The 115,343-nt window shown below is 44.8% G+C and carries 120 protein-coding genes, 1 tRNA gene and 2 pseudogenes (2 of these 123 cut by a window edge); 42 read left to right on the top strand and 81 right to left on the bottom strand.

The annotated features are described in order from the left end of the window. The 5 genes from CKQ84_RS18325 to CKQ84_RS18300 form a co-directional block, all read right to left on the bottom strand. Positions 1 to 559, bottom strand: the 5' portion of a protein-coding gene (locus tag CKQ84_RS18325) for an FAD:protein FMN transferase (protein ID WP_105252296.1). The gene continues 440 nt to the left of window position 1, outside the view; 559 of the gene's 999 nt are visible here — the first part of the coding sequence; its start codon is at positions 557 to 559; its stop codon lies beyond the left edge, outside the window. Positions 560 to 611: 52 nt separating this feature from the next. After that, a complete protein-coding gene (locus CKQ84_RS18320) occupies positions 612 to 2,093 on the bottom strand; it encodes a TrkH family potassium uptake protein (RefSeq protein WP_105252295.1) in 1,482 nt (493 codons plus the stop codon). A 659-nt stretch (positions 2,094 to 2,752) separates the two neighbouring features. Beyond that, entirely contained in the window at positions 2,753 to 3,913 is a 1,161-nt protein-coding gene (locus tag CKQ84_RS18310) for a PLP-dependent aspartate aminotransferase family protein (RefSeq protein ID WP_105252293.1), read from the bottom strand. An 18-nt stretch (positions 3,914 to 3,931) separates the two neighbouring features. Next, entirely contained in the window at positions 3,932 to 4,936 is a 1,005-nt protein-coding gene (locus CKQ84_RS18305; RefSeq protein ID WP_028760159.1) for an isopenicillin N synthase family oxygenase, read from the bottom strand. A gap of 386 nt (positions 4,937 to 5,322) precedes the next feature. Then, the gene (locus CKQ84_RS18300) at positions 5,323 to 6,354 is read right to left on the bottom strand and encodes an isoaspartyl peptidase/L-asparaginase family protein (RefSeq protein WP_105252292.1); all 1,032 of its coding nucleotides are present in this window, start codon (positions 6,352 to 6,354) and stop codon (positions 5,323 to 5,325) included. A gap of 120 nt (positions 6,355 to 6,474) precedes the next feature. Here CKQ84_RS18300 and CKQ84_RS18295 point away from each other — a divergent pair, with 120 nt between their 5' ends. Continuing rightward, complete coding sequence (locus tag CKQ84_RS18295; protein ID WP_105253111.1) at positions 6,475 to 8,325, top strand: autotransporter assembly complex family protein; 1,851 nt, start codon at positions 6,475 to 6,477, stop codon at positions 8,323 to 8,325. Further along, positions 8,322 to 12,302 (top strand): translocation/assembly module TamB domain-containing protein, encoded by a 3,981-nt coding sequence (locus CKQ84_RS18290; RefSeq protein ID WP_105252291.1) that lies wholly within the window; start codon positions 8,322 to 8,324, stop codon positions 12,300 to 12,302. The genes CKQ84_RS18295 and CKQ84_RS18290 overlap by 4 nt, the downstream gene beginning before the upstream one ends. 191 nt (positions 12,303 to 12,493) lie before the next feature. Here the strand turns inward: CKQ84_RS18290 and rplY are convergent, their stop codons facing one another. After that, complete coding sequence (rplY, locus tag CKQ84_RS18285; RefSeq protein ID WP_028760163.1) at positions 12,494 to 12,781, bottom strand: 50S ribosomal protein L25; 288 nt, start codon at positions 12,779 to 12,781, stop codon at positions 12,494 to 12,496. A 303-nt stretch (positions 12,782 to 13,084) separates the two neighbouring features. Here rplY and CKQ84_RS18275 point away from each other — a divergent pair, with 303 nt between their 5' ends. After that, a complete protein-coding gene (locus tag CKQ84_RS18275) occupies positions 13,085 to 13,516 on the top strand; it encodes a hypothetical protein (protein ID WP_028760164.1) in 432 nt (143 codons plus the stop codon). Here CKQ84_RS18275 and CKQ84_RS18270 read toward each other — a convergent pair. From CKQ84_RS18270 to CKQ84_RS18220, 10 genes are all read right to left on the bottom strand, one after another. After that, positions 13,467 to 14,015 carry a DUF882 domain-containing protein gene (locus CKQ84_RS18270; RefSeq protein ID WP_105252290.1) on the bottom strand — a complete coding sequence of 183 codons (549 nt, stop codon included), beginning with the start codon at positions 14,013 to 14,015 and terminating at the stop codon, positions 13,467 to 13,469. The two genes, CKQ84_RS18275 and CKQ84_RS18270, sit on opposite strands and share 50 nt — an antisense overlap. Positions 14,016 to 14,169: 154 nt before the next feature. Then, positions 14,170 to 15,774 (bottom strand): murein L,D-transpeptidase, encoded by a 1,605-nt coding sequence (locus CKQ84_RS18265; protein ID WP_254053123.1) that lies wholly within the window; start codon positions 15,772 to 15,774, stop codon positions 14,170 to 14,172. Between the two features lie 198 nt (positions 15,775 to 15,972). Next, positions 15,973 to 18,156, bottom strand: coding sequence for a glucans biosynthesis glucosyltransferase MdoH (gene mdoH / locus CKQ84_RS18260; RefSeq protein ID WP_105252289.1), 2,184 nt, complete (start codon positions 18,154 to 18,156; stop codon positions 15,973 to 15,975). A 23-nt stretch (positions 18,157 to 18,179) separates the two neighbouring features. After that, positions 18,180 to 19,808 carry a glucan biosynthesis protein G gene (locus CKQ84_RS18255; RefSeq protein ID WP_049821716.1) on the bottom strand — a complete coding sequence of 543 codons (1,629 nt, stop codon included), beginning with the start codon at positions 19,806 to 19,808 and terminating at the stop codon, positions 18,180 to 18,182. A gap of 490 nt (positions 19,809 to 20,298) precedes the next feature. Next, on the bottom strand, positions 20,299 to 21,696 hold the full coding sequence (locus tag CKQ84_RS18245; protein WP_105252288.1) for an ATP-binding protein: 1,398 nt from the start codon (positions 21,694 to 21,696) through the stop codon (positions 20,299 to 20,301). 84 nt (positions 21,697 to 21,780) lie between these two features. After that, positions 21,781 to 22,440 carry a response regulator transcription factor gene (locus CKQ84_RS18240; RefSeq protein WP_028760171.1) on the bottom strand — a complete coding sequence of 220 codons (660 nt, stop codon included), beginning with the start codon at positions 22,438 to 22,440 and terminating at the stop codon, positions 21,781 to 21,783. A 20-nt stretch (positions 22,441 to 22,460) separates the two neighbouring features. Beyond that, entirely contained in the window at positions 22,461 to 23,369 is a 909-nt protein-coding gene (locus CKQ84_RS18235) for an FAD:protein FMN transferase (RefSeq protein ID WP_105252287.1), read from the bottom strand. A 130-nt stretch (positions 23,370 to 23,499) separates the two neighbouring features. Then, entirely contained in the window at positions 23,500 to 24,819 is a 1,320-nt protein-coding gene (locus CKQ84_RS18230) for a DUF3570 domain-containing protein (RefSeq protein ID WP_105252286.1), read from the bottom strand. 164 nt (positions 24,820 to 24,983) lie between these two features. Then, on the bottom strand, positions 24,984 to 25,202 hold the full coding sequence (locus CKQ84_RS18225) for a DUF4266 domain-containing protein (protein ID WP_105252285.1): 219 nt from the start codon (positions 25,200 to 25,202) through the stop codon (positions 24,984 to 24,986). Between the two features lie 3 nt (positions 25,203 to 25,205). Next, positions 25,206 to 25,673, bottom strand: coding sequence for a TlpA disulfide reductase family protein (locus CKQ84_RS18220; RefSeq protein ID WP_105252284.1), 468 nt, complete (start codon positions 25,671 to 25,673; stop codon positions 25,206 to 25,208). 384 nt (positions 25,674 to 26,057) lie between these two features. Here CKQ84_RS18220 and hyaA point away from each other — a divergent pair, with 384 nt between their 5' ends. The 11 genes from hyaA (at position 26,058) to hypA (ending at position 38,386) form a co-directional block, all read left to right on the top strand. Further along, positions 26,058 to 27,194, top strand: coding sequence for a nickel-dependent hydrogenase small subunit (hyaA, locus tag CKQ84_RS18215; RefSeq protein WP_105252283.1), 1,137 nt, complete (start codon positions 26,058 to 26,060; stop codon positions 27,192 to 27,194). A gap of 3 nt (positions 27,195 to 27,197) precedes the next feature. Beyond that, on the top strand, positions 27,198 to 28,901 hold the full coding sequence (gene hyaB / locus CKQ84_RS18210; protein ID WP_105252282.1) for a nickel-dependent hydrogenase large subunit: 1,704 nt from the start codon (positions 27,198 to 27,200) through the stop codon (positions 28,899 to 28,901). Between the two features lie 19 nt (positions 28,902 to 28,920). Then, positions 28,921 to 29,595, top strand: a complete 675-nt coding sequence (gene cybH, locus CKQ84_RS18205) for a Ni/Fe-hydrogenase, b-type cytochrome subunit (RefSeq protein WP_028760178.1) — start codon at positions 28,921 to 28,923, stop codon at positions 29,593 to 29,595. Between the two features lie 7 nt (positions 29,596 to 29,602). Next, on the top strand, positions 29,603 to 30,160 hold the full coding sequence (locus CKQ84_RS18200) for a HyaD/HybD family hydrogenase maturation endopeptidase (protein ID WP_105252281.1): 558 nt from the start codon (positions 29,603 to 29,605) through the stop codon (positions 30,158 to 30,160). A gap of 3 nt (positions 30,161 to 30,163) precedes the next feature. Then, the gene (locus CKQ84_RS18195; RefSeq protein WP_105252280.1) at positions 30,164 to 32,080 is read left to right on the top strand and encodes a NiFe hydrogenase; all 1,917 of its coding nucleotides are present in this window, start codon (positions 30,164 to 30,166) and stop codon (positions 32,078 to 32,080) included. Positions 32,081 to 32,174: 94 nt separating this feature from the next. Further along, a complete protein-coding gene (gene hypF, locus CKQ84_RS18190; RefSeq protein ID WP_105252279.1) occupies positions 32,175 to 34,592 on the top strand; it encodes a carbamoyltransferase HypF in 2,418 nt (805 codons plus the stop codon). Positions 34,593 to 34,779: 187 nt separating this feature from the next. Then, the gene (gene hypB / locus CKQ84_RS18185; protein WP_105252278.1) at positions 34,780 to 35,577 is read left to right on the top strand and encodes a hydrogenase nickel incorporation protein HypB; all 798 of its coding nucleotides are present in this window, start codon (positions 34,780 to 34,782) and stop codon (positions 35,575 to 35,577) included. Then, positions 35,577 to 35,822, top strand: coding sequence for a HypC/HybG/HupF family hydrogenase formation chaperone (locus tag CKQ84_RS18180; protein ID WP_028760183.1), 246 nt, complete (start codon positions 35,577 to 35,579; stop codon positions 35,820 to 35,822). The genes hypB and CKQ84_RS18180 overlap by 1 nt, the downstream gene beginning before the upstream one ends. A 62-nt stretch (positions 35,823 to 35,884) precedes the next feature. Continuing rightward, the gene (gene hypD, locus CKQ84_RS18175; RefSeq protein ID WP_028760184.1) at positions 35,885 to 37,024 is read left to right on the top strand and encodes a hydrogenase formation protein HypD; all 1,140 of its coding nucleotides are present in this window, start codon (positions 35,885 to 35,887) and stop codon (positions 37,022 to 37,024) included. Further along, positions 37,017 to 38,033 carry a hydrogenase expression/formation protein HypE gene (gene hypE, locus CKQ84_RS18170; RefSeq protein ID WP_028760185.1) on the top strand — a complete coding sequence of 339 codons (1,017 nt, stop codon included), beginning with the start codon at positions 37,017 to 37,019 and terminating at the stop codon, positions 38,031 to 38,033. Before hypD ends, hypE begins: the two co-directional genes overlap by 8 nt. After that, positions 38,033 to 38,386, top strand: coding sequence for a hydrogenase maturation nickel metallochaperone HypA (gene hypA / locus CKQ84_RS18165; RefSeq protein ID WP_105252277.1), 354 nt, complete (start codon positions 38,033 to 38,035; stop codon positions 38,384 to 38,386). Before hypE ends, hypA begins: the two co-directional genes overlap by 1 nt. 155 nt (positions 38,387 to 38,541) lie before the next feature. Here the strand turns inward: hypA and lpxM are convergent, their stop codons facing one another. The 4 genes from lpxM to pheS all read right to left on the bottom strand — a co-directional run bounded on the left by lpxM (position 38,542) and on the right by pheS (position 43,271). After that, positions 38,542 to 39,480, bottom strand: a complete 939-nt coding sequence (gene lpxM, locus CKQ84_RS18160) for a lauroyl-Kdo(2)-lipid IV(A) myristoyltransferase (RefSeq protein ID WP_105253109.1) — start codon at positions 39,478 to 39,480, stop codon at positions 38,542 to 38,544. Between the two features lie 104 nt (positions 39,481 to 39,584). Next, positions 39,585 to 39,881: an integration host factor subunit alpha gene (ihfA, locus tag CKQ84_RS18155; RefSeq protein ID WP_006081370.1), complete on the bottom strand. Its 297-nt coding sequence runs from the start codon at positions 39,879 to 39,881 to the stop codon at positions 39,585 to 39,587. 3 nt (positions 39,882 to 39,884) lie between these two features. After that, positions 39,885 to 42,272 (bottom strand): phenylalanine--tRNA ligase subunit beta, encoded by a 2,388-nt coding sequence (gene pheT / locus CKQ84_RS18150; protein ID WP_105252276.1) that lies wholly within the window; start codon positions 42,270 to 42,272, stop codon positions 39,885 to 39,887. 15 nt (positions 42,273 to 42,287) lie between these two features. After that, entirely contained in the window at positions 42,288 to 43,271 is a 984-nt protein-coding gene (gene pheS / locus CKQ84_RS18145) for a phenylalanine--tRNA ligase subunit alpha (RefSeq protein WP_006081368.1), read from the bottom strand. A 469-nt stretch (positions 43,272 to 43,740) separates the two neighbouring features. On the opposite strand from pheS, the gene CKQ84_RS18140 reads away from it, so the two are divergent. Beyond that, entirely contained in the window at positions 43,741 to 45,261 is a 1,521-nt protein-coding gene (locus CKQ84_RS18140) for a methyl-accepting chemotaxis protein (protein ID WP_105253108.1), read from the top strand. A gap of 174 nt (positions 45,262 to 45,435) precedes the next feature. On the opposite strand, the gene CKQ84_RS18135 is transcribed toward CKQ84_RS18140, so the two are convergent. Then, entirely contained in the window at positions 45,436 to 45,876 is a 441-nt protein-coding gene (locus CKQ84_RS18135) for a YcgN family cysteine cluster protein (protein WP_105252275.1), read from the bottom strand. A gap of 143 nt (positions 45,877 to 46,019) precedes the next feature. Continuing rightward, complete coding sequence (locus tag CKQ84_RS18130) at positions 46,020 to 46,298, bottom strand: YcgL domain-containing protein (protein ID WP_028760191.1); 279 nt, start codon at positions 46,296 to 46,298, stop codon at positions 46,020 to 46,022. Positions 46,299 to 46,420: 122 nt separating this feature from the next. On the opposite strand from CKQ84_RS18130, the gene minC reads away from it, so the two are divergent. The 3 genes from minC to minE are packed head-to-tail and all read left to right on the top strand — an operon-like array spanning position 46,421 to position 48,183. Continuing rightward, positions 46,421 to 47,086 carry a septum site-determining protein MinC gene (minC, locus tag CKQ84_RS18125; RefSeq protein ID WP_006086392.1) on the top strand — a complete coding sequence of 222 codons (666 nt, stop codon included), beginning with the start codon at positions 46,421 to 46,423 and terminating at the stop codon, positions 47,084 to 47,086. A gap of 27 nt (positions 47,087 to 47,113) precedes the next feature. Further along, entirely contained in the window at positions 47,114 to 47,923 is an 810-nt protein-coding gene (gene minD, locus CKQ84_RS18120; protein WP_006086391.1) for a septum site-determining protein MinD, read from the top strand. Between the two features lie 2 nt (positions 47,924 to 47,925). Further along, positions 47,926 to 48,183 (top strand): cell division topological specificity factor MinE, encoded by a 258-nt coding sequence (gene minE / locus CKQ84_RS18115; RefSeq protein ID WP_028760193.1) that lies wholly within the window; start codon positions 47,926 to 47,928, stop codon positions 48,181 to 48,183. A 92-nt stretch (positions 48,184 to 48,275) separates the two neighbouring features. Here the strand turns inward: minE and rnd are convergent, their stop codons facing one another. From rnd to tsaB, 7 genes are all read right to left on the bottom strand, one after another. Further along, entirely contained in the window at positions 48,276 to 49,385 is a 1,110-nt protein-coding gene (gene rnd / locus CKQ84_RS18110) for a ribonuclease D (protein WP_028760194.1), read from the bottom strand. Between the two features lie 70 nt (positions 49,386 to 49,455). Continuing rightward, positions 49,456 to 51,129: a long-chain-fatty-acid--CoA ligase FadD gene (fadD, locus tag CKQ84_RS18105; protein WP_105252274.1), complete on the bottom strand. Its 1,674-nt coding sequence runs from the start codon at positions 51,127 to 51,129 to the stop codon at positions 49,456 to 49,458. A gap of 204 nt (positions 51,130 to 51,333) precedes the next feature. After that, positions 51,334 to 52,197 carry an alpha/beta fold hydrolase gene (locus tag CKQ84_RS18100; RefSeq protein WP_105252273.1) on the bottom strand — a complete coding sequence of 288 codons (864 nt, stop codon included), beginning with the start codon at positions 52,195 to 52,197 and terminating at the stop codon, positions 51,334 to 51,336. A gap of 21 nt (positions 52,198 to 52,218) precedes the next feature. After that, complete coding sequence (locus tag CKQ84_RS18095) at positions 52,219 to 53,031, bottom strand: class I SAM-dependent methyltransferase (RefSeq protein ID WP_105252272.1); 813 nt, start codon at positions 53,029 to 53,031, stop codon at positions 52,219 to 52,221. Positions 53,032 to 53,241: 210 nt separating this feature from the next. Beyond that, positions 53,242 to 53,970: a M50 family metallopeptidase gene (locus CKQ84_RS18090; protein ID WP_028760198.1), complete on the bottom strand. Its 729-nt coding sequence runs from the start codon at positions 53,968 to 53,970 to the stop codon at positions 53,242 to 53,244. After that, positions 53,963 to 54,277: a hypothetical protein gene (locus CKQ84_RS18085; protein ID WP_105252271.1), complete on the bottom strand. Its 315-nt coding sequence runs from the start codon at positions 54,275 to 54,277 to the stop codon at positions 53,963 to 53,965. The genes CKQ84_RS18090 and CKQ84_RS18085 overlap by 8 nt, the downstream gene beginning before the upstream one ends. A 106-nt stretch (positions 54,278 to 54,383) precedes the next feature. Continuing rightward, positions 54,384 to 55,097, bottom strand: a complete 714-nt coding sequence (tsaB, locus tag CKQ84_RS18080) for a tRNA (adenosine(37)-N6)-threonylcarbamoyltransferase complex dimerization subunit type 1 TsaB (protein ID WP_105252270.1) — start codon at positions 55,095 to 55,097, stop codon at positions 54,384 to 54,386. A gap of 351 nt (positions 55,098 to 55,448) precedes the next feature. Here tsaB and hemB point away from each other — a divergent pair, with 351 nt between their 5' ends. Beyond that, complete coding sequence (gene hemB, locus CKQ84_RS18075) at positions 55,449 to 56,432, top strand: porphobilinogen synthase (protein WP_105252269.1); 984 nt, start codon at positions 55,449 to 55,451, stop codon at positions 56,430 to 56,432. 154 nt (positions 56,433 to 56,586) lie between these two features. Here hemB and CKQ84_RS18070 read toward each other — a convergent pair whose 3' ends face one another. Further along, the gene (locus tag CKQ84_RS18070) at positions 56,587 to 57,492 is read right to left on the bottom strand and encodes a bifunctional methionine sulfoxide reductase B/A protein (RefSeq protein ID WP_105252268.1); all 906 of its coding nucleotides are present in this window, start codon (positions 57,490 to 57,492) and stop codon (positions 56,587 to 56,589) included. 359 nt (positions 57,493 to 57,851) lie between these two features. On the opposite strand from CKQ84_RS18070, the gene CKQ84_RS18065 reads away from it, so the two are divergent. Then, positions 57,852 to 58,691 (top strand): isopenicillin N synthase family oxygenase, encoded by an 840-nt coding sequence (locus CKQ84_RS18065; protein WP_105252267.1) that lies wholly within the window; start codon positions 57,852 to 57,854, stop codon positions 58,689 to 58,691. Positions 58,692 to 58,841: 150 nt separating this feature from the next. Beyond that, positions 58,842 to 59,783 (top strand): ribosome biogenesis GTPase YlqF, encoded by a 942-nt coding sequence (gene ylqF / locus CKQ84_RS18060; RefSeq protein ID WP_011919190.1) that lies wholly within the window; start codon positions 58,842 to 58,844, stop codon positions 59,781 to 59,783. 301 nt (positions 59,784 to 60,084) lie between these two features. Here ylqF and CKQ84_RS18055 read toward each other — a convergent pair whose 3' ends face one another. The 16 genes and pseudogenes from CKQ84_RS18055 to CKQ84_RS17980 all read right to left on the bottom strand — a co-directional run. Next, positions 60,085 to 60,462, bottom strand: coding sequence for an SH3 domain-containing protein (locus tag CKQ84_RS18055; RefSeq protein WP_105253107.1), 378 nt, complete (start codon positions 60,460 to 60,462; stop codon positions 60,085 to 60,087). A gap of 320 nt (positions 60,463 to 60,782) precedes the next feature. After that, positions 60,783 to 61,355, bottom strand: a complete 573-nt coding sequence (locus CKQ84_RS24055; RefSeq protein ID WP_254053122.1) for a GMC oxidoreductase — start codon at positions 61,353 to 61,355, stop codon at positions 60,783 to 60,785. An 86-nt stretch (positions 61,356 to 61,441) separates the two neighbouring features. Further along, positions 61,442 to 62,770: a GMC family oxidoreductase N-terminal domain-containing protein gene (locus CKQ84_RS18050; protein WP_254053121.1), complete on the bottom strand. Its 1,329-nt coding sequence runs from the start codon at positions 62,768 to 62,770 to the stop codon at positions 61,442 to 61,444. Continuing rightward, positions 62,767 to 63,297 carry a hypothetical protein gene (locus CKQ84_RS18045; protein ID WP_105252266.1) on the bottom strand — a complete coding sequence of 177 codons (531 nt, stop codon included), beginning with the start codon at positions 63,295 to 63,297 and terminating at the stop codon, positions 62,767 to 62,769. The genes CKQ84_RS18050 and CKQ84_RS18045 overlap by 4 nt, the downstream gene beginning before the upstream one ends. Before the next feature lie 19 nt (positions 63,298 to 63,316). Beyond that, positions 63,317 to 64,633, bottom strand: a complete 1,317-nt coding sequence (locus CKQ84_RS18040) for a hypothetical protein (protein WP_105252265.1) — start codon at positions 64,631 to 64,633, stop codon at positions 63,317 to 63,319. Between the two features lie 991 nt (positions 64,634 to 65,624). Further along, a complete protein-coding gene (locus CKQ84_RS18035; protein ID WP_028760209.1) occupies positions 65,625 to 66,092 on the bottom strand; it encodes a GNAT family N-acetyltransferase in 468 nt (155 codons plus the stop codon). A 299-nt stretch (positions 66,093 to 66,391) separates the two neighbouring features. After that, positions 66,392 to 66,688, bottom strand: coding sequence for a hypothetical protein (locus tag CKQ84_RS18030; RefSeq protein ID WP_028760210.1), 297 nt, complete (start codon positions 66,686 to 66,688; stop codon positions 66,392 to 66,394). Positions 66,689 to 66,757: 69 nt separating this feature from the next. Then, positions 66,758 to 67,198, bottom strand: a complete 441-nt coding sequence (locus CKQ84_RS18025; protein WP_105252264.1) for a low molecular weight protein-tyrosine-phosphatase — start codon at positions 67,196 to 67,198, stop codon at positions 66,758 to 66,760. A gap of 450 nt (positions 67,199 to 67,648) precedes the next feature. Beyond that, positions 67,649 to 68,584 carry a nucleotidyl transferase AbiEii/AbiGii toxin family protein gene (locus CKQ84_RS18020; protein ID WP_028760212.1) on the bottom strand — a complete coding sequence of 312 codons (936 nt, stop codon included), beginning with the start codon at positions 68,582 to 68,584 and terminating at the stop codon, positions 67,649 to 67,651. Further along, positions 68,577 to 69,365 (bottom strand): type IV toxin-antitoxin system AbiEi family antitoxin, encoded by a 789-nt coding sequence (locus tag CKQ84_RS18015; protein WP_028760213.1) that lies wholly within the window; start codon positions 69,363 to 69,365, stop codon positions 68,577 to 68,579. Before CKQ84_RS18015 ends, CKQ84_RS18020 begins: the two co-directional genes overlap by 8 nt. Before the next feature lie 663 nt (positions 69,366 to 70,028). After that, the gene (locus CKQ84_RS18010; protein WP_028760214.1) at positions 70,029 to 70,541 is read right to left on the bottom strand and encodes a hypothetical protein; all 513 of its coding nucleotides are present in this window, start codon (positions 70,539 to 70,541) and stop codon (positions 70,029 to 70,031) included. Positions 70,542 to 70,587: 46 nt separating this feature from the next. Beyond that, positions 70,588 to 71,028, bottom strand: coding sequence for a hypothetical protein (locus CKQ84_RS18005; RefSeq protein ID WP_028760215.1), 441 nt, complete (start codon positions 71,026 to 71,028; stop codon positions 70,588 to 70,590). 100 nt (positions 71,029 to 71,128) lie between these two features. Continuing rightward, entirely contained in the window at positions 71,129 to 71,551 is a 423-nt protein-coding gene (locus tag CKQ84_RS18000; RefSeq protein ID WP_028760216.1) for a hypothetical protein, read from the bottom strand. A 107-nt stretch (positions 71,552 to 71,658) separates the two neighbouring features. Further along, a complete protein-coding gene (locus tag CKQ84_RS17995) occupies positions 71,659 to 71,970 on the bottom strand; it encodes an SMI1/KNR4 family protein (RefSeq protein WP_231466234.1) in 312 nt (103 codons plus the stop codon). A gap of 52 nt (positions 71,971 to 72,022) precedes the next feature. Continuing rightward, positions 72,023 to 72,595, bottom strand: a complete 573-nt coding sequence (locus CKQ84_RS17990) for a hypothetical protein (protein WP_028760218.1) — start codon at positions 72,593 to 72,595, stop codon at positions 72,023 to 72,025. Positions 72,596 to 73,300: 705 nt separating this feature from the next. Then, a pseudogene (locus CKQ84_RS17980) lies at positions 73,301 to 73,487 on the bottom strand (IS91 family transposase); the annotation flags it as partial. 1,567 nt (positions 73,488 to 75,054) lie between these two features. Between CKQ84_RS17980 and CKQ84_RS23790 the strand changes: the two are divergent. The 3 genes from CKQ84_RS23790 (at position 75,055) to CKQ84_RS17970 (ending at position 77,434) form a co-directional block, all read left to right on the top strand. Continuing rightward, positions 75,055 to 75,261 carry a hypothetical protein gene (locus CKQ84_RS23790; protein WP_158683071.1) on the top strand — a complete coding sequence of 69 codons (207 nt, stop codon included), beginning with the start codon at positions 75,055 to 75,057 and terminating at the stop codon, positions 75,259 to 75,261. Positions 75,262 to 75,740: 479 nt separating this feature from the next. Continuing rightward, entirely contained in the window at positions 75,741 to 76,697 is a 957-nt protein-coding gene (locus CKQ84_RS17975) for a hypothetical protein (RefSeq protein WP_105252262.1), read from the top strand. Between the two features lie 596 nt (positions 76,698 to 77,293). Then, the gene (locus CKQ84_RS17970; RefSeq protein WP_254053120.1) at positions 77,294 to 77,434 is read left to right on the top strand and encodes a hypothetical protein; all 141 of its coding nucleotides are present in this window, start codon (positions 77,294 to 77,296) and stop codon (positions 77,432 to 77,434) included. Here CKQ84_RS17970 and CKQ84_RS17965 read toward each other — a convergent pair. The 14 genes and pseudogenes from CKQ84_RS17965 to CKQ84_RS17900 form a co-directional block, all read right to left on the bottom strand. Further along, positions 77,424 to 77,939, bottom strand: coding sequence for a hypothetical protein (locus CKQ84_RS17965; RefSeq protein ID WP_105252261.1), 516 nt, complete (start codon positions 77,937 to 77,939; stop codon positions 77,424 to 77,426). The genes CKQ84_RS17970 and CKQ84_RS17965 overlap by 11 nt on opposite strands. A 119-nt stretch (positions 77,940 to 78,058) precedes the next feature. Next, the gene (locus CKQ84_RS17960) at positions 78,059 to 79,192 is read right to left on the bottom strand and encodes a hypothetical protein (RefSeq protein WP_105252260.1); all 1,134 of its coding nucleotides are present in this window, start codon (positions 79,190 to 79,192) and stop codon (positions 78,059 to 78,061) included. Between the two features lie 735 nt (positions 79,193 to 79,927). Further along, positions 79,928 to 80,215, bottom strand: coding sequence for a hypothetical protein (locus CKQ84_RS23785; protein WP_158683069.1), 288 nt, complete (start codon positions 80,213 to 80,215; stop codon positions 79,928 to 79,930). Between the two features lie 347 nt (positions 80,216 to 80,562). Beyond that, positions 80,563 to 81,681, bottom strand: a complete 1,119-nt coding sequence (locus CKQ84_RS17950; RefSeq protein ID WP_105252258.1) for an IS91 family transposase — start codon at positions 81,679 to 81,681, stop codon at positions 80,563 to 80,565. After that, positions 81,675 to 82,522: pseudogene (locus CKQ84_RS24205) on the bottom strand (tyrosine-type recombinase/integrase). The gene CKQ84_RS17950 and the pseudogene CKQ84_RS24205 overlap by 7 nt, the downstream one beginning before the upstream one ends. Positions 82,523 to 82,683: 161 nt before the next feature. Beyond that, positions 82,684 to 83,547 (bottom strand): hypothetical protein, encoded by an 864-nt coding sequence (locus CKQ84_RS17940; protein ID WP_105252257.1) that lies wholly within the window; start codon positions 83,545 to 83,547, stop codon positions 82,684 to 82,686. A gap of 137 nt (positions 83,548 to 83,684) precedes the next feature. After that, a complete protein-coding gene (locus tag CKQ84_RS17935) occupies positions 83,685 to 84,302 on the bottom strand; it encodes a hypothetical protein (protein WP_105252256.1) in 618 nt (205 codons plus the stop codon). Positions 84,303 to 84,416: 114 nt separating this feature from the next. Next, positions 84,417 to 84,692: a hypothetical protein gene (locus CKQ84_RS17930; RefSeq protein WP_105252255.1), complete on the bottom strand. Its 276-nt coding sequence runs from the start codon at positions 84,690 to 84,692 to the stop codon at positions 84,417 to 84,419. 73 nt (positions 84,693 to 84,765) lie between these two features. Then, a complete protein-coding gene (locus tag CKQ84_RS17925) occupies positions 84,766 to 85,161 on the bottom strand; it encodes a hypothetical protein (protein ID WP_105252254.1) in 396 nt (131 codons plus the stop codon). Between the two features lie 87 nt (positions 85,162 to 85,248). Next, on the bottom strand, positions 85,249 to 85,866 hold the full coding sequence (locus CKQ84_RS17920; RefSeq protein ID WP_158683067.1) for a DUF4272 domain-containing protein: 618 nt from the start codon (positions 85,864 to 85,866) through the stop codon (positions 85,249 to 85,251). 92 nt (positions 85,867 to 85,958) lie between these two features. Further along, on the bottom strand, positions 85,959 to 86,390 hold the full coding sequence (locus CKQ84_RS17915; protein ID WP_105252252.1) for a hypothetical protein: 432 nt from the start codon (positions 86,388 to 86,390) through the stop codon (positions 85,959 to 85,961). 85 nt (positions 86,391 to 86,475) lie between these two features. Then, complete coding sequence (locus CKQ84_RS17910; protein ID WP_105252251.1) at positions 86,476 to 86,868, bottom strand: VOC family protein; 393 nt, start codon at positions 86,866 to 86,868, stop codon at positions 86,476 to 86,478. A 166-nt stretch (positions 86,869 to 87,034) separates the two neighbouring features. After that, positions 87,035 to 87,469 (bottom strand): hypothetical protein, encoded by a 435-nt coding sequence (locus tag CKQ84_RS17905; RefSeq protein ID WP_105252250.1) that lies wholly within the window; start codon positions 87,467 to 87,469, stop codon positions 87,035 to 87,037. A gap of 32 nt (positions 87,470 to 87,501) precedes the next feature. After that, a complete protein-coding gene (locus CKQ84_RS17900) occupies positions 87,502 to 88,416 on the bottom strand; it encodes a DUF2971 domain-containing protein (RefSeq protein ID WP_105252249.1) in 915 nt (304 codons plus the stop codon). A gap of 326 nt (positions 88,417 to 88,742) precedes the next feature. On the opposite strand from CKQ84_RS17900, the gene CKQ84_RS17895 reads away from it, so the two are divergent. Beyond that, complete coding sequence (locus tag CKQ84_RS17895) at positions 88,743 to 89,702, top strand: integron integrase (protein ID WP_105252248.1); 960 nt, start codon at positions 88,743 to 88,745, stop codon at positions 89,700 to 89,702. A gap of 368 nt (positions 89,703 to 90,070) precedes the next feature. Here CKQ84_RS17895 and CKQ84_RS17890 read toward each other — a convergent pair whose 3' ends face one another. The 10 genes from CKQ84_RS17890 to CKQ84_RS17845 all read right to left on the bottom strand — a co-directional run bounded on the left by CKQ84_RS17890 (position 90,071) and on the right by CKQ84_RS17845 (position 95,956). Continuing rightward, the gene (locus tag CKQ84_RS17890) at positions 90,071 to 90,430 is read right to left on the bottom strand and encodes a hypothetical protein (RefSeq protein WP_006082022.1); all 360 of its coding nucleotides are present in this window, start codon (positions 90,428 to 90,430) and stop codon (positions 90,071 to 90,073) included. After that, a complete protein-coding gene (locus CKQ84_RS17885) occupies positions 90,420 to 90,635 on the bottom strand; it encodes a helix-turn-helix transcriptional regulator (protein WP_006082023.1) in 216 nt (71 codons plus the stop codon). Before CKQ84_RS17885 ends, CKQ84_RS17890 begins: the two co-directional genes overlap by 11 nt. Before the next feature lie 60 nt (positions 90,636 to 90,695). Beyond that, positions 90,696 to 91,964, bottom strand: coding sequence for a tyrosine-type recombinase/integrase (locus CKQ84_RS17880; RefSeq protein ID WP_105252247.1), 1,269 nt, complete (start codon positions 91,962 to 91,964; stop codon positions 90,696 to 90,698). Beyond that, on the bottom strand, positions 91,965 to 92,189 hold the full coding sequence (locus CKQ84_RS17875; protein ID WP_006082025.1) for a hypothetical protein: 225 nt from the start codon (positions 92,187 to 92,189) through the stop codon (positions 91,965 to 91,967). Continuing rightward, on the bottom strand, positions 92,179 to 92,862 hold the full coding sequence (locus CKQ84_RS17870) for a replication protein P (protein WP_105252246.1): 684 nt from the start codon (positions 92,860 to 92,862) through the stop codon (positions 92,179 to 92,181). Before CKQ84_RS17870 ends, CKQ84_RS17875 begins: the two co-directional genes overlap by 11 nt. Beyond that, positions 92,859 to 93,716 (bottom strand): helix-turn-helix domain-containing protein, encoded by an 858-nt coding sequence (locus tag CKQ84_RS17865; protein WP_105252245.1) that lies wholly within the window; start codon positions 93,714 to 93,716, stop codon positions 92,859 to 92,861. Before CKQ84_RS17865 ends, CKQ84_RS17870 begins: the two co-directional genes overlap by 4 nt. Before the next feature lie 143 nt (positions 93,717 to 93,859). After that, complete coding sequence (locus tag CKQ84_RS17860) at positions 93,860 to 94,597, bottom strand: hypothetical protein (RefSeq protein WP_105252244.1); 738 nt, start codon at positions 94,595 to 94,597, stop codon at positions 93,860 to 93,862. A 165-nt stretch (positions 94,598 to 94,762) separates the two neighbouring features. Next, positions 94,763 to 95,089 (bottom strand): hypothetical protein, encoded by a 327-nt coding sequence (locus CKQ84_RS17855; protein WP_105253106.1) that lies wholly within the window; start codon positions 95,087 to 95,089, stop codon positions 94,763 to 94,765. 5 nt (positions 95,090 to 95,094) lie between these two features. After that, positions 95,095 to 95,718 (bottom strand): hypothetical protein, encoded by a 624-nt coding sequence (locus tag CKQ84_RS17850; RefSeq protein WP_105252243.1) that lies wholly within the window; start codon positions 95,716 to 95,718, stop codon positions 95,095 to 95,097. 43 nt (positions 95,719 to 95,761) lie between these two features. Further along, positions 95,762 to 95,956 carry a Cro/CI family transcriptional regulator gene (locus CKQ84_RS17845; RefSeq protein ID WP_105252242.1) on the bottom strand — a complete coding sequence of 65 codons (195 nt, stop codon included), beginning with the start codon at positions 95,954 to 95,956 and terminating at the stop codon, positions 95,762 to 95,764. Between the two features lie 105 nt (positions 95,957 to 96,061). On the opposite strand from CKQ84_RS17845, the gene CKQ84_RS17840 reads away from it, so the two are divergent. Beyond that, positions 96,062 to 96,751 carry a S24 family peptidase gene (locus CKQ84_RS17840; RefSeq protein WP_105252241.1) on the top strand — a complete coding sequence of 230 codons (690 nt, stop codon included), beginning with the start codon at positions 96,062 to 96,064 and terminating at the stop codon, positions 96,749 to 96,751. Positions 96,752 to 96,891: 140 nt separating this feature from the next. Here CKQ84_RS17840 and CKQ84_RS17835 read toward each other — a convergent pair whose 3' ends face one another. From CKQ84_RS17835 to CKQ84_RS17820, 4 genes are all read right to left on the bottom strand, one after another. Beyond that, a complete protein-coding gene (locus CKQ84_RS17835; RefSeq protein WP_105252240.1) occupies positions 96,892 to 97,962 on the bottom strand; it encodes a DUF3732 domain-containing protein in 1,071 nt (356 codons plus the stop codon). Between the two features lie 107 nt (positions 97,963 to 98,069). Then, complete coding sequence (locus CKQ84_RS17830) at positions 98,070 to 98,729, bottom strand: ATP-binding protein (RefSeq protein WP_105252239.1); 660 nt, start codon at positions 98,727 to 98,729, stop codon at positions 98,070 to 98,072. Next, positions 98,726 to 99,166 (bottom strand): three component ABC system middle component, encoded by a 441-nt coding sequence (locus CKQ84_RS17825; protein ID WP_105252238.1) that lies wholly within the window; start codon positions 99,164 to 99,166, stop codon positions 98,726 to 98,728. The genes CKQ84_RS17830 and CKQ84_RS17825 overlap by 4 nt, the downstream gene beginning before the upstream one ends. Beyond that, the gene (locus CKQ84_RS17820) at positions 99,163 to 100,380 is read right to left on the bottom strand and encodes a hypothetical protein (RefSeq protein WP_105252237.1); all 1,218 of its coding nucleotides are present in this window, start codon (positions 100,378 to 100,380) and stop codon (positions 99,163 to 99,165) included. The genes CKQ84_RS17825 and CKQ84_RS17820 overlap by 4 nt, the downstream gene beginning before the upstream one ends. Positions 100,381 to 101,225: 845 nt before the next feature. On the opposite strand from CKQ84_RS17820, the gene CKQ84_RS17815 reads away from it, so the two are divergent. The 15 genes from CKQ84_RS17815 to CKQ84_RS17740 all read left to right on the top strand — a co-directional run bounded on the left by CKQ84_RS17815 (position 101,226) and on the right by CKQ84_RS17740 (position 107,444). Further along, complete coding sequence (locus CKQ84_RS17815; protein WP_105252236.1) at positions 101,226 to 101,588, top strand: hypothetical protein; 363 nt, start codon at positions 101,226 to 101,228, stop codon at positions 101,586 to 101,588. 117 nt (positions 101,589 to 101,705) lie between these two features. Then, positions 101,706 to 102,053, top strand: a complete 348-nt coding sequence (locus tag CKQ84_RS17810) for a hypothetical protein (RefSeq protein ID WP_105252235.1) — start codon at positions 101,706 to 101,708, stop codon at positions 102,051 to 102,053. A 36-nt stretch (positions 102,054 to 102,089) separates the two neighbouring features. After that, the gene (locus CKQ84_RS17805) at positions 102,090 to 102,254 is read left to right on the top strand and encodes a hypothetical protein (RefSeq protein WP_012197007.1); all 165 of its coding nucleotides are present in this window, start codon (positions 102,090 to 102,092) and stop codon (positions 102,252 to 102,254) included. 10 nt (positions 102,255 to 102,264) lie between these two features. Then, positions 102,265 to 102,594 (top strand): hypothetical protein, encoded by a 330-nt coding sequence (locus tag CKQ84_RS17800; RefSeq protein ID WP_105252234.1) that lies wholly within the window; start codon positions 102,265 to 102,267, stop codon positions 102,592 to 102,594. Continuing rightward, on the top strand, positions 102,591 to 103,292 hold the full coding sequence (locus CKQ84_RS17795; protein WP_105252233.1) for a hypothetical protein: 702 nt from the start codon (positions 102,591 to 102,593) through the stop codon (positions 103,290 to 103,292). Before CKQ84_RS17800 ends, CKQ84_RS17795 begins: the two co-directional genes overlap by 4 nt. After that, a complete protein-coding gene (locus tag CKQ84_RS17790) occupies positions 103,289 to 103,582 on the top strand; it encodes a hypothetical protein (protein WP_105252232.1) in 294 nt (97 codons plus the stop codon). Before CKQ84_RS17795 ends, CKQ84_RS17790 begins: the two co-directional genes overlap by 4 nt. Then, on the top strand, positions 103,583 to 103,861 hold the full coding sequence (locus CKQ84_RS17785) for a hypothetical protein (RefSeq protein ID WP_105252231.1): 279 nt from the start codon (positions 103,583 to 103,585) through the stop codon (positions 103,859 to 103,861). It abuts the gene before it with no gap. Further along, positions 103,858 to 104,088, top strand: a complete 231-nt coding sequence (locus tag CKQ84_RS17780) for a hypothetical protein (RefSeq protein ID WP_105251426.1) — start codon at positions 103,858 to 103,860, stop codon at positions 104,086 to 104,088. Before CKQ84_RS17785 ends, CKQ84_RS17780 begins: the two co-directional genes overlap by 4 nt. Beyond that, positions 104,085 to 104,699, top strand: a complete 615-nt coding sequence (locus CKQ84_RS17775) for a hypothetical protein (protein ID WP_105252230.1) — start codon at positions 104,085 to 104,087, stop codon at positions 104,697 to 104,699. The genes CKQ84_RS17780 and CKQ84_RS17775 overlap by 4 nt, the downstream gene beginning before the upstream one ends. Continuing rightward, complete coding sequence (locus tag CKQ84_RS17770) at positions 104,696 to 105,016, top strand: hypothetical protein (RefSeq protein ID WP_105252229.1); 321 nt, start codon at positions 104,696 to 104,698, stop codon at positions 105,014 to 105,016. The genes CKQ84_RS17775 and CKQ84_RS17770 overlap by 4 nt, the downstream gene beginning before the upstream one ends. Further along, a complete protein-coding gene (locus tag CKQ84_RS17765) occupies positions 105,013 to 105,327 on the top strand; it encodes a hypothetical protein (RefSeq protein WP_105252228.1) in 315 nt (104 codons plus the stop codon). The genes CKQ84_RS17770 and CKQ84_RS17765 overlap by 4 nt, the downstream gene beginning before the upstream one ends. 178 nt (positions 105,328 to 105,505) lie before the next feature. Beyond that, positions 105,506 to 105,814 carry a hypothetical protein gene (locus CKQ84_RS17755; RefSeq protein WP_105252226.1) on the top strand — a complete coding sequence of 103 codons (309 nt, stop codon included), beginning with the start codon at positions 105,506 to 105,508 and terminating at the stop codon, positions 105,812 to 105,814. 2 nt (positions 105,815 to 105,816) lie between these two features. Continuing rightward, positions 105,817 to 106,014, top strand: a complete 198-nt coding sequence (locus CKQ84_RS17750) for a hypothetical protein (protein ID WP_173913197.1) — start codon at positions 105,817 to 105,819, stop codon at positions 106,012 to 106,014. Positions 106,015 to 106,026: 12 nt separating this feature from the next. Beyond that, positions 106,027 to 106,254, top strand: a complete 228-nt coding sequence (locus CKQ84_RS17745; RefSeq protein ID WP_105252224.1) for a hypothetical protein — start codon at positions 106,027 to 106,029, stop codon at positions 106,252 to 106,254. A 5-nt stretch (positions 106,255 to 106,259) separates the two neighbouring features. Next, positions 106,260 to 107,444: a recombinase gene (locus tag CKQ84_RS17740; RefSeq protein WP_105252223.1), complete on the top strand. Its 1,185-nt coding sequence runs from the start codon at positions 106,260 to 106,262 to the stop codon at positions 107,442 to 107,444. Between the two features lie 160 nt (positions 107,445 to 107,604). On the opposite strand, the gene CKQ84_RS17735 is transcribed toward CKQ84_RS17740, so the two are convergent. Continuing rightward, positions 107,605 to 107,681, bottom strand: a tRNA-Pro gene (locus CKQ84_RS17735). A gap of 311 nt (positions 107,682 to 107,992) precedes the next feature. Then, positions 107,993 to 109,522 (bottom strand): carboxylesterase, encoded by a 1,530-nt coding sequence (locus CKQ84_RS17730; protein WP_105252222.1) that lies wholly within the window; start codon positions 109,520 to 109,522, stop codon positions 107,993 to 107,995. A gap of 221 nt (positions 109,523 to 109,743) precedes the next feature. Between CKQ84_RS17730 and CKQ84_RS17725 the strand changes: the two genes are divergently transcribed. Continuing rightward, positions 109,744 to 110,244, top strand: a complete 501-nt coding sequence (locus tag CKQ84_RS17725; protein ID WP_105252221.1) for a hypothetical protein — start codon at positions 109,744 to 109,746, stop codon at positions 110,242 to 110,244. Between the two features lie 117 nt (positions 110,245 to 110,361). Here the strand turns inward: CKQ84_RS17725 and nadE are convergent, their stop codons facing one another. From nadE to CKQ84_RS17695, 5 genes are all read right to left on the bottom strand, one after another. Further along, complete coding sequence (nadE, locus tag CKQ84_RS17720) at positions 110,362 to 111,192, bottom strand: ammonia-dependent NAD(+) synthetase (RefSeq protein ID WP_105252220.1); 831 nt, start codon at positions 111,190 to 111,192, stop codon at positions 110,362 to 110,364. A gap of 201 nt (positions 111,193 to 111,393) precedes the next feature. After that, complete coding sequence (locus tag CKQ84_RS17715) at positions 111,394 to 112,698, bottom strand: inosine/guanosine kinase (protein ID WP_028759658.1); 1,305 nt, start codon at positions 112,696 to 112,698, stop codon at positions 111,394 to 111,396. A gap of 425 nt (positions 112,699 to 113,123) precedes the next feature. After that, positions 113,124 to 114,143 carry a ferrochelatase gene (gene hemH / locus CKQ84_RS17705; RefSeq protein ID WP_028759656.1) on the bottom strand — a complete coding sequence of 340 codons (1,020 nt, stop codon included), beginning with the start codon at positions 114,141 to 114,143 and terminating at the stop codon, positions 113,124 to 113,126. Positions 114,144 to 114,255: 112 nt separating this feature from the next. Next, complete coding sequence (gene adk / locus CKQ84_RS17700) at positions 114,256 to 114,900, bottom strand: adenylate kinase (protein WP_028759655.1); 645 nt, start codon at positions 114,898 to 114,900, stop codon at positions 114,256 to 114,258. Positions 114,901 to 115,040: 140 nt separating this feature from the next. Continuing rightward, positions 115,041 to 115,343 carry the end of a tetratricopeptide repeat protein gene (locus tag CKQ84_RS17695; protein WP_028759654.1) on the bottom strand. The gene runs 561 nt beyond the window's last position, so 303 of the gene's 864 nt are visible here — the last part of the coding sequence; its start codon lies beyond the right edge, outside the window — the gene reads right to left on this strand; it ends in the stop codon at positions 115,041 to 115,043.

Below are 115,343 nucleotides of genomic sequence, written 5' to 3'. Positions count from 1 at the left end.
AATTATCGATATTGTATCGCTTTAGCACATCTGCAACTTTGCCTACGCTATATCCCTGTCCAATCGAAGATAAATCAAGATGTACCTCTGGCAAATCTTTAGTTAACATTTGATTATCAATACTTAAATGATGCAAGCCTACATAGGTTAATGTCTGTTGAAGTGCACTTTCTGTAGGAATGGTTAATTGGTTATGGGTAAATCCCCACAAATCGAATAATGGTTTAATGGTCAAATCATAACAACCCTCCGTTTTTGAAGTGACCTCCTTGGCTATCCCTATGAGCCCTAAAATATCATCCCCGACCGCCATAGCAGAGTGCATACTGTTAAAACGAGAAATCACTGAATCTGAACGATAACTAGACATATGAAGATCTATTTCTGCCAATTGCCGCTCAATCTCGCGGTTTATCTCTGTACTATTTATCTTGTCTTTACTCCAAAATGTCACATGCCAACTCGTTCCCTGCGCAAGGCCTTCTAACTTGGTATAAACTGGCGATTTCTGACACCCTACTAGCATAATGAGTAATATACATGTTAATAACCATTTCATTTAATGACCCTCCCAGTCAATTCGGCAAATCAACCATAAAATACACTTAAAATTAAAATCGCCAGAATGCCCGTGAGAAAATAATGAGTACAGGAAATATTTCTAATCGCCCAAAAAGCATAGCGACACACATCAGCCATTTAGCCGCATCTTTTAACGTGCCAAATCCAAGTGCAGTGTCACCATAACCAATCCCCATATTATTAATGCACGCGGCGACGGTTCCAAAGGCGGTGGTAAAATCATGTCCAATGGCAACCAATCCCCATACAAAAACGCAAGTAAAAAATATGTACAGGAAAAATAATCCCCATACTGAACGAATGACTCTGTCTGAAACGACTTGGCCACTAATCTTTGTCGTTAGAATGGCATTAGGATGAACCAATTGATGAATTTCTCGTATCCCTTGACGGTACAAAAGTAAAAATCTGACAGCTTTAATACCGCCACAAGTAGAACCAAAGCATCCACCAAAAAAGCTCGCGCCTAATAATAAAAGCACAATATGACTGGGCCAATTAGGATAACCTGCAGAGGCTAATCCATTGTCAGTCATAACTGAAACCGTTTGAAAAAATCCATGTACTAATGAATCTTTAATATCAAAAGTTTGAGTACGATTAAGCTCTAAACAAGCGATCCCAACAACGATAGATAATATGAGAATAAAAAATCGAACCTCCGCATTATACCAAATAGGCTTGAAGCTTCGTCGAACTAACACTATGTAGTATAAGGCGAAATTGATTGCTGCCAGTATTGAAAATACACCACCCACAAGCTCAATTGCAGCACTGTTGTAATATCCTAAGCTGTCGCTATGTGTGGAAAATCCACCCAATGAAACGGTAGATAGGCTATGACATATGGCATTAAACCAATTCATTCCTGCAAGTTTATAAGCAACTGCACAACCTAAGGCAAGTACGCTATAAAGCCCCCATAAATTTCGAGCCGTATCCGCAAGGCGAGGCGTCATCTTTTCCTCTTTCATGGGACCTGGCATCTCAGATTGATATAATTTTGCGCCACCGATACCAAGAAATGGCATAATTGCAACGGCCAAAACAATTATCCCTAACCCACCGAGGAAATTAAGCTGTGCTCGATAAAATAAAATCGATTTGGGTAGTTCATCAATATCTGAAAAAATCGAGGCTCCAGTCGTCGTAATGCCAGACACACCTTCAAACATGGCATCGGTTAAACTCAAGTCCAATCGTCTATCAAGAAGAAAAGGTAATGCACTCATTAAGGAAAATATCAGCCAAAATAAACAAGCGACCATGAAGCCATCACGTTTTTGCAGATTTTTATTTTCCTCACTTGTCATCTTCCAACCGACCACACCAATAAAAAGGGAGAGGAGGAATGTGATTAAAAATGGAGTGATATATCCATCTTTATAAAATAATGCAACAGTGATAGGCATCAACATGGTGAAGCTATATATGACAATCAAAAAGCTACATAAATGAATTATGGTATGAAATCGAGAGCTAGATTTCTGTATTCCACTGACTGCAATCATTCCAACTCACCTTTAGATATTTATCGTGAAAGACTTAATGAATAATTTATTAGGTATCATAAAATACAAGCGCTCACGTCCTGTTCTAAAATTATATGCAATCGATAACAGAGTTAGGTTAGGAAATAGATCGTCCCCTAATACTCTTTGTTGTCGTCTAAGGTGGATTGCAAGTTGACTTATCGTCGCGACAATGGCTATGACAATAAAAGTGATTAGATTGATAAAAACAGCCACATCTATCATTGGGAGAGAATAACAAGGAACATTAAATAAAAAATAAACACGAATAGCTTCAACAAATACAGCCATATACGTATATTGAAAACAACATTGAAGTGTAATCATAACGACAACGAGTTGGAGTACAATAATAATGCTTTAGATGACACCCTCCAAGAGGGTAAATACAAGCAAATAGCGAGTAGGCACTCAGAAATAAAGCTCAACCTAACAGAGAGTTTAAAAAAACTTAGTTTGTCCATCAAAATGTAAGTCGTTATGTCATACAGATTTTCACTTTAACAGACGAAAACAATTCTGACGCGTAAAAAAAACGTAAAAAAATACGGAAATTAACTTTAGATAGACGAAATTAATAACATTATACTTTTGAAATCCCCAATCAATTTAACTGGGGATGGCTAGTATCAATATGCTTAAATGGCTAAGGCTTGCTCAAGATCGGCAATCAAATCTTGAGGATCTTCGACGCCAATGCTCAATCTAATCAGGTTGTCATTCACCCCTGAAGCTAGCCGACTCGCAGCATCCATAGCGGCATGGGTAGTGCTAGCGGGGTGACAGGCAAGACTCTCTAAGTCGCCTAAACTGACCGCTTGGGTAAACAAATTCAAATGATCTAAAAACTGCGCCGCTCGATTAAAACCCCCTTCGAGCTCAATACTCACCATACAGCCAAAGGCGTTGATGGTTTCACTCAAAACTTGATGACCTTGATCCTCTGCTAGCCCTGGGTAATAAACTTTTGCAACGCTCGGATGGGTTGCAAGAAAAGCGGCGACCTTAGCCGCGCCCGCAAGATGAGCATCCATTCTAAGTGCTAATGTACGTAAGCCTCGCTGTAATAAATAGGCTTCCTGTGGCCCAATCGCGGCGCCGATATGTTTAAGCGCTATAGTGCGAATAGGTTGCATTAATGCCTTAGGTCCAGCGACAACACCTGCAATTAAATCGCCATGGCCACTTAAATACTTAGTGGCACTGTGCATCACAATATCAATGCCATGTTCCAGCGGTTTGAATAAATACGGCGTTAAAAACGTATTATCACAAATGGTTATAGCGCCCACTTTTTCGGCGGCAAGCTTAACCTTACGGTAGTCACTGACTTTTAAGGTCGGATTGGTGATGGGCTCAAATAAAATAATTTTTGTTTCGGCGGTAATCTCTGCCAATAAATGATCATCGTCTTGATAACGGCGCACAGTAATACCCGCGCGGGTTAACGTTTGGATTAAAAATGCCGCAGTGCCACCGTATACGGGGTCGATAAATGCGATTTCATCACCTTGACTCGCTAAGGCATAGAAAATACTGCTGATTGCCGCCATCCCACTCGCAACAACGAGTGCTTCATCAGCCCCTTCCAGTTGTGCTAATTGATATTCAAGCGCCTGCACTGTCGGATTCGCCATGCGACTGTAGATAAAGCCCGGTTGCTCACCTGCAAAACGGGCTCGACCATCCTCGGCACTACCGTAGGCGAAGGTGCTACTTTGATAGATAGGAGTTGTAAGAGCGCCCGTCGAGTTATCAGCGGCATAATGGGTGTGAAGTAATTTAGTTTTAAATTGCATAATAGATCCTAATAACCATTAAATGGCATGAGCGAATGAGGCGTAATGTGCTTGAGCAACGTCGGGATGAGAGCGCAAACGCCCTTTTAATACGTTCTGGCCCACTTGGTGGAAAAGAGGATTTAATGGATCGCTTGCCGGTCCTTGAGCTTGGTTCGCCAAATGCTTTGGCAAAGGTAACAAAGGAACTGTCGCATTCAACTGCGCCGCCATAAAAAAGGCACACGAGTAGCGCTCGACCCCAGCAGGCGGGCTAGTAACCCTATGGTTGGTTGCCTTTAAATACCCATTAGAAGCCAACTCAAGTAATTCACCTATATTCACCACAAAGGCGTCTTCTAATGGCGGTATGCTTAACCAACCGTTGTCAGTCTGAACCTCTAAACCGGATTGCTTATCTTGCAGCACTAAGGTCAAATAGCCAGGATCTTTGTGTGCCCCTACGCCTTGGCCTGAAGTCTGTCCATCCGCGCTGGGATAGCGAATAAGCTTCATATGCTGATAAGGACCCGCTTCGATCGTGGCATCAAAGGCGCTTTCTGGCTGCTCTAGCGCAACAGCTAAAGCCCTCAATAGTGTGACACTGGTATCGGCTAAATCCTGTTGCCATGCCAATAAAGTCGATTTCATCTGTGGTAATTGTGACGGCCATTGATTAGGCCCCTGTAGCTGCCACCATATAGGCATATCAGACTGCTGAGGGTTAGCCACTTCTTCTTGCATGATATCAAACTGTTCCCGCAAGTCCGGTTTCCCTAAGGTCAATTCACCTTGCAAACGGGTATAACCGCGAAAATGCGGTGTATTAGCCATTTTCACCGCAAGTTTATCTACGACGGGCAGCGCAAAGAAATCTGCCGCTAACTGAAGTACTTGCTGCTGTCTAGCAAGCTCAATGCCGTGGCCTGTGAGATAGAAAAACCCTATTCTTCTGGCAGCATCGGCAAGCTTAGTAATAAAAGCGTTACGACGTTGTCCACCGGCATGCCAATCACTTAAATTCAATATCGGTAATTGTTCCATCAATGACTCCCATTTAATGCATTATCTGAGCCGGATTCTATGCCTTTATGGGTCGATGGATAATGAATTAATAACTATTTGATATATTAAGCAGTAATAATAGATCATTTAGATATATGGACATCTAGGCTTCTATACTGCTAGATTTGAATTTTAAAGGTTAAACAGCGGTAATTATTAGGCCAACTCAAACCGCACCACTCAGATAAACATCATAAGCCATACTGCTTAATGATATTTATCTGGTTACTTTTCAAGATATTAGTAAAATTAAGATATAAAAATAAAAGCGAGCCCACTTTTGCGGCACTCGCTTTTTAAGGTTTCGAAGTTTTAACGTTTCTAAGTCATGTCAGTTATAAACCTAGATGCTTCTACAAATGACATTATTGATCATGCCAAATCAGCACTTGGGCTGGCTCACCATTACTACGGGTGGCGCGGTACATACCTTCGGTATTAAATGGCGTAGCAATATTGCCACGCTGATCGACTGCAATCACACCACCTGAACCGCCAGCAGTGATAAGACGTTGATTAATAACTTCATCTGCAGCCTGAATGATGGATTTTTGCTGATATTTCACCTTGGCACAAATATCCCCCGCGACGAGGTAACGGATAAAGAATTCACCATGACCCGTTGCCGATACGGCACAAACACCGTTTTCAGCATAAGTGCCAGCACCGATGACAGGAGAGTCACCGATACGACCAAAGCGTTTTGCCGTCATACCACCGGTCGATGTACCTGCAGCTAAGTTACCCTTTTTATCTAAGGCGACAGCACCAACGGTACCAAATTTGTAATCGAGGTCCTTCATCTCAACATTAGCAACTTGTTCAGATTTAGCCGCAGCTTGCAGTTTTTGCCGTGCATCGAGTAATTGCTGATAACGCTCGTCAGTATCAAAATGATGATTTGGCACTAAAGTAAAGCCTTGAGTCAGTGCAAATTCTTCCGCTCCTGCGCCCGAGAGCATCACGTGCTCAGATTTATTCATCACGGCCAAGGCTAAGTCAATTGGATTGGCAATATGACGCACTCCAGCAACAGCACCGGCATTCATGGTTTTGCCATCCATAATGGAGGCATCTAATTCATGTCCGCCGTCATAGGTGAAAACCGCGCCTATACCTGCATTAAACAGAGCGCTATTTTCAAGGATATTAATTGCGGTTTGTACTGCCACTAAGCTGTCACCGCCCTCCTCTAAGACTTTTGAGCCTTTATCGACCGCTTCCTTTAACTTATCTTTGTAGGCTTGGCGTTGTTCAGGGGTGAGATTAGCTTTAGAAATCGTCCCCGCACCGCCATGGATCGCAATGGCGAACGGTTTATCATTGGCAAAGGTGTTATGCGACATAAAAAGTAGGCCCGAAATAATTAAACTAAAGGTGGCTAATTTTGTTTTCATTCTTTACATCCCCTTAAAAAGTAGCGTCCTTTGTAACCATTTCATCGTGTAATTTCAATCATCTCCTTGCCTGTTGGTTTTATTCTGGCGACAATGATGCCAAATCACAGGGACTATAAAGTGCAGCCATTTTTGCAAATCACCTCACATTACATTCGTCTTTGCTTGTTTCTGAGTCTGATTTCAGTCACATCAGTCGCGGCAGCAGATGATTTTATCAAATTATCTGTTACAGGCGTGAATGAAGCGCTTCGAAGCAACATAGTTGCTCACTTAGGCGCTTTACCTGAATCTGAGGTGCAGCGCCGTGCCTTTTTGTTTAATGTCGATGACAATATCAGCACCGCCTTAGAATCCATGGGGTACTATCACGGTGAAGTAGAAGAAAAGCTGATTGAGCATGACAAGGGACCGTGGGAATTAAAACTTGAAATCAGCCCCGGTGAGCCAACCATTGTTCAGTGGGTCGATATTAATTTTAGTGGTGAAATGCTTGATGACCGAGCCTTCGATCAATGGCTCGCAAAGGTCAACATTAAACCCGGCGATGTGTTAAATCACGGTGTTTACAGCGACGTAAAATCGCAACTGGTCACCTTAGCCTTGGCACGAGGTTACTTCGATGGTGAATTTACTGAATCACAAATTAAAGTTAACCGCGATATTAATACCGCACAGGTCAGTTTGCATTTTGATTCAGGCAAACGTTACCGATTTGGCCAAGTCAGTTTCGATGGCCATAGCTTAGAACCCGATATATTAGAGGATCTTATCCCCTTTAAAGAAGGTGCTTCATACTCAACTCGCCGTGTAAGCGCCTTAAATCGTCAGTTATTAGATACTGGTTATTTCGCCAATATCAAAGTGATCCCGCAAATCGATAACGTCGAAAATAACCATATTCCAATGCGAGTCGAATTAACGCCTAAGGCAAGTCACGCAATTGAACTCGGTTTTGGTGGTGATATTGGCAAAACAGATCAAGCCTTTGATCCGAGGGTGCGCGTGACTTGGCGTACACCACAAATCAATAAATACGGGCATTCCCAAGAAACCAGTCTCGAATGGTCGCCCGATAGACCAAAGTTATTAACCACTTATACGATTCCGCTCACACATCCCTTAGACGATCAATTGAAGATCCGCCTCGGTTTGCTGCGGGACAAATACGGTGTGACTCAAGTATATGACGCCGAGAATCGTGATTTTAGTAACACAGGCCAGCTCGAGTCGACTAAGTACCTTCTGGGACTATTACGTCAGCAAAGACTAGAAAATCAATGGCTAATGAGTTATTCGTTGGAGGCTATACGCGAAGAATATACTCAGTCTGACGTCGATTATATGCCGTCGTTTTATCTGGCAGGAATTAACTTTTCTCGGACTAGCCGGGGGGATAACTCACTGGATCCTAAATCCGGGTTTAGACAAATTTACAGCCTAGACTATGCCGATCCCTATTTAGGATCAGAAACCCGCCTAGCCCGCTTGCAAGCTAAATTTAAATGGATTGATACCTTCTTCGATAACCACAGAATCGTCGCTCGTATTGATTTAGCCGCCAACTTAGCTAACGAGAATGATCTTGCCTCTATCCCACCATCACTACGCTATTTTGCCGGTGGCGATCAGAGTGTCCGAGGTTATGGTTATCAAGAACTCGGCCCCTATTTAGACTATGTTGCTGACGATGGAAAAACCAATCGCGAGGTTATCGGTGGCCGCTATTTAATGGTTGGTAGTTTGGAATATCAATATTATGTGACCCCCACTTGGCGGGTCGGCACATTTATCGATGCGGGTAACGCCTTCGATAATAATCAATTTGAACCTGTCGTATCTGTCGGTGGCGGTATCCATTGGATCTCCCCGATTGGTCCAATCAAATTAGATTTAGGGGTCGGATTGAAAGAAACTGAGACCATTGAAAGATCATGGCGAATTCACCTAACCATGGGGACAGATCTATGAGCCAGCCCCCAGAGCATAATAAGCCAAACGAACAAGATATCGTTGATAATCCCATCACTGAAGCCGAAGCCACTGAAACCGTAGTGACCTCTGTCACCCCATCGGTGTCATTCATTCAAAGACTGTGGCGGCAGTTCAAACTCTGGACTCGGATTATTATCTATGTGCCATTAGGGCTTTTAGTGTTAATCGCCCTATTACTCGGCACTGAATTTGGCTCGCGCATTAGCGTGGGTTTAGCCGATCAATTTGTACCCGATCTTGAACTGACTTATACCTCTGGTTCCATTAACAAAGACTTAGCCCTATCTCACGCGGCTTGGTCTATGGCCGGAATGAACGTGCAACTTGAGGATCTGCATTTACTGTGGCAGCCCGCCTGTTTACTGCAAAAACGCTTATGCGTGAATAGCTTATCTGCGGCTAAAGTCGATGTCACTATTAATACCCTAGCGCTTTCTGCAGACTCAAACGAAGCGCCAGTCGCGCCACTTGATGAAGAACCCAGCGAGCTCCTATTACCCTTTGATATTGTTTTAGATTCTGCTGAACTCAATGGTGTTAATATCCAAGTGGATGATATGCAATTTACCGCTAATCGTCTTAACGCAGAAGCACAATGGTTTGCCGAAGGTTTGTCGGTTAAACAGCTATCCAGCGAAGGATTATTCATACTGATCCCTGCATCAACCGATGTAGCAACACAAACTAGCACGGCAGCGGTAACGAATGCAGCAGATCCCAGCACAGCCACGGGAACAACACAGACACCATCGGCCAGTCCGTCGCTACCAAAAGAGGCTGAATGGGCTTTAGCACAATTGCCACAGGTATTTATGCCTTTCCCTGTGACGGTCAATGCCCTAACGCTAGACAACACCACACTGCAAATCGGCGATCGTAAAGATGTTTTTAGCCATGCAGAACTACAAGGCCATTTCCGTGAATACCAATTGACCTTAGACCATCTCGCCATTAGCCACACCGATGGCAGCGCCGATATCACAGGCAGCCTAACGCTTGATAAAGATTATCCACTCGATTTAGAGGCAAATCTCACCCTTAACCAACTAGTCGAATTGCCAGATCTCACTCATCAAGTATTAACGTTAAAGCTGAGCCAAAGTTTAGGGCAACTTCAGGTGAATGCCGTCGCCAAGGGCGATGCCGACTTTGCTCTAGATGGCCAAATAACACTGCAAGACCCTAACCTGCCCTACAAGGTGAAACTTGAACAAACACGGCTTCAGTGGCCACTGAAGACCCCTCAATACTCGGTAAGCGATGCCACACTCGATAGCCAAGGCGACCTCAATCGGCAAGAGGCGAGTCTTACTGGCCAACTGATCACACCATTTCACAAAGTGCTCGACATAGACACTGACATCCAACATCAAGATGCTAAGTTAACCATCAATAATCTTGATGTAATGGGCGCGATTGGTAAGGTCAAACTCACAGGCGAACTCGATTATCAAAAAGCCATTAGCTGGAACGCCAATCTCTGGATCAATGACGTCAAATTACAAGAAATACAGCAGCCACAAACGGATACAGCGCAAAGTACAACGGGTTTACCGGACAGTTTGATTTCAGGAAAATTACGCACTAAAGGCTCATTTGCAGACCCCCGTTGGCAAGTATCCCTGAGCGATACTGAGCTCACTGGCACTTTACAAGGTTATCCCTTCGATATTACAGGGGATATCAGTGTGAATGATTCCCTGTATGTCAGTGCTAAAGGGCTGAACGCCAAAGTATTAGGTTCAACTCTGGCACTCAAAGGCGAAGCCAATGCCAACTGGGATCTCCAAGGTGAATTACAAGTGCCCGACTTTGGCCTGTGGTTACCTAAGGCCAGCGGCCAACTACAGGCGCAGATCAATGTCACTGGTGACGAGAAACACCCTCAGGTCGAGCTTACTGCGCAGCTGGCAGAACTTTACTATCAAAACATTAAACTGCAGGAATCTAATTTAAAGGCCTATTACAAGCCGCTAGATCAACATGAGTTTGCTATCTCGCTAAAATCAAAAACCTTACAGATTGCAGAACAAAATTTAGATACAGTGACACTCGGGGCGAAAGGTACCATTAACGCTCAAAAACTCACTCTCAACGCCACGGGCGATCTTGGGCTCGATGCAACGATGAGCAGCCAATACGATGTGAAGAAGTCACGACTACAGCTCGATGTTGATCGTTTAAATCTCAACACGCCCGTAGGCCTATGGCAGCTCGATAACACCATTAATCTGGCTTGGGACCAAATCAAGAATCAAGGCAGCATTACGCCCTTTTGCCTCATGAATCCCAATAGCCGTATCTGCCTAAACAGTAATACACCAATAGGTAAAAAAGGCAGCGCACAGGTGAGCTACTCAGGTAATCCAGGGCAATTACTTGTCCCAATATTACCAACGAATATGCGTTGGAACGGCCCTGCATCGCTATTAGCCAATGTTGCATGGGCTGCTGGCCGTAAGCCTACTGCCGATGTGAACTTTGATTTTGCTCCCGGCAGCATTATGCTCAAACGGGATAAAAATCGTGAAGTCACCATTAATTACCAAAACCTGTCATTAAAAGCGACCTTAGATGCAAAACGGCTGGCAACGGTTTTAGATTTTGAATCAGAAGGCGTGGCCAGTTGGCAGAGTGAGATTAACGTCAATGTCACACCTGATCGCACCCTGTCAGGTTATGCCAACATCAAGCAAATCAACTTGCAGCCACTTGGAGAGTTTTTCCCTCAATTAAATACAGTGCAAGGTTTACTGACGAGTCAACTTAACTTTGCGGGTAGTCTAGATGCGCCCGAAGTATCGGGGAGCATGGCCTTAACTGAGGGCGCCTTAGCCCTAACAGCAAACCCAACATTAATCGACAAAATTGACATGTCGATGTCATTTGCGGGTCAACAAGCGCAGCTTAAGGGACGCTGGATGATGGGCAATGGTTTAGGCAGAGTGAATGGTCAACTGCAATGGCCCCAAGGTCAATTTAGTGGCGAGTTAGCCCTCGAAGGCGATAAGCTCGCCGTGATCCAGCCGCCACTGGCTATTCTCGATGTCTCCCCCGAGATCAACTTAACCTTCAACAGTAAGCAACTGGCAGTAAAAGGAAAAATAGCAGTACCTTCTGGCAACATTAAAATTGTGCCATTAGCGGAAGGCGGTGTCGCAGCCTCCGAAGACGTGGTATTTGACGACTCCATTGCCGCCACTCAGCCTAAAACTAGCCCCTACGCCATAGTTGCAGATCTGAATATCAGTGTGGGGAACGAACTCAGAATTGATGGTATGGGCCTCAAAGGTAAACTCCAAGGGACCTTAAAGCTACAGCAGCAAGCTTTCCGTCCTCCTTTGCTCTTCGGTAATATCAAAGTCAATCAAGGTAGCTACAAGTTTATGGGCCAAACCCTAAAAATCCGTACTGGTGAAGTGCAATTTGTAGGGCCAACGTCATTACCAAACCTGAATATTGAAGCGATACGGGAAATTAAGACTGAAGACTTAGTGGCAGGTGTACGCGTCACAGGCACGCCATCACGCCCAGTGGTGACCTTATTCTCCAATCCAGCCAAAGAGCAAGCCGAAATCTTGTCTTACATTATCAAAGGCAGTGGCTTTAACAGCGCCAACAATGAGCAAAATAACTCGCTGATGATGGGCGCGGCACTCGGTTTAGGCTCACAGGTGGGCGGCGGCGCAATTAACAACCTAGGGAATACTGCGACAGGACTCATTGAAGAATTTGGTTTCTCTAACGTGCAACTCGACACTAATGATGAAGGGCGTGTGGCGATCAGTGGCTTTATCGGCGATAACTTAATGGTGAAATACGGAGTAGGTGTATTTAACCCTGGTTACGAAATGACAGTCAGGTATTACTTGCTCTCACAACTCTATCTAGAAACCGTGTCAGGCACTTTAGGCCAATCACTTGATATCTATTACAACTTCAATATCAAGTAACCATATGAATACCAAGATATTGATACTAAGAAATTAGCATCCAATCACTCTAGCCAAACAATCTCAAAATACGCGTTACAGTATGTTGAGGTTGTTTGGGTAAAGCCTAAGTGTCTACCCATAAATACAAACAACTAAAAATCAGCCACAAAAAAAGCGCCCTTAGGCGCTTTTTGCTTCAGTTACGACAATTAAGCGTAAACGAAGTCAACATGTTCAATGATTGGCTTGAACACGTGGCGTTGCATAGCTTGTGCACGAACACCCACTTCTTTGCCATCAACAACGATAGTCAGAGTAGAAGTGTAGAAGTCAGCATTAGCTTGAATGTTAATGATATCTTTGTGATCAAAAACAATAGAAACTGGCTCTTTGCCTTGGCCATAAATAACAGCAGGTACTTTACCAGCATGGCGTAGGCGGCGGCTCGAACCTTTCCCTATTTCAGTGCGGGTTTGTGCTTGGATAGTGTAAGACATGTGTTTCTCACTTAAATTTAGAGTAAAAAGTTGCCGGCATTTTCGACCAATGACGGCTCATATAAAGCGCGCGAATACTAACATAGATACCCAAGGCGCACAAGAATACCGCAAGCCCTCTATTTATCGGCGTCAGCGTTAGCAAAACAGACCGCTATTTATCAAATTGAGGAACTTGTATCTTGGCTGTTACGGCAGAGAAAAGGCTTTGATCTCAAACAAAAAACACGAGATCTAGATCACACTGGGAAATTGAGAAGCCTGTTAAGCTCGGGCAAATTTCGATAACTGCTGTGTCAAAAAATGCGTCATGCGCTATACCAGTTACAACAAGAAAATAGACTTTCATGCCAACTGGCCCGTGAACTCGTCTCTCTTATCGAAACCGTTCCTTATCAGCAAAATACCCTCGAATTAAAATTCTTAGAATTGCTTGCCTGCACCCAACAAAAAAACCGCAGCTTGATCTTACTTATGCAAATTATTGAGTCCGTCGATATTGAGTCGCAGAGGCAAAGACAATATCAATTTTCACAACGTCTCAGCCTATTGATCTGTGATTGGCAACAACATAGAGAAATGAACAAACTCAATCAACAATTTATCCCGCTGCTCAGACATTACTTGATCGAATCGCAAGCTTTGGAACAAGATTTTTATCAGCAGATCCAACAACAGATCATTGCTACCAGTGCCTTACCGGACCACAATCGACGTGCACAAAACCAGAATTAGGATAATAACCCACACCACCGAGTTTCAGGGATAAAGCCGCTTCTCTGAGGGTTTTTAGTTTAACGCTAGGGATCGCTATGTCCATCGCCATGCCGCGCATGTGATAACTCTTCTTAGCAACTCCGCCACTGTGGCTCACGAGCATGGCATTGGTTTTTGGTGAACGGTAACCGGAAATCACATGGATTTCATCGTTGGTATTCAAGGTTGTTTTGAGCGAGTGGAGTAAATCAAATAAGCGCTTATCCATAGGTGCTGCCACATTCTGACGATGATCCCGCAGCAAATGATTAAAATTGTCTAACACCTTGCTCTGATAATGACCATCTACCCAGTAACTACCATCATCGCGCTCGCCAGTATGACGATTAAACAAACTTAACTCGCGGATCCCTTTGGTTGAACGGCTGGCAACTGCTTTTGAGGGAATAAAGGAACATAATGCCACACCACTAAGGCATAACAATAACTGCCTACGGGCAGGACATATTAAAGTCACATGATCACCTTTTGTATGCTTTTTGGTCACTAGTAAGGCAAATTATACTGAATAAGCCCTAAGATCAAGTTTTGCCAACCCCATTCTGAGTAGGATTTCAAAATGCCAAGCGAGTTCAGATGCTTATCTTGCTCAACTTTACAGCACAAAAACGTTAATGTTGTTCCAAAACCGTGGCAGGCACAGCATTCGTCAGCTCAGGTTCCAAATCATAAATGTCGCGACGGTATTGATCCTGCCCACTATCGTCTAACCATGCAGTCCAGTAAACCAGATGCACTGGCAACTTTTCGGAAAGTGAAAACCACTGAGGTTCAGTAATACCAGGGGCTAACTTGTCCCATAAACGTTTGTCTTTTACTAAATGCTCTTTAAACCACTGGGCTAATTCAGTGGCTTTTTCAATACGAATACACCCAGATGATAGTGCCCTATCGTCCTTTTTAAAGAGACTTGGCTCAGAAGTTCCATGTAAATAGACACTGAAACTGTTATCAAAGTGAAACTTATATTTACCTAATGCATTCTTCGCCCCAGGGCGTTGTACAAGCTGATAGGGAAACGAAGCGCTGGCTAAGGCCTGCCATTCCTCTGGCATGCGTTGCACCTGTTGACCGTTATAATCGTATACATCAAATTGACGTTCATTAAGATAATGACCATTTCGCTGAATTTGCGGCAGAATGTCCCGCCGTAAAATGCTGCTAGGCACTCGCCAACTAGGGTTAAGCACCACGCTAGAAATCTGACTGTCCAAAATCGGTGTTTGCCGAGAAGATTTACCCACAATAACCTTGGAACTTAACACTGGCGTACCATTATCGACCAACGTCATCTCAAAAGCGGGCACATTAATCAGCAAATAACTCGGCTCTAATTTACGTTCAAACACTCTTTGTCGAATAGTGTTTTTAGCTAATAGTACCGCCCTAGCCCTTGGCGATTGGTTCAGCCAAAATAAGGTCTGCTTACCTATCACCCCGTCCTGTTTTAACCCATGCTTTTGCTGAAAGCGCTTAATGCCAATCATAAGTTCTTCGGTATAAACTTGATTCACTCTAGGCTCAGTGGCTAAGTCTCCCAATATCCACACACGCTTTGCTATGGTATCAACGATCTGATGACTCATTCCTAAGGTTAGCTTTTCATCTAGCACTAAAGTTTCCCATGGTTCAATTGTGTCCAATTGCACTAAATGGGCGATTTGCTTAAGCACCTTTTGATATTGGGGATCCTCTGGAATAACGGATGAAACCGTCTCTGGGGAGACAGCGTTGTTACATTCTGCGGATGTCATCACATAATGCCAGTAACCAGTAACATCAGCTTGGATTCGTACTAAATCAGCAGTAGATAAGGTATTAGGAGAAAGTGTTAAGTCACGATAATGCTGGCCAAATACTAGATTAACGCCTGCGAGATCCAATAGCAACACCTGTGGCACTAAGGCCGCAAGCGGCAGCACAGCAGTAAGATCTTCAGCTTTACCCTCAAGATTTGGCTGCGCAGCAATACTCGAATTTGATGTTAAGGATTGAGCGCCATCAGCTGCACCTACCTTTGGCACTAAAATTATTGGAATACAGAAAAAAAGGCTGAGTAATAGTTGCGCTAGATTACGCCTCGTCGGCATCGGGTTAATCTGCAATGCTTTCAAGTTCGCGATGTGGAACTCCTGCTCTATCAATTTGAGTTCTCTCACGTTTAGCGTTACACGCATGGATGGGGGCAAATAGCGAATGATCTTTTTCAATATCATAAATACTCCCTTAGCTATTTTTAAGGTCACCTGAGAGCCAGCGGTTATATCAGTTAACAACACTGTTATATGACTATTCCATGGAGATCAATTAATTACTAGAGGTTAACTCCAGATAATGAAAAGAAAAATGCCACTGAGGTCGTCAGTGGCATTGATATCAAACAAACTCGCATAAATATGCTGAGCAAGTGCTCGTTAGCAAAAAGACACGAGATCTTCTTCGACAAATTGCTCTGGTAATTTCTGTAGGCTACGTAACATCAAAGGATTTGCCAACACCATCGCCATTTCTTGACGATTGAGTAAAGCTAATGCGCTCTGTTGACAACGAGCTTCATGCACCTTCACATGCACTATGGCTTCCATCGCTTCAATTGGTGTACCCGCAGCACGCAAAGGCTGTTTATCCACCATGGCTAAATGCAATTCCATCAACGCAGGGTCTTTAAGTACCTGTGCTAACGTCCAAGGCTCAGCAATGTGTCTTTGGTAAGCGGCGCGCGCTTCTTGCGCTTGCAGACAAATTTGCGCAGGGTTACGTTCTTCTGGTGTTGCAAGAATACCGGCACGCTTGAACACTTCGCCAATTTTGACTGAACCTGTCCATGCCGAAATAGGCACAGCAATCCACAGACCGATCAACGCCGGACTCATCCAAGCTAACAAAGTCAAAGAATCCAAAATAGCCGCATAACCTAACATCACACCTGCCAGCATATGCCAACGGTGACGATAAATTAACGTCATCCAAGGCATACTGCCGTCATCACGACGTTGCGGCGACCAACCACTGTCCCGCCCCATCAGAATTGACATCACAGCACCACAATGGATAAACATCATGATAGGTGCAATCAGCGCAGAAAGTATGACCTCAAAGATCACACTGAATATCGCTTTAATTCGACCACCAACACTGCGAGCAAACTCACCGTCTTTAAGCAGCAACAAGACACCAAATACTTTAGGGCCAAACAAAACCCCCATAGTAATGTAGAACAATCTTAATGCCCTATCCGAGTCCATGATGGGCCAAGTCGGGAACAGTGAAAATTGATCGGTGAAATATTCAGGTCGAATAAAGTGTGCCTGCAAAGCCAACATCAAACCGGTCAAAATCAACATCAGCCAGAAAGGAGATGACAAATAAGCCATGATACCCGTCAGTAAGTGTAAACGGCTTACCCAGTGCAAACCTTTAGTCGGCAAAATACGCGAATGCTGCAAGTTACCTTGGCACCAGCGACGATCACGCACGGCTAAGTCGATAATCGACGGTGGACATTCTTCGTATGAACCCGGTAAGTCATAGGCAATGACCACACTCCAGCCCGCACGGCGGATCAGCGCAGCTTCAACAAAGTCATGGCTCATGATATGACCACCAAAAGGTGGCTTACCCTTAAGGTTGGGTAATCCGGCCGCGGTCATAAAGGCTTCGGTGCGGATTATGGCGTTGTGGCCCCAGAAGTTACCTTCTTTTTGTACCCACCAGCCTAACCCGGTACCAATTACCGGACCATAAATACGCGCCGCAAATTGCTGTAAACGGGCCATTAAAGTGGTGCCATTGATCAACGACGGAATCGTTTGGATCAAACCCGCATCAGGATCGGCCTGCATGCGCTGAGCTAAGCCAGTGATGGTTGAAGACTCCATCAAACTGTCGGCATCAAGCACTAACAAGTGATCATAACGCGACCCCCAACGACGGCAAAAATCGGCTACGTTACCCGCTTTACGGGCGACGTTTTTACGACGGCGACGGTAATACACCCGCGAATGCTTATGGGTTTCTTGACGTAACACCAGAAACGCCTGCTCTTCGAGCAAAGCAATATCGGGATCGGTAGTATCACTTAAGATAAACCAATCAAAAGCATGACCATGACCCGTTTGCGACAAGGTTTCAGCCATCACTGAAACCGCCGAGAATACCCTATCAGGAGATTCGTTATAGGTCGGCATCAAAATCGCGGTTCGCGTATGCAGTTCAGTCACTTGCAAATCTTTTGCCCGCGGTTTTCGCAGTAAAATTAAAAAACCTGCAATACCGCTACAAAACGCCAAAGCAATCCAGCAGAAGTTAACCGCAAACAGCACTAGCACTAAATATTCCAGAGGAGTAATTCCGCCAATGCTAAATACCGCCCCCATTTCATAGATAGCAAACAAAGATAATAATAAAGCCCCACCCACCACAAACACACGACGGTAGGTACGCGAGCGTACCCCATCAGCCACAGTGCTACGGCGAGGGAATCCCTCTGGCATCTTACTTAAATTTTGGGGTTCCATAGCGCCAGGCCGTTCATTTGGCATAGCACTACCACCCACGAGGACTTCCGTCTCGAGTACCGAGTTATCGGATACAGTCATATCATGTTGCTCCGTCATGAACCTTACAGCGTCCAGCGATAGAGCCAGGTTTCAACCTGACGAGGAGTTGGGAACTTAAGTTCAGCGCGCAGTTCGATAAGATCTTTATCTTCTGGCTCTAATTCAAAAGCTAAGCGATAGCCATTTTTAGCGGCATTACGGGCAATCACCACATTCGTGACCACACCACCAGAAGCTTCAACTTTAGCGACTGGCATTTCATCTGTCATCGGACCTTCAACTTGATAGTCGACCACAAATAAACGTCTTGGAGTCGCCTTAGCAATATCGGCACGACCACTGGCAGAGCGAGAAATATGTACGGCACCGACTTTCGCAGCAGGTTCTTCACCCCAACTCATGCGATAGGCAAAATGAAATTCACCGCCAGCAGGAATAGGCTGACGTGGTTTCCAATAACTAACAATGTTGTCATGAATTTCAGACTCTGTCGGAATTTCAGTCAACACCACTGAACCTTGCCCCCAATTACCCACAGGCTCAATCCATAGGCTTGGGCGACGTTCGTAATGGGCTTCTAAATCTTGATATGACGCATAGTCACGCTCACGTTGGATCAGACCAAATCCCTGAGGCGAGTTGTCAGAAAACGCACTGACTTGTAACTGACGTGGATTAGCCAATGGGCGCCATAAATGCTCACCACGACCATTTAACATCAATAAACCATCAGAATCATGTACTTCAGGTCTAAAATCATCGGTGTCGTGACGACCATTGAGTGAATGTAAGAACATGCTAGTGCTTGGTGCTAAACCGACTTTGCTCAGCTCAACACGAGGAAACAGTGTCGCTTCAACGTCAATCAAGGTGTTATCACCGGGACGGACAGAGAAAGTATAGGCACCTGCTACGCTTGGGCTATCTAACAAGGCATGCACGACAATCAAGTTGCTGTCATTGTGTGGACGCTCAACCCAGAAGGCGCGAAATATCGGGAATTCTTCCCCTTCAGCATCAGCCGTTTTTAACGCCAAACCACGGGAAGATAAGCCATAGGCGTTACCTTTACCTAAAGCGCGGAAATAACTCGCACCTTGGAATACCATAAGCTCGTCAAATACACCGTTCGTATTCAGTTGGTTATGAATACGGAATCCTGAGTAGCCAATGTCATCATTTGGTAACGCTTGAGTAATCACTTCACCCGCGGTGAAATATTTAGGCTCATAGGCTAAGTGCGTTGCATTCTGACCTTCTACAATCGCAATCTCGATCAGATCTTGAAAATAGAAACCACGGTGGAACATTTGCATTTGAAATGGCACGCCCTGATCACGCCAAATAGACGCAGTCGGGTTAAAACGAATATCTCTGTACTCATCGTATGACAGTTTAGCAAGGCCAGCTGGCAAAGGATCTTTGAGGGTCACATAAGGTTTCGCTGCCAAACGTTTTGCAATCTTCACGACAGTTTCGCTATCAAAAGCGCCTGTCTTAGTGAATCTGATTTGATTTTTTGTACTGGGCTGAGAAATCACTTTCGGTGGAGTAACCACAGGAACTGCCTCGGCGGGTTTTGTCTCTTCAGCGTACGCGACACCAGACAGGGCGACTACAGCGCCTAGCGTCAGTGAACATATGAGTGACGAATAAGGTTTGGACGATGGGCAACGCAACAAGCTAACCATAGATAGGTAACCTAAAAAATAAACTAAGAAATCAATGTTTTTTATGTATACAGTGAATTTTTTTCACTCTGATTTAGGGATGAAAAAAAACAGTTGCTTACATATCGCGAAAGATATCAGAAGGAGAAAAAAACTCATAAATAAAGATGCAGTTAACCCCTTCTACACAATACTATTTGAGAATAAGCTTATACCAAAAATGAATATTAAAATAACATTATCATGCTTATTTCTGTTTTCAAAGTTACAAAAACAAATTAAGTGATCCAAATGCTACATTATTGAAAGTAAAATGAGCCTTTTTACACCTCAACTAAGTGTTGATGATCATAGATGAAATATCACAATAAGCGAATCAATCCGTTGGTAAGCCTAAGGATTAACACTAAGACAGCAGGAAAATTCAAAATTTTACCCGCTTAAATGTATCAAAACAACTGAGCTGATGTCACTGAAACTGCGGATCTATTTTAACATTTCATTGCCTGAACTATTTTGGCAGAAAAAGTGTCACAGATAATCCACCTTGATCCCTAGGCGCAATCACTAAACGACCTTGGTGCAATTCTATGATGTGATAACAGATAGACAAACCTAATCCCGCTCCTATGCCTTCATTTTCATTCACACGATAAAAACGTTCTGTCGCATTGGCAATCTGCGGCTCTGTCATGCCTTGGCCTCGATCCGCGACACAAATACTGATTTCATCATCCAAAGCATGGGCCGACACTGAAATCTCCGATTCCTGTGGGCTGTATTTACAGGCATTTTCGATAATATTCTTCAGTACAAGTAACAAATAAAAACGATCACAGGTCACCGTTAGATTGGATCCGATATCGATATTCCATTCATAATCTGTGATTTGTGGCATTAATTGATTAAGCGCATCTTCGACCATAGGCAAAATGGCGTGGGATGACACATTAAGCTCATTAATCGAGTCCACCCTTGCTAATACGAGTAATTGTTCAACGGTATGACTCATGTGCACTACGCCAGCATCTATCGCAGCTAAATGGAATTTCTGCTGCGGATCATCATCAATCAGACTCTCTAAGCCATGTTGATGTAATTTAATCACAGATAATGGCGTTTTAAGCTCATGGGCCGCATCGGCGCTAAAACGACGCTCACGGGCGATAAATCGCGCGATACTATTGATATATAAGTTCAATGCGCGCCGAACAGGGACTAATTCTTTAGGCAATGACATAGTCAACGGGGTCAAATCGTTGGGCGCACGTCCAATTAATTCTCTTTCAAAGGTTTTTAATGGCCGAAACAAGAGATAAAACAAGAAGCTAACAATAATTAATGTTAAAGGCACTACCATTAAAGGCACGATCACGGCGTTATGCATGATTTGCGATACGAGCTCTTGGCGTACTTCATCCTGTTGAGCAGTGACAATCCAAACATGATTTTTAACCGAAAAAAAACTGAACACATGCCAGAGTTCTCCTTCGAACACTTTCTTATGATAGCCCTGTACGAATCGACTGATAGGTTGATGACCAATATTATCCGATAAAACTAAGGCTTCCCCCGCCTCACTCCAGATTTGAAACGCCAATTTATGCTCATAGGCCAGTTTCAGCGCATCGGCCTTTTCGGCAAAGGAACTGATCTGGCTATCGGGAACGTGGAGCACTTGGGGTATGACGAGATCCTGAGCTGTTGCATTGGGCTCAGTATGATAGAACAACTCCAACATTTTAGCGGTTTGGAGCATTTGCGCATCGAAGAGTTCTTCGATTTGATGCTTAGAATCCCGAGTACTCAACCAGCTAGATACAGCGACGGATACTGAAATACCTGACAAAATTAATAATGTCAGTACCAAACGCAGTGAATACACATCTAGCCCCTTTAATCGAATCACTTCTTTTTCCTAACGACTATGCTTCAAGTCATCACTGCATTATCAGTACCCACAAACGTGGAGCTTGTCACTTAACTCTTCAAATTAATTTATTTCAATCAAGGTATAGCCAATTCCACGCACGGTTTTGATTAATTCATTGGCAAGTTTTTTGCGCAGATGGTGGATATGCACTTCTATTGAATTACTGCCGACCTCATCCCAGCCATAGGTTAACTGTTCTAACTGGCTGCGGGTCAATACACGCCCTGCCGACTGAGCGAGTTCGAGCAGTAATTGAAATTCACGCCGTGAAAGCAGCACATTTTGATCGCGAAAGGTCACTTCACGGGTATTTAAATCGATACACAAAGCACCAATAATCAAACTGTTGTGATCGAGCCCATACTGACGCCTGACGATAGCACGAATACGCGCGGCTAATTCACGCACATCAAAAGGTTTACCGAGATAATCATCGGCGCCCATGTCTAAACATTCGAGCTTAGTGTCAAAATCCGTATTCGCGGTCAGGACTATTGTGGGAATTGACACGCCCTGCTGACGCCAAGCTTTAAGCAACTCTTTACCATTACCGTCAGGCAATCCCAGATCGAGCACTATGGCACTGAAGCTTTCATTTTTAACCCCCAGCAAGGCTTGCTGATAACTATTAAGGTGATCAACTTGCATGCCCAGCTTTGCCAAACTCAAGCAAATCCCTTGGGCTAATAACTCATTGTCTTCAACCAACATAATACGCATTCAATGTCCTTAACTGAGCCCTAACGGAAAATACTGAACTTAACACCTTGTTGCTGTAAAAAATCTTCCGCGTCTCGCCCCTGCAGCATAGCCATAGTGGCGAGCATACCTGCAGTCACGCAGTTTGGCCCTAACACAGTCACAGAGCGCGGCGCATGGATAACGGGATAGCCAGTGCGTGGGTCAACAATATGGCCGTAACGCTTTCCATCGACTTCAAAAAAGCGCCGCGTATCGCCACTGGTCGCTAATGCACCCTGACTAATCGCCAGTACACTCGCAGCGTGGTCAAGGTGTCGTGGATCTTCAACTCCCACTTGCCATGGCGTCACTTTGGACACGGGACAAGCGATATCACCGCCAAAATTCACTAACACTGGAATGTCTGGATAACATTCAGCTAACTCATAGGCGACTCTGTCGACCGCATATTCTTTTGCGATACCACCAAAATCCAATTTCATACCTGTTGGCATCTCAATATGGCGCGAATCAAACTCGATGCGCTCAAACCCCACTAAGGCTTTCGCGGCAAGTATGCGGCCATGTTCGGGCAATTGGGCTTTAGGATCAAAGCACCACAGTTCCATTAACGGCCCAGCAGAAATATCAAAGAGTCCATCACTGAGCTGAAAACATTGTTTAGCAAAAGCCAATAACTGCCAGGTTTCTTCATCGATAAGCTGCTTATGACCATTGGCATGGTTTAATTGCCACAGACAATTCTGCGCGATAAAGCGACTGTACTTATGTTCGATACGCAGTGCTTCAGTGACCGCCATATCCAGCATATCGTCGGCAATATCGAGTTGATCGCATGCGATGAGTATTTCACAGGGACTAGCCATGGCCCTAAATTCGCCCACATAACCCCAATCACGGCGCTGCAACGAATAAGGTGCGGTCTTTAGGGATGATGTCGACATCATAAATCACCTCTTCACATGGCATCCCACTGGGATTCCGATTGAATAAGTTCAGGGGTAAATTGAGTATGGGTAGCTAAGCTACCCATACAGTTTAACGCCTTGCTATCTGAGCCAGTAGCATTATTTCGTATTAAAAAGAATAACTAAACTGTGCTGTAATTGCCTTCTGAGTCGGAAATAGATCGAAGTTTTGCAGCTCTCCAGGAATCGTAGCGCCGTTATTTTTCGGATCCTGTTGGTAATACTCTAAGCGATACGACATTTCATGACCGCCCGATAATCGATGGCCAAATTTAACCCCAATCGTATATGCCGACATATCACCGATACGATAATCGGCACTAGCAAACTCAGGCAGTGGCGTATCAGCCATCAAGAAAGGTTGATAGAAGTTAGCCGCAGTTTGTTGGTAATAGCGCAGATGTAATTGACCATAGAAGTTGCCGGTAAAGTAATACCGATAATGGGTTTCTAAGGTATGTGATGTGAGGTCCCAGTCATCGGTATTATAACGATAGGAAAAATCCACCACACCCGCATCTAATGCGCCTTTGGTCATCACGTAAAAACTGTGCTTCAAGCGCGAATCGGGGCGGCTCTCATACAATAAATCCTGAGTAATGCCGTTGTTATCCACCACACTGATCACCTTGTAGGGATCCGTTAAATAGCCATTCACACTCGACAAGCCGTAATTGGCCTGCAACAACCAGCGCTGACTAAGCACTTGGGTGATACCTAACATCACATCCGCGGTCTGCTTATCATCACTGCCACCTTGACGAGTCGCATCGAATGCGCTGCGATAAGCTTCCTCACTGGTGAAGTTATCGCGAATGACCATCGAAGATAAATCCACCGGACGACCGCCAACGGGGTCAACCACATCGAAACTATAAGCCGTACCTAAAAATAAAGTGGTGTTGTCTTTATTAAACCCTCGCTCAATTCCGGCATTGATGCCCATTGACATATAATCAAACTCTTTCGAGCCATATGCGCCAACACTGAGTTTCCAATCTGGTGTTAGCACTTCACTCCAACCGACATTGGCTTGTACGCGAGTATCGTGAAAGGTGTCATCTAACGGCGTTTCCCCCGCTGAAACATGATATTGCCCATTACCTGATGGTCGAGTAAACGTTTGGCTGGTACTTTGGGCCACAGCGCCCGATGCTGAAGGCCCCGTTAGACTGTCAACCACGAGTTTGAGATCCAGCACACTGTCATCGCCAAAGACTTTTTGCGCTGTGCCTATAGCTTCGATGGCTTGTACTCTATCTTGCTCACCGTAATACATTAACGCAGCATCGATCTTCCAGTCGTCAGCTTTTTTAGATAATTCAGTCGCATGGCCACTTGTTGCAAACAGTCCACAACTGGCTAATGCGAGAGCACCCGCTATCTGCTTCGATTGTCTTGTATTTATTGGGTTCTTTTTTTGAGTCATAGCTGACAACACCTGTAGGTCACTTCAATCTATTCAATACCGCGGGATTTCGCCCCAGATTTTAGAACATCTGCTCGTCACATTTGTTTTAGTACGTCTGTTCATTACATCTGTGCGTTACATTTATTCGTAACATCTAAAGGCAAATAACACCAACGGAGAGTTTAGTTACAGCCACATCCGCCACCGGCAAATGCACGACCGCCGCTACTGCCTTCTTTACTAAAATAAATATGATCATCGAGTGCTAGATCGAGCTTTTCACTGTCGACCGCCATATCGCTGCGGGCCAACTGGCCTTTCTCCCACGGCTGCACTCCTAAACTTGAACATCCACTCAAACCTATGATGAGCGTTACTGCGACTAATGCGGGTTTAAGCATAAATTACTCCTTCAGTAAATTGACGAGCTCTTGCTCGTATTCAGCGGTTTTATCGGCATAAAAGCCAACATGATGCAGTACTAACTGACCTTGTCGATTGAACATAAAACTGCTCGGCATGCCCAGCAAATCGAAACTGCGCGCGACATCACCTTCTGGATTGAAACGCACTGAAAAATTGGCAGGGACTTGTTTTAAGAATTCTTGGGCTAACTCGTTATCTGTATCTAGATTGATTGCCACGACGGCCAAACCTTGATCTTGATACTTTTTTTGGATCTCATTCATCCAAGGAAACGATTTACGGCAAGGGCCACACCAGGATGCCCAAAAATCGACATAGACGACTTTGCCTTTAAACTCACTCAGGGAAACAGCTTGGTTTTGCGCGTTAAACACTTGATAGTCCAGCGATGGCGCGGCTTGTACGCCTGCGGCCAATAAACTGAGTAACAATAATATTTTCTTCATAGCATATTCCGCATTAACGATTACGTTCGAATCTATTAACTGAATCTTAAGGTTTTCTTAAACAAGCTTACATAAGTTTAATTAACCTGCTCGCCCAGACTCACCACGCGAATGAACCATAGTCATCTGCATCGCCTTAAGCACATGAGCGCTGATTAAGTGACCGATTTCATCCAAAATGGCAAATGTGAGACATTTTGTCCCATTAGAAAAAGTGAAATTAGATCTGTGTCATGTTAATTAAATGTCAAAATCAGTTCGGTCACATCTCTTAAAAATTCTTGATATACATCAATAATCTTTACACTCCAACGGCCTAAACTGACACTGTCAATTATGTAAACCCTTACCAATTTACATTTAAATAACAAAAAAGGTTGACCCATGGACACACATGCAGCCCTATATGAACAGGGAAAGGCGCGCTTAGATGCGTTACGCCAATTCGCTCCCCGTCAACAACAATCGCTGATTGAGAAAATGCAACAGCACGGTATTAGTCGCCGTGATTTTATGAAGTGGAGTGCCATGGTGACGAGCATGCTCGCATTACCACTCCCCTTTAGTAACTTAGTGGCCGAAGCTGCCGAATTAGCCGATCGTGTACCCTTAATCTGGTTACATATGGCCGAATGTACTGGCTGCTCCGAATCTTTAATTCGTACCGATACCCCCAATCTAGACTCACTGATTTTCGATCATATTTCCTTGGAATATCACGAAACCTTAATGGCTGCAGCGGGTTGGCAAGCTGAAGAGAACCTCGAACATGCACTCGAAACTTACAAGGGCCGCTATTTACTGGCCGTTGAAGGGGCGATTCCGACTGCAAATAACGGCAGTTTCTTAACTGTGGGTTGTAAAGGCCACACAGGGTTAGAAATCATCAAGCATGCTGCTGAAGGCGCCGCCGCGATTATCTCTGTCGGCACTTGTGCGGCGTTTGGTGGGGTGCAAGCCGCTTATCCAAACCCAACGGGGGCTAAAGGCGTGCATGAAGTGGTCACTAAACCCGTGATTAACTTAGGCGGTTGCCCACCGAGTGAAAAGAACATAGTCGGCACTTTGATGTACTTCATCATGTTCGGAAAATTACCTGCGCTGGATATGTTTAATAGACCTAAATGGGCTTACGGCGCACGGGTACACGATAACTGTGAACGCCGCGGCCGCTTCGATGCTGGTGAATTCGTTGAAGAATTTGGCGATCACGGTGCGAAAGAAGGCTACTGCCTTTATAAAGTCGGTTGTAAAGGTCCTTACACCTACAACAACTGCCCAACCGAGCGCTTTAACCATCACACTAGCTGGCCAGTACTCGCTGGACACGGTTGTATGGGTTGCTCAGAACCTAACTTCTGGGACGATATGGCTGACTTTGAAAAACCCCTTGGCCGTCAACTCCTCCATGGATTGGATGCGACCGCAGATACTATTGGTGCGGTGATTTTAGGCGCGACTGTGGTGGGCATTGGAGCCCATGCCGTTGCCAGTATTTTTGCCAAACCGCTGGAGGAATAACCCATGAGCAAGCGCGTTGTTATCGACCCTATCACACGTATCGAGGGTCACTTACGTATCGAAGTCGAAGTTGATGAAAATAACGTCATCAACAAGGCTTGGTCATCCTCCACACTTTGGCGCGGTATTGAAGTCATTCTCAAAGGCCGCACGCCTATGGATGTTGGCCTTATTGTGCAACGTATCTGTGGCGTATGTACCTATTCCCACTACCGCTGCGGTACTGAAGCGGTTGAAAATGCGTTAGGAATTCAAATTCCATTGAACGCAAGATACTTACGTTCATTAATGCAAACCTCTTTATACATGCACGACCATATTGTCCATTTTTACCATCTACACGGCTTAGATTGGGTTGATGTGGTTTCTGCACTGAGCGCCGATCCTGCTAAAGCGGCACAAGTTGCCCTGAAATACACAGACCATCCCATAGCGGCGGGTGAAGGTGATTTAAAAGCGGTACAAGAAAGAGTTAAAGGCTTTGTCGAAACGGGAAAATTAGGTCCATTTGCCAACGCTTATTGGGGCAACGGCACCTATAAATTTACCCCAGAGCAAAACCTTATCGCGCTATCTCACTACCTTAAAGCGCTTGAAGTACAACGTGTTGCGGCAGAAATGCTAGCCATATTTGGTGGTAAATCACCACATCCACAATCCGTTGTTGTCGGTGGTGTAACTTCGGTGCGCGACATGCTCAGCCCTGCTCGCCTACAGGAATGGAAGCAAAAACATGCGACAGTAACTGACTTTATTCTGCGTGCCTATCAAGCAGATATCGTGATGGCAGCCGAAGCCTTTGGTACTGAACCTAGCGTGTTGGGCGGCGTAAACGTGAAAAACTTCATGGCGACCGATGACTTTGTCTTAGCCAATGGCGAATACATGTTTAATCAAGGCGTGATCATGAATGGCGACCTTGCCGGCGTCAGTGATGTGAATCCAGATCTGATTGCCGAAGACGTCAGCCACGCTTGGTATAGCGCCGATGCGCCGCAGCATCCCTATGACGGTACAACGATTCCTAATTACACTGGTTTTGTTGAACGCGACACTGTCTACGGCAAATTGCCAACACTGGATGGTGATGGCAAATACTCATGGGTGAAATCTCCCCGTTATCAAGGTGAACCCGTCGAAGTGGGCCCATTAGCCTGCCTATTGGTGAGCTATGCCCGTGGTAACAAAGTGGTTGTGGATTCGGTCAATGCCCTGCTCGCTCGCACTGGCTTACCCGTTGCCGCCCTATTTACCACTTTAGGTCGCACCGCAGCCCGTATGTTGCAGACAGTTATCGTCGCCCAAGAAGGGTTAAAAACCTTTGATGCGCTGCTGACGAATATCCAGTCCGATGAATCTACCTATGTAAAACCCAATATTGATCCAAATAAAGAGTATGTAGGTCACGCCATGATCGAGGCGCCACGCGGCATGTTAAGCCACTGGATCCGCATTAAAAATGGAGTGATTGAGAACTATCAAGCCGTGGTACCGACGACCTGGAACGCAGGTCCTGTGGATGCCAACGGTAAAATGGGTCCCTATGAAGCCTCTTTAATTGGCTTGAAACTGGAAGATCCTACTAAGCCCCTTGAGGTGATACGTATTATTCACTCATTTGACCCTTGCATGGCGTGTTCTGTACACGTAATGGATTTCAAAGGCCAAGCATTGAGCGAGTTCCGTGTCAGTCCCAATGGTCAATAATCGAGGGAGGGAACGCAAAATGAACCATTCTGCAACCCGCATTCGGACACTGATTTTTAGTCCGGCAATACGGATTTTTCACTGGCTCAGGGCACTGTCAATTCTGGTGCTAGTGATCACCGGATTCTATATTGCTTGGCCGTTTCTTGTGGCGCCTGAAAGTACGGACGTACTCGTACAAGGCTGGATCCGCTTCGCTCATCTGATTTGCGGTTTTGTACTAACCGCAATCACTTTAGTGCGCTTCTACCTGTATTTTTTCAGCCGAAGCGACATTGAGCGGCGCTCATTTCGCGATGTCATGAGCGTAAAAAGCTGGATCACTCAACTGAAATCTTACTTATGGATGGGGCACTTACATAAAGCCGGTGTCTATGGACCGCTGCAATTTGTGACTTATGTAGCAATCTCACTGGTCGCTCTTGTGATATGTATAACGGGTCTGGTGTTGTACGCCAATGTGTATCACCAAGGTTTAGGTGGCATGCTTTGGGGCAGCGCCGCTTGGATCACGGCACAAATGGGTGGGCTCGCACAAGTTAGGATTTGGCATCACTACTTAACTTGGGCATTTGTTATCTTTGTGGTTATCCACGTCTATATGGCGGTTTGGTCAGGGATACGCTTCAAACATAACTCAGTTGACTCGATTGTCTCTGGCTATGACTACCCAAAGCCAGACTCACACCACTAGGAGTCCAATGAAGATATTGCTACTCGGTATTGGCAATGTCCTGTACGCCGATGAAGGCATCGGCGTACATTTTGTCAATTATATAGCTGATAATTATCAGTTTACCCATGAGTCCCATCAGCTAACGCTGCTCGACGGCGGCACCTTGGCTCAGGGACTTATCCCTATTATTTGCCAATACGATTATTTAATCGTGGTCGATACAGTTAATGCCAATGGCGTAGAAGCGGGCGAAGTCTATTTCTTCGATTTTGATAAAGCGCCGAAGGAAATCGACTGGCAAGGCAGCGCCCATGAAGTCGAAATGCTGCAAACCCTCAATATGATGGAAATGGTTGGCGACAGGCCTAAAACCTTCGTGCTTGGCGTCACCCCAACCGTGCTCGAACCTATGGTGCTAGGCTTGACCCCTAAAGTCGCCGCCGCGGTACCGTTAATGGAATCAAGCTTGTTATCCCACTTAGCCTCCCTTGGGTTCACTGCAACGCGTGTTGCCGAGCATAGTATCGACTCGCTGATCCCTGACTCTTATAAACGTGGCGTTACTACTGGTGAAAGTATATAGAAGATGAAAAACATCAGATTTGATTTTACCTGCTCACGTCAGGTGCCTTTGTATGCGCATTTATGTAATCAATATCTAAATTACGATGAGCTAAATATCAGCATAGGCTGTGATGGTCAACATAGCTCAGGTCAATATAGTGCTGGCCAACATGACTTTGGCCCTCAAAGCTATTTTATTGAAGCTCAGGGCGAGCAAAACCAACTAGAACAATTGGCCGATGCCATTGCCGCGGACTTTTTGATTTCCGCTTGGTTGATTGACTCTAGTATTAAAGTCATCGACGAGCCCCAGGGCAGTAAAACCTTACTGCCCTTTCCACAGTCTGTATCAAGCCCTGCCATAGTGCCTTTTTGCCAGCATTGTTATCCGTTGATTGGCGATAATCAGTCGGCTAAGTTTGGCACACTCGATTTAATTTGCCCTTGCTGCAAGGGCGAAACACAATTAACGTCCGCACAAAAAGCGTTAACCTTGTCAGATATTAAAGCCATGGCACAGGGACTGCTGACACAAGGCCCACTGACATTAGCGGCCGCCGATAATCTGCAAATCAGCCTGACACCGTTTGAGCAGCCCTTAAGCGAGCGGCCACAACTGTTAATTTGTAATCCCAATACGCTGAACGCCCATTTTTGTCTGAACGATGCGCAGGTGCTCGCGCTTTCGAGTATTGAAAAGCCGCTTATCTGCGCGAGACCCACGCAAGAACACGACAAACTCAGTGCGCCGCTGTACGACATTTGCTTTGCCTACAGCCGAGTGATCTTAGTGCTCGGGGAAGTATTACGACAAAAAGGGGTCGATTGGGTTTACATTAAAGGGCCGCATAATAGGCCGAAGCTAGCGTGGGTCGATGGTGCTTGGGCACAAATCGCCAGTCACGATTTAAGCTCAACACAGGTTCAAACCAAGCACTTTATCGCTCCAGAACCCTTAAGGGAAAAAGTCAGTTTTCACGGCTATCAAGCCCAATGGCAAGCGGCGAAACGTTCACGATCGCACCAAGGCGAACTGAGTGTGGCAGTATTAACTCAAGTACCGTCAAGTGAAGACAGTGATATTCATTGCACTAGTATCCTAAGCGATAATAATCAAAATACAGTCAACACAGAAAATCACACCCTTGCAGACGCTGCGCTATTCAGTGCGCTGCTCAACGGTAAATTTACCAGTCATAAACAGGCAAAAAATGCCGCGGTCATTTACTTAAGCCATAGCCACGCCAGTCAAATTGTCACCTGCGATAATAAGGGCGACACTGAACTTTTCTTCGCCCTGCCCGAGCTGCCCGATAACGGTTACGAAATCTTCCATCAACTGGACAGCAGTCCGCAAAAAGCCGTAGCGCAAAAATTTAAGAGCTTGTTCCCCGAAGATTACCTAAAACTTTTAAGCCTAAAGCTTCACGGCAGACGGGACAACTTACAAAGCCTGTGGGCGATTGCCGCCATATTAATTGGCCTTAATACACAAGAAGAGACTCAAAGCCAAGCAAGGCTCAGCGATGCACTCATGGCCGCCGCCATGCGCTACCACGGTGCCAATGCACCGCGTATCGATTATCCGCTGACCAAAGGTGAAGCCCACCGCAGCCTAAATTGGTGTAAAACCTTAGGCACAGTGTTAAGTTTTCGTATTGCGGGTAATGACGATCCGAGTCAGCTTGCCTTTGCGATGCAAGACTCGCTGGCGGACTATTTATCTAACTGGATCGAGCATATCGACTTAAATATCGGCGTGCACAATATAGCCTTAGCGGGCAATGAATTAATCAATGAAACCCTGTGCAAACGCATCAGCTTACGCTTAGGCAAAAACTTTCCATTGGTGATCAATCGCAGCCTAGATTTAGACGGCGATAACTTAGCCGTTGGGGCACTTTACGTTAAGCAGCGCCAACTGAATGCCCATGATTAGGAGGCCAAAAGTTAAGTCACAACGCATGAAGCCACATAGGCATAATAGTCGCCACAAAAAGCACAGTGACCTGCAGATAAAACGAAGGCTCGCGTTGGAATACCTTGTCCACAAGGGAGCTACGTTAAAGCGTTGTCAGTTGCACGTCACTGGCATAGTACAAGGGGTGGGATTTCGCCCCTTTGTCTATCGTTATGCCCTTGAGTTTCAACTGACGGGTACTGTGCTCAACAATGCCAAAGGCGTGACCATTGAGCTGCAAGGTAATGATGAAAACCTCACTCGCTTTATCGCAGTACTCAATACCACCCCGCCGCCACTCGCCCGTATCGACAATATCAGCCAAATACCACTGCCGATTTTATTAAGCGAAACCACGTTTGAGATTATAAAAAGCGACAGCCATGAGGACGATGACCCAAGTTCACCGATAGGTGCGCAGGTGGCGGTATCGGCGGATAAAAGCACCTGCCAAGATTGCTTGAACGATATGCATAATCCTGATGATCGTCACTTTGGCTATGCCTTTACCAACTGCACTAACTGTGGCCCTCGATACACGATTATCAATGCTTTACCCTATGATAGACACAACACCGCCATGGCCGATTTTGACATGTGTCCCGAGTGCGCCAAAGAATATCAAAACCCACTCGACCGCCGCTACCATGCCCAGCCCATAAGTTGCCCCGCCTGTGGCCCCAGACTCAGTTTAAAAACACCGCAAGGGGAATACATCCTTCCCAATGCCTCAAATGTCAGCACACCTGAATTAAGTACGGATCTTACGGTACTGACAGCAGCGGCTGACAGATTACGCCAAGGGCAGATTCTGGCAATTAAAGGATTGGGTGGATTTCACTTAATCTGTGATGCCCGAAGTGACAATGCCGTCAATACACTTAGGCTGCGAAAACAGCGCCAAGCCAAGCCGCTAGCGGTGATGATGGCAGATATCACTATGGCACAGCACTATGTCACAGGGACGGATGCCGAGTGGCGAGTGCTGAGTTCGCAGGAAAGGCCCATAGTGCTGATGAGCAGCCGAGCCGAACATGATCTCAGCTTAGCTGTCGCCCCCAATCTGAATAAACTCGGGGTATTTTTACCCTACACACCGCTACATCATTTGCTATTAGGTCTCTTCAAAGGGCCATTAGTTGCAACTAGCGCCAATGTTTCCGGTGAACCTATCATCACTGATTGTGATGAGCTTATTAGTCACTTAAGCCATGTGGTGGATGCGATAGTCGATCATAATCGGTCGATTATTAATGGCTGTGATGATAGTGTGGTGCAAGTGATCCAGCCGCAACTGGATTCCTCCGCAGAGGTGCAAGTATTGCGCCTCGCCCGCGGCTATGCACCGTTAAGTTTCCCCTTAGAGATACCGCTGACCCAATCGATTTTGGCCGTGGGCGCACAACAAAAAAATGCCATCGCCTTAGGCTTTGGCAATAATGTGTTTTTAAGTCCCCATATTGGCGACCTGTTCAGCGTCAGCGCCGAGCAATATTTTGAGCGCACCTTAGCCACTTTTGCTCGGTTGTATCACTTTACGCCAAATCTTATTATTTGCGATAAACACCCAGATTATGCCCCTTCACGCTGGGCTGAAATGCACTCAAACTCGAGTGTAAAACTCAGCGATACCCGTCAAAATCAATGTTTATCGGTGCAACACCACCATGCCCATGTGCTCAGCGTAATGGCAGTTAACCAATATCGAGATCCCGTATTGGGCTTTAGTTTTGACGGTACTGGGCTTGGCGACGATGGCAGTTTATGGGGTGGTGAAGTGCTATTAACTACGCTCGATAAAGCGCAGCGACTGGCCCATTTTGAGCCCATAGCCCTGCTAGGCGGCGAGCAAGCCATTAAGCAACCCGTGAGGTTATTACTGGCATTATTGTTCGAACAAATGAGCCTCGATACTGTGCTCGCATTACAATTACCTATATTAAACAACATGCGCCCAAACACTCTGACTAACTTACATAAGATCTGGCAGAACGGCAGCGCGATAAAAACCTCCTCTGTCGGGCGACTGTTCGATGCCCTCGCCTGCGCCTTAGGCTTAATAGAAACCACACTGTTTGAAGGTCAAGCGGGCATGGCGATAGAAGCCGCGGCCAATCGCGCCGATGCATTAGCCCTTGAAGTCATTTCGCTTAACTTACCTCTTGACATCGACCAGTGGCGAAGCAGTGAGATGTTCAAGCAAATTGTTGAATTGATTACAGCACAACCGCTAACAGACAATAGATGCTATGCCATCGCCCGCGCCTTTTTACACACATTAGGTGATGCTATCTGTGATTATGCTGCCCAGTATCAACACCTCCCAACTGTGCTCTGCGGTGGCGTATTTCAAAATAAATATCTATTGGAATACTGCCTGAACAAGCTCTGCGCCCAAGGAAATAAAATGTTATCCAGTAAACAGATACCCATCAATGATGGCGGCATCGCCCTAGGCCAACTTTGGTATGGCATTCATCAGAGTCAATAACCTTACTTATTTGATAACCCCTGATGTTCGCTCGCCATTTTTATCCCCATAAACCTGACGAACATCAAAGATCCGTAGCGCAATTTGTATCACACTCAACATTAGCGTAACCAAATTAACGATTCGTACATCAATCATTATTTGTCAGGCAAAGTCCTCGTACTCTGCCGATACAAGGAGAGGTAAAATGTGTAAAGACTGCGGCTGCTCCCTTACCCGCCACGACCATGATCATCTAGGCGCGCATGCCCATAGCCATGAGCATAATCATGACCATTCACATACTCATGAGCATAGCCATCAAGAGTTACACACAAATCCTCAGTTAAACGATAAAAAAACCTTGTCAGTCATCCACAAAATTTTAGATAAAAATGATGTCGAAGCAGGTCATAACCGCGCCCACTTTGAGGCACATAACATTACTGCCTTCAACATCATGAGTAGCCCGGGCAGTGGCAAAACCACCCTATTAGAAAATCTCAAAGAATACACGCAGCTCAACTATGCGGTGATCGAGGGCGACTTAGAAACCTCACGCGATGCCGACCGCCTCATCGCTAAAGGCATTAAGGCCTATCAAATTCAAACGGGCAGCGCCTGTCACCTCGACGCCTTTATGGTGCACGGTGCCCTACATCATCTGCCGCTTGAAGGACTCGATATTTGCTTTGTCGAAAACGTCGGTAATCTCGTCTGCCCAGCCAGTTATGATGTGGGCACTCACAAAAATATCGTGCTGCTATCAGTGCCAGAAGGTGATGATAAGATTGAAAAATATCCTGTGATGTTCCGCCGCGCCGATGTAGTTTTTATCACAAAGTGCGATCTACTGCCCTATTTTGATTTCAAGATGGACGAAGCCAGAGCGCAGCTTAAAAAACTCAATCCAGCAACTCAAATTATTGAAGTCTCAATTAAAGATGGCGACTCCATGCAGGCTGTAGCCGCTTGGCTTAAAGACAATATTCGAGGTGCACAATAATGTGCTTGTCCATACCTTCCCAAGTGGTGGCGGTCGATATTGAGCGCCAGAGTGTCACCGTCGATACCTTAGGCGTGCGCCGCGATGTCAGCAGTCATTTAATGAATGAGCCACTGGAAATTGGCGACTATGTGTTGATCCATATTGGTTTTGTGATGAACAAAATTGATAAGGAAGATGCGCAGCAAAGCATTGATCTATACAAAGAAATCGTCACTAAGCTTGAAAATGAAGCCATACACTGACCATCAGCAGTGCAGGATTAAGTCGCAAGGCGCACCCCTATCGAGTGCACCGAGGAAAAAGCATGCTTGAACTAAGACACCTCTATCAAGGCTTTCGCGATCCCCAAACGATTGCCAATTTAGCACGGGATATTCAGTTAACCGCTAAATTGGTTAAGCAACAAATCAATATCATGGAAGTCTGTGGTGGCCATACTCATACGATTATGAAATACGGCTTGCTAGATTTACTGCCAGATAATATTGAATTTATCCATGGTCCTGGCTGCCCAGTGTGCATTATGCCTAAAGAGCGCATCGACCAAGCCGCGGCGCTTGCCTCCCAAGAAAATGTTATTCTTGTGACCCTGGGCGATATGATCCGCGTGCCCGGTTCTCAAGGCTCTTTAGCCAGTTTTAGGGCCAAGGGCTGCGATATTCGCCCAATTTACGATCCCTTAGATACGCTCAAAATTGCCCGCGAGAATCCCGATAAAACCGTAGTGTTCTTCGCCATTGGCTTTGAAACCTCAACCCCAATGACAGCAATTTTGTTACAACTGGCCGAACAAGAAAAACTCGAAAATCTACTGTTTCATATCAATCATGTATTAGTGCCACCCGCAATTGATGCCGTGATGCACGACCCAAAAGCGAGGGTCAACGCCTTTATCGGCCCAGCCCATGTAAGCGTGATCAGTGGCGCAAAAATCTATCGCAGCACAGTCGAAAACTATGGCACACCCGTAGTGGTGGCAGGATTTGAGCCCGTCGATGTGATGGAGTCGATTTTACGGATTGTGCGCCAAAAAGCCGCGGGTAAAGCGGAGCTCGATATCCAATACAGCCGCGCGGTATCGGAAAACGGCAACCTCACGGCGCAGGCCAAAGTAAATCAATTCTTCAATGTCAGACCGCAATTTCGCTGGCGTGGACTAGGCCCAATCCCCAATTCAGCGCTGCAGCTTAAACCCGAATATGCCCACAGAGACGCCGAACTGCGCTTTAAAGACCGCCTACCCGTGAAGGAAATTGACGATCATAAAGCCTGCCAGTGCGGCGATATACTTCGTGGGCTTGCTAAACCAAAGGACTGCAAAGTTTTTGGCCGCGGCTGCAATCCCGAAACGCCCTTAGGCAGTTGCATGGTCAGCTCCGAAGGTGCCTGCAATGCCTATTACCGCTATCAAGGTATCGATATCAAGGAGCCACATCATGGCTGATACACTTAAAGATAAATCCATTCAACTCAGCCACGGCGGTGGCGGCAAAGAAATGAATAAACTGATCCGTGATCTGTTTTTTGCCGAGTTTGATAACCCAATCCTTCGCAGCGAAGAAGACGCTGCTAAACTCGATTTGCACGGTGCCAACGCCTTTACCACAGACTCTTTCACCGTATCCCCTTTATTTTTTGCCGGCGGTGATATCGGCAAGCTCGCCATCGCAGGCACAGTAAACGATCTCGCTATGATGGGCGCAGAACCTCAGTATTTGAGTTGTAGTGTGATCATCGAAGAAGGCTTTTCTATCAAGGATTTAACGACGATTGTCCGCAGTATGGCGAAAGAATTAAAACACAGTGGTGCACGGATTGTCTGCGGCGACACTAAAGTCGTACCCAAGGGGTGCGCCGATGGTTTATTTATTAATACCTCAGGCATTGGTCGCATCTTGCGTCCCAATATTTCCGCGGCGAATGTCACCGTGGGCGATGCCATTATTGTCTCCCGTGATATTGGCTGCCACGGTGCAGCGATTTTAATGGCGCGTGAAGGACTCACGCTCGAATCAGCATTACAAAGTGACTGCGCGACGCTCTGGCCCATAGTCGAGCAATTGATCGCCGCCAATATTCCCATTCATGCGATGCGCGATGCGACTCGCGGCGGCTTATCGGCGGTGCTCAACGAATGGGCTGTCGCCTCCAATGTTGGCATCACAGTAAATGAAGCCAGTATTCCCGTCAGCGATGAAGTCAAAGGTCTGTGCGAACTCTATGGTTTCGAAGCCATGGATCTCGCCAACGAAGGCACTTTCATCCTCGCAGTTCCCAACGACATCGCCTTAGGTGCGCTCGAGATCATGCAACGCTTTGGGCGCTGTGAGCATGCAGCGATAATCGGCACTGTGAGTGAGGATTTAGTGGGGAAAGTCGTGCTAAGAACGCCTTGGAATACTAAGCGTTATCTCGATCTTCCCCAAGGTGAACTGCTGCCAAGGATTTGCTGATGCACGAATATTCGATTGTGAGTGCCCTGATTGAGCAATGCGAACAGCACGCGCTGGCCAATCATGCCGATAAAATCACCCGAGTAGATATCAAACTGGGAGTCATGAGCGGGGTTGAACCTAGCCTGCTACAAACGGCCTTCGATACCTTTAAGCTCGATGGGATTTGCAAAGAAGCCCTACTCAATATGCAAATTCAGCCGCTAGTGATACTTTGCCAAGACTGCAAGACTGAATCCGTACTGAGTGAGCGCACGGTCGTCTGCCCTGCGTGTCAAAGCTTTCGTACTCGCGTACTCGATGGCGAAGATATGTTACTGATGCAACTTGAGATGGAACAGAACGAGGATTAATCACCCACGATACGCATTGTTAACGACAGCGCTATTGATAAAACGCTCTATAAATAAAGAGTGCTATCAATAAATAACGCCCTTCAACACAAAAATGGCTTCGAGCACACAGAGCTCAAAGCCATTTTAAACCACACTATTTCAGTCACGCTACATCAGCTGTAGATAGAAGCTTCACCCTCTGGGCGCGTCTTGAGCAACCGCAGGAACCACATATACTGCTCTGGGTAAGCTAAGATAACTTGCTCGACCACTTTGTTCAGTGCCAACGCTTCGTTTTCTTTGCCCACCATGTCTTCCGGCGCAACGGCCGTCATCACAGTAAGATCAAATTGGCGTGACGTTTGATTGTAGCCAATCTTTACTGGCAACACTTGGGCATTCCCCGCCTGCGCTAAACGCCCAACAACAGGTAGCGTTGCCTTCACTGTGCCTAAAAAAGGCGCAAACACGCTTTGTTCAGGACCTAAGTCTTCATCGGGAAGATAAAAGAAACTGTTACCGCGCTTAAGCTCAGCCAATAACGCCCGAATGCCCGCCTCGCGCATATACACATGACCACCACAACTGCTGCGTACACGATTACTAAACCAATTGAATAAGCCGTTTTTATGGGCTTTGGCCATAGTCACCATAGGCAACTCAAGGTTAAGGCGTAAACCAGCATAATCGATTGGCCACACATGGGGCATGATAAAAATGATCGGTTGCCCGGCCGCTTGTGCTTTAGTCACATGCTCAAAGCCGATTAAATTCACTCGACGACGTAAATGCGCTTTTGAGCGCACCAGCAATTCGCCCTGTGCTAACAACACCAAAACGAAGTTTTGCACGTTCTCACGGATTAACACTTCAATCTCGGCGGTGGATTGCTCAGGAAAGCACGCCCTTAAGTTGGCTCTCGCAACGCTAATGGGCTTTTTGGCAATTGGCATCACTATTTTTGCCAATAATCTTGCTATGGGATCACGCAGCCATGCGGGCATGAGTCCGAAAATCACTAATAGACCAATCACTAACCAAGTGGCCCAGTATCTAGGGTGTAATAAGGCGAGTTTAAAACGACGGTCAAAATGTTTGGGCTGTCTTGACAAAGAATTCACCTCAGACAGTGGATAAAAACAATGGAGATATTGCATGAAAAAATAAACAGGAAAGCCACTCTCTAAGGAGTGGCTTTCCCATCAAACAAACGAAATTACTTACCCGTGTTTGCTGCTTCTACACGAGTTTTCAGCTTTTGGCCGGGACGGAAAGTCACGACACGACGAGCAGAAATGGGGATATCTTCGCCTGTTTTTGGGTTCCTTCCCGGTCTTTGATTCTTGTCCCTAAGGTCAAAGTTGCCAAAGCCAGATAACTTGACCTGCTCACCACTTTCAAGTGCGCCCCGAATCTCTTCAAAGAACGACTCAACCATCTCTTTGGCGACACGTTTGTTCATTCCGAGTGTTTCAAAAAGATGTTCTGCCATTTCGGCTTTGGTAAGTGCCATACTTTAATCCCTCAACGATGCGTTGAACTCGGACTTAAGGGCAGAAACGACTGAACCAACGGTCTCAGCAATCTCTTTTTCCTCAAGCGTACGAGTAGTGTCTTGTAATGTAAGTGCTATCGCCAGGCTCTTCTTGCCGGGTTCAACACCTTTACCTAAGTATACATCGAACAAGTTTATGCCAACCAACTGATTTTCGCCAACTTTTCTTATCAATTTCATTACATCACCTGCAGATACACTCTCATCTACTACGACTGCGATGTCACGACGATTAGCTGGAAACTTAGATACAGCTTGGGCTAGCGGCAAACTGGTATGCAATAAAGCATCCAATTCCAACTCAAAAACGATGGTTTTACCATTGAGTCCAAAAGGCTTCTCCAAACTAGGATGGATTGCACCTATATGACCGATCACTCGATCATTTCTCAATATTTCAGCACATTGCCCCGGATGGAGAGCAGAATGCGTCGCTCCTCTAAAGCTAAATTCTGATGCGGAAACTGTCAAGCCGATAATTGCTTCTAAATCACCTTTAAGGTCGAAAAAATCAACAGTTTTCGATTCCATAGCCCAATGTTCATCATTTTGGAGCCCAGTAATGACACAAGCGAGCATTGCTTGCTGTCTTACACCGGATTCTGCATTGATATCAGGAACAAAGCGCAGGCCAGTTTCAAAAAGTCTCACGCGACTCTGTTGACGACTTTGGTTGTAGCCAACGGCGGCCAATAAACCGGTGAACATTGACAGGCGCATGGCCGACATTTCACTGGAAATTGGGTTTGGTAACACCATAGCGTCTAAACCAGGGTGAACCAGATTTTGCAGTTTTGGATCGACAAAGCTGTAGGTTACCGCTTCTTGGAAACCACGAGCGACCAATAAGGCACGCACGCGTTTTAGGCTTAAGTCAGATTCTTTATGATCTGACATACGCAGCGCAGCAACAGGCGCCGTATTCGGGATATTGTTATAACCGTAAATACGGGCCACTTCTTCGATCAAATCTTCTTCAATCGCCATATCAAAACGATAAGTCGCGGTAGTGACCTGCCAACTATCTTGGCCCACAACCACACTGAAGCCGAGACGTTGTAGAATTTCGACCACATCTGTGTCTGGTACATGGTGGCCTAAAATTCGATCTAACTTGCTACGACGTAAAACGATTTGTGCAGGTTTGGGTAAATCAGCCTCTGATTTAGCCTCAACTACAGGGCCAGCTTCACCACCACAGATATCAAGTACTAAACGGGTCGCACGGTCGATAACCTTGTGTTGCATCTCAGGGTCAACACCACGCTCAAAGCGGTGTGATGAATCTGTATGCAAACCTAAACGACGTGACTTACCCATAATGGCAAGCGGCGCGAAGAAGGCACATTCAAGCAGTATGTCTTGGGTCGTGTCGCTCACGCCTGAGTATTCGCCGCCAAACACGCCGGCGAGGGCTAATGGACGCGCATCATCGGCGATCACTAAGGTATCACTTGGAATCGTAACTTCGCTGCCATCAAGCAGAGTGATTTTCTCTTCGCCAGTGCCTAAACGCACTTCGATATCGCCGGTTAATTTGGCAAGATCGAAAGCGTGCATAGGTTGACCGAATTCAATCAACACAAAGTTAGTGATGTCTACGATAGGATCGATAGAGCGAATACCGCTACGACGCAGTTTTTCCTGCATCCATAATGGCGTAGGCGCTTTAACATTGACGTTTTTAACCACACGGCCTAAGTAACGTGGACACGCTGCAGGCGCGTTAACGTTAATCGTGACCTGTGCATCTGTCGTTGGCGTGACGGCTTGCCACTGTGGCTCAACCACTGTTTGGCGGTTTAACACGCCCACTTCACGGGCAAGACCTGCCATACCTAAGCAATCGGCACGGTTAGCCGTTAAATCCACATCGATAACGGCATCATTCAGTTGCAGATAATCGCGGATGTCAGTGCCGAGTGGCGCGTCCAATGGCAATTCGATAATGCCATCGCTTTCGACGTTGATGCCAAGCTCGCTGTACGAGCACAACATGCCTTCTGATGGCATGCCACGCAGCTTGGCTTTCTTGATTTTGAAATCGCCAGGTAATACGGCGCCAACCATAGCCACGGCCACTTTAAGACCCTGACGGCAGTTTGGTGCACCGCAGACGATATCGATAAGTTCGCTACCACCAACGTTGATTTTGGTCACGCGCAGTTTATCGGCATCGGGATGCTGACCACACTCCACAACTTCACCAATCACGACACCGCTAAAATCGGCAGCCACGGCTTCAACGTCATCGACTTCGAGACCGGCCATAGTGATCTGGTGGGATAATGCTTCACGGCTGACTGAAGGGTTTACCCATTCACGAAGCCAAGATTCGCTAAATTTCATGCTATTACAGCTCCGTTATTTAAATTGCTTCAGGAAACGTAGGTCGTTTTCGAAAAACGCACGTAAATCGTTTACGCCGTAACGCAACATAGTTAAGCGCTCGACACCCATACCAAAAGCAAAACCAGAGTATTTTTCTGGATCTATGCCAACGCTGCGCAGCACATTCGGATGTACCATACCGCAGCCAAGCACTTCTAGCCATTTACCATTTTTGCCCATCACGTCCACTTCCGCTGAAGGTTCAGTGAATGGGAAGTAAGATGGACGGAAACGCACTTGCAGATCTTCTTCGAAGAAGTTACGCAGGAAGTCATGCAAAATGCCTTTCAATTCGGCAAAGTTCACATGCTCATCAACCAACAACCCTTCCACTTGGTGGAACATAGGCGTGTGAGTTTGGTCGTAATCGTTACGATAAACACGGCCCGGAGAAATAATGCGTAATGGTGGCTTTTCAGTTTCCATAGTACGAATTTGCACGCCCGAAGTTTGGGTACGCAGCATCAGTTTAGGATTGAAATAAAAGGTATCATGATCAGCACGCGCAGGATGGTGCTCAGAGATATTCAGTGCGTCGAAATTGTGGAAATCATCTTCAATTTCAGGCCCCTGCTTTACCGAGAACCCTAATTCCCCGAAAAAGGTTTCGATGCGCTCAATGGTTCGAGTCACAGGATGTAAGCCACCGATCTCTTGGGTGCGGCCTGGCAAAGTCACATCAATCTTTTCAGCGATTAATTTGGCTTCCAATTCCGAACTCTTCAGACCATCGATGCGCTCAGTTAATTTTTGTTGAATAGCCTGTTTAGCATCATTGACCGCTTGGCCAAAGGCTGGCTTTTCTTCAGGGCTTAAGCTACCCATCATTTTCATCATGTCGGTGATCTTACCCTTCTTACCAAGGTAATCGACACGGATATCATCCAGTGCTTTTAGATCACTGGCCTGGTCAATAATGACTAAGGCTTGTTCTACGATCTCAGTTAACTGCTGCATTTTCTCTTCCACTGCATAGTCGCGCTTGATAAACAAGTGCTATGGGCGCCAAACTTTCAGGCTATTTGGGTGCTCAGGTTATCGGGCGTTAATGCCAGACGCTTTGCTAGCTATAACGAAATAAAAGGATAGAAATTTTACGCGAGCGAGCGGCATATTACTAGGGCTTATTGGGGGTTTTTATCATGCAAATTCATGTGTTACCCCAGTTTGGAGCCTGAGTTTTACTCAAGGGGAAACCCAAACCTCGATTCTGACGTAAACAACTTCCGCTTTCAGCCACTAGCAGCATTTGTAACTAAACTGTAAACTCACACCTGTACCTTGCCAAAATTGCAGCAAACAACACAATAACGACTGCAATTAGACTACATTAACCATATAAATCATTACAAAACAGAAAACTATAAAGTCTATGGCAAACTGACCGATATAAATTCGGTTTATGGCCCATTTTATCGAGGCACTCATGAAAGAAGTAAAATTTCGCTGGATAGATCAATACCTTATCCATATGACCTTAAAAACTAAATTCGCTATTCTCTCTATCGTTCCCATGTTGATGATTGTTGGACTGGCGCTTTTCCTAGATAACCAATCCCAGCAAACCTTAATTCAAGGACAACTCAATAGTCTGCAAAATGCTTCACAACAAATCAACCAAGTCACTGGCAGCTTATATAACAAACTACCAGAGCAAGAACGCCAAACTATCCTTAATCAACTTAGTCGCGAAATTGAAGGTAATGTCAGCATTGTTTCGGTAAATGAAGCCGACAGTAAAGCGCAATCCATCGCTCGCAGTGGCGGTGGTATCGATGATAGCGGTAAGCAACCTAGAGCTGTGAGTCGCGTTAACGATCAAAACCTGATCACGATTATTCCCCTAGACAGCAAAGAAATTGATGCCTTGCTCGCCAACGATAACCTGCTGGTTTATGGCCTAATGGCGGCACTCTTGTTTGTGCTATTTTTGTTCAGCTATTACATTTCAACCTTCGTAGGCGGCGCACTTTATACGACAGTGATGGCATTAAAACGGGCCGCATCGGGTGATTTAACGGGGCGTTTAAACTTCTTCGAAGTAAAAGACGAGTTCAGTATCTTAGCCATCAGCATAGATACCTTAGTAGAACGTCAACATACCTTAGTCAAGCAAATCGCAGAATCGACCGCTAAAATACGCGAAGTTGTATCATCGTTTCGTAGCACTGCGCAGCAAGGTCAATCCTTGGCGGTAAACCAGAGACAACATCTGGACTCCTTAGCGACGGCAATGGAAGAAATGACTGCCGCAGTGAAAGAAGTAGCCCGCAATGCCGAACAATCCTCAGCCGAAACCCAAGAAGCCAATCAACAGGTTAGCGCGGGCGGGAAAGATATTGAAACCACAGTCAAAGCTATTGACGTGTTATCGGATGAAATCTCCGCGGCCTCAAATGCGGTGGGTGTACTCAATGACAACGCCAGTAAAATTGATGAAGTGGTATCAACTATTAATGCGATTTCCCAGCAAACCAACCTACTCGCCCTCAACGCAGCGATTGAAGCGGCACGCGCCGGTGAACAAGGTCGTGGCTTTGCCGTGGTGGCCGATGAAGTACGTACTTTAGCGGGGAGAACTCAGGCCGCAACGGTTGAAATCAAAACCATGATCGAATCACTTCAATCGGGTACTCGCAATCTGACACAAGTGATGTCGCGTACTGTGAATCAAGCTAATGAAGGTAAACAACACGTACTGCAAACGGGTAAAGACTTAGAGTTTATCGCCCACCACAGCAACAAAGTGTTTGAAATGAGTGTGCTAATTGCGACCTCGGCCGAAGAGCAATCGGCAGTGGCCAACGAGATTGCAACTAACTTAATGGAAATTCGCAACCAATCACACGATGTGGAGCAATCGGCCAACCAGTCGGTTTCAGGTTGTGATGAGCTGCAAGCAACAGCTGGTCAACTTGATCAGTTGATGGTGGGATTAAAAATCTAGTCGAGCATTATTTGATGGAATTTAAATTCACTTAACACCCAAAATGCACAAGGGAGCGATAATCGTTCCCTTGTTGTTTTCATTCTGACGGTCACTTTCCAATCAACAAGTGTTGTTTCAATTAATAAGTTAATTTTCAATCGATAACGCTACGGCAAAATGAATTCACGTCTGTTAATCCACGTCTTTAAGTGGCCATAGCACGATATGATCTTCAATATCCTTCACGCGTCTTTCATCCACCACCTTGCCTTTGATCGACATACCCGCTAAATGCATCGCTTCTTTGGAGCCTGTGAGCAGCGGATGCCAGCTCGGTAGCTCACGCCCTGCCGCTAGGCGGCGATAGGCACAACTGTCGGGCAACCAAGTTAGCTCATGGATATTATCAATCGTGATCACTGTACATTGGGGGACATGGGTGAAACGGTCACTGTAATGCTGACAGCCTGCCGTTTGATGATCGAGCAAAAGGCAAGCTGCATTGGTGTAATACAAGTCTTCGGTTTCATCATCTATCAACTTGTTTAAACAACATTTACCACAACCGTCACACAGGGATTCCCACTCGGTTGTGCTCATCTGCGCTAATGTTTTACTCTGCCAAAATGCCATGATTAACTGTATCTTCTTAATAAAAAACCCGCTCAATGCGGGCTATTTTACACTAATTTGTCGTCAGATACGCAATGCCACTGAGATTAACGAGTGTGGTTTGACGCGCCAGAGCTCATTAGGAGCGTCTTGATGCTGCCTAGTTAATCTTTGATCCCAAGGCTCAGCTTATGCTCAGCCAATAAATTCACCTGAGGTGGCGGAATTTGTAAATAAAAGCCATTTTCTGCCATTGCTGCTCTGACTTTATGTATATCTGCCATACCTAACGCGTCGCGTTTAGCGATAGGAAACACCATCACCAACTTTGGCACGCCAAACATTTCCATCAAAGGCACTGGAACATCGTCAAAACAATCTCTTTTCTTCACAAATAAATAAGTATCAGCCTTTCGGCTACTTTTATAAACGGCACATAGCATAAGAATCAAATATCCAATAGTTCAAACTTGCCAGTCAATGGGGCACACTATAACATGGTCGCCTAGTAATTTAATTGTAAAATCAGCGAACCGACTGATGATTTCTGGAGAATAGTGCCGGGATGTCAAAACCTAGCTTAGAGTTAAAAGGCGCTTCTTTTACTCTTTCAGTGCTTCATATTAATAGCAGCGATTTACAAGCTGTCATGACTGAATTAGACCATAAATTGGCACAGGCTCCTCAGTTTTTTCTGGGTGCTCCTTTAGTCGTCAATCTGAGTGCCATTCAGCACGACAGCTTGAATTTAAGTGCGTTAAAGGATCTGCTGATCTCACGTCAATTAGTGATTGTTGGCATAACGGGCGCGACAACCGTACTCAGTAAACAAGCAAAAGACTTAGGCCTTGCCATAGTCAAAGCGGGAAAACAGAGCAGTACCCCGCCGCCAGCCCCGCGCCAAACTAAGATAGTGAAGCAAAATATTCGTTCAGGCCAACAAGTCTACGCAAAAAATGGTGATTTAATCATATTTGGTGCGGTAGGCAATGGCGCAGAAGTCATCGCAGATGGTAGCATTCATATCTATGGCGCATTACGAGGGAAAGCCATGGCAGGCGCCGCGGGCGATACCAGCGCCGTTATCATTGCCCACTCTCTGGAGGCCGAACTCGTTTCAATAGCAGGGCAATATTGGCTCGCTGAAAATCTACAACAACATAGCTCAGATAAAAGCGGCTGCATTCGCCTAAACGGTGAGTCGCTTATGGTTGAATCATTGCCCCTCTAAATGGCAGAACAAAGGATAGAGAGAAACATGGCACAAATTATTGTTGTCACTTCAGGTAAAGGCGGCGTAGGTAAAACCACATCGAGTGCTGCAATTGCGACCGGTCTTGCCATGCAAGGACACAAGACAGTCGTTATTGATTTCGATATAGGTTTACGAAACTTAGACTTGATCATGGGTTGCGAGCGTCGTGTTGTTTATGACTTCGTTAATGTGATCAATGGTGAAGCCAATTTAAATCAAGCGCTGATCAAAGATAAACGCTGCGATAAGTTATTCGTTTTACCCGCTTCACAGACCCGTGATAAAGATGCACTGACCAAAGAAGGCGTCGGCCGTGTTCTAGACGATTTGGCCAAAGACTTTGAATTTATTCTGTGTGACTCTCCCGCTGGGATTGAGCAAGGCGCTATGATGGCATTGTATTTTGCCGATATCGCCATTGTGACCACTAACCCAGAAGTCAGTTCAGTGCGCGATTCAGACCGTATTTTAGGTATGTTGCAAAGCAAATCACGCCGCGCAGAACTGAATCTAGAGCCGATAAAAGAATATTTACTCTTGACTCGTTATTCACCGAGCCGTGTAAAATCGGGCGAAATGTTAAGTGTCGACGATGTTCAAGAAATTCTGGCCATTGAGTTACTCGGCGTTATTCCTGAGTCACAATCTGTACTGAAAGCCTCTAACTCAGGCGTACCAGTGATTATCGACCAAGAAAGTGATGCAGGTTTAGCCTACAGTGATACAGTCGCACGCTTACTGGGTGAAGATGTACCAGTACGCTTTATTACGGAAGAAAAGAAAGGTTTCTTACAACGGATATTTGGTAGCTAATTATGTCTTTACTCGACTATTTCAAAAGCAAGAAAAAGCCTAGCACTGCGGTAATGGCAAAAGAGCGCCTACAGATCATCGTGGCTCATCAACGTGGACAAAGGGACACTCCCGATTATTTCCCACAGATGAAACAAGAGATCATTGCCGTTATTCGCAAATATGTGCCGATTTCTGATGATCAAGTTTCTGTGCAGTTAGATCAAAACGACGCCAACCTGTCGGTACTCGAGCTTAACGTCACTTTGCCTGACAGATAAGTCGATGACACAAAAAATGTCATCTTCAATTGAAGATGACATTTTGATGTGGATGTTTTTCAGCGATAGCTTCAAGTACGGAATATTAAGCACTAGACCTCAAGCTTTGCTAAAGCCTCAGTTGCCAATTCCCCTCGCCAACCGCATAACACTGCCGGTAAATCCCCTTGTTGCTTATCCCAACGCCATTGCAAAAACTCATGGATATGACGTTTAGAACCGAGCATTTCCTGCGGCACATCATGCTTTTCGCATAATTCGACCAAACAGCTTTTAATCGCTTTAAAAGCCGATTTGTAGCCTGATTTTAACGCCAATACATCCACTAACTCGGGTAAATTCACCAAATCCGCAGTTTGTAGCACACGTAATAAATCTTTGCCGTGAATGCGTTTTTCCTGTTCGGTCAAGTCATTGAGCTTAAACAAATCAGCCGAAGTTTTAGGTTGCTTCTTCGCTAATGCAATAAGACCATGATCTTTGATCACAAAACCTAAGGCTAAATCACGGACTAAGGCTTTTTCAAGGCGCCATTTGGCGAGCACTTTAAGGTAAGCCAATTGAATTTCAGTGAGTTGAAAAGCATTTTTCACTTTCAAATAGGCTGTATCGAGATCAGGATCGGCAAGCCTGCCCTGAGTCATCCTTTCCCCTTCCTCGTATAACCAAGCTAAACGCCCTTGGGCGCTGAGTTTCGCTTCTAGTTGAGGATAGAGCTGATACAAATACAGGACGTCATTGGCGGCGTAGCTTAACTGGGCTTCCGTTAAAGGACGACGGATCCAATCTGTACGCGACTCACCTTTATCGATCACTTCACCAAGGCAAGTTTCAACTAACTTGGCATAACCCACCCCATGACCCATACCACACAAAGAGGCGGCAATTTGGCTATCAAACAAAGGCGTAGGCTGACATTTGCCATAGTGGGCAAAAACTTCTAAGTCTTCACTGCAGGAATGCACTAGCTTAACGATATTCGGGTCCGATAACAGCGCCCAAAACTGGGCTAAATCAGGTAAAGCCACCGGATCAATCAAAGCTAAGGTTTTACCATCATAGGCTTGGATCAAACCTAACTTGGCATAATAAGTACGAGTACGAACAAACTCGGTATCTAACACGAGTATCTTACTCTGTTTATATTGGGCAACGAGGGCATTAAGGCTTGCTTCATCACTCACATATTGAAACGCTGACAAATTCTTCTCCAGATCCTGTGGGTCAATCACAGTCCATAAAAACAAAAGCCGGCAAATGCCGGCTTCAATCTTACGCGCGCTTAGCTTCGTCTCTAAGCTCTCGTCGCAAGATTTTACCCACGTTGGTTTTAGGTAACTCGTCCCTAAATTCTACCAGCTTCGGCACTTTATATCCCGTTAAATGAATACGGCAGTGCTTAATGATGTCTTCAGCGGTTAAAGATTTATCTTTTGCCACCACAAATACCTTCACTAACTCGCCACTGGCGTCGTTTGGCACACCAACAGCAGCCACTTCAATCACTTTTGGATGAAGTGCGACCACTTCCTCTACTTCGTTAGGGAATACGTTAAAACCTGAGACTAAGATCATATCCTTCTTACGGTCGACAATATAGAAGAAACCTTTCTCATCCATATAACCAATATCGCCCGTAGCTAACCAACCGTCAGTGTCGATCACTTTGGCGGTTTCTTCAGGGCGTTGCCAATAGCCTTTCATCACCTGAGGACCTTTACCGAACAGTTCACCGGTTTCGCCTTGGGCTAATACCTTGCCGTCATCATTACGAATTTGGATCAGTGTCGAAGGTGCAGGAAAACCAATTGAACCGTTATAACCGTCTAAGTTATATGGACAACAGGTTAATAAGGGTGAGGCTTCCGTCAGACCATAACCTTCAAGTAAACGGGTTTTAGTAATGGTTTGCCATTTATCCGCCACGGCTTTTTGTACCGCCATGCCGCCACCGATAGAGAGTTTTAAGCGTGAGAAATCCAACTGGGAAAAATCATCACTGTTCACTAAAGCGTTAAATAAGGTATTTACCCCAGTTAATGCGGTGAAAGGATACTTTTTCAACTCAGCCACAAATCCTGGGATATCGCGAGGATTGGTGATGAGTAAATTCTGACTACCTTTGTGCAAAAACAGCAGGCAATTCACGGTCAAGGCGAAGATGTGATACAGAGGCAAGGCCGTTACGACAAACTCACTGCCATCGTTTAAAGCGGGAGAATATGCACCATCGGCCTGCAATACGTTTGCGACAATATTGCCATGGGTCAACATAGCGCCTTTAGAGACCCCAGTGGTGCCACCTGTGTATTGTAAAAACGCTAAATCATCATTAGTGACTTCAGGTTTGATGTATTGCATGCGACGACCCGTTGATAAGGTATCGCGCATTGATAAGGCATGGGGTAAATCGTATTTTGGCACTAACTTCTTGATGTACTTCACCACAAAGTTCACTAAGGTACGTTTTGGTGCACTTAATTGATCACCTAAACTGGTGATAATCACGCTTTCAACGGGAGTTTGTTCGACAACTTCTTCTAAAGTGCGGGCGAAGTTTGACACCACCACAATGGCTTTGGCGCCAGAGTCAATCAACTGATGTTTAAGTTCGCGCGGTGTATAAAGTGGGTTAACGTTAACAACCACCATACCTGCACGCAAAACACCAAACAGTGCAATGGGATACTGCAACAGGTTTGGCATCATCAAGGCGACACGGTCGCCCTTTTCAAGCTTTAATTCATTTTGTAAATACGCAGCGAATGCTCGGCTGCGTTCTTCCAATTTACGATAGGTTAGCGTGGCACCCATGTTGATAAATGCAGGTTGATCTTCATACTTAGCCACCGCTGTCTCGAACATGTCGACAAGCGATGAGTATTGTTCCACATTAATTTCAGCAGGCACATCTTCTGGCAAATGATTAATCCAAGGCTGATCCACTACTCTCTCCTAAATCCCCACAACTGCGGAAACAATATCCATACAAGCGTCAAGACTCGATAAATACCGAGTTAAAATACCGGCTTACATTTTATAGTTATTGATTTACTCGTCATAAATCATACGAGCGTTTTAATTTTGATCATCATCACATAAAAAAAACAAAAAACCTAGCGTCTTTTTTATACCCATATAAGCAACCTATTAAACGAATTTGCGGATCAAACGTGCAACGCCTTCGGCATTGTCCATATGCACATGATGATCGCCCTCAATTATGTGCTCAGACAAATGCTTGAACCACGTTCTGGCCTTAGGTATCGCGCTCTGCAACTGGCTAAATCCCTGTTTGCCACAAATTAATAAGGTTTCAACATTGATGTCCTGCATCAAGGCATCAACTTGGGCGAAGGTTAATCGTTGGGGTGAATCTAATCTTAATCGAGGATCACTACGCCAACCTATGCCATCACCTTCGGGCTGCATATTACGATCGAGCAACAAACGACACCAAGGTTCGGCAAGTCCTGTTAAATGTGCCCTCGCCCGCACCGCAGTATCTATACTGTCGTAAATCTTTGCCTGCCCATGCTTCTGAGTTAAATACTTCTCATGCTGATAGAAGCTTTTTTTCAATCGCGCCTTAGCTTGCGTTGGCAACTCAGACAAGGGGCTTAACGCTTCAATCAATACCAGCTTGTTAACCTTTTCGGGAAACGTCGCCGTATAAGCTGAGGCAATAATACCGCCGAGCGAATGCCCAATCATTGCGGCTGGCTTTTGCGGTAATGCCGTTAACAACGCGTCTAAATCATACAAATAATCAATCCAATGCAGTGGATAGTGTCCCGGCCTATGTGCAGAAAAGCCGTGTCCCGGCCAATCAATGGCGAGCACTTGATAATCGAGTAAATGCACTGTTAAAGGTTCAAAACTGTTGGCGTTATCTAACCAACCATGTAAGGCAAGCAATAAAGGTTTATCCTTCGTCCCCCATAATCGGCCCGCGATCGTAATATGAGGTAATACAAATTCGATTTGATTTTTGGGGGCGAAAGATTGCCACATAATGCCTCTGATGTCAGGTAATTAAGATGATTTTTTGACAAATTTAAGTGTCATACGGTCACTTTCACCGATCGCTTGGTATTTTTCTTTATCGGTATCACCCAAGGCAAAAGAGGGCGGTAGCGTCCAAACACCTTTGGCGTAATCTTTCGTATCTTTGGGGTTCGCATTGATTTCTGCACTTTCAACTAAGGTAAAACCTGCTTTTTTGGCTAAAGCAACCATAGCCGCTTGATCCATATAGCCAGTGCTGAAGTTCATTCCTTCGTTGGCTCTATGCTCTACCACGCCAAAGATACCGCCGTCCTTCAACACTTTATAAGACGCGGCAAACACGTTTTCCAACTGATCTGTCGATGCCCAGTTATGTAGATTTCGGAAGGTTAATACCAGATCAGCACTACCGTCAGCACCTAAATCCATCTTATGTGGAGGATCGAAGGTAACAATCTTAGCATTGCCCATGACGTCTTTATTGGCCGTCATCCACGCAGCATACTTAGTTCCCGCGTTCGCGCGATAACGATTTCCGGGAGTATCTGTTGCAGGAGCTGTTTCGAAACTGGCTGCGATATATCGGCCCTCTTTAGCAAGATAAGGCCCTAATATTTCACTGTACCAGCCATTACCCGGCCAGAGTTCAATCACAGTCTGTTTTGGGGTAATGCCAAAAAAAGTTAAGGTTTCAGCGGGATGACGATAAACGTCACGACTGGCATTTTTAGCCTGACGAAAATCGCTTTTTAAGACTTTATCTAAGCTTTCATCGGCATAGGTAACACTCGAACATAAACCAGCAAGCAGCAGACTGGCAACTAAGGTGACTTTTTTCATTGTAATTCTCCATGGATACCGAAGGCTTAACCTAGCAGCCAATGGCCAAAAATCCAAGGAATAGAAGTCGGAAAACTAAGCTTTAAGCGACATAAGTGGTTATAGCTCAAAGTGATGAGCAAAATCACCTTTACCTAAATCAACAAAGTTCAAAGCAGAAAAACGATGGGGAAAACACTAGACGACTGAGGCCTTAAACAAGCTTGAGAACTAACGACTCGCAGCGTTATCGACACGGCGCCACGCAAAATACAAAGCGCAGGCACTGGTTAATAACCATAATCCCACCCAAATCCACGCGGGGATCCAAGAACGCTCGGCCAACATCACTGCATCACCTTGACCATCAAGCCCGAGCAACACTGTCGGACTCGCAAGCGCATTAAGCATGATCATCAAGCCAATAATACGCAAAAACTGAGTCAACATTTTGTTTTGACTGAGTTTAAGCGGTAACAACAAAATAATAGTCAGCACAGCTAAAATCGCTAACGTGAGAATATCCCTGCCCCAAAGCAAGCCGCTTAGCACGACTAAGGCACCTAGCAAGGCAAAACTCACGCGGATCCCCTTTGGCCAAGTCGCTAATAAATAAATTAAATATCCCCAACAGGCCGCACCAAAATACCCTGCAAAGCCAATAAACATCGGCGAGCCGCCTTGGCTAAAACAAAATCCTGCGCCGTTCGGAAACAACTGAATATGGCTCACCACGCCCGAGCTTAAAATCGTTGCAATACCATGGGACAGTTCATGAAAATAGCTTTCAAGCCATTTAAACGGCACGCTCAAATAGGGAATTCGAGTTATCAATAAAGCTAAAACTAGCTCGATAATAAACAAACCACGGCTTGGCACACCACTTGTGGCTAAGCCTGTCAGTTTAGAAGAGGAAAATCGCGAGGTTGAACGAGAAGACGTTTTTTGATGCTCAAGCATACAAATCCACACCCACCATTTGCTGAATTTCATCGCGTTTGGCGGCATGTTGGGTTTGTAAATATTGAGCAATCGCTCCCTGATGACCGCGAGTATCTTGCTCATACTCGAGGTGCGCACCAAGCCTTGACTGTAAATTTCCCGCTGCGTTTTTACTTTTAGGCTGAGTTTCTAAACTAAGGGCTTCGACGGCATTTTGCTCAATCACTGGGCGTGACGATTCAGGCGCAGTCAGCCCCTGAGCGATAGCGGGTCTATTACTCGCTACAGCATTCGTCAAACTCATTTGATTCACATTAACTTGCATTAAGAAGCCTTAAGTTTGCACTATCCATCGTTAAGCCATTCATCGTAAAGAATGCTTAGCATCAATCGCCTGAGATTCTATCGCAGATACTCAGGCAAAGAACAGCTTATTCACGGCCGGGTAACTTTTTCCATGTGACTGTATCACGTAAGTACACAGGTTCAAGCTCATCGACCGAGGTTGTCAGTCCAGCTTTTATGCCTGCTTCAGCCAATATCAGCATAGCCTTTGCATCGGGATATTTCACGGCCTCGAGAGCTAAAATCCCCTTGCCGAGTGCCAGCAAATCGGGATAAGCATCAAAACCTGTGCCGCAGCCCACAATTGGCGCTTGAGTATCGAGCTGAAGTTGTACGTCCGCAGGCGCACTGACCACTTCTTTACCGACAAGCGTTGCAATACCGTCAACGGCCACAAACTGGCCCCAATACACTTCCCCCATGCGCGCATCAATGGCGCACAAAACTTGCTCGGCTTGATGCTGGCTAATCGCCATTTGTGCCATTGCCGCTAAGGTTGAAATACCAATCACAGGCAAATCTAACCCCAGTGCCAGACCTTGCGTCATGCTCGTGCAAATACGGATCCCCGTAAAACTGCCAGGGCCTCGTCCGTAAGCAATCGCAGTCACTTTATCTAAGCGAATGCCCGCTTGCTTGAGCACTGAATCGACCATAGGCAGCAGACGTTGACTGTGTTCACGCGGCGCATCGGCAAGTTCAGCATACATCTGACCTTGGTATTGCAGCGCAGCTGAGCAGGATTCGGTACAAGTGTCTAAGGCAAGAATACAAGCAGAGTGTTCGTGTGTTATTGTCATTTCAAAACCGGATTAGCGGGCAAGATTTCGCATCAAATTTACATAATCTGTATTGCGCGAATATGCCATGAGAAAACTGGCGCAAATAATAACATCAAATGCCCGAAAACAAAGGGCTAAGCAAGCAACTCAGCTAAAATAGCGCTCACATGATATTCAGTCGCAAATCTGGACGAGATGAATTTATGTGATCTAAGTCAATGATCAATAAACTCATTAATGAATATAGCTCGCTTGGGGAAACTTTTTCAACTTTGATTGTCAGAGCAGAAAAGTAAGGGGCGAATTTATCCCTTGCCATTCCCTTAGTATTGTACGATTGCTTTAACCCGCCTTAGATAAGGACATTTCATGTTAAACACGCCTCCATTGCGTCGCTTAAGACGCTTACGTAATTCAGAAGCAATGCGCGATCTGCTGCGCGAAACCCATATTTCGCTGAGCGATCTTATCCATCCCCTGTTCATTGAAGAGCATATCACCCATGCCGTGCCCATCTCCACGCTACCAGGCATCAGCCGCTTACCTGAGAGCGCACTGGCAAATGAAGTGCGCGAGCTTTACGCCCTCGGGATCCGCTATGTGATGCCCTTTGGGATTTCCCACACTAAGGATGATAAGGGCAGCGATACATGGGACGACAATGGTTTACTCGCCCGTATGGTGCGCACCATTAAAGCTACCGTGCCTGAGATGATGGTGATCCCCGACATTTGTTTTTGTGAATACACAAATCACGGCCATTGCGGCGTAGTTCACAATAATGAAGTCTGCAACGACCTCACCGTCGAAAATTTAGTTAAGCAATCGATAACAGCCGCCAAAGCGGGCGCTGATATGTTAGCACCATCGGCAATGATGGACGGTCAAGTGAAAGCCATTCGCCAAGGGCTCGATGCCGCAGGTTTTGAACATGTGGCGATTCTGGCCCACTCTGCAAAATTCGCTTCTTCTTTTTACGGTCCTTTTAGAGCAGCGGTTGATTGTGAACTCAGCGGAAATCGCAAGGGATATCAACTGGATTATGCTAATGGTCGTCAAGCCCTGTTAGAAGCCTCATTAGATGAAGCCGAAGGCGCCGATATCCTGATGGTTAAACCCGGCACACCCTACTTAGATGTGCTCAGCCGTTTAAGACAAGAAACCCACTTGCCACTCGCCGCCTATCAAGTCGGCGGTGAATATGCGGGCATTAAATTTGCCGCCCTTGCGGGCGCGTTGGATGAGCGTGCTGTGGTGACTGAAACGTTTATCGGTTTAAAGCGGGCGGGTGCAGATTTGATTGTCAGCTATTACACCAAACAATACGCCCAATGGTTAACTGAAAGCCGATAGTTGCGTCGGTAGCGAATCAAAAGTTACGCTAATCGTTAAATCGATAGCTAAGCGGCTTGTTAAGAGAACAACTAGGTTTTGCACTTTAGAAACCCCATAAAAACGCCACCTTTATCGGTGGCGTTTTTGTATTTAACACCCTGTGCTAAATCGCTTAAGCCTTCTGCAATCTTGCAAACAAGGCTTTCACTTTTTCCACTTTAGGACGCACGACCATCTGACAATAGGGCTGCTCACCGTGTAAAGCGAAGTAGTCGTTGTGATAATTTTCAGCGGGATAAAAAGTATCAAACGCTGAAACTTGGGTCACTATCGGCGCATCAAAAACCTTGGCTGCTGCTAACTGAGCAAGCATAGCGGTAGTTTGCTCTATCTGCTCAGCATTATGGGTAAACACCACGGAACGATATTGTGGCCCCTTATCATTACCTTGACGATTAAGCGTGGTCGGATCATGGCTCTCAAAAAAGACCTGTAATAGCGTCGTAAAATCAATTTCCTCTGGGTTGAACTCGATATGCACAACCTCTGCATGGCCGGTTTGGCCCGAGCAAACAGATTTATAATCGGCATCATGGGCTTCGCCGCCGACATAACCTGAAGTGACATTCACCACGCCCTTTAGGCTTTTAAAAATCGCTTCGACACACCAAAAACACCCTGCACCAAAAGTCGCAAAGTGATTCGGTGCTGGTTCAACAGCATCATCCATCCCTTTGAAAACCATAGAAACTGAGTTAACACAGTGACGGATATTGTTAGGTGTTAACATTTCACCTTCAAAGACATGCCCCAAGTGACCGCCGCACTGGCTACAAACAATTTCAGTTCTGCGGCCATCGGCGTCAACATGGCGGGTTACAGCGCCGGCAATTTCATCATCGAAGGCAGGCCAGCCACAATGGGCATTAAATTTATGCTCAGAGCGATACAAGGGGGCATGGCATTTTTTGCATAAATACAAACCCTTAGCATCGTGCTCATAATACTCACCACTAAAGGGGCGTTCAGAGCCTTTCTCTTCGATAACATAGCGTTCAAAATCGGTCAGTTTATTCATATTAATGCCCTTTCGACTCACGTCGTTGTGTATTTCGATATTCTTTGATTAAGAAGCTGATTTATAAGGAAGCCAACATAAGACCCACTCCAAGCAAGATTTCTTGCACTCGGCTTCAAAATGCGGCTGACATCAATCCAATCACAACAAATCTAATGCCCATACTAACGGATTTGGTGACTAAAATCTTACCACTCAAGTAAGTACTAATATAAGTGCTTATATAAGCGACTGCATAAATGACGGAAAAGACGGCAGTTGATCCAGATCACAGTCGCTGAGTATTTGCACCCACATCAGCGCACGGCTACACTTGCAGCGGGTCAAATTACAACTAAATATAACAAGTAGAAACCAAAATGAAATTAGAAACCATTGATTACCGCGCTGAAAACAGTGCCCAGCAATTCGTTGAATCACTTCGGGAAACTGGCTTTGGTGTTTTATCTAATCATCCGATTGATAAGCGCTTAGTTGAAGACATCTACACCGAGTGGCAAGCCTTTTTTAATTCAGAAGCCAAAAACGACTATATGTTTAAAAAAGAAACCCACGACGGTTTCTTCCCAGCGTCGATTTCTGAAACCGCCAAAGGCAACACAGTCAAAGACATTAAAGAGTACTACCACGTGTACCCTTGGGGCCGTATCCCCGATTCACTGCGTACCAATATTCTCGCCTATTACGATAAAGCCAACGCACTGGCTGCAGAACTATTAGAGTGGATCGAAACCTACTCACCAGAAGACGTAAAAGCCAAGTTTTCGATACCATTGCCAGAAATGATCGCCAATAGCCAAAAAACCTTACTGCGTATTCTGCATTACCCACCGATGACGGGCAGTGAAGAAATGGGCGCCATTCGCGCCGCAGCACATGAAGATATCAACCTTATCACAGTGTTACCTGCTGCCAATGAGCCTGGATTGCAAGTGAAAGCCAAAGATGGCACTTGGTTAGATGTTCCAAGCGATTTTGGCAACATTATTATCAATATCGGTGACATGTTACAGGAAGCCTCTGGCGGCTATTTCCCATCGACATCACACCGCGTCATCAATCCTGAAGGTACGGATAAAACCAAGTCACGGATCTCTTTACCGTTATTTTTACATCCAAACCCTGCTGTAGTGCTATCGGATCGTTATACCGCCGACAGTTATCTGATGGAAAGATTGCGCGAACTAGGGGTAATCTAAGCCTTAATTCAGCCTATTAATCCAAGTAACAATCGCAAGAGACAGTCAAGGATTAAGCGATTAAAGCGCCTTAGGGCGCTTTTTTTATGACATTCGCCACCTTCAAGGTAGAATAGCCGTTCTTTAAGTTATTTAGGACAAGGCGTTATCATGGCAATTCAGTGGTATCCGGGGCATATGCACAAGGCACGCAAGGAGATTGAAGAGGCAATGCCTCAGGTCGATCTTGTTATTGAAGTGCTGGACGCGCGTATTCCCTACAGTAGCGAAAACCCCATGGTGGCTCAGCTTCGAGGCGACAAACCTTGTATCAAACTGCTCAATAAATCTGATCTGGCCGATCCAGAGATCACCGCACAATGGATTGAATACTTAGAGCGTGAGCAAGGCGTCAAAGCCACGGCGATCACGACACTGCAAGCAGCAATGGTGAAAAAAATCCCTGATCTCTGCCGTAAGCTAGTGCCAAGTCGCGATAAAACCGAAAAAGACATTCGCACTATGATCATGGGAATACCCAACGTTGGGAAATCTACCATCATCAATACCTTAGCTGGCCGTGTTATCGCCAAAACCGGTAACGAACCTGCGGTAACCAAAACCCAGCAACGGATCAATTTACGTAACGGTATCGTGCTGTCGGACACCCCGGGTATTTTGTGGCCTAAAGTGGATAACGAAGCGAGCAGCTATCGCCTTGCCGTCACTGGCGCCATTAAAGATACGGCGATGGAATATGAAGATGTGGCCCTGTTCGCCGCTAAGTATTTCTTAACCGCTTATCCAAAAGAGATTTGTGAGCGCTATAACTTAAGTGAATTACCAAAAGATGATGTCGCACTTCTCGAGGAAATCGGCCGTAAACGTGGTGCGCTGCGTCCCGGTGGTCGCATCGATATGCACAAGGCATCAGAGTTATTACTGCATGAATATCGCTCGGGGAAAATAGGCTTACTCTCGCTAGAAACGCCTGCGATGGCAGAGCTTGAAAAGATTGAAGTCGCCCGTATCATGGCCGAAAAAGAAGCCGAGAAAGAAGCCAAATTGGCAGCAGAGAGACTTAAACGTTCAGGCAAACGCCATAACGACTAGTCAGCCCGCCACTCTGCATTTGGAATATAAGGCGCAGAGTTTGTTAAAGACGTTAAAGACAAGACGCTGATGACTTTTATATTCCAGCTTATGACGCTCATTCATCAAGTTTAAAATTAAAGCCAGTATATTGAATATACTGGCTTTTTATTATCAAAAACGGAAAGCTTGCGCTAAAAAACACTTTTACGCCAATGACTTCTGCGTGCCTGATATAAGCTCTCAATATCAGCCAGTCATCATCCTCTTAGCACAATACACCAAGGAGCCATCTTGGGTTTGACTGCACGGCAAAGGTGCTTTAGTCGCGGGATAGATCTACCACTTCTTTCAAGTTTTCTAATGGTACCCACCCTGATTCTTCACTGACAGCTTTTATACACCATACCCAGCCATTCAACATTCGTGTGCCAATGAGTTGTTCCCCTTCATGCACATTAAGTTCTCTTGCCGTATAGTCCTCAAGCGCCAGCCCGTTGGCATTTTTTAGGCGCTGAATCACTTGACCAGGAACCCAACCAGCATCTTGCCCTGGCGTAGTGCAAAGGAACCAGAGATCCCAGCCTTCAGGACCTGCATATTTGTCTCCAACGACAAGAGGATCACCTTTTTTGAACGTAATGGGGTTAGGAAACTCACTTTCATGTGGATTGACAACGATATATTTCTTAGTAATCATGTATTCAGTTAACATTTTGATAAATATTAGTAAAAATTAACTTTATTCGCTTATTAAAGCACGCCCAATTAACGCTCAGTTTGAGTGAAACTTATCAGTTTTCTATCAGACAACACACGCATGCACAGTTTTCAAACCAATTATCAACATAAAAAACTGTAATATTTTGATTTTAAATACGATGACAATAAACTGTATTATGAGTAGGAAAATGCCAGTTAGCGTAATATGAAGGTATATTCAGTTAGCCAAAAACCGCGCCAATTTGCACGCGGTTTTCAATGGGAATTAACAGCAAGCTAATGAATAATGACAACTTTTTAACTTATTTTAAGGTCTTCCAAAACATGATCTGCTGCCTGGAATGCCAACGCTGCCAAAGTGAGGGTTGGATTACCCGTTGCAACCGTTGGAAACACTCCGCTACCGACTAAAAACAGATTGCTATGATCCCAAGATTGCTGACGAGGATTCACCACCGACGTATCTCTGCAGTCCCCCATTCGATACGTCCCCACAATGTGTCCAGCACCGTAAAACGTAAAATTATGGCCCTGATATTCAAAATTATTCGACGTTACTTGACTCTTATCACCATAAAATACCGGCGCAGGCGGAGCCTTGGTATATTCCCGCGCATCAAGGGCGTCAAAGAGTTTTGTCGAAATATCTTTAGCCGATACGAACGCATTGCGCACATAATCCTCGCGTACACGATAGGTTAATTTGGGGCGAGGCAAACCTAAGTTATCTTTCAGCGTCTCCGACAACTCGACACGGTTGTCCGGATCAGGTAATTGTTCAATTAAATAGCCCATACGAATTTGCCGTGTGTAAATACCATTCAAGGTATTCACCAGTGAGGCACCAAATAAGGCGCTATTCGCAGACATGGCGGGATCAAACCGTAATGGAGTCCCCTGCTGATTGACAGAATCCCCATTTAATTGCGAATTATTTTGTCCAAATACAAAATCAGCTAAGGTCGTGAATGGATCATTTGCTGCCCACTGCCAACCTTCATTGCCGATTTCAATACGATAGGCGGCACGGTCTTTACGAAAGGCGCCATCGCGTAAACTTTCGATACCCGCAGTAGATAAAGGCCCCGAAAACCATAGACAGGATCTTTCGCCAGACCCCAGGCCAAATACATAATGTGATCCATCAAATTACGCCCCACTTGATCGCTATGGTTGGCGACGCCGTTCGGACAGGCTTTATTACGCTTAGACATGAGCAATAATTTAGGCGTCTCAATCGCGTGAGCTGCAATCACATATTTTTTACCCGTAACTGTACCGCCGCCCGTCGCTATCCCCCCGTGAGTTTGATAGGTCACATAATCAATACCAACAACATCTTTTGTGTTTTCATCCACTTGAACATTTGTCGCAACATGACGATAAAACACATCAACATTGCCGGTTTGCAATGCTCGCCCGAGCGTCACAGTGGCATCATATTTGGCTTGGATTGGGCAAATAGGAATACAATTTGTATTACCCGCACATTGACGGCGTTCACCCGGTAATGAATTGCGCCCCTGAGGGGTTGGCGTGACTGACAATTGAATATTGTCATACACCATATCGCTCACCGCTTGTTCATATTGTTGATCGACTAAAGATGAAACAATGCCAGGCATTGGGTAATCGTAATTCGGCCCATAAACACCATCCGGTGAAACATGCAATCCGCGATAAAGCTGATCCATCGCCTCTTTGTCACCGGCGACGCCAATCTCATTGGTCGCCTGTTCATAATAAGGAACCAGCGCTTGGTAAAATTGTTTTCCACCGGGCCAATCCACGCCCTGCTTATACTGGGTTTGCAACTCAAAATCATTGGGCAATAGATGCAAACTGGTTCCTAGCCAATGCCAAGTTGTGCCGCCGCCAATACGCTCATAGGAACTCGCAAAAGCAAACTTTGCTTCAGGGCTGTCAGGTTTCAAATGCTCTGGTTGCGGCGTGTAATCGAAATAACATTGCTTTGGATTACGCCATGCGCCAACTTGCAACACGGTATAACGCGGCACATTTTCCTTCGCAGGATCAGGCAATCCGAGTGGATTATCCGCCGTCGATGCAGCTGGATTTTGCGTAGTAGGAGGATAAGGTGATTCAGGTGTTTTGGCATTGGCTTTAAAAAAGGTTTCCATGTAACCACTGCGGTCAACCGGCACTTCCTGCCCTGCTTCGAGGATTAATACTTTTTTCCCCGCCATCCCCAATTGATAAGCCATGATAGAGCCGGCAATACCTGATCCCACAATAATGACATCGTAATTGGTTTGAGTGCTCATACTGCACCTCCTTGATGACCCGTATATGCCGACAGTACAGCGGGTGGTTTCGCCCAATAGCCATAGCGATAATTTGAATCCCCCATCGGATGAGCCTGCATAACTTGCCAGACTAAACCTGTGGTATAGCTTTTTGCCGAAATCATATCGCTAACCGTGGTTTCCTGCTCTGTATCCGTCGCGGGAATAATGGTTGGCCATGCACCTGAGTACCACATAAAAATCAATTTACGACAGGCCAACACAAAATTAGCCCCGTTGTCTGGTGCCAGCATTTGCGTGCCAATTTGTTGATCTGATAATTGCTGCGCTTTTAACGCCGCAAATTTTTGCAGAATAGTTGTAACTAAAGTTAGGTCCTTCGATTCTTCGGTTATTTTTTGCGTAAACACGGCTAAGTATTCAGATTTAATATCCACGGGATCCAATGTCGGGGCAATAATACTGGTAGCAAAGCCGGTGAATACCGCGCTCAAACCAATAAAATGATTCATAGTATCGGCAGTCGCGCCTGTAATATCAGTCATGATGAGTTCCTTTCGTAAATTATTGCGCGCGTTGCAGCAAGTAAGTGAAATCAGCAAAATTACCGTTAGTGGTTGCCGCATTATTGTGACAAGCCATACAGCTGCTTGATGTTTGCTTTACCGAACCTTGGATATAAGTTTCGAGCGTGGTGTTCGCTAAAAATGAGGGAGCAGGCACGCCCGTTGGATCGGTGGGATTTTTGGCATCGGTAGGCCATTGCGTACTGATCAATTCGTAGTTCTTCCATACCGATCCCGGCACTACAGCGTCGAGTGCTGCGTGATAACTGGCATTTAAGGCTTTAGCGTCGGCAGTGATAGGAATGACGCGTTCCACTTGAGTTGGTTTAGTGTGCGGGTTTGCCGGATCCCACGGGCGTGCTGGTGGTTCATTCACTTTGCAGTCAGTACATTTAGCATCGTAAAAATTATATGCCGACAATGATGCTGACTCACCTTGCGTTGGCGCGTTAGCGACATGCTCAAAGGTAGACCAAATCCATTGTGGTTCACCCGTGGTTTTGTGAGCAATGTGAAACCCCACTAGACCGACTTGTTCAAGCGCACACGCGGGCTTGACCCCGTGTTGCTCTTCGGGATTGTTATAAACTAGCGCATAAGTCGTATAGTAATTCGTCGCATCAAACTTGCCGCCCATTTTTATCCATGAGGCCTTAAGCATGATAGAACCTACCTGCCCGGTTTTACTGTCGCTCGCAGTAAAATCGACATCGGCATTAAACTGTTTCTGTCCTTTTTTACTGTAAAGGTTATTGTCCAAAATAAAATTGAACATGGTTTCATTGGTTAATATTTCATAACGGGTATAAAGCCCGTTTTGATCAATCAATGGACCCGTTGTAAAAGGCTCACCACTTTCATCCAACACATTCGGGGTCTTCCCTACTTGCGTTAAATAAATAGTCACTTGAGGAATGGACTTGGGATCAATACTTTTGCAAACATCCGGCACATTATTGGACTGATCCCACCCAGGTGGTTTTACGCCATCGGGTAAAAAAATCTCCCGGCTTTCCTTCCAATGCAGCCACACGACTGGCTGGTTAGTTTTTTGCCCAATGGTAGACATAGTATTGGGTGTGCCATCGGCATTTGCTGGCCAGTTAAGTGCAATAAACGATTGCCAAGAAAAATCATCAAAATCATGTTGCAGGCTTTCGAGTGAGACCGGGGATTTTGCTGTGATTTCCAGCGGCATAACAGGGCTTAACGTGGGTAGCGTTATAGCTGCTTTTGTCTCTACTGGTGCTTCTGCATGTACAGCAGCACTCATACACAAAAAAAGCGTACTATAGCTAAAAGATTTGATAGACATGAAATTAACTCTCCTTGTTATTGGGACTTATTCAATGCTTAAAACGTTTACAACTCCACTTTCTTTAACGACTTAAAATCAGGGCTTTCACAACACCCGCCACTGCAGGCGTGATGGCACGATACAAATAGCGTACAAGACTTGACCTCAACCAAATCCAAATAAATGGGTTTCGATATTAAAATTGAAGTTTGCTGTTTTGATCGCAGTCTCTGGCTTACTGAGCCGGTCTGAACAGATTGATTGATACGGATAAATATTAACGTCTTTCATTGAAATTCCTTTTCATGATTGCGTTTTATCACGATACCTTGAGTCTAGATTATTCATTGAGGATCACCTCAAATGAACCTAGTAATCTCAGTGGAAGGGTTAAACACTCCTGTGTTCCCGTAGTGAAAACAATTCTATTCTGCAGAAATAAAAGTAACCTTCTGAAAATATTCCATGTTAAAAGATTGTTTACGTTTCACTTATTGTCAAGCGTGAGGCAGAAGGTTTATTTTATTTGTAAAAAAGCTCGCCGCACGACGATAACAGCAGTAAAAGCATAATGTGATATCAAGAGTTCAACATTGATCTGAAGTCTGCGAGGGCCAAGCGTGGGCAGTGCTCCAACACTGACTAAGCGATCGTAAAATCGGTCGCAACTACGCGCGGCCTATTCTTATTTGGTAGCCATTGATTCAACAATAACTGTCAAAGTTTGGAAGATTTCGACTCATTTTCATCATTAGATTCTGTAAAGAGTCACTCAGCATCTGATTATATGGCCCTGCTAATGACTTTATAAACACTTTGACTGAAACAGAACACAACTTGTTCTTACTGTTGAAACAGGAAATCTATTTTCTTGTACTGACGAAAACTCTAAGATTAAAAATGATGCCATTTGGGGATGCTTTGACCTACTTAGGTAGCCCTGTGAAATATGATCATATCGTTCCACTTGCTTCCCACAATTGAGCCGCAGTGTACCTTCACAAACTTGTTATTCACCGATGTTTGTGCCCATAACCAATACATTTATACCTTTATAATTCACTTGTTCTATAGGCTTAAACCCATGATGTAAGTACAAACCTCCAGTTAAATCTTCTGTTTGAAGATATAATTTTTTCACACCTATTTTATGTGCTAGCGATATTATCTCTTTCACAAGTTTTGAGGCGACACCCTGTCCCCTAGCCTGCTGAGTGACGTAAACACCACCAAGCCAAAATTCAAATTCTGGGTATATGTCCATTTCTCGAATTTTTAGCTCTGCTGAACCAGCAAGAACACCATTTACTTTTCCAATGATCAGAATAGGCGCGGTATCTCGATTTATTGATGCAGAGACTTTTTCAACGACTTCCTCCTTGGTATAGCTACCATTGTCTTGGCACCATTCGTTGAAATACCAACTAGCTACCGTGTCTATCGCAGAGGGATTATCGGCAAGTAATGAAATTTCCATATATGTCCTTAGATGTACAACGATTTGATTTTCTTTATGAACAACATCTTACCAACTTAACCTTGTAAGGCAAGCAGCCCACAACCATTGATGTTTGTAGTCAAACTATACTGATATCTATTAATGACTTTATGATGATGTTTACTTTGCTGTGGCTTTATTGAAAGTTCGGACTGGCATGACTTCTAGGTTGAAAGTAATCTCATCACATTAGCTTTTTTATAGCCCACAACTTTATTCGCCCTACTTGCATTTTAAACTTTGAAACAAGCTTTGGGGCATTTTAGAGTTAACCGATTTTAAGCACGCCACGCTTTAATCGCTTCTGTTGCTAAACCAGCTAGCTGTTTTGAAACTTCACGACCTTTGTAAATTGACGTTGTGTCTTTTGCGATTGGAACAGAATAATGAATATCGTGAGCAAGATTATTTAGATACTCGCGGCCACCACCTTCATAATTTTGCAGTTCCTGACCATTGAGCTGGATCATATAGCTATAGCCAAATGCACTCATGTTGCAATTTGCATTCAAGTACAAGCGACCTTCATGCTCCAAAAGGAACCATACTCGGTTTTCAGAATCCATTACTTTCATCGTCATCTCGCATAAGGGGATTTACCCGAACTTATCATAAAACCCAAACCGTAAATGGAAATACGCATCTCAACGGAACTTTTCGGTCAATTGATCTAATAAAGCTTCCATACTCTGCTCGAGGAGATCGAGCACTAGTTCAAAACCCTGTGCGCCGCCATAGTAAGGATCTGGTACTTCCGTTATTTGCGTATCAGCATAGGACAACATTAACTGTAACTTGTGTTGATACTCAACCGGACAACGGCTAAGCAGATCCGCCAAATTGGCATTATCCGCAGCTAGAATTAAATCAAAATACTCAAAATCAGCATTCACCACCTGCCGCGCCCGCATGCCCTCGAAACTAAAACCCCGCTTTTTACCAGCCTCAATAGCGCGGCTATCGGGCTTATCCCCTTGGTGATAACCAATAGTACCCGCCGAATCCACCTCAATATTAAGCCTGCGCTCAGCAATCTTAAAACGACAAACCGCCTCTGCCGTCGGTGAGCGACAAATATTACCCATATAAACACAATAAACAAGATAAATTGCAATAAAATCAATTGATTAATTGCTATTTGAGGTATTTTTGTAGAGAACATTGAACAAATTTAAATGCTATTTTAATCAATTACTTATTTTGGGTTTTGGAGAGAGAAAGTGTGAATAACGCACCTTCTAGATGCAAAACTGGACCTCTACTTCAATAAGTAGCAAGTCTATGCTGTTCCTTGCACCCTGCTATGTTATCGCCGAGAGTGACACTGGCAATGGCGCAGATGCTCCAGCCATCACGGTAGTGTTTAATACCCTGTGGCAATTTATGTAGTACTATTTGAAATTATTTTTTATTTTCAAGAAAATCACTTTTTGGAAGTATCCTGCAGCTGAATAGAGACGGTCCAATAATCAGTCGAACCAAAGTAACGCCCACAAACAGCGAACTATCAGATAAAATCGGCAATACACTGCACATTACAGTATCCGACCTGCAACCCACGTTTCCAATACATCAGCCAGTTTAATTAGTTGTTCTTGATGCTTGGATTTGTTTTTCGCTAGGTTTTGGATATTCAATAGCTTCCATCTCACCGCAGGTAGTGCCGCGACGCTCGGTTCATCAAACAATGACCAATCAGGCTGCCCCTGTTTAAAGGATAATAAAAAGTCTCTGTCTTTTGCAGTAAAGTGATGCTGCAACGCTATCAGCATTTCTGAGCGAGTTAAAATCAGCTCATCGAGTTTAATCGGCTTTGTCGTCATTCCATTGAATTCAGTTTGAAAGCTTTCATCAAGCGGTTTCCAGCGTGGAGACATCACTTCATTAATAGGCCTTGGATGGCTAAGTGTATAAGTGAGAAAGCCGACCAAAATCTCTCGACTGATCCCCTCTTCCGCCAGCAGCATTTTCACATCGAAAAGATCCCTTGGGTGCTGTCTATCCATCGCTGCACATAACTTACCACCGTATAGATCAGGCAGGCTTACAACGGGGATCTCTGCATACCCAAATTCTTCTTCAACTAACTCAACGACTGGCATTAATACCGCTTTGTGTAGCGTACCTCTCGCAACAGGAGAGACTTCAATTTTTATTGTGACTCTATCACTTGTCACGACAACCCTGAGCTCATCATATTTATTGTCTTGAAATACTGCACTAAGGTTCGGTTGTAGATTGATCTGCGCAGTCAAACGACCAAGCGCTTCCTTCACACTTTGTAGCGCTTGTTCCCTTGGCTCCAAAGGAAGATAAGCCAAATCGATATCGACCGATAAGCGTGGGAAGTTGCGCACAAATAGGTTGATAGCCGTACCGCCCTTTAGGGCAAATACCTTCTCTTGGGCGACGAGCGGCAGCATCCGAATAAGCAACGTCACTTGCTGGTAGTATATCGATGACTTATTCATATCGATTTTCTTCTGTCTTAATAAACGATGCTGGCACTGTTATTTGATAGCGTCCATCGTAACGGCCATGAGCCACCACCTGACGCTTTCCCGCACCAAGCGTGATTTGCTGCTCATCTAGCCTTTTGCTCCACTGGTGTTGATAGTAGTGGCCTAAAAAGAGAAATACGCGATTAGCTTGTACGGCTTCACTTCGATTCAGTATTGACTGTATTTTACGTGGACTGAGATTCACTAACCCTTGAAACAGCTCCGCGGCATGCTCAAAACTGATATGTTTGCCAATGGCATTGACGACCTCATAGGCTGCAAGCTCCGCACAACTTGCCTTAACTTCCCTATTGTTCACCCCTATAGTAATAAAGTCTTTTTCCAACGTTTGGGTCAGCTTGCTACTGGTATAGAAAAGCCAGTTTTGCTCCTCCAATTCGCGGAACCACTTTGGCAACGCCTGCTTACTTTGACAGCCAACCCAAACTTGCTCGCTGCTTAGTTGAAGATAATGACTAAGCCCTTGATGTGTTAGGCTACTGACTCCCGCAAGGTGAACAGGAAGCTTTAGCTGCTCATTCACAGCCTTGAGCGCTTCAACCCAATGAGGCTGTAACTTGCCTGTTGGCTCAGGACGAACGTAAACCCCCGCACTTATCTTGTACAACCAACCACTCTGCACATATTTTCTCACCAAAGATGAGCTGATCTCATTTTGTGTTAACCACGACTGAAGCACTACCGCACCAGGACTCGTATGATTAATAAGCCAGTTTATTTTTGATGACATAGTTGCACCATAAGTACCAAAATATAGAGTAAATTAAACCAAATATAGAAGCAGAGTTTATAAATTGCAACATATTAGGACCTAAAGTGCACTTTTACCGTGAATTATAAACTAACTGAATGAGAGGGGGCGCCGCCGTTGTTCCGCGGTTAAATACAATCAGTCACCATCGAGCATAAAAAATGCAATATCGATTTTTGCATGAGATTAGATCGGTTATCTAAAGATTGAACAACTCAAAACAGGGAACTAGTGGCAGGTTTTAACGGAGGACATGAATAGTCTGTTTAGTAAAATTCGGATTAGCTATTCTATTATTACAACCTCTTTTATCTACAAACTAATCAACGCTCGATATAACTAGTCGGAATGGGAATAACAGGCCCATATATGGGTCTTAATCAGTTATCTTGAGTTTGATTCATTCTAGGGCAAAAACGCCACAGAATAGCCGCAAACTGGGCTCTAGGGCGGGTTTTAGGGACTCGCGTGAATCAGGCTGGTGCAGAGTGATTCACTAGCTCATTTTTTGACATTTCCGAGTTAAAGCCTTAACTCTAACTCGTCAGTTTCGGATAAAAAATCTATGATTAACGCTTTTGTAAGGGGCGCGTGCTGTATACTCGTCCCAACCCAACTCGTTAGGCGAACTTAATAAACTTGTTATGTCTCATTTTTTCTACAGCGAGCGGGGTCGTCATAACGACAGACTTTACTTGTAGCAGGTGTTCCACCGATATTACAACCACTGCCACCTGCAAAGCTTTGAATACTAGCCATTTCTTTACGGATTACTGGTTCAATTTGAATTAAATAGTCACTTACTACTTTATCCGTTTCGGAATTAAGCTCAATTCCGTATTTTGATTGATATTCTACTAATCTGCACAGTGTTTGAGTTGGGTTCGCCGTAAGTTCCGTGTAATTGGGTTTAAGAAACATAAGATAGAATACAGTCGAATTAAACTTTTTATTGTATTGCTCTTTTATCTTATCAGTGAACAAGCCTTGCTCATCAAGCGAACCAATAATTTCGAAGTCATTCACTATTCCTGAGATTGTGCTTGATGTATATGCTTTTCTAATATCCGCGCCATTAACATAAGCATTCGCTAACCAGCCTATGAGGACACCTATCGCGAGTATTATTGATATATAAATAATCCGTCTAAGCATAAAACTCCCAAAAAACAACTGTATTTTATTATTGTTTAACAGCTTGTTAGCTGCCGTTTACTGCAAAATAAATTCTTGGTAATTCAGTACCCCAAGATTGATTTTTAAATGCCATCATCTTGGAGAAATCAAAATTTGAAATAACAAATTTTTCATTAGTTTCCCATTCAATTTGATAACTTACATCGTCAGGTTTTCCATCTAAGCGAATCAAAGCATCAGTTTTTTTTAACGAGAATGGAGATAAAGATTTATTTTTTATTCGTTCTACATATATCTGAGTTTGGGGACTAGAAAAACCACCACAGCCAGTCATTATAACTACCGCTCGCAACTCCCCATTAGGAGAATAAAGTTCTTCGTATTCATCTGTAGAACATGCTGTACTCATCAAGTACATGAAGGAATATAGAATTGTTGTAATTACAACCCCACCCCAAAATATTGCGGCCCCTAAATTCCAGAGTTTTTTTCCAATCTGATTCAAAGCTCAAATCCTTTTAGGCTGCTAACGCCCCAATTTGCGGCGTTTGTGAGTGTTTTGGTACGAAGCACCAGCGAGTAAAAGTCCCAGCAACATTGGCTTGTTAGGTGGCATTTTGATTAAGACTGAGTAAAAAATCAACAATTTCAGTCCTCAAGGATAAATCCGAAGTTTGTTCAGATGCATCGTTGGCAGTATCAATATAAATTCTAACTTTTTCATTTTGACCTAAATCTAAATACAACTCAGCAAGCCCAAACGATATAGAAGCAATATAGTCTTGTTCTTCGCTATTTTTTGCTAAAGCCAATGCTTTTAAATAGAGATTAATCGCTTCAGATTTGTCCGAAGTAAAATCTGCCAGTGTTTCCCACTGAAAAGCATGATCTAAAATAGTACCTTCATGTTTTTCACACACATCTCTGAGTTGATTGTAAGAAGCCCAATATGACTGATTATTATCTGTATTGGTCATTTCTAAAGCTATATCGAGAACAAACTCATAGTGTGGTGGTTTAAACTTCAAGGGAGGCACCTAACGCCCGGCTTTGGGGCGGACTTGTAGCCGCGCAGCGGCGGAAAGGCCGTCCCAGCCCCGACGGGGCGACAACAGCAGTTTGTTAAATGGCTTGCTCATTTTTGCATGTAGCCTTTGAAATCTTGCAGGCTACTTGCAACTTTTATTGCCGTATCAGGTGCCATCCCTATTGCGGGCAAATAAAACACCTCACCCTCATCGTTTACTACCAGAAGCTCTCCACCACCATTACCACCGAATGTTACGAACCCCGGCGCGTACTCGGGTAGCTGGTAATCACGGTTAAATTCTTCTATTTCTTCGGGATGCCACAGAACATACCATTCGGGCTCCACCGACAATTCACCTTCGGCGTAACCTTCAGCGATCCATGACTGCAAAATTTGCTTAAGGGCTTCGATGTTCATGCTGTCCATTTAACGCCGCGAGCACACGCTGGAGGTTTTGTGCCTTGCCTTGTTAGCTTCTTGCTTCCCAGCCATCTTTACCATGAGAATATAGTTCCACTTTCATGTCTTCATCCCAACTTTCAGGATGAGGTACAAATGCTAAGAAGTAATTATCACCATCTTCCGGTACAGCACCACTCAGTATTGATAACGCCCAATTTTTTATACTTTTACTTTGAGAGAGTATCAATAGCTTATTTTCTGATCGAGCCATGGCCAATTTACTAAAATCGATTATAGAAGCGCGACTATCGCTTCTTTGAAATTCACTTTCAATAGCCCATTCCATTTTATTCACATAGATTAGCTGCTTCTTGTTTGACGCAGAAGGTATAGATTTAACATTCACAACACTAATATCAAAAAGCAATTCATTTAATTTAAATTCGCTTCTATTATTAGAATAATCTGCTGAAAAAACTCTGTATTCAGTTTGAACATATTCTTCTCTAAATGATGCTGCGATGTTTTTCACCCAAGCTTTACTTCTAGCTGCATGAAATAATCTAGGCTTAGAATAATTTGAACTTATACATTCTTGAAATGCATCTCTTAACGAATTCTGCAATTTTTCTAAAAGCATCGATTTATCCATGAAGCTAACGCAAAGCACACGGGTGATGACCGCGCAGCGGTAGACATCCCAGCGACCGAACGGAGCGAGTGATGCGCCTTGTTATATGTACATTGCTCATTTTATTGCACTTCTACTAAGTCGTAACTTTGTTTTAATTACAAGAACCAAAGTTGGAATTTGAAGCACTAAGAACGACAATCCTAAACCTTTAACGGAAAATTCAGCAGAGCCTGAAAAAATCAAAATACAAGCTAGCACAAGCCAGATAATAAAGAAAAACAAGCCAAAGCCTATCAATGATTTGAGTATTATTTCATTGTTTAACGACATAACTTTCCGTACATATAACGTCTTAGTATTTATGCGTTGCGCGGTTTGCAAGGCATAAATCGCTTGTTGGACTTGGCCGCTGCCACATCCGTTTAAATGGATATGAATGATGCTATAGGAATTTGCTTTTTTGTGGTAGCGGTTTTTTATACAGTTTGATGGGTAATCACTTGATATTGTTTTAGCTTTCTCATTCTTTTACGCTCACTTTCGACTGATTATTGACCTTGGTTGACAGCATTTGGGCCCCACATTCAGGCTGACACTCACACCCTATCCCCTCATCGGCTTAACCCCATAAGGCTGGCTGCTTTTCGCTGTTGGTCATTCCGCTACGTCTTGAAGGAGCGGTTATCCTCCTGACATACGTACTTGCTGACTTTAAGTGTTAATCATCACTAATCCCTGCGGTCTTATCAGCCCAATACACTGCAAATGACCTAACTGGCATTGCGGGTATGACCACAAACAGTCTTCTTTGACCAAAGTACTCGCCAATGCCACCTGCGGTTTGCGAAGTTGCAGCTTGATGCGCGAACTTTTTGCGGTGGCAAGCATTGGTTAAGTACTGCGTAAAATCACAGTCATGACATACAGTACTAACCGGTTAGGAAATTTTGAATGATTTAGTTATCAGTTAAGTGATTCCGCGATAAAGCTAGAACAAAACAATATGCCTAGGTAGCTGCGCTCTGATGTATTCAAACTAAAGGTAGGTTTCTCCCCTCACTGTTCTCCGCTTTATAGTGACTAGCTTACCAAGAGACGCAAAATATCGGCCCATTCAACAAAGATCAAAGGATCACAAATCGATCTGTTCAAGTTGGTATATCCGAGCACACCTATTTTTTAAATCCCTGAGGAAATAAGAATAATAAGCAAATAAAATCAACGTCATAAATAGCGTTCGAAATTATGAACGCCCCCTAAAAGCCCGCTAATAAAACAACAACCAAGCCCTCTAAAATCCTCATATGTAGTGAAGCACTGCGCGTCACTGCCCCCGCAATCAACCGCGCCGGAAGGACCCGCGATGATAATGGTTCGCATCTACATCGAGTTGAGAGCGATTCTCATCATCATAAAGTGTCGCGTTCGGTTTCAATCAAACCGTGAGCATCGGCGAGACACAAAATCCGCCCATCTGAAAATCAAAATTCCTCATAATTGCACATGATCATCGCTCCATTCCTATCCATGCAGGATGACTAATATAGGTAAAGATAACGAGTCTGGCACTCGGTTAAAATGAGCCTAGTCCTAGACAGAAGCAATTCACCTAAAACCGTCTAAAACCGTTTAAAACCTTGGCTTTTACCCTCTTCACCCCATTGCCAACATTTAACACCAAAGCAACAAATGCACGCTATTGCATCCTTCCTTAGGGTTGATGCAATGACTCGCCTGTAGCCCTACTGCTGCATGGGCTAGAGTGCTCCCAACTTTTTGAGGCTATCTAGGGATTATCTAGGCCGCATCGAAAAACGGTTGAACCATATTGGTGCAATACACTGAACAACACCCATTAAATAGAAACATATCAATAACAATTCAAACTAAGGCAGCATGAGCCTAAAAACGCGTTCAATCACTCAGAAACAGTGTGCAGATCATCCCAGTTCGCCTGCTTTCGATGACTAAAAACGGGGAGCGGATAACGCCTTCGCAGGATGAGGCCGCGACCGAAACAGTGAGCCGAATAGAAGGATCCATTTAGGCGCCATCAATTCACCCAGAACTACCAAAAAACTCACCTTTTGCCCTACCCTTTACGCCCTTGAAGCGTTAACACAAAAGCAACAAAAGCGAGTCGTTGCATCCTCCTGTAGGGTTGATGCAACGGTATGCCTGTAGCCCAGCTGCCACATGGGTTTGAGTGCTCCCAACTTTTTGAGGGGATCTAGGGATTATCTAGGCCGCATCGAAAAACTTTTGAACCAGAATGGTGTAATTCACCTATCAATACGTAACATATCAGCAACAAATAATGCTAATAAAACGTGCGATATTCTCACTCGCCATCGTCGTACAACACGCCTATATCTGCCCTAACATTACCGGCTTCACCCAAAGAATTAGCAAATACCTGAACGATTAATGCATCTGCAGCTATTAAGCAGCTAACGAACGGAAGCATGCACATTGATGCGAGGTATCAGCCCTATCTATCCCCTTATCACAACAAGCAATTAGCCAGCGTGAGCTTAGCGGACACACCTACAGGTAAACACGGCAGGATCATAGGACCAAGCGGAACAACACGCTTAGGTACCGGCCATCATCGACCACCGGTATTAGCGGATAACTGTTCAGCGCTCAAGATGAACGTTGGGATTGGTTAAAGCTGACGACTGGACATGAAGCGTAAGGTGATCGAGTGACACGTCTGCAGGTGAAAATAGTGGTCTAAGAATAGGTTAAACCGAACGCACGATTGAACTGGATTAGTCTTAACTTAACCTCACGATGCAATTAGACCCGATAGATGGCTTTAACCCACTTCTACCCAAAGTTTGCCGCAGCTGGAAGTTCAGGCATTTGTTATCTGATAATTTGAGATACATAATGTAATGACTACCAAAGAGTAAGGTGTGATCATGAGGGATTTGATAAACCGTTACATTGAATCAAACTTACCTAGACTGATTCACGTTGCACATTTTGTTATCTCAATCTGTCAGTGCAAGTTCTATCTAGTACCCTAAGGCCCATAAAGTAATATGGAGTGAAAATTCCATTTTTCACAAAAATAAAACAATATTTTTGCTTGAAATGCATTCTTATCTACAATGCGTACCTCTCTTAAATTAAGGTATAGAACATGAATAGTGAAGAATTTTCTTACGAGTATCTTATACGGAAATTAAAGTTATCAACTGATCACATTGAAAAATTTGATGACCCAGAACAAAAAGGACGCAAAAGCAAGTTTACTTGCATGGAGCATTTAAAGTCGAAGACCCGAGATTATTGGACTCCTGATTTTATTGTTAGCTCGAATCCAGAAGACAGCCTAAAGGATGTTTGCTTTGTTGATGTGAATGGGCCTAAAGGTGGGTTACTCACAAGGGTTGATATAGCTATTGATGAAGAAATTAAACGGGTGAAGGCTGGCGCACTGGCGAATAAATTCATAGGCAAAACGGTAACCATTGAGCTATCCAAACAGCTTGCTCCTCTTATCGAGGGGGTCACAAATAAACTGAATGAAATAAATAGGAAATATGCCAATAACAGAGATAAGAAAGGCTTAAAGTCATTCAATACGGGCCTAATTTACTGTCTTGAATCAGAAGATGAAGTGAAGCATGAAAATAGCTTAGATTCCCATCAATTGAGCATAACTGTATTGGAATTATGTCATTTACTATCTAATGGATACTGCCAATATCACGACATTGAACAAGAAGGTTTAAATCGTGTTACTAGATTCGATTTTCATAGAGATTACAGAAATATCGGATTTGTAATTTTTATTGGTCGAGGTTTTCTTGCCAATCAATCATATATTTTTGTTAACAATCGCTTTTTGAAAGAGAGTAAAAATGTCCTTGCGCAGCAGTTAAAACTAATACCAAGCATTGACGGGAATCGCTTTAGAACAAAGTCAACCGTGAAGTCTAGACTTGTTTTAGATTGTATGCTGCAAGAAATTAATGATGATAACCCTTATGTTTTCCCATATGGGAACATTAATTATAAAGGCAATAAGATGCCGGGAGCTGAGGGGGTTGAGCTAGAATCAGTGGATATTTCGGAGATTAATAATAAATTTTAATTGGGTTTCAACGAGGGCTAAAAAGGCAATAGACTTGCCAGTCCAACTACTAATGGTTGTTTAGCATTAAATCACCCCCGTGAATCACTCTGTACCAGACTGATTAATGCTGACCTTAAAACAGACCCATTTCGCCCCGTTTCTTCCTTTCAACGGGGCTTTTTTTTGCCTTAGCATGAATCAGATCTCTAGAGAACTGATTCATATCCCTGTTATGCCTATTCCAACTGGTGATATCGAGAGTTGATTAGTTTGTAGCCCAAAGAGGCGTTACTAATAAAATAGCTAATCCGAATCTGGCTAATAAGGTTTTGTCCCAGAAGTGTGGTGTTAAATAACGACTCTTTAATCTCTCTAGCACAATCAAGCCGGCCTAATCACACACACCAGCGCGCCCATAATGTAGCCCGCGACCACCTCATCTATGACAAAATCCAATCCGATATCAACGGCACATATACAACTAATATGTTGTATTTATACGCATAAACAACAAATTGATTGTATTTATACAAAATAACATCGCATTAGTTGTAATTAATGACGGATAACAACTAATATGATGTTTATGAGTAAAAGATAACCGAGCCAACACCATGAAGCATCTCAGCGAATTAGCCACAGAACTCAAGCACTACCGAGAACAACTAGCACTAAGTCAGAAAGACATGCTGCTGAACATAGGTATGTCACAGCTGCGCGGTACGCGTCGGCTGGCTTTTCTTGTTAGCAGTTGATTGCCTGCATTAGTGTTTTTGTCACTTTTTTGTATTCTATTTCTGAAACTTTAAAAGGCACTTTATTTACCATAGGTATTGGAGGCAATATTTTTACTTTAGAAGCACCAATGAGCGATTCAAACTCTATATTCAAATGGTAGCTTCGGTAAGATTTACAGTTAAACGTACTAGTGAAACCACCACAAGGCTCTCTAACTCGATCACTTTGTATTAAATCCTTGGCTTTTTCAGTGAATTTTTCATTATTTACCTGAACACTTATTTCATTGTTTTGCCATTCAACACTACTACCATCTACGACTTCGACTACCAAATAAACAGAATTGTTACCTAAATTAACTTTAAAACTGGCCCCTTCCATTTCATATCGAAAAGTTGATGGGATTTGTGCGCAGCCATTTATAATGACGTCACCACCAAGTCCTTTTGGACTCATAAAAGTGGCCGTATTTGGCGCACATCCAGCAATCAATATAAAAAGAACAAGTATTAGATTACGCAAATTTTATCCTTAGCTAACGCCAGCCGTAACCGGAGCATAGGTAGTGAGCGCAGCGAACGAAAAATGCATCCGAGTTGACGGCATTGTTAGCTGATTCTTTGCTTCGATAATATCACATGCTATTCGACCCTCGAATACGTTTTCCCTTCAAGAACACGCTCCACTTGAGCAATATTTTTTGCGCCTATACGCGCAAAAATTTCTTCGGGTGAATATTTCTCGGCAAGCTGGTGTATTGCCCTTACTTGCTCGACCGACAATCTGCCATCTCGGCCACAAATTTGAGCAACAGCCCAATCATTATCTCGCCATTTTTCCGCAACCCAAGGCGCAGGGAGGCCTTTCCTCGGATGTTCCTTGAGCCATTCACTAATGATTCTGTCACGTTCATCTGGCACCGGGACATCAGATTGTTGAAGCAACCTATTTTCTCTAAGATAACGCAAACCAGATTTGCCGCCTGGAATCATATTAAGGCGACGTTGATCTTCCCAATGACCTTCGACTAAAAATTCTTCGGTTGCGTACAATTTTTCAAGATCATCAGTTATACCCATAACCTTGTGATTAACATAGGTGATTCGTCCTTTTTCCATTTCTTCTCGATATGTCCTATGGAACAGCAAAGGACTCCCTCCATTGATTGCTCTTTTATGCTCTGACCACCGCTTCTGCCAACTACGCGTTGTGACTCCCACATAAAAGAACCCGTCATTTGGATACGAGCCACCAGTCCCAAAAATATGTTGGTAAAGCACATATGCACTTTTGGGAAAATGTTTCGATGACAACAAGAAATGTGCAGGGATAGAAAAGAGCAAGCTCGGCTGAGTTATTTGACTTTCGTCTAGTTTTATTCGGCCTTGCCTAGCTGCTTGAATAAACAATGGATCAGTCACAAGATCGATAGAAATAATCGGCTGAAGCACAAGCTCATCTTCTTCGAGGAGCTTTCCAGATTGGAACTCAGTAGCTGCTCCGACTGTACGATGACCAGCCTCTACTTTTTTGAAAGGTGCTACAAATCCAGGGGCTTTTCCAAGGAAAGTTAACTGGACAACAGGAATCACCTGTCCCGGCTTTACCCTAAAGATGCCATTTGGATTCTTCGCAACTTTGATCCATTCCTCACCGTGGGGTGATGTACGTATAAAATTATTGAGCAGCGCTTCTACTTCGCGACGACGAGGAATCATTGGTTTAGGAGCTAAATGCTCCCACCACAATTTGTTGATTGTTACGTCACTTCGCATTTATAGAAACCCCTGCTTGTAGCAGCTAACGTTTGACATGAGCGGTGGCCAACCAGCGTAGCCGGTTGGACATCCGATCGATGGAATGGTTAGGTCTCTTTGCCACTTATCTGAAAGTCCAATTGAGCACGCCAGTTCCACCGTTCTTAACCCTGCCCGCGAAAGTCTCCGCACAGGAGGATGACGGGGATTCAAAAGACACTTCCTGCCCAGCACCGTCTGTAATCTTCATTCCGCAGGCGAGGGCTCCGTCCGCAACCGCGAACTGAACACCGTATGACTCACCGGCGCGGGGGAGAAACGAAGCCGTGAAGCTACACTGGCGGTTCTGCGACATTCGAGACTCTCCGTACAAGACCGCAAAGGTCAGCGGGGAGGCGGCCACAACCTTGATTGGGCCAATCTTCTCGACGGCACCCGTGAACTGCTTCGACTCAATCAGTGACCCTAGAGGCGACGGCGTGCAGTTCATGTCTTGGTATGCGAACACTCTGTACCCCTGCATAGTCGTCCCCTTGGACTCCGATCGAAGGTCCAGCGTCATAGTTGCAGATGGCGAATTCGTGGGAAGGCTGTATGTGGAAGCACACCCAACAAGCCACAGCAGGCCAGCGATTGCAATAACGGACTTCAAATCAACTCCTCATCTAGAGACCTAACGCCCGCCACACACGCGAGCAACTTGTTGCGAGTCGAGCGCCGAAGGCGCGTTGTGCTGGCGATTGTTATGCGCAATCACCTTAGTTTGACCCCGCAATTACCACAATTCTTTGGCGCAATTTGAACACCTGCCCTTCCTAATGCTCTTGGTGCAGCATTACATACAGGGCACCGATAAACTTTGTATAAACCATAACTTATCAACACAAAGCCAACTAAAAACGGAAATGTTGGGTTTATATATGCATCAGAAAGTGCATTGAATAAAAGCGTAAACCCAAAAATAGCAAACGATACTGCAAAAATTACAGTTAACTTGCGCTCTCTCTTGGCAAACTCGTTTATAACTTCTCGATCAATCATTACTCTGACACCGCATAACGTCTTAGTATTTATGCGCTGCGCTGTTTGCAGGGCATAAATCGCTTGTTGGACTTGGCCGCTGCCACATCCGTGTAAATGGGTATGAATAATGCTATAGGAATTTGCTTTTTTGCGGTAGCGGTTTTTTATACAGTTTGATGGGTAATCACTTGATATCGTTTTAACTTTCTCATTCTTTTACGCTCACTTTCGACTGATTTTTGACCTTGGTTGACAGCATTTTGGCCCCAGACTCAGGCTGACACTCACACCCTATCCCCTCACTGGCTTACCCCATAAGACTGGCTGCTTTTCGCTGTCGGTTACGCTACGTCTTGAGGGAGGGGTTATCCTGACAGGCATATTGGCTGACTTTGGTTGTTAATCATCACCAATCCCTGCGGTCTTATCAGCCCAATAAACTGCAAATGACCTAACTGACATTGCGGGCATGACCACAAACTGTCCTCCTTAACTAAAGGACTCACCAATACCACCTGCGGCTTACGTAGTTGCCGCTGGATGAGCGCCAGCTTTTTGCGGCGGCAAGCATTGGCGAGAAAACCAAAATGTCTCACTCGCATCAGCCCTTTGGGCAATACATGCAATAAGTAACGGCGGATAAACTCATCACAACTTAGCCGCATTTGCTTATGCTGCTGACCGTCACGATAGTCCTTGTAGTGAAAACGGACATGCTCTGCGGTCACGTCGGCAATTCTTGATTCATGCAGCATGCCTTTACGGGTATAACGCCCGAGATATTCCACCACGGTTTCAGCGCGGCTCAGACACGCTTTGCTGTAAACACACCACGGTTTTGCCATTAAGGTGTCAGCCGCAGGGATAGCCAGCTCATGTTGTCGCAGCGCCCGTAATAACTTAGCCCGATACACGGTGGACAAGGCTTTAACCGGAAACAGATAATCCGTTTTCACGCTATGCCAATCTCCCGCTGACGTCAGCACCCCACCCGGGATTAAGCAATGCAAGTGAATATGCTGACTCAAGGTTTGCCCCCAAGTATGCAATACCATAGTGCAACCCAATTGGCCCTGAAGGTGTTTCCGTTTCATGCCAAACTGCGCAAGCGTCTGCCACACAGACTCAAACAGGGCGCTGTATAACGGCTTGGCAGCGTAGTGCGCCAAGATGTTCAACTCGTGGGGTAAGGTAAAGACCAAATGGAAATAGCGACAAGGCAAGACTTGCGCCTGCTGCGTAGCAATCCACGCTTGCGTCTGCCTTCCCTGACAACGAGGGCAATGCCGGTCACCACAGGAGCAAAACACCTGCTGCTCATACTGGCAAGTATCACAACGCCAATGCTGTATGCCTAAGGTTTGCGTGCGACACTGCTTAATATGCTGGCAGACTAAGGCATGCTGTTCGGTCAGTTTATGCTGCTGTTGGTAGTGGGCTAAGTGCTGATGAAGGATATCGCTTAAATGGTAGATGGTTACCATTGCATCCCCCCAAGACTTGCTAGCAAGTCACGCCCTTGATGACCCAATTCCGGCGACCAATGCAAGTAGCGCTCGGTAGACTTTATACTGTGATGACCAAGTTGGGCCTGTAATTGATGAAGTGGCATACCCGCTTGTAATTGATGGGTCGCATAAGCATGCCTTAGGCTGTGTGGACTGCATGGCTTAGTGATACTCGCTAAGCGGGCCGCCTTCGCTAACGCTTTACGAAAGGTCGACTCATGCAGCGGATAAACCACATCATGATAGGTCGAGGCAAACAACCATTCGACGGGATGATACGCTTGCCAATACTGACGCAACAGGGTGAGTAAAGTCGGTGAGAGTATCACCCAGCGGTCGCAGGCACCCTTGCCTTGACACACTTTGAGCAACTGCCGCTGCCCATCGATATCAGCAACCTTAATATGGGTTAACTCACTGACACGCAAACCACAACCATAACACAGCGCCAACATGGCGCGTTGTTTCAGGTTTTGACAGTGGTACAGCAGTGCCGCATATCTTGGCAACTAAGCAATTGCGGCAGCTTGTGTGGACGTTTAGGTAAGCTCAACTGAACCGTAAAATCGCGCCCTAGGACATGTTCATAGAAAAAATGAATGCCATTAAGCTGTAGCTTTAAGGTGGCTCTGGAATGATGTCGCTCAAGATTTAAGTAAAGGAATTAAGCCATAAGCTGCTCATCCGTAATGCTATCGAGCGGTTGGTTTACATAGTGCTGCAGTTGGGTGATGGCACGCAGATAAGCACTGCGTGTACGGGCCGAGTAACCACGTAAACTGATCTCATCATGGAATTGTTGCAGAAGTGATGACATGGTAGACCTCCTAGGTGAGGGATTATCCCTAGGAGTAAGTGTGGAACAGTGGTTCGCTTTGGGCTCCGCGCAGCGGCTTAGTTCAACGCTGCCAACACGTGCCGCGAAACCAGAGCGCAGCGGCGGTTTTGCGGTCGCAGTGCTTGGCTTTGTTGTGCATACTATTCTCCCTGAGACCCTATGGGTGAAAACACATCTTTAGACTCTATGGTTGTAATGAGATTTGATGCAAAGTATACATATCGAGAATCTACCCCTTTCTTTTGGAATATAAGAAGCTCACTCTCGGAGCTCGCCACCACCGCTGCCATAGCCGAGAAATTCTCCGTGATTACTAATTGCGGGGTCTGATTCCGCAAGAGATCCGCGCGCATTACCCCTAAAATAAACGAGACAACAATTGAAGCTCCAGTCACTGTTACCAGTGTTGCAGATGCGGCACGTCTAGCGCGCGCTGGCCGGCCTTTTATCTTCCGTATGAAAACCTTGATCTTTGGCTGAAGAAAAAAACCAGAACGGACGAGCCCGGTTAGAAGAACAAGCAGCAGGGAGGAAGCTAATGCTGCCCCGCTAAACCAACCCATATCGAATTTCACATAAATAGCTAGCATCAAGAGAAGAAAGAGCACTGATTGCAGAGCCAGCCAATAATAGCTTTCCCATCTTATGGTTCGAGTGTGGGATTTCACAAAGTGGCGCTGATTGGACCAGCTCATCCGCCGGAATAGCCCGCGCTCGAGTCGATCCATTGCCGCCATGAACGGTACAAAGGCGAGCTGAACTATTGAAGCCATGACTCTCGCGCAAACCGCACAAAAAAACACATAGAACAGAAAGGTGGCGGTCACGCCAGCGGCAAGCGGAGCCCCTGCGACCGCTACAATCTGCAATGGAACCTTCATTAGAAAGCCTGCGTAATGTGCCAAGGATAAAGATAAAATCCCGAGCAAGACTCCAATCAAAGATGCTTTGTGTTCCCATAAATTGGATATCCGAACCCGATTGATTACGGGTAGAATTGTCATTTAGTCATTCTCCCTTACGCACAACGCCCGCTTAAGTGGTGAGCAACGCTACCACATAATTAATTGTTACACCGTAAACACAAAAGCTAAATCAAACCAAAACCGCCAAACGTTGCGAATCGGTCTTAAAGCGTTTGTTATGTTTGTGCATTTAACTTGTTTAGATGAACCGCCATCGCGAACTCCCTGAACTCATTACCAGTTTTCAAAGACAAGTCTATAAACGTCATTGTCTCGTCATAAGACGTAGAAAAGTCGTTCGATTCTTCTACCTGACGCTTCAGTCTATGGAGATCCGTGATGATTGGCCAAATATCTCTTGGTACATGTCCATTGTCCATTAGTTCTCTAGCTTGCGATACTGGTGTAGAGAACTTAGATGTATCAATATCCCCTGCTCTTGCCGCAGCAAATACTGCAATATCAACATCCAACCAAGCTTCGAGTATCGCCGCTTTAGGCGAAGTGTCAGCAATACGTTTAATTTGTTCCCACTGTGTACAAACACCTCGTATCGTCATCTTTTCCCAGTATTCTTTATCGTGGTATATAGAGGTTGCTGAGTGTTTTGGTAAATTCTTAGCCTTACCTTCGATTTTTTGAAGCTCTTGCCCAAAATTTGCTTCTACATCTTTGTACTTAAATTTTGATACTCTTTCAGTCAATACCCCAAGCGAACGCTTAAACATTACACTTAATATTAGAATTAGGACTGGCCAAGCTACCGAATCAACAATTTTTACTACATGTTCCATTTATACCACCAAAAAACATAACGCTTTGCCAAGGGGCAAATGCGAACGTTGTTGGGCGAAGCCCAGTGAGTATTTGTCCCAGCCGCGCTTTTTGCGGCGAATTTAGGCAACTTGTTATATGCCACTTTTACCCCAGTCATCTAGCACTTCTTGAAAGCTTTCAGCTACATCATTGGCATTTATATCGAAACAAGAATATCCGTATCCCAAAGCTACAATATCTTCTCTTACGTCTTTAATAGTATTCGCATTTTTAACGATTAGCATGCCTTTACGTGCACCATAACCTTCAATTAAGGCATCAATTACATATTTTTCGCCATTAACGCTTAAATGAAAAGGAGCAATGATATTAAGTTGGTAACGTTCAGTAAGAAGTTTAATCGACAAGCCAAATCTCCTTGTGGCATATAACGCTTTGAACAGCGGAAAACGCGAGCGCAGCGAGTGGTTTTCCGCTGATTTAACTTGTTGAACCTTTAACGTAAATAGCACTTATATTAGGCTCCATGTATGGTTGATTTAGACAGGTTAGTAAATCTCGAGCATGCAACCTTAGTGCCTTAAAATCATCGCCGGATTTCATTTGCTCAATCATTTCTTCGTAATCCGATGGCAATTCAATGTTCTCTAATGCCTCGTCTAGAACTTGTACTTTAGAATATTGTTCTTTCGACAATAAACCAGCACTAACAACCAACCCTAAAGTATCCAACGATACTGCATTAAGAACTTCATCAGGAAGGTGCACAAATTCAGGCAAACGTCTTTCTTGAACCTCAAATTCGCTAGATATCAGGCGAAGCCCTTCGATTAACTCACCGTACCAGTATTCAGCACTTTCTCTATCAGTGGTCATAGCTCATAACGCCCGCAGCATGCGCGGCTTTGCAATGGAGGCGAAGCCGCAATGGAAAAGACGTCGCCGTGCCTGCGATTGTTAGGGCTAGGTATCCATCGGCACTTCATCCCAGTCCCCCTCAACGCCATAAACCCAATCAATGGCTTTTCTACGTTCAGAGATAATGCTTTCACTCAGATCGCATTCTCGCCCGGTAAGTCGGCAATTTCTCGCATACCAGTGCATTCTATAAAGTAGGTCTGATTGCGATTGAATTTCGATAATCGGCCTCAGATGGGCGCTTTGAATGAAGTCACTCGGATCTACTTTGAATGGAATCTTTTGGGCCAAGTCGTCGTCACAGTGTTGAAAGTGGTCGAGTTCAACAAGGCCAATGCACCATGCCAGAGCTTGGGCACATTCCGTTTGCCAAGACATATCTACTTTATCTTGGTCGCCAAGAACTTCCTCACCAAGCAAGTTTTTTTCGCGTTGACTTACGTAGGGCATCAGGTCGTACTGTTGAAGGTGCTCCAAAAGATCGCTGCCTTTTGCACCGAAACCAAGACCAATGACGTAAGCAAGTGCACAGAGCCGTCCTGCTACCTCTTTTGCATTTCTTGGCGTGACTTCATCAATCCCCTCAATCGTTGGGAGATGCGCAGGTACTTCTATACCAACCGAAGCAAGATAGTCTGTGGTTCTGGATTTAAGTTCATCCATACTCATTTCTCATGGAGCCCTAACACTCGCCTAAACGGCGAGCAACTTGTTGCGAGTCCAGCGGCCGCAGGCCGCGATGTTTAAGGCGCTTGTTATAAAACTCGAACTGGGAATTCATTAACTACTTTTCTTAGCTCTATTAAGGAAACCTCAAGCTCAGTTTGATCAAGTTCAGCAAAAAACTTCAGCTCGTGACCAGTGCCGACCTGATCAAGCGCTATACCATTCAGGGAAATACCACCCCTGCCATTTCCTTCAAGAGTAAAAACAAGCTGGCCCTCCATAGAATCAAATTTAGCGGTGCCTTTCAAACTACTATAGAGCTTTTCTGCCTCAGTTAAAAAAGACTTCAAATCCATTGTTAAAAAAGCTGCATCAAAGCAACCTTTAAAACCGCCAAATGACAAATCAACAATCACCGATAACCAGTTATCATCATAGATACATCCAGAGGCATCTCTTTCATATCTAAGTATCTGTATTTCAATACGACCGCTGTGTGAATTGCCGATGGAAAAACGCATGACTATCCCTGTGTTTTATAACGTTTGGTTAAGGGGCGGGCTTTAGCCCGTCCCAGTGAGCAAAGCGAACGGTTTGAACCATTTGTTAGAATTCACTGGCTCGAATTTGGAAAATATTGCCCTCTGGATCATGAGCATCACACACTCTATTGCCTTGAAATAGCCATTCACGTTCTGGCTCATTTAATTTTCCACCTAACTGCTCAGCTATTTTTCGGGTGGCGACAAGATTTTTAACGGGAAAACAAATTTTAATCGCTGTGTTTTCTCTGCGTTCTGGTGGTGATGAGATTGCAATTTTAGCTGCGATTGCGGGTGCTAGAGCTACCACCGTTAATTGAAAGCTTGGTGACTCAAGTAGCACATAGTCAGGTTCTTTGTGAGTTACTGGTAGACCAGCAAGCTCAGAATAAAACTGGCTCACTCGCTGAATGTCTTTTGCGTAGATAACTGCTCCCGCGACGAATTGTCCTTTCATTCGATCCTCCTTGAAGCCGCTGGGGCAACTGTGTGAGTTCTAACGTTAAGTTCAGCGGCAGCTTTTAAGTCGCGACTTTGTGGAATACTTTTGCGCAGCAAAACCACAAAGACGCGACTTAAAAGCTGTCCAGTGGAGCGAAGCGGAACGGTGCTGGAACGCCTTGTTAGGCATTTTTTTCAGCCGCACTCTTACAAAATTCTATTAGCCATAAAGCTAGCTCTTGAAATTCATTTTCGGGATCTGAAATTATTTCATTCAGTTTAGTTTGGCAAGTCTCGGACTCACTTTCAGCTAACTCAATTAGGAAAAAACACAAAGAATCATTGTCGTGCCCTTCAAGCTCTCCCTTTTTAAGGGCTTCAAATAAAGCAGGAAGATATGTACTGCCGCCTATCTGAGAAATCGGTTCGGCTAGCAATTCACGCAACCAGAAATTTGATTGTGTTGATTGCATAGCCGTTACTAGAATCGGAATTTGTTCTTCCGTGCAAATTTCATTTAATTTTTGGAAACTAGTTAGGACCGAATCGATTTCACCATTGGAGCTGGAAGAAAACATTTCCTCTAATAATTTTTCTATTTCTTTGTCTGATTCCATTTTCTGCCTTTATATTTGCCCTGCCTAACGCCTCAATCATAGGCAGCGCCGCGAAGCGGTGATATCCCATGAATTGACTTGTTATATAGCTTTATTTTTACTGAATAGTCATCAAACTTAGGTGAGGCAACATAAATTGGAATATCATGAAAATCACAGTATTTATTAACCATATTGATGTGAATTTTCTTCATCTTGCTACCAATAATTATTGCTGATATTGCCCCTTTAGGGCGCGAAATCGCATGGCCAAATTTTGGATTTGATCGACTATTGTTTGGATCAATGATATTTCTCAGCTCATATTCATAACTCCACCGCTTGTGCTTTTGATAAAGATAATCATACGATAACAATCGAACCAAGAACCCCTTCGCAAGTGAGTGTTCATTATTTACAAAATCGAAATATTTGAATTCATCGACAGCATCGACCATATGTAGGTGTGTATAATCTAGTTTTAGTGGGGTTTCGTTATATTGAACTGGGTGCAAATCATACTGTTCAGACTCTTCCAGTCGGCTCCTATCATAAGCGATACAAACCCCTTTCATACCATCTGAATAATGAGACCACATAAGTGGTGATCTCATGTTTTTACTAAAACATGCAACAAACAAACCGCCATAATACTCCGGCAACGAACTCTTCAATTTATCTAAATTTAAAACTACTATTTCACGAACTTTATCTGACATTCCATCTAAAAAATATGCGGTCATTTCATTGGTCGGTAGTATTTTAAAGTGCAGAGCATACTTTACTAGAACACCATTATCACAGTCTTTTAGATTGCTCCAATCCAGCGTGATTGGAAATTCGAAAGGATCATTAAGTCCATCAATGGTGGAGTGCCATATTTCTTCGTTAAGCACCTCGTTCATTGTGTTTTTGTTCATTGTTCTGTAACGGAAAACACACTTTTTTTCTAGCTCGTCTAATGTCATATACTACTCGGTTTTCGCATTGGCCATATAACATTTTATTAGTGCGCATGCGCGTTTACCTCATTAGACCAGTAAAAACGCGCACTGTTAATTACTTGTAATAAAAGGAACTTATCAGCTTTTTTTCAAATACACCATCTGGAAAAACGCGCATGCACGTTTCCCAAACCTATTAACTCGAACCGTCAAAGGATAAGCTATTGATAATTAATAAAATGCATGGGGATTCATAAGTGTAAACGCGCAAAAAATTTTACAATCTTCCTTGATTTCAGCGATTATCAAATAATACTGTACATATAAACAGTGTCGCAAGGATTGCTATCATGAGTATAAAAAGCCCTTTTTTAAGCGGTGTTCAAGAAGAAATGCGCATGCGTGGTTACAGTATCAGAACAGAAAAATCCTACCTGTATTGGATCAAGGCGTTCATTAACTTTCACCACAAGCGTCATCCTGAAACGATGGGAACAGAGGAGGTCGCACAATTCTTAACCTTCCTTGCCAATCAACGGAATGTGGCTATCAACACTCAAAAAATTGCACTGAACGCGTTAGCCTATTTGTACCAGAAACATTTGCATCATGAGCTTGGAAATTTAAGTTTTTGCTATGCCACTAAACAACGTTATTTACCTACAGTGTTATCCCCATCAGAAATCTCACTAATACTAAATGAGCTTGATGGCCGCGATAGGCTAATAATAGAACTACTCTATGGTAGTGGACTGAGAGTTTCAGAATGCCTCAGGTTACGTATCCAAGATATTGATATTGAAAAAGCTTCGTTGACTGTGAGGGATGGTAAAGGTCATAAAGATAGACAAACAATCCTCAGCCATAAATGTGCCATTAAACTCACAGCATATATTAATAAGGCAATGGAGATTCAACACCGTGACAACCAACAAGGGATCGGCCCTTCCCTACCCAATGCGTTAGAGCGTAAGTATCCAAATGCCTTTAAGCAACACGGATGGATGTTCATTTTCCCTTCAACCACAACCTGCATTAATCCTTATACAGGAACGCTTTGCAGGCATCATCTTCATCAGAGTGTTATTCGTAAAGCGCTCGGCAATGCGGTGCGTAACATCAAAATAACTAAGCGTGTTACCTGTCATACATTTAGACATAGCTTTGCAACCCATCTACTTCAATCGGGCAGTGATATCAGAAGTGTTCAGGAGCTACTTGGCCATAATGACGTTAGTACAACACAAATCTACACCCATGTGCTTGGCCAACATTACGCAGGGACAACGAGTCCATTAGATAAGTTATAAATTCTAAGTAATAAAGCAATCTCGATTGCCTCTAGTCGTATTACTAATTCAGGTAAACTAACACTTAACTTACAGAGTGTTTGGGTTGCCCCGTAAAACACTTGGAGGTAACTGGCGTTAGCCCAAACAAATGCATAAAGGCGTATTGTGGCAAGAGCACCAGAACAATAAATCCACAAAACAATCATTTGTAAAAGCCTAGTTTCATTGTGATCAATATAGAGATCACACCTAAGCTCAGTGCATCATTTAATCGCGAATGAGTTTGCATAGGTATCTGTCCGAACCTTTGATAAAATCCGGTCAACGGGTTAGCAGTCTTGGTGGACAACCGGCTAACCCGCCAGCCCTCGTAAGAGGGCGCCTTTCTAATTCATCCTATCCAGCAGTGCCATTTCGGCTTTTCTTAGCCAGAAGATGTAAGACTTTTTGCTGTCAAATCCCATTAAGGCCCACTGCTCTTTGCACAGATAATGGGCGCGAATGGCGCGTTTGCAGTTAATGGATAGCTGCTCAACGAGGTGATCAAAATGGGCGACATGGGCAGGCACGTTGAGTTCGTGCTTTAGGTTGCCGCCGCCCAGCGCTTCGCCTAAACGGTCGCAGGCGCTGCGGTTTGAAAACCCCTTACCCAACTCTTGGTACACCCAATAACGGCCCCAGCGATAAAGCCCTAACCGCAACGCCTTAATGTTCATCCTCTGCTCGGGTTCATCGCTAAAGCCCATTGGCCACCTCATTTATCTTCTCAATCGAAAGCTTAAACACATCAAGGCATATCGATGTCACATCGTCATAGGGCGCAGTAGTACGGCCATTTTCCCAACGTTGGTAAGTGTTGCGGCTAATGCCGTAAATCTCAGCCACTTCGTCTTGGGTCATGCCCCGTAAACGGCGCCCCACTTTCAATACATCCGCGGCGCGATTAGCCATAAATCCTCCTGCGTGAAGTCCATAACCCAGTTGTGCTAATTGATATTGTTATCGTTATTGTCATAACCACCCCACTAACATTGGCTCGTCTGGCTCACTCGTCTCAGTGGTCGATTGGCGCATTATCTCGGGCGCCACATCATCAAACCCCAGCGTGATTAAGTGCGCATGGTAGGCATCTAGCGCCATCAACATGCCCTTATCTAGGGTGCTGTTGACGTAAGTGCGTAGCAGCAATGGCAAGGTGTGATTCAAAATTCGCTCACCGACCATGGTATCTACGCCCATGTCAGCAATAATGGTGCGGCACAGTTTTCTTAATGCGTGGGAGGTAAACGCCTTAAACCGAATCGTTTCACTCCAATACTGCGCAGTGCGAATGCTCACCGGCCCCACTTCGCCTGGGAACAAAAACGCCCGCTTGCCCACATGCGTGTATTGCCACTGGGCGTAATGGGTTATCAGCTTCTTGGCCGTCGGCGTCATGGGCAGGCGGTGCTCTTGGCGGTTCTTGGCATTCTCAGCGGGAATAAACCAATAATCGCCGGCAAAGTGGTCCCAACGTGCTAAACGGGTTTCACCTATGCGGGTACCGAACATCAGCATCAACACAAACAGCATGGCCACCGGTCTTACTGCATTTCGTAGGGCGCTGAATAACGGGCCCACATCCGATTCGCTTAACTGCGTGCCCACCAAAGGTGGCATCTTCAAACTCATTTGCACCCGATACCCCGCCAAGCTATTGGTGTCTAACACCCGTAAATCGGCCGCAACCGATAGCGCTCGTTTCAACACCTTCACCGCCGCTTTGATGTAATTGGCCGAATAACCCTGCGCCAACATGGGTTTGATTAAATAACTGTCCACTGCGATAAAGTTCAGCTCATTGAGTGGTAACTCACCAAAGCAGCCGCTGAGATGTTTACTCACTAACGATTTACAGTTACTGCGCCAGCTGTTGCTTAAGGTGCGGTTGCTCTCCACATGGCTCACAAACCACGCCAGTAATTGCGCTACCGTGGCAAACTCGTTGCTAATTACCGTTTGGCCCATGCTGCGTTTGGCGAGCAAACTGGGTAACTCCGTTAAAAAGGTCTTCAAGCACATCACTGGCCACACACCCTGCTTTTGCCACACGGTTTTGCCCGCTTCGTTCATCACTAAATACACCGAGGCTTGGCGTCTATCGGTCGAGGCCCGTAACCGCACCGCCGGAAACTGCGTGTCCCGAAAGTCTCGCGTTATCCCTGCCCGCAGCCAACGGCGCAATACCGCATCGTTTAACTTGCCTTGCTCTACGCCTGTTGCTGTCATCACCTGCGCCATCTAGCCCTCCAACCGATATTCAAAGGTGTGATGGGTACCTGAGCGTATGCGTTTTACCCGCTGGTTCATCGGCATATCCCGAAACCGCGCACTTAAGGCTGTCTCGCTGTCGTGAACCCCAAAGCGGTTAAAGCTTTCTTGCTGGATTTCAAACAGGGTCCAAAACCGTTTGCCGGTGATGATGCGCATCAAGCGTTCGCGCTGGGTCAGTGGTTTAGTTGCCATCGTTTGCCCCCTTAAGCCCAAAGTTTGCACGTAAATTGGCAATAATTGATTTCGCCTTGGCCGCCTCAGTGGGCCGCGTCACCGTTTCAGGTAGTGCCTTTGGCAATTCCACATCGGTCAACTCGCCACGGCTAAAGCGCCGACACAGCACTGTGTAATTGCGTTCAAACGTCATCAACACGTCCTTTTCAAGCCCTGTTGCAAACATCCAACTGCCCGTCTCGCGTACTGCTAAACGCACCACATCATGGCTCCACGTATGTTTGTCAGGGTGATGGTAATGGCGCGCAGCCTCCTTAAACGCGGCTTCCAACTTGGGCAGCCCCAAATCACAAGCCGTGGGTTGGCACCACAAAGCAAACTGGCGCGGTGTCGGCCAAAACTGCCTATCGCCCTGCTCGCGTCTAGCGCGATTCAACCCCGCTTGCACTTGCTCGCGGCTGGCAATTCCCTGCGCCGCCAAGGTTTTAAGCCACTCGGCTTTGTGGGTTGCTTCGTCCTCAGGCCGCGGCGCACTCACGGGGAACAACACCCGCAACTTGCTAAACACGCTGTCCACAATCGCCATGTCCATTGCCGTGGGTTCGGGTTGGCTCACACGCCCTTGCCCAACCAGCGGCTGGCGGATTAAGGTCTGCAGTGATTTCATGCTCGCATTTTGGTTGGCCGTCATATCAAAGGGTCCTCTGGGTCATACACCGCGTAGCTCCAATCCACTTGCCCAACCGCGGTACCCATCGGTCTTGGCAACGGCGTTAACCAGTGGCGTTCGCGGATAAACTTGGTAATGCCGAGCACAAACTGGCCGTTAGCGCTAAAACCCCAACTCGCATCCAGCGCCGCAGCGTCCTTCAACCAGCTCACCGCCAACACGCAATCGGCATCGGTCAGCTTTTCAGCCTTCCACGCTTTCCATGCAGCCGAATCCGAGCCGCCTTTGCGATGGGCGGGGTAGGCTTTGAAAAACGCATTGAAAACCGACTTAGCACTCGTTGCTGGACAAGAGTCTTTTAAAGATTCTTTGATAGGTTCAAAAGAGTGACAGATTCTGGGTGCAGCTCCTGCACCCTCAGAGGGTGAATCTCCTGCACCCATGGGTGCATTTGCTGCACCCTCAAAATTGGCTAGGGGTGAATCTGCTGCACCCCCAATATTTTCTAGGGGTGAATATGCTGCACCCTCAGTATTTTCTAAGGGTGAATTTGCTGCACCCTCAGTAAAATGTAGGGTTTGAGCAGGTTTATCACTCAGAACACACGATGAAAAGTCCAAAATATACAGGTTGGATGTATTGCGTTTATGCTCACTCTTGCGGGTAATTTTGCGCACCAGTCCGACGTCAACCAGCGCATTAATGTGGTTAATCGCCGACCGCTCGCTTATCTCGCAAGCCTGCGAAATATACTCGTAACTCGGCCAGCATTCGCCTTGGTCATTGGCGTTATCGGCAAGCTTGATCAACACCAGCTTGCGCAGTGGATTACCCACCTTGGCCTTCATCGCTTTTACCATCAATTCCATACTCATAAGTCACCCCCAAACAGAGCAACCCACAAACTCGAATTGACGCAAACCCCATGCTTCAGTAACATGATATTGCCTCTCTTAGGTATTAAGCCCGCATCGGTCGCCAAAACTTCAGCGGGCTTTCTTATGTCTACTGCAACGGGTCAACTGCAATGCGCCCCGTTGCCCTCCGCTCGCTCGCCTTCACTGCCAAGCAAGTAAACCTTGTGCGCCAAGTTACTGCGCAACTGGCTAAAAAAATCACGCCGTTTAATGTGCGCGTTACGGCTAGTCGCTATGGCACTCACATTAGCTGCACTCATATCAACCGCACTCGCATCAGCCGCGCCTACATCCGCCGCCAATAGCGCAATTGAACGTTCCGCGCGTTGTTCTTCCATCAGCAGATAATTCATAATCCAATCGATGCTCACCGTCGGTAGCAACAACTGCTTGCCACTGCCCAGCAACGCCTTATCCACGATGTCGGTCGCGATAACCGCCCAACGCTCGGGGCGACTATGCTGCAATTCATCGCAGTTCCTTAACACCTCAACCATTCGGCCCACCTGCGTTCGCTTAAACAACTCCGCCGTGGTATGCCCATGAAAACAGGCAATGTCTTTGCCCATGTTCACGCCACTTAACGCTGCCCGTTCAGAGGTTGCCGCGCTAAGCTCAGGCACATTAGGCTCAGTGCTATTAGGCATTTTCGACTTAGATTTAAGCGCCATCGCCTTAAGCATTAACTGCTTTGCTTGCATCATGAGTAACGTCACTTGCGCGGTTTCCATCTCGGTAAGCGCGGTCACGGCGGGCCCATCAGCACGGCTAACTTGCCCATGTACCGAACACGCGGCGCCGCCCTCCAAACAACAAATTAAACATTCAGGATCAAACATCGTTATCCTCCTCACTTCATGATCTTAGGTATCAAGCCCGCATCGGTCGCCAAACTGTGGCGGGCAATTTGATAACGGCGTTTTTTACGCGCCCAGTTATCACTTAACTGATTTGTGAACATGTCATTCACTCCGTCTCTTATTTCAACAAGTCATTCAAACAAGTCATTTCAACAACTGCCACTTATGCCCATTGGCACATACAGCGCGTTTTGAGCCCGACTTGGTTTGCTTTAAAGCCAAACCGCACTGGCCACACGGCACATCAGCCACCCGCTTAAGCATCACCACATTAATCTGTGCGCTGTGATTAGCGCGTTTAGGCCGATACCCTAACGCCCGCGCCACTTTTACATACTCTTTCGCAATCAATTTGCCATCGGGTTCTAAGTGCAAACCGTCGCCGATCATGTCACCCAAGCGGATCAACTGCTGATGCAGCTCAGCCTTAGCGCGAGCAATAACATTGATGTTAAGGTTCGATTGCGGCATCGCGGTCACTTCTCGGCCGCGAATTGCGCCGCCTTACCGCCATAACTCGCTAAATACGGATACGCCAGCTCTAACGCCGCCATGCTCGCTTGCGTGGTCGCCGCCGATTCTTTTAACTCGCGGTGCGCCGCCACTAACTGCTCGCGCTTGGGCTCACAGCCCAAGTGGATCACCGCCACTTGCGCCTCGGCGTTCTCTTTGGTGAGCGATGCCGCCATATCGGCCACATGCAACACATGACCATCATTCATGCGGTCGGCAATGACCGTCACCCCAGTGCAACCAAATACATCGTTGAGATACTGCACCCGCAAATGCTCGGGCAGCGCCGCCACCAGTGCTTGCTCAACATGAAACAAGCGATCCGCCTGCGGATGTTGGCCCTCGTACTGGCCAAGCCAACGGAACAGCTTTTGGGCATTAATCCGCGCATCGTTGTGCACATCTTGCGTGCTGGCAAAGCTAATGCCCTCCGCCGCCAACACCTCGCTCAGCCCAAGGCGCTCAACTGCCGCAACAAAATCTATCGCCAGTGCAAAGCGCGTCATCTTGGGTAACTCCAACACCCGATGAATCGTTTTCATCAACAAATTCAAACGGCTATCTTTTTTACGTGAATTGGTTTTCATGCTAATAAGCCTCTCTCTGTTAACGTGTTAGTGCGGTTCAGTATTAAGCGGCATGCTCAGGGCTCATTAACGGCAACTCTGTCACCTTGAGTTCACCCCCAGTTAACCGTTCGATTTGATAAGCGCGGAGTTCGGGAACGTTTTCCCCCCACTGGCTAATTGCAGATTTAGTAACACTCAAAGCCTCAGCCAGTTTTAGCTTGTTTCCAAAATGCGAGATCGCATCTTTCGTTTTCATAGATAAACTCCGACAAGTAATTTTAACCGAGGTTAAGAAAACTCAACCCAAATATCAACAAAAGAAAAGGTAACTTGACTTACGTTAAGTTAAGATAGCTTTACTATGATGAATGAACGAATTAAACAAAGACGCAAAGAGCTAGGTTTTACACAGCCAGCCATTGCCAAAAAAATAGGCTTAACTAAAGCCACAGTATCGCTTTGGGAATCAGGCTCTACCTCTCCCAAAGGCGAGAATCTGCATGCCTTAGCGAAAGCCTTAAGCTGCTCACCCGAATATCTTCTCTTTGGAAATAAAGAAACTAAACCGGAATCCAACGCTGAATGGGCTGGCGGATTTGAGATATGGGACAGTGATACCCCATTAGGTGAAGATGAAGTTGAAATACCGTTTTACATGGAAGTGGAGCTAGCCGCAGGGGATGGCATTCTTGATTGCCGCGAATTTAAAGGGCCAAAACTGCGCTTCACCAAGAGCACCCTTAAGCGCCAAGGTGTGAATAGCGTCTATGCAGCTTGTGTCAAAGTGAATGGCAACAGCATGGAGCCCATATTACCCCACGGCTCAACGGTTGGCGTTGATACCTCGGCCACCGATGTGATCGACGGCAAAATGTACGCAGTTAACCACGATGGCATGCTGCGTATCAAAGTGCTGTATAAATTACCCGGTGGTGGTTTACGTCTTCGTAGTTACAACACGGACGAATACCCAGACGAACGCCTCGATGCCGAGCAAGTTAAACAGGTCAAAGTGATCGGCAAGGTGTTTTGGTATTCCGTTTTAGTTTAAAACATAGAAAAAGCGCTCACTGTATTTGGCCTTTCAATAAGATATAGTAAAAGACTCAAATACAAGCGCTTGTAATACTTCATTATTATTAAGCTATTATCGACATCCAACCAGAACTGGTCATTCATACTCTAATATTTCTAAATCATATTTTCTGGTATTAAAGCATTCCCATCATAAAATTCTTCAACTAAGTGAACATGTTCCATCCCTTCAAAGACGTTACTTGGTACGTGTTCGAAAACAATCATTTGAAAATCTGAAGAATTATTGATTCTGGTTTCAATAAAATTATTAAGAAGTCTAAAGGCTTTCGTTATCTTAGCCTCATCACTATGATCAATATTAACTTTCCGTTTCACTCCACTGCCATAATATGGCCTACTTGGTTGATCTATCATAATATATGGAGCAATGTATGGTGATCTGTGTTGAAAAGCAACTTCTTGCATTGCAAGAGTGAAAAATAAATGTAAAAACATATGATTAGAGCTACTCCCAACATTTTCAATGAAAGAAGTTTTTGGTTTTCTAAGTAGTAACTTTTTTTGGTGGTAGTCAAAAACAGGAAGATAATCAGAATAATTAGTGAGTGCTGATCCAGCATCTTTCATATAATCTGATATTATTTCTTCAATTAATTTAATTGTAAGCTCTTTTTTCTCTGTTGTATCAACGATACTTATCGCATTAATTTTCTCTTTAATCTGTTCTAGTTTATTATCTGAAGTTTCTAATGACGTATTATCTGAAGATGAATACAACTCCATTTTCGACTTAACTTCTCCCAAGAAAAAGTACTTAGAATTTTCATTTTCAAAACTTTTATTATCTTTCGGACGTGTGGAGATAGATTCTCGTAAAGAAACTAACTTACTTTCCAATGCTTTTATCTCATCATTAACTTGCCTATCTATCGGAGTTTTCTGAATGTTACATTCTTTAATCTTTACCAGTTCAGAATGAAAAGCGTTAATGACATTATCAAATATTGATGTTTTAATAATTTCAGAATCATTCTCTTTTAAAAAAGAGATAGGTTTCAAACTATCTAATGTAGATGCAATGTTACGTTTATAAGATGCATATTCATTTTTAAATCGCTTTAAATTGTTAATTTCTCTTTCTACTAAGTAAATGTCGCCTTCAATATTATCTTCATTGACTGAATTTACTACACTAGATGTAGCACCAGAAACGATTGCCTTCAACTCATTTAATGAAGAGTCTAAATCTAAATCTAAATCAATTAATGAAAACTCTTTAGCTCTTATGATTAAAGACTCTTGTTCTTCTTTAAACTCATTTGATTTCCGATCTATAGCTTTAATCTTTTTATTATACCTAGCAAGTTCAGCCTCAAGCTCAACTTTTTTTCCTTCTTCAAAATATTTTCAACAGTTTCAATTCCTACAGCCAAATCAAATATTCTTGGTAGAGCATCTCGATATCTAGCGTCATCTTGCTTATCAAAAAACACACCAGTGTCATTTTCAATGATGTTGACTGATATTGTGTTAAAAATAAAGAAATAACGTAATGATATTTTTGAGCCTGATTTAATTAAATTACTTCCATAAGGAATAGCAACACTGCTATCAATACTAAATTCAGTCTCTAAAATTGACTTAATGACACTCTCTGTAGTATTTTTAATCACAGATTTAGGAAGTTCACCATCAGATGAAAAATAATAATCGTCGGATACACGACCTTCAAATAAGGAACGTCGTGCGACAACATATTGTTTGCCATTAATATTGAAGTGCAATCCGTACCATTCAATGTTTTCGTTCACGACATCTTCAGATATTTTTGAACTACTTGAAAAAAAACAATAATCAACTATGTTAAGTATCTCAGTTTTACCGGTACTACTATCACCAGTAATAACGTTAACCTTGTTTGGCTTGAAGGTAATCTCTCTAACTTTTCCATTCTTTAGCCACAAAACTACCTTGTTAATATGGAACTTCATATCTCAACCCTCAAGTTCAAATAAAGCTTATCGACATTAATATCCAAAATATGAGAAACATTTTCAGCAGCACTAAATATTTTTTTAGCCCTAGCCCCCATACTTGGCTTATATTCAAACGGTTTAATCAATATGACAATCCCATTATCGATTCTTATATACCCAGTATCATTTAAATATTGAAGAGAATTAATTGTAAGTACCAATGAACTTAGATATCTACTATTAAAATTTGAAAAAAAACCAATTTTTTCTGCAATAAGTTTTTCAATACTTGAAATTTTTGTAGATTTTCTACCAAGATGTTGAAGAAGATTTTGATGAGATATAAAAGGAAAAATCAAAAAAACTTTTGATATATTTAGCTCACTACTGTGGCTTATAACTGAACCTAGAGCAACAACCCCTATACCGATGTTATTATAGTAGTTTGTCATTTTTTATATTTCTCCCAATCTTTTCTCCAACCTATATCAGGAACTTCAGATAATGTATAGAACAGACCATTACTTAAATCAGTCTCAAGTAACTGTTCTAAAATCATTAACTTTCGGTCTCTCATAGCATCTAAAACTTCGAGACCTGCTTTATTAAAATCAATCTCTTCAGTAACACCTCTAAAAGCTTGCCTGTGTTTATTAAACCATTGGTCAAATGCATCTTTCTCAAACCGTTTTACATCTACATCAGTAATAGAACCTGCTTTAATCCAATCATCAATATTATTTTGTAACTTCAGTTTAAAACGAGTGAACCTAACAATATCTTCCATATCACTATTTAAAATATCTTCGACTTCAATCAACTGCTGTATAAATATTTGTTCATGCAAATCATTTGGGAGCATCCCACTAAACTCTTTTATTTGTAGAGTTCCATTTCTTGCAATGTCATAACATCTTCTGTACTTTGTATAAAATTCATCAAAACTTATTTGAATTTTCACACCATTTTTTATATCTATATAATTATTAGTCCTGACTAAAGAGTCAATGTGATAAAAAACATCGTCAATTTTTTCAACTGGAATTTTATCAGCCTTTATAGCATCCTTACATTTCTTAATAAGATCACTCTCATCAAGTTCAAATAAAACTTTTTTAAGAAAATTATCAATAACTTTAACATTTAAATTTAAAACATCTTGAATGAAACCTTTTAAAGTATCATCCTGTGAATCTTCACTGAATTTAGTGAAAAAAGTGATCACCTCATTTATCGAGACTTCGCCTTTGTGAAACTTTGAAATCTCGGTTAAAATGGCATTATTACCGCCTGAAGATTTATTTGTTGCGAGTATGAAAGTGGTTTTTTTCAAAAATAAAAGCTGATTAATATCATTCGCTCTATTATCATTTTTATCAGTAATCACCTTTGACCAATTAGATAGTGTCTTCCAAAGATCATGGTCAGAAGCTGTTATATTGATAGGTTGTCCAAGAGTATCTTTTTTCACTGTATGTTTTACTTGATATAGTATTTGCTCATCATTACTTAATTCAGTATGAACATCATCTTTTACCTCTAAACCCACAGATTCACCAGTTCTTAAAGACAATAATTTCCAAAGAAAAAAATAGTATTGGTAATCAAATGCAACTAATATCGCATCCGCTGCTGTTTTTTCCATGTATGTTTTATTTTTACTCATCCATTAATCTCTGTAAAAATATATATCGTTAATACCCACAGTCGATCGAAGTGATGTCAATAGGTTACTGCTAATTGTTCCAGATAACCGCCATTGGTCAGTTTTCAGGTATGGCCGCAACTTAAACCATTGATTAATCTAATTTTACAATTGCTATCTCATTGATGTAAAGCAATTGTTTATTTTAAATGGTGAAAAAACTAAATTGTAATTCTTAACTTATATTCAAATCGTCAATAAAATTTACTATTCCGCATAAAATCAATACTTTACAAAAAATCTTTTGAATAAACTGAATGAATTCATATCTATACATGCCCTCAAACTGTATATAAAAACAGTAATTTAATTTAGCAAAAAAATAAGAACTAAATATTTAATGCAAGTATTTATATAAATTAGAATCTACTGATATTTATAACCATTTTCTTTACAGTAATTTCTTAAGTATTTATTGGAGGCAGTACTTAGCGGTGTAATCATTCTAAAGAATGATAACAATTGACTACGATTAAGCTGCATTTATACAAAATAATCGACCACCGAAGGTAAACTGAACTCAATTTTTTGGATATATAAATGAAAACTAGCATAAATTAATGGATATTTCGCATTAACAACTCGAAACAATACAAAGCTGGTAAAACTAACTTCACTTTAGTAAGGACCAAACAAGAATAGCTTTAATCATAATTTTTAATATCAATATATTCATAAGCTTACATCCCATCTGACTGTCATCAATATTCAGCAAGCAAACATGGTCAAGTTTTTTAAACCTGACACTTGACTCAATAGTCAAGTTATCTTAACCTTTCGATGTACCCACTACCGAGGACAAGGAAATGATTCTAGCGAAAGTTCACACCACACCTAAGCAACGCGATGAGTTTCGTCTACTGATTGCAATACGTTTTGCTTGCTTGATGGCGCTGGCCAAGGGCCACACCGACCCGATGGATTGCCCACGAGTGCAAGCCCGTTGCGCCGAGCTGGTTAAACATTTTGCCTATCACCACCCTAGCCCAGCATTTTACCGCCAGTTTATTCGCCACACGGGCGAACTCGGGCTCAATTTCTGCCTGCGCTTTACTGAGCCCCAACAAGGCTTGTACGGCAAGGTGATGGTGTGGCGTAACGACCCGCAAGCCGTCACTAATGTGCATCCGCTGCACACGATGACGCCAGTCGCGCCCGTCGGCCGCTAAGCAGTAGAGCCGCCGCGAACATTCACGATTTAGGCTATCTAGGCAAAGCAACCAAGGGGTGATGGTCCATATCCCTGTAACGATAACGGCGACAGTTTCACCTTGTTGGAGGCAATTATGTTTTTTGTTTACGGCGTGTCCATGACCTTAGCGAAAAATCAAGCGGCCAAAAAGTGCAGCACCTCAGTCGGCGCGCACCCTAACCGCCGTCAACTGAGCCCCGACGAGTACCAAGCTAAGTTGGATGATATGGCGAAGCACTTGTTTGAAACCATGAAGCCACAACGCCTGTCGCATTCGTTATCGACGCCCGCGCTGTGCCAGCAATATATCGTTTTAGCCATGACCCAAGAAGCCCACCGCGATGTGCATATTCGCTATCACAAGCTGTCGGACAAGGTGAACCCCAAAACCAAGAAACCCATCATCAATCTGGTGGTGTTTAACGGCGAAGCCGCAGCCTAGCCCTGCTGAGTGTGATGACGAGAGAAGGAAAGCAGCATGTTAACTGATGACAAACCGCTACACAGCGATATCAAAATCGGCGTTGGCCATATCGTCGCGTTTAAGGAAGGTTGGATGTTGCCCGGTGGCAAGTTTACCACCGACCGCACTGTCGCCATTCGTGCCGCCAAAGGTCTGCACCGTTTCTTGGTTAAAAGATAAGGAAATCAACATGAGCCAATTTGACTACATCAAACAGCATTACGCTGTTCCAGCCGAAATAGGCCGCTTAGTTAAAGTGAATGGCCGCGCTGGCGTGATCATCAAAGATTGCGGTCATCACCTTGGCGTTAACTTTGATGATGACAAGCCTGGCGTTGTTCGTCATTGCCACCCAATTTGGGAGGTTGAATACGGTGGCATTGGCTGTATTCGAAAAACAACTAAGTCACAGCAGCGCTATAAGCGTTATTTAGAGTACGGCGACGGCTTTAAAAACTTTATGGAGTTTTGCTACTGGGACGCAAGCCCTGAGCACGAATGGAACAGAGGTGAAGCATGAAACAGCGCCCTATTATCTTCAACACCGAAATGGTGCGCGCCATTCTTGATGGCCGTAAAACACAGACGCGCAGAGTGTTTAAAGCTCAGCCGCATGATGATTGGACGCCATTTTCTAAAAATGCCGAATGGTATACACCGACAGTCATTGATAAGCGCGGATTCTATCAACCAGCCAATGATGATGTTTTTGGCGTTAGCGATGAAGATTGCGCGTTTGTTTCACCGTTCGGCACGCTTGGTGATCAGCTGTGGGTACGTGAGGCTTGGAGGTTATTCAATGCATCTGATGAATGTGGTTGCAGTGAATCGCCTTGCTCATGTCCGGCTAACGGAACGGTTCTATTCAAAGCCGCGGGTGATAGTGGCGAAAGCAAATGGAAACCATCTATCCATATGCCTCGTTCTTGCGCTCGTATTCTGCTTGAAGTCACTGCTGTTCGGGTTGAAAGGCTAAATGATATCAGCGAGCAAGATGCAAAAGCCGAAGGTTTGCAATATAGCTCCGTTTACCAACAATGGGGCGGAGTTGAAAAGCATTCAAGCCATAAGCCTCATTCGCCTCATTGGCGTTGGTATAAAAACCCACAGCATGCTTTTAAATCCCTATGGAACTCAATCTATGAAAATTGGGATGCCAACCCGTGGGTGTGGGTTATCGAGTTCAAGGTGATCAGCACCACAGGCGGTGCAGCATGAACCACTTACTCCCAGGCTTTGAATCACAAGAGCGCGTTGCGTTATTGCTGTCGCTTACCCGCATTAGTTCACCCGAGGTGATTGCCGCATTAACGCTGCATTACACCAGCGCCCTACCCGCCGAACGTGCGGCGGCTCGCCACGGTATTGAACTGTCGAACTTTATGCGCGGGCAAAAGAAGTTAGAGCAAATCGCCGCCACGGTCGAGGCCATTAAAGCCATCGACTGGGCCAAGCTGCAATTAACTCATTTGCAATCAACTCCTTTGCAACCGAAGCAGGTGGCCTAAATGACTCAATCAGCGGCGTTTCGCCATCTGCTAAATCATTACCGCAGCCATAAGTTAAGCCTGTTACTCAAGGCCACAACGGGCGACAGCATCAAAATCGCGCTGGCACTGGGCGCGTTAGATTGCCTGTACTGGCAAGCATTGGGCAACGGCTTAACCAACCTCGCCAAGGGCATTAGCCGCACCATAGTGTATTCGTACCGATATCACCCAATGCGTCTGCCCTGCCATCCGCCAGTCAGCCAAACAAGCGACAGCCAAAACAAGGAGGCGGCATGAATACGTTCAGCACTAAAGCGGGCGTGGTCACGCTATCTAAGCCCTACTTCACCTTGATGTGCGATCAGCAACAAATCGAAGTGAAGTACATCCCCAACAATTACCACGGTTGGGGCATTTGTAAGTCGTTTAATGCCATCGAGTGCAGCGACTTCGGCCAAGCCGACGCAGAAGTATTCGCACTCAACGCAGAATCAAAACTCAGGATAAAAGGAGAAGCAGCATGAACACAAACACACCCAAGATAAAAGCGTTTCAAGTACAAGAACATTGCGAGGGCGCCGCATGCATTGTGTTTCATCAACATGCTGCCGCCGCTCGCCGCATAGGTGCGGGCGAACTCAATCTGACCTTTGAAGATGATATGTCAGTGACTCGCTGCCCTGAATATGACCAATACGCTGAGCAAGGCAACGTGCCTTATCAAGTGTTACTGGCCGATGGTTGGTGTTTTACCTGTTACCACTGCGGCAACCCAATTAAAGCCGAAGACGATGAAGGCAATGCGACGGAGATTGAAGCGGTGATCTGCATCGGCGAGGCGTTTTATTGCAACGCGGCGTGCCATTCACAAAAGCAAGCTGACATTACGCAGCACAATGCTAAGGCAGAAGCCTTTAAGCAACGACTTTTATCACTGCGCCCTGATCTGACCTTCACGGCGTTTAACGGTGCATATCCACAACTGTATTGCACTGCGACATTTACTTTTGAGGGTGCTCAATATGGCGGCTCAGTGGCCTATGACAAGGCTGGCGAGCTTGATTGGCGAGTATCAAACACTGATTTGCCCGCATGGCAAACATATCAAGCCCAGCGCCAAGGAGAAGCAGCATGAACCCGATACAAGCAGCAACAGTTGAACGTGAAGAAGGTTATTGGACCCATCCCGATTTGCCCGAGTGGGATGAAGGTGTAACCCGTGTGGAGTGTGAAGCATGGGCGGCACGCCAAGGCGGCGAGTTTGTGGCGATTTGGTTTGAACTCGATGCCACTGAACATCAGATCGAGCGCTACTTTGACGAGGGCGATAACGATATCAGCGATTGGAACCCCGTTTGCGACAAGGCCGGCTCATTCCTGCTGAGTATTCACGACACCGAAGATGGCCCCGTCGCGCTGTTCTTCGCTCCGAAAGATAAGGAAGCGGCATGAAGCAGCTTTCACTATCTGAACGGCTAAAGCAGTTCGCTACAGATCAAGACGACTTATCTCGTCGTGGTGAAAAGAATCTTGCGGCTGAGGCAGCGCAAGAAATTGACACTCTAACAGCTGAGCGCGGCCAGCTGGCGATGCAGGTGGATAAGCTCAAAACCTTCATATCTACACAAGCACTGCCAAACCTATTAGTACTAAGTAATGACTATCCACAGTGCCTAGGAATCGATAGTGCAATAACTGATGCGAACGAGCTTCTAAAACTTTGTGGTCATGAAAAAAGCATTACAAATGGTGGTAAACAATGAAGAAGATGGCAAAGCCTGCTGGGCTAATAGTTTCATGTCCACACTGTGGCGGTGAAAATACGATTTACGCATCAGATCTATGCGAAAACGAATTTGTCTGTTCATGGGCGCATTGTGAAAAGGAGTTTGCAACGTGTGGCGAGGATGATTTTCATCGTTACATTGAGGATGGTAAGCAATGAGCTGGTCAAATTGTGGTGAGGATAGTAACGGCAGACCCATTGGTTATGCCTTCGAAGCAACCTGTGATCATCCGGGTTGCCACAAACAAATCGACCGTGGCCTTTCTTATGCGTGTGGTGGTATGCATGGCGAAGATGAGATCAGCTGCGAGGGTTATTTCTGTGAAGCGCATAGACCAACCTTTGTCGAACATTGCGGCAGTACCCATCAGATTTGCAGTCAATGCACCAAAGCATTAATCGACTCAGGTGAATGGCAAGAAGATGAGGATGAAGGTTGTTTAACGCAGGTAGGTGCAGCATGACGATGAATGACAGACTTAACCTAGCTATCGCTGAGAACATTGAGATTAAAGCCAGAATTGCCGAGCTTGAGCAACAAGTGGCAATGCTGAGTAAGCGCCCTGAGTTTGATCTATCAACTGTTCAAGGACGTGAGCAAGCAGTGATTGCTCGATTAGATAGGATGATATTAAAAGCAGATAACATTAACGAATTGAATTAATTGGAGTTTAATATGTCATTTAAAAAAACGTCCAAACTAATGAGGGCCAGTGAGTGGTCTGAACGTGAGTTTGCTGCCAATTCCGCGCCTCAAAATCGCACCATTAAAGGTTGGATTTTACGTGGTGTGATTCGCGGGCTCATTGTAGATAACAAGGTCTATGTTTACGAAGACCAGCACTTTGGTGTGGCGCCCGCCGTTAGCAGCGCGGTGTCTGATTTAATTGCAGCCTCAAGGTAATCAATATGGTTCGCCCTAAAAAGTCGCATAATAAAAATCTGCCTCAGCATCTAATGTTTGATAGCTCCAAGGGCACTTACCGCTTTACGCTGGTAAATGGTGTTCGTAAAACATTAGGTAAAGATAAAGTGCAGGCGATTCAAATTGCGGTTGAGTATAACCGCATTATGCGACCTGCCGTTGGGTTAACTGTGGATCAGTTGATTGAAGCCTCATGCGCCTCACCTCAAGCTGATGGACTGTCCTTTGCCAGCCATGTGGACCGCCTTTTAGAGTTGATATTTAAAGAGGAAACACCAAGTAAGCAACTGGCCAGCACTATGCGCAACGATGCCGAACGGGTTAAAACCTATTTTGCTGAGGTTAGCAGCCAAGATATTAGCCTTGAGCACATCAACGGCTTTCTAAACCAATACCATCCTGATGCCAGCCCCAATGTGCATAACCGCAAACTTGGATTTTTGGAGAAACTGATTAGCTACGCGATCGACCAGTCCATCATGTTAGATAATCCGGCCTCTCGAAAGATGAAAAAGCGCAAAACTAAAGGTAAAGAACGCCAACGCCTAAGCTTTGAAGTGTATCAACGAATCCATGCTGCGGCACCACTGTGGTTACAAACGGCGATGGATCTTGCTTTGCAATCAACCCAAGCACGCCTTGAAGTATCGCGGATCAAATACAGCATTAAAAAACCTAAGGAAGGCAAATGTGGTTGTTTATGGTTCGATGAACCTGTGGATGGCATTTACGGCACGTTATTTATTCATCGCCAAAAAGTGGAAGAGAAAGAAGCCAGCCATGTGGCAATCCCTATCGGTGAGGTATTAAAGGCCGTTATTGATAAAAGTCGTGATGGAGTGCTTTGCCCTTATGTGGTTCATCGCCGACCAGACAAACACAATAAGCAAAGTGAAGCGACTGATCACCGCTATCAGCTCGATCCTAATTATCTCAGCAGAGCGTTTTCGGCATTAAGGGATGAGTTAGCGTTGTTCAATCATTTAGAAATGAGCCAGCGGCCAACCTTCCACGAAATCCGTGCGCTTTCCGCCAGATTGTTTTCTGATATGGGTGTTGATCCTCAAGGCCGAATGGCTCACACCGATGCCAAGTCCACCAAAATCTATGTGCGGGACCACCTGCAATGGACCGAAGTACCTCACGCTGAGATTAAATTCAGCCATTAATAAAACTAAGGCAACCAGCGCACTTGAACACTGTAATTCTGAAACCCGTTTCGCCCCCATTTCACCATTGTTTCACCACCTCTAAGCAGTAAAAAGCCAAATTACAGACACAAAAAAGCCCGCAACTGATTAAGATTGCAGGCTTTTTTGTTTATGAATTTGGTCGGTATGAGAGGATTCGAACCTCCGACCCCTGACACCCCATGACAGTGCGCTACCGGGCTGCGCTACATACCGAATTTTTAAGTATATTGCATACCTGTGCTGACTTAGCTAAATATTGTTTAGCGATAATCTTTACGGTTTTTGCTCAATTACTTATCACTTAAGATACTGTTTATGGGGTTTATCTTAAGCGAGCCAGAACTGTAGCAATTGCCTCGCAACTGCGCAAGGGCTTCATTACATCTCTTTGATCAACTGCTTAGTTTATGTTCTGAATGACACAATTTTCGTCGATAATGATTGCTCGATACTGATTACGTCCATACTCAAACAGGATTTAGCTGCAGAACAGACATAATGACACCTGTTTACTAAATCATCATTCAATGCGAGTGCATATGGGCGAGTCGGTACTCATCCATGCGCTCGAGTAGATACGGGAAAAAGGGATTCCATTTCTGTCGTAACATTTCAGACGCTGACACGCTATACAAGCCGCGCTCTCCGCGCGAAGCTGAGGCTCCGATTTGGATCCTATGTAAATCAGGCTGGATCACGGCGCCATAAAGCCCATCATCTATGCCAAAAGGTAGCGCAACATGGGATAAAGAATACACGCCTGCAGGCCAATATAAATCTAATATCCGCACGTTTTCACTGACCTGAGTGAGCACTTTACCCTGTGCGTCTATATCCTGTGTATCTAAATTCTGTTCATCTAAACCCAGTTCATCTAAACCAAAGTATCGCGCCTGAACCTGCGTGGTTTCATTACTGATATTTTCCACCACAGTGCCACGATAATGTAACTCAGGGTTATTAATGTTCGCCAATAAGCCCGCAAGCGGATCATTGGACACCATTTTGGCATTCACATCGAGTCGGTTCATGTCGAACAGCACGAGTTCGTGGCCATTTTCTGGCAATGTCTGATAAAGATGATTCACCACTGCCGAGGTTGAAACGGTTGCATCCACTACCGACTGAAAGGTGAGTATCGACGGAACTTGCGCCCGTTGCTTCGGCGTTAATCCTGCCAATAAACCTTGGTTACGCAGGGCTAATTGATAAACTACATCGCCCGCATTAACCGCAAAAGAGGTGTATTTAAAGGGATCGTACTCTACTTGAATACTGTTCCATTGCAGTTTATCCAGCTCCAACAATCGTCCTATCCAACTCTGCCAGCGTGCAGCCGCCGCAGATGGCGCTAGCCCTATCGCGGGAGAGATAAAAATCATTCCATCATAATCAGGGGCTTTATCATGGCTTATACGTTCTAACTCATGGTTCAGCGCGACGGCGGCACCCGTCGAAAAAGCCACCACAAATAATGGTTTATCTTTCAGAGTTTGCCGCATATGCGCTGTGGCTAAATTCACCGCTGCGGCCAGATCTTGCCAATAAAGCTCAGTCAATCCACTTGGAATCGTGCCATGTCCTGGCAGTCTTAAACCGAGCACATGGGCTTTACCTTTAAAGTGTACTGCCACATTGGATAGAGCATAGGGCGAATCCGACATACCGTGGAGCAGTAATACTCCAAATTCGGCATTAGCCACAGGCCATTCATAACTGCGATTCCAGTTTTGTGGCCAATGGGCAGGATCAGACAAGCTATTTTTAACATAGCGATTCACGGGAGATAGTTCAGAGGCAGGAATCTTCTGTACAACTTTGCGCTCAACTTCGGCGAATAGGCGCTCTTCTAGCGCTAAGTACTCATTAAAATTGGCAAGTTTGGTATTGTAATGGAACTCATTTTTTAGCTCAACCGTATGCCAAAGTGACAGCTCAGGGCGCGCATTAAGAAAATAGATCCCTGTCGCGAGTAACGCCACCACTATGCCAGTACTCGCATACACTGCAGCTAAAAATAGGTGTTTTGTCGAACCTATGATGATAGCCTTCATCGCTGTTCCTACATGAAGATAAAATGTGCAACTAGATTATACGGGTAGATAAAAACATCCTTCAAACGTTTTACCGCGATAAAAACCACTTAAGCAGTACAATTTAATCACTCCAATTTAGTCACCCCAATTTACTCATCTCGCAATTTTATTAGCCGCATAGGCCTTAATCGGGTTAGGATCGAAAATAGTCTTATTCCAACGAAACTTATACACTCTCGATGATAATCGGTAATCCACACGCTAGGTTCGCCTACTATCTTCCTACCGCGCCGCTGGTACCTGAGAACTGGCATTACACTCAGCCAGACGCTGTCGCGACTCTTATAGCTCTCAATGGCAATCATTGGCGTAAGATCTTCACTATTATGGCCAAAATAAGTACGGTTGGAGATGACTGGCGCAGCTATCGTGACCAAGTGTTACTCAAGCAAAATGAAATGATCTGCATAGGCGCTATAGAGCTGATGGCAAACGCTAAGATTCATCTCATTGCGGGGCAAGTGGCCGCAAATGCTTTAGGGCTCACCATGTCCGTGAACGATTCCGGTGCGCAGCATTTAACTGCCCAAAATAAATCCATAACTGCACTTAAGCTGCCATCTTCGCTAGGACAGCATTTTTTACTCACGCCCTATTTGGATTATCGCCAATACCCAAACCAGCTGATCGCCCTGACACGGCAACACTTAGCAACGCCAGAGCCCCAACACAGTAAATAATTCCATTATGATTGTGGTAACGGCTGTCACCACAGCATTAGTCACCAAATAACAAAGGCATAAAAAAGCACTCGTGAACAGAGTTCAAACGAGTGCATATTCAAGGACGATTCAGGGTTAGTCGTAAATAGTTGGAATAGGCTGACGTTTATGCTGCGTCGCCTTATAAATACCAATTAACTTGTCTTCAACCGCCTTGCCAACGTCTTTACCCTCAAGGAAATCATCGATTTGCGCATAGGTTAGGCCAAGCGCGACTTCATCTTCGAGTAACGGTTTATTGTCTTCTAAATCCGCGGTCGGCGCTTTATAGACTAACGATTCTGGCGCGCCAAGATACGCGGCGAGTTGGCGAACTTGGCGTTTGTTAAGACCAAATAATGGCGCTAAATCGCAGGCACCATCGCCCCATTTAGTGTAAAAACCTGTGATATTTTCGGCGCTGTGATCTGTCCCCACCACAAGCCCGCCTACGAGTCCGGCGAGTTCATACTGGGCGATCATCCGCATACGGGCTTTAACGTTACCCTTCACAAAATCCACTTTCGCCACATCGGGCAAAGACAATCCGGCTTCGGCTAACGCGGCAACGGTAGCGCTGTGCACGCCATCAACACCTTGATGCACATTCACAGTGACCAACTTAGAAGGCTGAATAAACTGACAGGCTAATTGCGCCTCATGCTCATCTTTTTGGATCTGATAGGGTAAGCGCACGGCGATAAACTGGTAACCGCCTTGGCTATTTTCTTGGTTTAAACTGTCCACCGCCAACTGACACAAACGCCCAGCAGTAGAAGAATCCACCCCACCGCTGATCCCTAATACCAATGCCTTGCTACGCGCTTCTTTTAGTTTGGTTTTAATAAACGCGACACGACGTTGCACTTCGAACTCAGGCTCTATGGCCGTGAGTACCTTCATTTCTCTTAAGATTTGCGCTTTCACCGAAAATTCCACCTTAAATCATCGCTGTATTTGGACTACCTGAACCCGACTAACGTTAACATTTATTCGCAACTGCCTGTAGTTAAAATTAATGCTTAGTTAATTAATTATTGATAAACGCCATAAAAATAAGGGCAACAACGGTTTGCCGTTATTGCCCTAGCGTAAATCAGTCAGCTTAATCCCAATACAGCTACCGACTTATCTTTCCCAGTAGGATTCTTCTAAGCTGTCTTCGCGCTCAGGTAAACCGCGGGATAAACGCGGGCTATGCTGAGCTAAGACTTCATAGGCGACGCGGTTAGCGTACTTACACACTTGAGAGAACGAGGAATAACATAGGCCATCGCGCTTATGTTTACTTGAGCCTGGCACGTTAGTCTTGTGGAAAGTATTGGCCGCCAGATCGTGCAATAACGCCGATAATGCGCCATCGCCAGCGCCATTAGTGTTACCGATTTTTTCAGGGCCGCCCATGTAAGGTGAAATGTGGGCAAAGACTTTGATTGGTGTTTCACAGTCACTTTTAAGCTTTGGACGGGAGAATTCATAACGATTAAATTCAGGGATAGCACCCGGCAACAGCGTGTGAGTCGTTTCGCGTTTTTCTGAGTCCTCGGTATAACCCGCAGTATAAAGCCCGATTGGACCCGCTGTGGTTAATACCATGTCGCACCATTCCAAGGCTTTTTCACTGGCAAGCAGAGGATCCCGTGAACCCGTTAAGGCTTCACCTTCGTCTTCATTCATCGCCAAAATGGTGACATGTTCTTTGATGAAGTTTTGCCACCATTGTGGATCTTCTTCAATCAAGAAACGCGTGCCTAAGGTTAATACCACGGGAACTTCGGCGGCTTTTGCATATTCGATAGCGCACATGGCCGCATCGGTAATACGGTCGCCATCACTGGCGCGCATCAAATACGCGGTCAACACTAAGGCTGAACTGCCCTGCACCACGTCTTTATCGATAAATTCAGGTGTGAGTTTATCCATAGCGCCTTTGCTGATCGCAAATGTTCGCTCGCCGCACTCAGAAATCAGGGTAAAACAGCGACCGATAGGACCATCTACAGGTTGTAGAAAGTTAAGGTCGACTTTAGAAGAGGTATTACATAAATAGCGGTAGGCGTAACTGCCCACTTCGATATTCTGACTCATTACCCCAAACAGCACTGAACGGTCATCGGCCAGAATAGAATAATTGTGCACTGTGTTGCCAATCGTGCCACCAGCAAATTCATCGCTAATCAAACCATGAATTTTTAACTCAGTGTAGAGTCTGTGAGCCTGTTCATCATTGATCAGGGTCGAATTGCCTTTGGGCAAGCCATAACGGCTCAGCAATTCGTCTTCCACTTTCGCTTCGATATCCACTAAGGTTTGATCAATACCGCTGATATAGGTCGCAAACGGCTGAGGCTGTTGAGTCAGCTGTTCAAGCAGCGGATCTCGGGTTTTAACCGGAAAATAATGTTTAGATTTACGCTGACCGGGAAACTTCATAGTGGCTCTCTTTTCCTGGCATCCATGCTAATTGGCGTCTGCCGAGGCGGTCAAGCCAAGCAGCATCCTAAAAATATTGAGTCTAGGCTAGCGAGACAAAAAACCCACCCCTTAGCCGGAAGGGCGCAGATTCTATCACAAAATCAGTTCGAAGCCAGTGCTCCAATACCCAAACAACCTGAAGATGCAGGATTCAGCGGGAATTTAACGCACTTTAGGCAAGGCGGCTATTTGCAGACCTAGTGGACTAAGTTAAGAATAACCAACACGGCATAAAGTGCGTTACCCCGTGTTTAACATCTGCCGCCGGGACGGAGCGCCTAGGGCACTTCACTTCCGTGTTGCATCAATTCAAAAGGTGGCCGACATTCTGTCATTGATGCGCCTTGAATTGAATCACCCTAGGCGCTCTGAAACTGGTATCTTCAGGTGGCTTGGGTATGGGCCCAAGATACCGCTTGTTCTTGGATTAATTGCCGTAATAATTCAATGTGTAACTCATCGTCGTTCAAACAAGGGATAAACCGATAGTCGCTGCCACCCGCATGCAAAAAGGTTTCCTTAGCGCCAATGGAGATTTCTTCTAAGGTTTCGAGGCAATCGGTCGCAAACGCAGGGCAAATCACATCAACACTTTTGATCCCTTGCGCAGGTAACTCGGCCAATAGTTTATCGGCGTAGGGCGTTAACCATTCTTCGCGGCCAAAGCGCGATTGGAAGCACACTTGCCACTGCGACTCGCTCAGCTCAAGTTTTTGCGCCAATAGTTTAGCCGTGACAAAACACTGCTCGCGGTATGGATCCCCCTCTTTCACATAACGCAGTGGGATACCATGAAATGACAAGAGCAACTTGTCGGCCTGCCCATGGATTTTCCAGTGGCGCGTCACACTGTGTGCCAGCGCAGCAATATAAGCGCTATGGTCAAAATAGTCTTTATTAAAGCGAACCTGCGGCATGTCACGCACGGTTTTAAGATAACGGGCAACAGCATCGAACACACTTGCCACTGTCGAGCAGGAATATTGGGGATACAAAGGCAGCACAATAATACGCTCTGCCCCTTGAGCTTTTAGACGTTCAAATCCCGCATCGATGGAGGGATTGCCGTAACTCATGCCCAGTTCAACCGGAATGGTCTGGTTAAACGTAGCGCTTAAGTCCACCGCCAGTTTTTGTGTTTGGCGCTCACTTATCACCATCAAGGGCGAGCCTTCCTGCGTCCACACGCTTTGATAGAGTTTGGCGACTTTCGTCGGACGGGTGTTGAGGATAATGCCGTTCAACAGCGGTTGCCAAATCCACGGCGATAAATCGACGACACGGGGATCACTTAAAAACTGCCTTAAAAAGCGTTTAACGGCCTTAGGACTAGGTTGATCAGGCGTGCCGAGGTTAACCAATAACACACCAAAAGCAGGGGAAGGATTCAACGTTAGGCTCATGGTTAATGAAGTTCACTTGGAGGCTAACATTGCGATACCCATAAAAAAAGCCTGCATCGGCAGGCTTTTTCTTAATATGAGAACTTGTTCTCGTAAATTAACCTTTATTCGGTTATTTCAACACCCTAGCTAACTGTTCACTCACGGCCGCAACCGATTGAGTACCGTCAAACTTGTTGTATTGAGTTTGGCCAGCGGCAGCCACTTTACCGTAGTATTCAACCAGCGGCTTAGTTTGCTCATGATAAATAGCAAGACGTTTACGCACTGTGCTTTCTTCATCATCTGGACGAATAGCTAAATCTTCGCCCGTCACGTCGTCTTTACCTTCCACTTTAGGTGGATTGAAAACCACATGGTAAACACGGCCAGAACCAGGGTGAACACGGCGACCGCTCATGCGCTTAACGATTTCTTCGTCTGGCACGTCGATTTCAATCACGTGATCAATGCTAATACCGTTTGCCGCCATCGCATCCGCCTGTGGGATAGTACGTGGGAAACCGTCTAACAAGAAACCTTTAACACAGTCTTCCTGTGCGATACGCTCTTTAACCAGACCGATGATCAGATCATCAGAAACCAGTTGACCAGCATCCATCACTTTTTTCGCTTCCAAACCCAGTGGAGTACCCGCTTTTACCGCGGCACGTAACATATCACCAGTGGAAATTTGTGGGATACCATACTGTTCCATAATGAACTGGGCCTGGGTACCTTTACCGGCACCTGGGGCGCCCAATAGGATAATGCGCATCTCAAGAGTCCTCTTTTCGCATTGATATTCTTCTTAGGGCGGCGATCTTCGCACATCTGGCCGCCATTGAGAAGGGTTTTAGCTTCGACTTTAGCCTCAGAAACCGCAAATAAACTGCGGTTACTAAGCGATTTTTTTCATTAATAGAGCAAAGTATAGAGCTTACGGCGGTATTGATTGGCTATGGGATTACCTTGGCCAAGTGCCGTTAATACTTCCATAAATACTTGTTTTACTGTGCCATTTTCAGCACCTAAATCTTTACTTAGCACACCGAATAACAGTTCTAATGCTTCATCATCGCGGTGGGCTGCATGCAATGCCTTACTCAGCTCGAGTAATAACACTAAATCTGTTGGATTTTGCTCAAACTTTTGCTGCAAATCGCGAATTTCAGGGGTATCCGCCGCATCGAAGGCAAGTGCGAGCTTAGCTTTTAAACT

Origin of the sequence: Shewanella sp. WE21, from assembly GCF_002966515.1 — a bacterium.
GTDB classification, from domain to species: Bacteria; Pseudomonadota; Gammaproteobacteria; order Enterobacterales; family Shewanellaceae; genus Shewanella; species Shewanella oncorhynchi.
Note: the sequence above shows the minus strand (reverse complement) of the source record. Positions and strands in the feature narration are given on the sequence as shown.

Coding starts and splice junctions, on each gene's coding strand:
- CKQ84_RS18320 (WP_105252295.1), bottom strand. CDS start 2,093: ATGATTGCAGTCAGTGGAATACAGAAATCTAGCTCTCGATTTCATACC.
- CKQ84_RS18310 (WP_105252293.1), bottom strand. CDS start 3,913: ATGCAATTTAAAACTAAATTACTTCACACCCATTATGCCGCTGATAAC.
- CKQ84_RS18305 (WP_028760159.1), bottom strand. CDS start 4,936: ATGGAACAATTACCGATATTGAATTTAAGTGATTGGCATGCCGGTGGA.
- CKQ84_RS18300 (WP_105252292.1), bottom strand. CDS start 6,354: ATGAAAACAAAATTAGCCACCTTTAGTTTAATTATTTCGGGCCTACTT.
- CKQ84_RS18290 (WP_105252291.1), top strand. CDS start 8,322: ATGAGCCAGCCCCCAGAGCATAATAAGCCAAACGAACAAGATATCGTT.
- rplY (WP_028760163.1), bottom strand. CDS start 12,781: ATGTCTTACACTATCCAAGCACAAACCCGCACTGAAATAGGGAAAGGT.
- CKQ84_RS18275 (WP_028760164.1), top strand. CDS start 13,085: ATGCGTCATGCGCTATACCAGTTACAACAAGAAAATAGACTTTCATGC.
- CKQ84_RS18265 (WP_254053123.1), bottom strand. CDS start 15,774: ATGATATTGAAAAAGATCATTCGCTATTTGCCCCCATCCATGCGTGTA.
- mdoH (WP_105252289.1), bottom strand. CDS start 18,156: ATGACTGTATCCGATAACTCGGTACTCGAGACGGAAGTCCTCGTGGGT.
- CKQ84_RS18255 (WP_049821716.1), bottom strand. CDS start 19,808: ATGGTTAGCTTGTTGCGTTGCCCATCGTCCAAACCTTATTCGTCACTC.
- CKQ84_RS18240 (WP_028760171.1), bottom strand. CDS start 22,440: ATGCGTATTATGTTGGTTGAAGACAATGAGTTATTAGCCCAAGGGATT.
- CKQ84_RS18235 (WP_105252287.1), bottom strand. CDS start 23,369: ATGATGTCGACATCATCCCTAAAGACCGCACCTTATTCGTTGCAGCGC.
- CKQ84_RS18230 (WP_105252286.1), bottom strand. CDS start 24,819: ATGACTCAAAAAAAGAACCCAATAAATACAAGACAATCGAAGCAGATA.
- CKQ84_RS18225 (WP_105252285.1), bottom strand. CDS start 25,202: ATGCTTAAACCCGCATTAGTCGCAGTAACGCTCATCATAGGTTTGAGT.
- CKQ84_RS18220 (WP_105252284.1), bottom strand. CDS start 25,673: ATGAAGAAAATATTATTGTTACTCAGTTTATTGGCCGCAGGCGTACAA.
- hyaA (WP_105252283.1), top strand. CDS start 26,058: ATGGACACACATGCAGCCCTATATGAACAGGGAAAGGCGCGCTTAGAT.
- hyaB (WP_105252282.1), top strand. CDS start 27,198: ATGAGCAAGCGCGTTGTTATCGACCCTATCACACGTATCGAGGGTCAC.
- cybH (WP_028760178.1), top strand. CDS start 28,921: ATGAACCATTCTGCAACCCGCATTCGGACACTGATTTTTAGTCCGGCA.
- CKQ84_RS18200 (WP_105252281.1), top strand. CDS start 29,603: ATGAAGATATTGCTACTCGGTATTGGCAATGTCCTGTACGCCGATGAA.
- CKQ84_RS18195 (WP_105252280.1), top strand. CDS start 30,164: ATGAAAAACATCAGATTTGATTTTACCTGCTCACGTCAGGTGCCTTTG.
- hypB (WP_105252278.1), top strand. CDS start 34,780: ATGTGTAAAGACTGCGGCTGCTCCCTTACCCGCCACGACCATGATCAT.
- CKQ84_RS18180 (WP_028760183.1), top strand. CDS start 35,577: ATGTGCTTGTCCATACCTTCCCAAGTGGTGGCGGTCGATATTGAGCGC.
- hypD (WP_028760184.1), top strand. CDS start 35,885: ATGCTTGAACTAAGACACCTCTATCAAGGCTTTCGCGATCCCCAAACG.
- hypE (WP_028760185.1), top strand. CDS start 37,017: ATGGCTGATACACTTAAAGATAAATCCATTCAACTCAGCCACGGCGGT.
- hypA (WP_105252277.1), top strand. CDS start 38,033: ATGCACGAATATTCGATTGTGAGTGCCCTGATTGAGCAATGCGAACAG.
- ihfA (WP_006081370.1), bottom strand. CDS start 39,881: ATGGCACTTACCAAAGCCGAAATGGCAGAACATCTTTTTGAAACACTC.
- pheT (WP_105252276.1), bottom strand. CDS start 42,272: ATGAAATTTAGCGAATCTTGGCTTCGTGAATGGGTAAACCCTTCAGTC.
- pheS (WP_006081368.1), bottom strand. CDS start 43,271: ATGCAGCAGTTAACTGAGATCGTAGAACAAGCCTTAGTCATTATTGAC.
- CKQ84_RS18140 (WP_105253108.1), top strand. CDS start 43,741: ATGAAAGAAGTAAAATTTCGCTGGATAGATCAATACCTTATCCATATG.
- CKQ84_RS18135 (WP_105252275.1), bottom strand. CDS start 45,876: ATGGCATTTTGGCAGAGTAAAACATTAGCGCAGATGAGCACAACCGAG.
- CKQ84_RS18130 (WP_028760191.1), bottom strand. CDS start 46,298: ATGCTATGTGCCGTTTATAAAAGTAGCCGAAAGGCTGATACTTATTTA.
- minC (WP_006086392.1), top strand. CDS start 46,421: ATGTCAAAACCTAGCTTAGAGTTAAAAGGCGCTTCTTTTACTCTTTCA.
- minD (WP_006086391.1), top strand. CDS start 47,114: ATGGCACAAATTATTGTTGTCACTTCAGGTAAAGGCGGCGTAGGTAAA.
- minE (WP_028760193.1), top strand. CDS start 47,926: ATGTCTTTACTCGACTATTTCAAAAGCAAGAAAAAGCCTAGCACTGCG.
- CKQ84_RS18100 (WP_105252273.1), bottom strand. CDS start 52,197: ATGTGGCAATCTTTCGCCCCCAAAAATCAAATCGAATTTGTATTACCT.
- CKQ84_RS18095 (WP_105252272.1), bottom strand. CDS start 53,031: ATGAAAAAAGTCACCTTAGTTGCCAGTCTGCTGCTTGCTGGTTTATGT.
- CKQ84_RS18090 (WP_028760198.1), bottom strand. CDS start 53,970: ATGCTTGAGCATCAAAAAACGTCTTCTCGTTCAACCTCGCGATTTTCC.
- CKQ84_RS18085 (WP_105252271.1), bottom strand. CDS start 54,277: ATGCAAGTTAATGTGAATCAAATGAGTTTGACGAATGCTGTAGCGAGT.
- tsaB (WP_105252270.1), bottom strand. CDS start 55,097: ATGACAATAACACACGAACACTCTGCTTGTATTCTTGCCTTAGACACT.
- hemB (WP_105252269.1), top strand. CDS start 55,449: ATGTTAAACACGCCTCCATTGCGTCGCTTAAGACGCTTACGTAATTCA.
- CKQ84_RS18070 (WP_105252268.1), bottom strand. CDS start 57,492: ATGAATAAACTGACCGATTTTGAACGCTATGTTATCGAAGAGAAAGGC.
- CKQ84_RS18065 (WP_105252267.1), top strand. CDS start 57,852: ATGAAATTAGAAACCATTGATTACCGCGCTGAAAACAGTGCCCAGCAA.
- ylqF (WP_011919190.1), top strand. CDS start 58,842: ATGGCAATTCAGTGGTATCCGGGGCATATGCACAAGGCACGCAAGGAG.
- CKQ84_RS18055 (WP_105253107.1), bottom strand. CDS start 60,462: ATGATTACTAAGAAATATATCGTTGTCAATCCACATGAAAGTGAGTTT.
- CKQ84_RS24055 (WP_254053122.1), bottom strand. CDS start 61,355: ATGTCTGCGAATAGCGCCTTATTTGGTGCCTCACTGGTGAATACCTTG.
- CKQ84_RS18050 (WP_254053121.1), bottom strand. CDS start 62,770: ATGAGCACTCAAACCAATTACGATGTCATTATTGTGGGATCAGGTATT.
- CKQ84_RS18045 (WP_105252266.1), bottom strand. CDS start 63,297: ATGACTGATATTACAGGCGCGACTGCCGATACTATGAATCATTTTATT.
- CKQ84_RS18040 (WP_105252265.1), bottom strand. CDS start 64,633: ATGTCTATCAAATCTTTTAGCTATAGTACGCTTTTTTTGTGTATGAGT.
- CKQ84_RS18035 (WP_028760209.1), bottom strand. CDS start 66,092: ATGGAAATTTCATTACTTGCCGATAATCCCTCTGCGATAGACACGGTA.
- CKQ84_RS18030 (WP_028760210.1), bottom strand. CDS start 66,688: ATGAAAGTAATGGATTCTGAAAACCGAGTATGGTTCCTTTTGGAGCAT.
- CKQ84_RS18025 (WP_105252264.1), bottom strand. CDS start 67,198: ATGGGTAATATTTGTCGCTCACCGACGGCAGAGGCGGTTTGTCGTTTT.
- CKQ84_RS18020 (WP_028760212.1), bottom strand. CDS start 68,584: ATGAATAAGTCATCGATATACTACCAGCAAGTGACGTTGCTTATTCGG.
- CKQ84_RS18015 (WP_028760213.1), bottom strand. CDS start 69,365: ATGTCATCAAAAATAAACTGGCTTATTAATCATACGAGTCCTGGTGCG.
- CKQ84_RS18010 (WP_028760214.1), bottom strand. CDS start 70,541: ATGCTTAGACGGATTATTTATATATCAATAATACTCGCGATAGGTGTC.
- CKQ84_RS17995 (WP_231466234.1), bottom strand. CDS start 71,970: ATGAACATCGAAGCCCTTAAGCAAATTTTGCAGTCATGGATCGCTGAA.
- CKQ84_RS17990 (WP_028760218.1), bottom strand. CDS start 72,595: ATGCTTTTAGAAAAATTGCAGAATTCGTTAAGAGATGCATTTCAAGAA.
- CKQ84_RS23790 (WP_158683071.1), top strand. CDS start 75,055: ATGCACATTGATGCGAGGTATCAGCCCTATCTATCCCCTTATCACAAC.
- CKQ84_RS17975 (WP_105252262.1), top strand. CDS start 75,741: ATGAATAGTGAAGAATTTTCTTACGAGTATCTTATACGGAAATTAAAG.
- CKQ84_RS17970 (WP_254053120.1), top strand. CDS start 77,294: ATGAAGCATCTCAGCGAATTAGCCACAGAACTCAAGCACTACCGAGAA.
- CKQ84_RS17960 (WP_105252260.1), bottom strand. CDS start 79,192: ATGCGAAGTGACGTAACAATCAACAAATTGTGGTGGGAGCATTTAGCT.
- CKQ84_RS23785 (WP_158683069.1), bottom strand. CDS start 80,215: ATGATTGATCGAGAAGTTATAAACGAGTTTGCCAAGAGAGAGCGCAAG.
- CKQ84_RS17950 (WP_105252258.1), bottom strand. CDS start 81,681: ATGGTAACCATCTACCATTTAAGCGATATCCTTCATCAGCACTTAGCC.
- CKQ84_RS17940 (WP_105252257.1), bottom strand. CDS start 83,547: ATGACAATTCTACCCGTAATCAATCGGGTTCGGATATCCAATTTATGG.
- CKQ84_RS17935 (WP_105252256.1), bottom strand. CDS start 84,302: ATGGAACATGTAGTAAAAATTGTTGATTCGGTAGCTTGGCCAGTCCTA.
- CKQ84_RS17925 (WP_105252254.1), bottom strand. CDS start 85,161: ATGACCACTGATAGAGAAAGTGCTGAATACTGGTACGGTGAGTTAATC.
- CKQ84_RS17920 (WP_158683067.1), bottom strand. CDS start 85,866: ATGGATGAACTTAAATCCAGAACCACAGACTATCTTGCTTCGGTTGGT.
- CKQ84_RS17915 (WP_105252252.1), bottom strand. CDS start 86,390: ATGCGTTTTTCCATCGGCAATTCACACAGCGGTCGTATTGAAATACAG.
- CKQ84_RS17910 (WP_105252251.1), bottom strand. CDS start 86,868: ATGAAAGGACAATTCGTCGCGGGAGCAGTTATCTACGCAAAAGACATT.
- CKQ84_RS17905 (WP_105252250.1), bottom strand. CDS start 87,469: ATGGAATCAGACAAAGAAATAGAAAAATTATTAGAGGAAATGTTTTCT.
- CKQ84_RS17900 (WP_105252249.1), bottom strand. CDS start 88,416: ATGACATTAGACGAGCTAGAAAAAAAGTGTGTTTTCCGTTACAGAACA.
- CKQ84_RS17895 (WP_105252248.1), top strand. CDS start 88,743: ATGAGTATAAAAAGCCCTTTTTTAAGCGGTGTTCAAGAAGAAATGCGC.
- CKQ84_RS17890 (WP_006082022.1), bottom strand. CDS start 90,430: ATGGGCTTTAGCGATGAACCCGAGCAGAGGATGAACATTAAGGCGTTG.
- CKQ84_RS17885 (WP_006082023.1), bottom strand. CDS start 90,635: ATGGCTAATCGCGCCGCGGATGTATTGAAAGTGGGGCGCCGTTTACGG.
- CKQ84_RS17880 (WP_105252247.1), bottom strand. CDS start 91,964: ATGGCGCAGGTGATGACAGCAACAGGCGTAGAGCAAGGCAAGTTAAAC.
- CKQ84_RS17875 (WP_006082025.1), bottom strand. CDS start 92,189: ATGGCAACTAAACCACTGACCCAGCGCGAACGCTTGATGCGCATCATC.
- CKQ84_RS17870 (WP_105252246.1), bottom strand. CDS start 92,862: ATGACGGCCAACCAAAATGCGAGCATGAAATCACTGCAGACCTTAATC.
- CKQ84_RS17865 (WP_105252245.1), bottom strand. CDS start 93,716: ATGAGTATGGAATTGATGGTAAAAGCGATGAAGGCCAAGGTGGGTAAT.
- CKQ84_RS17860 (WP_105252244.1), bottom strand. CDS start 94,597: ATGTTTGATCCTGAATGTTTAATTTGTTGTTTGGAGGGCGGCGCCGCG.
- CKQ84_RS17855 (WP_105253106.1), bottom strand. CDS start 95,089: ATGCCGCAATCGAACCTTAACATCAATGTTATTGCTCGCGCTAAGGCT.
- CKQ84_RS17850 (WP_105252243.1), bottom strand. CDS start 95,718: ATGAAAACCAATTCACGTAAAAAAGATAGCCGTTTGAATTTGTTGATG.
- CKQ84_RS17845 (WP_105252242.1), bottom strand. CDS start 95,956: ATGAAAACGAAAGATGCGATCTCGCATTTTGGAAACAAGCTAAAACTG.
- CKQ84_RS17840 (WP_105252241.1), top strand. CDS start 96,062: ATGATGAATGAACGAATTAAACAAAGACGCAAAGAGCTAGGTTTTACA.
- CKQ84_RS17830 (WP_105252239.1), bottom strand. CDS start 98,729: ATGAAGTTCCATATTAACAAGGTAGTTTTGTGGCTAAAGAATGGAAAA.
- CKQ84_RS17825 (WP_105252238.1), bottom strand. CDS start 99,166: ATGACAAACTACTATAATAACATCGGTATAGGGGTTGTTGCTCTAGGT.
- CKQ84_RS17820 (WP_105252237.1), bottom strand. CDS start 100,380: ATGAGTAAAAATAAAACATACATGGAAAAAACAGCAGCGGATGCGATA.
- CKQ84_RS17815 (WP_105252236.1), top strand. CDS start 101,226: ATGATTCTAGCGAAAGTTCACACCACACCTAAGCAACGCGATGAGTTT.
- CKQ84_RS17810 (WP_105252235.1), top strand. CDS start 101,706: ATGTTTTTTGTTTACGGCGTGTCCATGACCTTAGCGAAAAATCAAGCG.
- CKQ84_RS17805 (WP_012197007.1), top strand. CDS start 102,090: ATGTTAACTGATGACAAACCGCTACACAGCGATATCAAAATCGGCGTT.
- CKQ84_RS17800 (WP_105252234.1), top strand. CDS start 102,265: ATGAGCCAATTTGACTACATCAAACAGCATTACGCTGTTCCAGCCGAA.
- CKQ84_RS17795 (WP_105252233.1), top strand. CDS start 102,591: ATGAAACAGCGCCCTATTATCTTCAACACCGAAATGGTGCGCGCCATT.
- CKQ84_RS17790 (WP_105252232.1), top strand. CDS start 103,289: ATGAACCACTTACTCCCAGGCTTTGAATCACAAGAGCGCGTTGCGTTA.
- CKQ84_RS17785 (WP_105252231.1), top strand. CDS start 103,583: ATGACTCAATCAGCGGCGTTTCGCCATCTGCTAAATCATTACCGCAGC.
- CKQ84_RS17780 (WP_105251426.1), top strand. CDS start 103,858: ATGAATACGTTCAGCACTAAAGCGGGCGTGGTCACGCTATCTAAGCCC.
- CKQ84_RS17775 (WP_105252230.1), top strand. CDS start 104,085: ATGAACACAAACACACCCAAGATAAAAGCGTTTCAAGTACAAGAACAT.
- CKQ84_RS17770 (WP_105252229.1), top strand. CDS start 104,696: ATGAACCCGATACAAGCAGCAACAGTTGAACGTGAAGAAGGTTATTGG.
- CKQ84_RS17765 (WP_105252228.1), top strand. CDS start 105,013: ATGAAGCAGCTTTCACTATCTGAACGGCTAAAGCAGTTCGCTACAGAT.
- CKQ84_RS17755 (WP_105252226.1), top strand. CDS start 105,506: ATGAGCTGGTCAAATTGTGGTGAGGATAGTAACGGCAGACCCATTGGT.
- CKQ84_RS17750 (WP_173913197.1), top strand. CDS start 105,817: ATGAATGACAGACTTAACCTAGCTATCGCTGAGAACATTGAGATTAAA.
- CKQ84_RS17745 (WP_105252224.1), top strand. CDS start 106,027: ATGTCATTTAAAAAAACGTCCAAACTAATGAGGGCCAGTGAGTGGTCT.
- CKQ84_RS17740 (WP_105252223.1), top strand. CDS start 106,260: ATGGTTCGCCCTAAAAAGTCGCATAATAAAAATCTGCCTCAGCATCTA.
- CKQ84_RS17730 (WP_105252222.1), bottom strand. CDS start 109,522: ATGAAGGCTATCATCATAGGTTCGACAAAACACCTATTTTTAGCTGCA.
- CKQ84_RS17725 (WP_105252221.1), top strand. CDS start 109,744: ATGATAATCGGTAATCCACACGCTAGGTTCGCCTACTATCTTCCTACC.
- CKQ84_RS17715 (WP_028759658.1), bottom strand. CDS start 112,698: ATGAAGTTTCCCGGTCAGCGTAAATCTAAACATTATTTTCCGGTTAAA.
- hemH (WP_028759656.1), bottom strand. CDS start 114,143: ATGAGCCTAACGTTGAATCCTTCCCCTGCTTTTGGTGTGTTATTGGTT.
- adk (WP_028759655.1), bottom strand. CDS start 114,900: ATGCGCATTATCCTATTGGGCGCCCCAGGTGCCGGTAAAGGTACCCAG.